The organism is Streptomyces hygroscopicus subsp. hygroscopicus (genome assembly GCF_030269125.1).
In the GTDB taxonomy this organism is placed as follows: Bacteria; Actinomycetota; Actinomycetes; order Streptomycetales; family Streptomycetaceae; genus Streptomyces; species Streptomyces hygroscopicus_C.
On the sequence record NZ_BSSM01000006.1, the window covers coordinates 229,010 to 344,072 of the forward strand.

Consider the following 115,063-nt stretch of genomic DNA (forward strand, 5'->3'; position numbering starts at 1 on the left):
AACTGTCTCTTGGCCTCGACGACCAGTTCCCGCTCAGAAATTCCGGACGTAAAGGCGCGGACCAGCTCTGCAACCTTCCGCGACGCCGCAGAAACCGTCTGCCCTTCGGGCATGCACACCCCCCTTGCACACAGCCCGGCCCATGCTCGACCGCGCCGCTCCCTCGGCTCTCCCTCCCCTGGAGACCCGGGACGTGGCCTACATCATAGTTTCATTCGGAAGGTTACGGGCCTTCAGCGGAAATATTCGGGGGCGACTGACGGAAACGGACAGGCGTGACGGTGTTCAGCTTCCACGAGCCGAACTGGCGCACAAGGCGCACGTTGATGGAAGATTTGCGTGCTCGCCCATCGAGTACGCGGCCTCTTCCGCAGGGCTGGGCCCGAGAGGGCCGGACCGACACCGACAAGGCGCTGAGCGAGGCCGTGGCACCGGCACACCGGGTGCATTACCACAGCCGGACGATGTCGCTCCTGCTGGCAGACGTCTGCCGCCGGGACAGTACCAGCCCCGAGCCGATGCTGTCAGCACTGGTAGTCAATGGATAGAGCCGGAAGCCTTCAGACCGGTTCTTCGAACTGGCCGTTACCGAGTTCCACCGTCGAGACCCAGACTGGACCTGAGAGAGGGAGCGGGATGCAGTGTTTGACCGCTACCGCAGCCCGGTTTCGCCGTGAGTCCACTGCTGGGTATCGCTCGGCTGCCCTGCACATCCGCCGTGCAGGGCAGCCACCCACCCGGGGCGGCTCCGGGTTGGAACCTGCTGGCTACACCGCATCCGCTCGTTACAACGGCGGTAGAGGGGTGGACGCGATGGCCGCCTCTCAGGCGTTCTCGTCATGGATCCGCGCACCCAGATCCTCCGCCCACTCCAGCGCCCACGCCTTGAGTTCTTCGATCTGCCGGGAGCTGAGCCCGTACGCGGTGTAGTCCTCATCCTCGTACCAGTCCGCGCCGATGAGCCGGTCCCGGAGGTCTTCGAGGCTGAACTCGTCGTGGGCGCGACGGCGGCCCAGGGATTCGAGGTCGGCGGTGGAGCGGTGGCGGGAGGCAGCCTGGACGTCGATGAGGTCGCGGACGGTGCCGCGGTCGGCGAGGGCGCGGACCTTGGTACCGATCACGTCATCGAGGGCAAGAACGGGGCCGTAGGGCGTCTGGGCAGGCGGAGCCCAGAACGCCTCCTTGAGGATGTCGACCTCGCACTCCTCGCCGGTGTCCGGATCGGTGACGAGGAACCGGCCGCTGAGCGGATCGGTCTGGACGTGCGTGGTCCGCCATCCACGCTCGCTGAGGCCTGCTGTGAGTGAGGCGACGATCTCCTGCATCGGAGCGGGGTTCTCGGTGGCGACATCGAGGTCACGGCTGAAGCGTTCGACCAGGCCGTGGGCCTGCACGGCGTATCCGCCGGTGAGGACCAGAGGGTAGGGGGAACCGAGGTCAAGGATGTCGGCGAGGAGACGCTCGTGGAGCGGAGTGAGCTTCACGCGGCGGTCGTGTCGGCTGGAGCGGTGCAGGGCAGCTCGGGGAAGGCGTCCTCCCAGACCTCGCGGATGTAGGGACTGATCAAGCGCCGCAGCACGGGCCACTGCTCGGTGAGCAGCCGGTGGTGCAGGAGGGCCACCACGTCCTCACGGGGTCCTTCGGCGAGGACGGTCCGGTAGAGCGTCATGCGGGACTTCGGACGGTCCAGGCTGTAGCTCGTCCGCCCGGACCAGACGATGTGGAGCGGCAGGTCCACGTTGCCCTCGACGGGGCCGGCCAGCTCCTGCAAGCGCTCGGGCAGTCGGCTGCGGTAGCGGTCCCGCAGCACCTCCGCACGGGGGGCGGTGATCGTCGTGTCCATGCATCCAGTATCGCTGCTGGGAGGCGGCGGCATGGCGGATACGGGGCTCCCCTGTCGTACGTATATGTCGGGCGCCGCCCGCCCTTCTCTCGGACATCTCACCCAGTGAGCGCTTAGCTCATCATGGCCTCCCCGTGCAGCCCCCAGTGGCGCGGCAACGCGCCGCCCTGCCGACCCGGGACCAGCCCCACTCGCCGGTGCGGGTGATCATGACGCAGCAGGTCACGTGGAGGGCCGCCGCGGTGGAGTCGGCTGCGGTTTCGGTCTCGGTGTCGGAAATGACGACGGTGCCGAAGCCGAGGCCCATGGCGCCGGCGCAGGGGACGAGAAGGACACCGGGGCAGCCGAGGTCGCGGTAGCGGCCGGAGGGGCAGACGGCATCCATAAGGTACTCCGCTTCGACCCCGACAGCCCCCTCGCAAGGACCCGTGCCGCGGACGAGCTGTCGAGTCACGCAGCGAACCTCCCAAGCGGGAGTCACGCACCTGTGTCCAGGTCCCCTGTCATGGCAGCCGCCAGGTCAGCAAGCTGGGACGCTCCCGCGCCCGATGCTGACTGTTTGCTGACCCGAGCGGGGCCGTCACACCTCTGACCTGCAAAGACACGCAAACGCTAGATCTTGGACTTGAACATCGTGCGCAGCATGTAGTACTCCCGGAGTGTTGGCTCCCTGCCCGCTCTTGCAGGTCAAGGGCGTTTCTCACTGTACATCGACAGGGTTTTTCGGCCTCGTACCGCCCAGTGCCGAGGACTGAAGCCGACCAATCGTCGACTTACCTGACGGCACGTCCGCCATGAGGTCGAAAGGACATCACCGCTGGAATGGTCACGTCAGTCGGGCGCCGGCGGCCCGGCATCGATCGTGGTCGCGGTGGCGTGCGGCCTGCCGTCCGCCGTCGCCGCGCGCGCCGGGCGCCTCGCCGTCGGTGGCTGCCGGCGGCCCCGACCCGGCTGGATCCGGTGGGCCGCCGCGCTGCCTCCGTCGGTGGTTGCCGACACCGCGCGGGTCTCGTGGACCGCCGCCGTCCGCCATGGCCTCAGGGAGCGCCCACCGGGACGCCTGCGCGAGATCGCGTTGCCGCACGACACGCCGGAACCAGTGGCGGCTGCCCGCCGGGCGTCGGCCACCGTCACTCTGTCCGCGACCCCGGGCACCAGCCTCTTCGGCCGCCGGGGTCCGGTCGACGCGAGGGCGACTTGCACCGGGCTACGGCAAGGACCTCGCCTAGGACGACCCCTTTCCGTCCCTCCTCGCCCCAAGGGCCGCGATCGGGAAAGCCGGTACAGCCGGCCCGGGGTGACCGGATACTGTGCGCGAGACGGCAGCCCGGTCAGGGAGGGGAAGCATGACCGACATCAGCGATGCCCGGCCCGCTGAGAACGAGGCACGAGCACCGCGGCGGAGCCGACTGCTCCGCCTGATGCGCTACGTCCCCGTGATCGCCCCCGTCGTGCTGTGGGCCGTGCCCTGCTGGGTGCTCCTGCACAGCGGACAGCACTGGCCGCTGCCCGTCACGCTGGGCGGCACCGTCCTGTTCGTCGGCGGCCTCATCGGTATGCCGTTCGCCATGGCGCACGGCCACGGCCGGCGCCAGCGGGACCGGGCGGCGATCATCGGTGACACCCTGCTGGGCACCAGCTGGGTCCTGTTCACCTGGTCCGTCCTGCTCGGCGTCCTTCTGCGGCTCGCCCTGGCCGTGGCCGGCGTCGGTGAGAGCCAGGACCGGGCCCGGATCGTCACGTGGGCCGTCCTGGGCGTAACCGCCGCGCTGCTCGCCTGGGGATACGCCGAGGCCCGCCGCGTGCCACGCGTGCGCCGGCTCGACGTGCACCTCCCGCGGCTGGGTGCCGGATTGGACGGGCTGCGTGTCGCCCTCATCACCGACACCCACTACGGCCCCCTCGATCGCGCCCGCTGGTCGGCGCGGGTGTGCGAGACCGTGAACACCCTGGAAGCCGACCTGGTCTGCCACACCGGTGACATCGCGGACGGTACGGCCGAACGCCGCCGTGCCCAGGCCGCCCCGCTCGGTACCGTGCGGGCGACCCGTGCCCGCGTGTACGTCACCGGCAACCACGAGTACTACAGCGAGGCACAGGGCTGGGTCGACCTGATGGACGAGCTGGGCTGGGAACCGCTGCGCAACCGCCACCTGCTGCTCGAACGCGGGGGCGACACCCTCGTGGTCGCCGGCGTGGACGACGTCACCGCCGAGTCCTCCGGCCTGGCGGGCCACCGTGCCCACCTCGCCGGAGCCCTGGACGGCGCCGACCCCGGCCTGCCCGTCCTGCTCCTGGCCCACCAGCCGAAGTTCGTCGACCGGGCGGCGGCCGCCGGCATCGACCTCCAACTCTCCGGCCACACCCACGGCGGCCAGATCTGGCCCTTCCACCACCTGGTCCGCCTCGACCAGCCCGCCGTCGCCGGCCTCAGCCGCCACGGCACCCGCACCCTGCTCTACACCAGCCGCGGCACCGGCTTCTGGGGCCCGCCGTTCCGCGTCTTCGCCCCCAGCGAGATCACCCTGCTCGTGCTCCGCTCCCCGCACCTGCCCGGCTCGCCGTAGCACCCGTCCGCGCGCATCGCCCCACTCCTCTTCCGACAGCGTCGCGGAAACCGGGCCGTCGACGGGCCGGCCCGCGGCGTACTCCGTCATCCTCCGCTGCCGCGGCCGTCACCGCTTCGCGTGGTCCGCGACCGTCCGCCGGCCGAGTTCCCGGCGGGCCTCCGCGGCGGACAGCGCCGTCCTCTTCTCCGCGGAGATCCGACTCGGGTGCTCGATCGCGTCGTCCCGCGTGCCGAGACCGGCCCCTTCACGTGACGCCGTCGTGCGCCCGGAGCCCGGCTCCGTCCGCACGGATACGGCACCGCGATCCACCGGGACCCGGAGGCCGGAGCCTGCGCACCGCCGTCCCGCCGCATCCGCTGCGGCGGACAGGCCGCCGTCGGGCTCACGCCCAGCCGCCGGGCCCCTCCAGCGGCTTGACGTCCCGCGCGACTCCGCGTTCCCGGCGGGACGGGCTCAGTCTGCCGCCCTCGTGGCCAGCGACTGGGCGCGGTCGGCCAGTTCGACCTTGCGGATCTTGCCCGTCGTCGTCATCGGGAACTCCGGCACGAGCTCCAGCAACGGCACCTTGTAGGGCGCCATGTTCTCGGCGGCCCAGGCGCGCAGGGTCGCCGCGTCGGTGGTGGCGCCGGGACGCAGCTGGACGAAGGCGACCGGGGTCTGGCCGCGGGCGGCGTCTTCCGCCGGGACGACGGCGGCGGTGTGGACGTCAGGGTGGCGGCACAGCAGCATCTCGACCTCGGCCGGAAAGACGCTCATGCCCTTGACCTTGATCATGTCCTTGTCGCGGCCGAGGTAGTGCAGGCAGCCCTTCTCGTCGATGCGGCCGTTGTCGCCGGTGTGCAGCCAGCCGTCGCGCAGTTGCTCGGCCGTCGCCTCGGGCCTTCGCCAGTAACCGGTCATCACCGACGGGCTGCGGACGATGATCTCGCCCGCCTCGCCGAGCGGCAGGGGCTCGCCCGTCCCGAAGGAGACCACCGCGATGTCGGTACCGGGGACGGGTATGCCGCAGAAGACCGGCTCCGTCGTCAGGTCCTCATCGTTCTCGGCGAGCCCGTAGGGGGTCGCGTCGAAGGTGTGGGTCTCGGTCATCCCGTAGGCGCCCTCACGCAGCAGCGAGCCCGGCCCGGCGACGGCAGCCCAGCGTCCGCGGACCTCCGGGTCGAGCTTGCGGACGAAGGAGACGGCCATCGGATCGGTGAGCGAGCTCAGGTCGTACGCGGAGAACTCGGGCCGGCTCAGCAGTTCGGTGAGTTCGAGGTAGTTCTCGACCGTGCCGACCATGGTCGTCACGCGGTGGGTGTCGATCGCGCGCAGCACCTCGGCCGGGTCCCAGCGGGACATGAGCACGGACGTGCCACCGAGGACGAGGGGGGTGAGGATGCCCAGATCCTCGCCGGCGATCCAGAAGACCGGTATGTAGCAGAGGGCCACATAGCCTCTGTCAGCGGCATGCCCGGTGGCACCCGCGCTGGACGCGGCGGTGTAGAGCATGTGCCGCTGGGTGTGCATGCAGCCCTTGGGCAGGCCGGTCGTACCGCCGGTGTAGTTCAGCGCGGCAAGGGCGTCGAGGTCGGTCGGCGCGTCTTTCGCGCGCTCGTGAGCGAGCGCCTGCTCCCAGCACCGCACGGTTCCTTCTCGTGCCACGGCGGGCGCGGTGGGTGCGCCGGACATCTCGGCGGCCGAGGTCACGAGCACCGTCTGGACGGCGGTGCTCGGCCGCGCCGCTTCGAGCAGCGGCACCAGCGTGTCCAAGGTGATCGCGGCGGTGGCGCCGCAGTCCTCCAACTCATGGGCCAGTTCGGCAGCTTGGAACATCGGGTTGACCGGTACGTGCACCGCGCCCAGTCGCAGCGCGGCCAGCATGGCGATGACGAACTGGGGGCAGTTCGGCAGATGGACCGCGACCCGGTCCCCGGCCTTCACGCCGACCGAGGCGAGCCAGCCCGCCAGCCGTCCGCTGAGTTCGTCCAGCTCGCGGTAACCGACGGTCCGGTCGGCGAAGACGATCGCGGGACGATCCGGATACCGGCCGGCCCAGTGCGCGACGTGTTCGGGCAAGGAGATCTCGCCGAGCGGGTAGCGCACCTCGTGCGGTGTGTCGTGCGGGCGGACCCGGGCCTGGCGGGCCCGCAGGTCGTCCAGGTACTCCTCGAACGTCATGTCCGTTCCTCCTCTGCGAGCCGCGAGCGCGCGGTCACCATGTGTCGACGATGTGCCTTCTGCGTGCGGTGTCCGGGCGGCGTGTGGGATGGGAGGCGAAGGCCTCGGTGATCCAGCGCCGGGTCTCGGCCGGGTCGATCACGTCGTCCAGTTCGAACACGGCCGCGGCGTTGACCGCCTTGCCCTGGCGGTACTGCTCGGCCAGCAGTTCGTCGAAGGCCCGCTGCCGCGCCTGCGGATCGGCGATCGCGTTCAGTTCGCGCCGGTAGCCGAGGCGGACGGCACCCTCCAGGCCCATGCCGCCGATCTCGCCGGTGGGCCAGGCCACCATGGCCACCGGGTTGCGGAAGCTGCCCCCGGCCATCGCCTGGGAGCCCAGTCCGTAGCCTTTTCGGAGTACCACCGAGAAGACGGGGACGCCGAGGTTGGCGCCGGTGACGAAGAGCCGGCTGAAGTGGCGGACGGTGGCGGTGCGTTCGGCGTCGGGACCGACCATGAATCCTGGCGTGTCGCACAGCGACACCACGGGCAGTCCGTGTGCGTCGCACAGTTGCAGGAACCGGGCCATCTTGTCGGCGGCCACGCTGTCGATGGCACCCCCGAGATGGCCGGGGTTGTTGGCGACCAGTCCCATCGGGCGGCCCTCCACCCGCACCAGCGCGGTGATCACTCCGACGCCGAACTCCCGGCGCAGTTCCAGCACCGTACCGGTGTCGGCCAGCAGTTCGATCGCCTCGCGGACGTCGTAGACCCGCACCCGGTTCTCCGGGACGACGTGCCGCAGCAGACGCTGGTCGGCGCAGTCCCAGGAGTCGAGCGGGCCCTGGAAATAGGAGAGGTACCGTCTGGCGGCGGCCACGGCCGCCTCCTCGTCCGCCACCGCGAGGTCGACGACACCGTTCGGCACCTGCACCGACATCGGCCCGACCTCCTCGGGCCGGTACCGCCCGAGACCTCCGCCCTCGATCATCGCCGGGCCGCCCATGCCGATGGTCGTGCCGGCGGTGGCGATGATGACATCGCAGCAGCCGAGCAGCGCCGCGTTGCCCGCGAAGCAGCGCCCGGAGGCGATGCCGACCGTCGGCACCAGCCCGGAGAGCCGGCCCATGGTGGAGAAGGTGGTCACGTCCAGTCCGGACACCGAGGTGGTGTCGGTGTCCCCGGGGCGACCGCCGCCCCCCTCGGCGAAGAGCACCACCGGCAGGCGGCGTTGCTCGGCCAGTTCGAGCATCCGATCGGTCTTCTTGTGACTCAGCAGGCCCTGCGTACCGGCCAGCACGGTGTAGTCGTAGGACAGCACCACGCACTGACTCGCCTTCGCCCCGAACTGCTCGCGGCCCACGTGGCCGATGCCCGCGACCAGGCCGTCGGCCGGAGTGCTGGTGATCAGGTCCTCCATCGAGCGGCGCTGCCGCTGGGCGGCGACCACCAGGGCACCGTACTCGGTGAAACCGTCCGGGCCGCACAGGTCGCCGATGTTCTCGCGTGCGGTGCGCTGTCCGGAGCGTCGTCGCCGTTCCACGGCCTGCGGCCGGGCTTCGTCAAGACCGACACGGTGGCGCTCGACGACCTCGGCGAGGTCCGGCCGGATCGCGTCCAGATCCACCTCGACCGCCTCCTCGGCCACCTCCCCGGCGACCTCGGCCGAGGTCAGCACCACCAACTCCCGGTCGGCGGCCACGACATCCCCGACGGTGACGTGGACCGCGCGGACCCGCCCGCTGCACGGAGCGGTCAGCACGTGCTCCATCTTCATCGCCTCGACCACGAGCAACGGCGCCCCGGCCCGCACCTCGTCGCCCGGCCGCACTCCGACGGCCACGACGCTGCCCGGGAACGCGGCGCTCACCACGCTGCCGTTCGCCGGTGCCCCGGCATCCCCGAGAGCCTCGGGGACGAGTTCGTGGAGATGCTCGTCCATGAAACGCGTCGTCACCGTTCCGTCGCGGAAGGCGGGATGCCGCAGCACGGCCCGCAACACCGGGATGCCGGTGGCCATGCCCTCGATCGCGAACTCCCGCAGCGCGGTGTCCGCCCGCGCCGCCGCCGCCGCGAAGTCCCCGCGCGTGGTGCGGGTGACCACCTTGGCCAGCAGGGAGTCGAACGAGCCACCGACCCGCATCCCGGTACGGCCGTGGGTGTCGACGCGGACCCCCGGCCCGCCGGGCGGCTCGAAGACGTCCAGCGTCCCGGTGGACGCGCGCGCCGAGCCGTCACGGGCTGTCTCCTCCAGGTTGACGCGGGTCTGGATCGCGAAGCCGTGCGGGGCGGGGATCTCGTGCTGCAGCAGCCCCTGTTCCGCCAGGGTCCACCCGCGGGCCACCTGGAACTGAGCAGTCACCAGGTCCACACCGGTGAGCTCCTCGGTGACGGTGTGCTCGACCTGGATCCGCGGGTTGGTCTCGATGAACCAGAACGACTCGGGATTCTCCGCGTCGACGAGGAACTCGAACGTGCCGAGCCCCCGGTAGCGGGTGGCCGAGGCCATCGTGACGGCTGCCTCGATCAAACGGTCGCGGGTGGCCGTGGGCAGGGAGGGGCTGGGCGCGATCTCGATCAGCTTCTGGTGCCGCCGCTGCACGCTGCACTCGCGGTCCCACAAGTGCGACACCGCGCCGCTACCGTCACCGATGATCTGGATCTCGATGTGCTTGGCCCGCCGCAACAACTGCTCGACATACACCTCCCCGTCGCCGAACGCGCGCTCCGCCTCGGACCGGCAGCGTTCGTAGGCCCAGGGCAGTTCGTCCGCCTCGAACACGGCCCGCATGCCGCGCCCGCCACCACCGGCGACCGCCTTGACCATCACGCCCGCACCGGGCCCCAGGCCCGCCAGGAACCCCTGCGCCTCCTCAAGGCTCACTCCGCCCTTCGTGGCCGCCAGCACGGGAACCCCGTGCCGGCGGGCGAGTTCGCGCGAGCGGGCCTTGTCGCCGAAAAGACCGAGCAGTTCGGGAGCGGGGCCGACGAAGGTGAGCCCGGCCTCGGTACACAGTTCGGCGAACTCCGCGTTCTCGCTCAGGAACCCGTATCCCGGGTGGACCAACTCGCAGCCCGCCCGCCGTCCGACCTCGACGATCCGTGACGCGTCCAGGTACGCGGCGGTCCCTTCACCCGGCAGCGGGTAGGCCGTGTCGGCGAGCCGCACGTGCAGGGCGTCACGGTCCTCCGCGCCATGAACGGCCACGGTCCGCAGGCCGAGCGCGGCGGCCGCGCGATGGATCCGGACCGCGATCTCTCCGCGGTTGGCGATGAGGACACTACTCAAGGCGCGGTTCCCTCTCTCGGCTGATGTCGTGGCTGGAGCGAGTCTGCGTTGACATTGGCGTCAACGTCAATGGTTGGGAGAGCCAATAATCTGGGGGCCATGGCGACCACCAAGAAGGCATGGAGCACCCGCGAAAAGCTCGACCGGGAGAACAGCGTCACTCGCGCCCGCCTGCTGCGTGCCGCCCGCTCCGTCTTCGAGAGGCGCGGCTACGCCCGCACCACCGTCGCGGACATCACCGCGGCGGCCGAGGTGAGCCGCGCGACCTTCTACGTCTACTTCGCCTCCAAGGAGGACGTCTTCGCCGTCCTGGCCGCCGAGGTCCGCGACGGTTTCCTCAACGCCCAGGAGTTGACCGGCCTCGACGCCGGCGATCCCCACGCGGTCGCGAGGGCGACGGTCTCCGCCTACCTCGACGCCTACGTCGAGCACCTCGCCTTCATCACCGTTCTCCAGCACCAGGCGATCACCGACCCGGACATGTACGCCCTGTGGGAGGCGATCCACTCGCACCCCCGCCGCCGCACCGTCCGCTACATCGAACAGGCGACCGCGGCGGGCCTCGCGGCGCCCGTCGCCCCGCCGGAGGTCGTCGCCACGGCCTCCGGCGGCATGATCGCCGCATTCGCCCCGGCCGTCGCCAACGATCCGGCGGATCGCGACGAGATCGTCTCCCACCTCGTCACGATGTACCTCGGCCTGCTGGGGATCACCCCGGAAGCTCCCTCGATCGCGTGACCCGTCGGCCCCGCCATGGCTCCGCAGGCGGAGGCCGCGTGGTCATCACGGACACGGGACGCGGCGCGGACGGCGGCCTCGGTGTCGACGGCGCCGGTCCCGCCGCGGCGGCGCCGGGTGGATCGGCCGGGCCGGCCGACCCCGACCACCGCCGCCCGCCGGCTCACGAGGTGGCGGGCCGCACCGGCACCGTGGGAGCCGGTGCGCTCCACCCCGGCCCGCAGAGCGGTGCGCGGCGGCCGACCCGGTCCAGGAGTCGGCGGTGGCCGGTCGCGGGGGCCGGGATCTCCCCGGTGGCCGGGGGGCGCGCCGGGGCGGTCAAGGACGGCGGCGGCGCGTACGTCCTCGGGGTGTCGATGACGAGCACCACCGAACGCGGCGCGGCCGGAGCCTCAGCGGCCCGGAGCCTCGAACGCGCTGGGTCGGCCGGCCCAGGCGCCCCATACAGCCCCGTAGTCGAAGGCACCCGAGGTTCATCGGGACCCTGGTGTCGGCGGGGCACTGGAGGAAGGCGACGATCGGCCAGCGCGCCCGTCCGACGGGCACCCTCAGGTGTTTCCGTCGCCGGCGGAGAGGGCGGTGCGGCCGGCCTCGAAGAGCCGTGCGCAGCGTCGCGTCATGGCTTCGGGCGACTGCTCGGGGTGGCTGACCCACCAGCGGACCAGCGCGGTGCACAGGCCGCGCCAGGCGTACGTGAGGGCGTCGGCGTCGAACGGGTCGCCGGGTCCGGCCGCCCGCAGAAGGTCGGCGGCGCCGGTCGCGGCGAGGTCGTCGATGGCGCCCCGGTAGTGGGCCGCGCGCCGGGCGGCGTCACTGTCGGGCGGCAGCGTGGCGTCGTAGAGGACGAACCACGCCTCGCGCTGCCCGTCCAGAGCGGTGAACAGGGCGTCGAGCACGCGCAGGGGGGTGGGCGGTGCGCCGTCGGCGGGTGCGGCCATCGCGGTGCGGATGGCGTCCAGCAGTCGGTCGCCGATCGGGTTCAGGCAGGCGAGGTAGAGGTCTTGCTTGCTGCCGAAGTAATGGTGCAGCAGGGGTTTGGTGACGCCCACGCGGGTGGCGACGGCGGCCATGGTGGTGGCCTCGTATCCACGGCGGCCGAACTCCTCGGTGGCCGCGGCCAGGACCTGTCGTTCGCGCGCGGCCCTGGGCACGCCCTTGGTCCCGGCCCTGGAGCGAAGCGTTGTCATGAACTGGATATTACCCTAGGGTAATTTTCCGTTGGGTAAATTACCTGGACCTCGCTGGGAGCACCCTCATGCCCGCCATCCCCTCCCACTCCGGCGCTGCCCGTGCCCGCTCCTGGTGGGGCTGGGGCTATACCGACGCCCACCCCGGCGACGCCGAATGCACCGCCATGGGCGCCCTGCTGCCGGGCGCGCGGGCCCGCCCGCTGCCGATCCCCCGGGTCACCGACCTGTCCATCGGCCGCCCGGCCGCGACACCCCCGCCCGCACTGGCGCACCTGGTCACCGCCGCGCCCGAAGCGCGCGCCGCCCACGCCATGGGCAAGGCCTACCGCGACGTCGTCCGGGCCCTGCGCGGCCGGCCCGGCCGGATCCCCGACCTGGTCGCCCGGCCGACCGACAACCAGCAGGTGGCCGACCTGCTGGACTGGGCCGGCGAGCACGGCGTGGCCGTCATCCCCTTCGGCGGTGGCTCCTCGGTCGTCGGCGGCGTGGAGTACCGCGGCGACACCCACCGCGCCGTCATGTCGCTCGACCTGACCTCGATGAACCGGGTCCTGGAGGTGGACACCGCGAGCCGCTCGGCCCGCATCCAGGCCGGCGCGCTCGGTCCCGTGCTGGAGGACCAGTTGCGACCGCGCGGCCTCACCCTGCGCCACTTCCCCCAGAGCTTCGAGTTCTCCACCCTCGGCGGCTGGCTGGCCACGCGGGCCGGGGGCCACTACGCCACCGGCCACACCCGCATCGACGACTTCGTGCAGTCCCTGCGCGTGGTCACGCCCGCCGGCACCGGCACCTCCTGGCGCCTGCCCGCGTCGGGCGCGGGTCCCTCCCCCGACCGGCTGTTCCTCGGCTCCGAAGGCGCGCTCGGAGTCATCACCGAGGCATGGATGCGTCTGCAGGAGCGTCCGCGGTACAAGGCCTCGGCGTCCGTGGCCTTCGCCGACTTCCACCATGCGCTGGACGCGGTCCGTGCCATCGCGCGGTCCGACCTCGCCCCGGCCAACTGCCGCCTGCTCGATCCCGGCGAGGCGCTCCTGTCCGGCGCCTCGCACGACGGCTCCGCCGTCCTGGTCCTGGGCTTCGAGTCCGCCACCACCCGCGTCGACGGCCGCCTCACCGACGCCCTGGACCTGGCCCGCGCCCACGGCGGCCGCGGCAAGGCGCCGACGCCGGGCCGCGACGCCCCGGCCGACGCGGCCGTGAGCGCCTGGCGTTCGACGTTCCTGCGCATGCCCTATCTGCGCGACGGTCTCGCCCGGATGGGTGCCGTCGTCGAGACCTTCGAGACCGCCGCCACCTGGGACAGGATTCCCGCCTTGGTCGACGCCGTCCGCGGCGAGGTCGGCGCCGCCGCGCTGAAGGCCACAGGGCACCCGGCCACCGTCAACTGCCGCCTCACCCACGTCTACCCCGACGGGGCCGCCCCCTACTTCACCGTGGCCGTCGCCGGCCGCCCCGGCGTCGAGGTCGAGATCTGGGACGACATCAAAGCCGCCGCGAGCGATGTCCTCCACCGTCACCGGGCAACCATCACCCACCACCACGCCGTGGGCCGCGACCACCGCCCCGGCTACGACCTCCAACGCCCGGAGCCCTTCGCCCTCGCGCTGCGCGCCGCCAAGAACGCCCTCGACCCCCACCGCATCCTCAACCCGGGCGTCCTGATCGACTGACGGCAGACGGGTCCGGCTCTCCCCCGATCGAGGCCGGGGCCGGTGACCCCGTCGCATCGATCAGGAGTCACCCCACCGCTCACGGCCCCGTGGCAAGCACCCGTCACCGCTCGCTCCAGGTGCCACGGCCCGGCAACGGATCACGCCTGAGGGAGCCGGTCGAGAAAACCGAGGACGGAGACGATCCGGCCGTCCTCGGCCAGCGTGATCACGTCGGAGCCCGCGACGGGCGCGGAGCCGTCGGCGGGGGACACCAGCTCCCAGCGGAAGCGGGCGATGTGATGGTTGCCGTCCACGTCACCGGTCTGCCTGAACTCGAAGCCCGGAAACTGCTCGTGCACGGCCTGGATGACCGCGGCGATCTGCTCGTGGCCGCGCGCGTCGGCCAGCGGGTCGGTGTACGTACCGTCCCCGGACCACGCCGCGGCGACCGCCTTGGCGAGCGCCTCGGCGTCGGTGGCGTTCCACGCCTCGAAGTAGCGGGCGACGGCAGCGGCGTAGTTCGACATGGTGGGACTCCTGTTCGTGAAAGGGCCTGGCATCCAGGTCAGTCGGAGCGGGTTCCGGGCCGAAGCGCGTCGGCCCGGAACCCGCTGTCCTCACCATGCCGCGCCCTGCCCGGCCCCGCGATTACCGCTCGGGTAATGGCGCCGTGCCACCGGAGCAGCCCGCCTTCGCCGGCCCGCGGGACGACCGGCGACGACCCGTTGTCCCCGCCCGGCCGGCGGTTCGCGCATGAGCGGGCACGTCACCGCCCCTGCCGGTGCCCCGGGTCCTGCCGGTTCTCATGCGCGGACAGCCGCCTCCGCGAGCGCCAGCGCCGCCGCCATGATGCTCAGCTGGGGATTCACCTGAGGGCAGCTGGGCAGCACCGAGGCATCCGCGATCAGCACGCCGTGCACCCCGCGGAGCCGGCCCCATGGATCGGCCGGGAAGCGCTGCGGGTCGGCGCCCGCGGCGATCGTGCCGGTGGGATGGTAGGCCGACAGGTGAAGCCGGCGCGCGCTTGTGCCGGCGAGGACCGCGTCGAGTTCCGCGAGGCCGCGTACGCGGGGCGTGGTGGGGATGCCGGTGAGTACTTCCTCGGCTCCCGCGGCGAACAGCAGCTCGCCCATGGCGCGCACGGCCCGCATCAGCCGGCCCGCGTCGCGGTGGTCCAGGTCGTAGCGCAGCAGCGTGCGGTCACGGCCGAGGACGCGTCCGGAGGGGCGGTCGGCGATCATCGCGCCGAGCGTGGCGAGGTGGCCCGCGCTCTCCAGCTCGCGGCGCAGCTCGCTGCCCACGCCCGGGAGGATGAAGGAACCCATGCCGGGCGGGGTGGCGGTCGCCTCGACCAGGATGCCGTGCGCGTGGTGCTCTTCCACTCCGACGCTCTGCAGCACGCCCTGCCAGGCGGTGACCGGCTCGGCGAAGCGTCCGGCGACGCTCGTGGCCGGGTGGACGCTGAGATTGCGGCCGAGGCGAGGGTGCCGGCCGAGGCCGGAGCGACGCAGGAGCGGCGGGGACTGCAACGCACCCGCCGCGACGACGACCAGGGGTGCGAGGATCTCGAACCCGCCACTCCCCCGGCCGGCACGCACCCCTGACACACGCGGCCCTCCGGGCCCGTCCGTGTCGACGAGGACGCGCTCGACCCGCGCTCCGGTGACGATGCGGGCGCCCGCGGCACAGGCGTCGGGCAGCACCGAGAGCTGCACGCTCTGTTTGGCGCCCGTCGGACAGCCCACCACGCACTGGCAAGAGCCCTGGCAGCCGGGCGCGTTGCGGCGCAGGGGCGCGGCCCGCCAGCCGAGCTCACGCGCGCCCTTGAGGGCGATACGACCGTTCTCGCCGAGGACGTCGAGGGGCTGGGTGGCCACCCGCAGGGTGCGTTCCGCCTCGTCCAGGTACGGGTCGAAACCGTCGGCGGGTGCGAATCCGAAGTCCTTGCTCCAGCGGGACAGGACATGGTCCGGAGTCCGGTAGCAGGTGCCGGAGTTGACGACCGTGGTGCCGCCCACGGCTCGCCCCGTCGGCAGCAGCAGCGGCGGACTGCCGACGGCGACGGTCGCTCCGCCGTCCCGGTACAGCTCGGTGAACCGGTCCAGGGGCGTGCGTCGCCCGAACGACTCGGTGGGGTGGTGCCGGCCTTCTTCGAGGACGACGACGTCGAGCCCGGCCCTGCCCAGGACCCGCGCGGCCGTCGCCCCGCCCGCGCCGGAGCCGATGACCACGGCGTCGGCGGTGGACCGAGCGGGCCAGGCGTGCGCGGGTGTCAGGTCGAGCGGCGGGTCCGGGCGCGTGAAGCCGCGCCGTGCGGGGCCGCCCTCGATCATCAGCTCCGTGCCGGCCGCCAGCAGGACGGGCACCTTGAGTACGTCCAGGAGCGGAAGGAGTGCGGGCCGTGCGGCCAGTTCGTTCAGTACGGACTCCCGCTCGGACACGGTGAGCGCGCCCAGGGTGCGTCCGGTACGCGTCAGGGCGTACGCGTCGACGCCGCGCGCCGCCGCCCGTACGCCGACCCGCGCGGCGCGGGGCATCGTGGTGAGGACGCTCTCCAGTCTGGCGGGGACGCGGCGGGGCCAGTCGGTGGTCCCGTCGTCGGCGATGAGGGCGGCCACGAGGCCGGTGAGACTCATCGTGTGCCCACCTCCGCGTGGGCCGTGCCCTCCAAGGTCCATTCGGCCTCGGTGCGCCAGCCCCCGAACCACCACCGCTCCCAGCGGATGTGCGCGTCGGCGCGTTCGCTGTTGCGGCACGTCGCGTGGCCACCGTCGGGATCGGTGTAGTCGAGGGTGAGGGTGCGGTCCGCGGGCTGGGTGACCTCGACCCGGATCCGACGCAGGCCGGTGCGGCCGGTGACCGTCCACGTGGGCAGGGCGATGTCGGCACGAAAGCGCCCCGCTCCGGCCCATCCGGCCGCCGACCGTTCGGGACGGCGCGGCCAGCCGCGCCCTTGACGGCACAGCCGGAGGAAGACCAAGGGGGGAAGTCCGCGCAGGCCCGGCCGCGTCGAAACGGCGGCGACGATCTCCAGGACGTCTCCGCCGCCGAGATCGGCGTGCAGCCAGGCCCAGCGTCGGGCGTTTCCGTGACCGTAGATCCGGGCGGACGCCCCCGGGGCGGCGGTGAGCGTGAGCGTCGTGTCGTCGTGGGTGAACGTGCCGTCGTACAGGGCCCGAGCCGCGGGGAGCATCTGGGCGGCGGGCAGCAGGGGCCGACGCCACGACCAGCGGGGGAAGGTGAACAGCGGCTCGGCGACGGGCCGTTCGGCGAGCCGCCAGCTCAGGGTGCCGCCCCCGGCCGCTCCGGAGAGGAGTCCGGGCCGGACCGCGACCCCGTCCGCGCTGAAGCCGGACTCCCCGGGCGCCCACGGGGTCGGGCCGAACCGGGCGTGCCGCACGGGGCCGTCCGGGGGGAACACCGCGGCCCAGCCGTGCGCGTACGGCTCGGATCCGTCGGCCGGAGCGGTCAGTTCGTGGTGCAGCCACAGCCCGGTGCCGGTGGCCGGGTCGGTGAGGGTGGTGTACCAGACCTCGGTACGGCCCGGCTCGCCGTGCCAGCGGGGCACGAGGAACGCACCGGGATCCTCCCGCCTCGGGAAGCGGAAACTGGCCAGGAAGGGGAGGAGTCCTGTGCCGAGGGGGAAGAGAAGGGTGCCGGCGCCGATCCGTGCACCGTCCTCGTGGAGCGTGTACGTCAGCACGGTCATCGAGGCCACGGGTCTGCGCGGGGTGACGGACTTCCAGCCGTCGAGAGCGAACCTGCGGCCGTCGGCGGTGAAGGTGATGCGGTAGCGGATGCGGCGGCGCGCGAGCGGTGAGATCTCCAACTCGCCCTCGGCGCAGGGGTCGTCGACCATGTCCGCGACGCGTATCCGGCCGGTGGCGCGCGCCTCGGTCGTCCCGAGGAGCCGCAGGACGCGGTCGGCGCAGACCGTCAGGTCGAGGCGGACCCGGCGGGTGCGGTCCTCGTCGTCGAGTCGCAGCGTGCCGAGCATCGTCTCCCGGAACGTGGTACCGCGAGCGGGCGCGCCGGTGCGCGTGGCCGTGCGTGCGGTCCTCGCCGCGCTCATGCGAGACCCTCCAGCATGATCTGCTCGGTCTCCGCCAGATACCGCTCGGCCGCCCGCCGGGCCCCCGCCCCGTCGCCGGCCGCCACCGCCTCCACCACGGGCTCCAGGCGCCCGCGGGCCACCTCCGCGTCCGTGAACGGGTCCCTGAACGCGGCGCGCATCGGCAGATAGGCGTTGAAGAGCGTGTTGGTCAGCAGGACGTAGACGCGGTTACCGGTGGCTCGGGCGAGAGCCTTGTGGACCTCGACGTCCGCGAGCTGTACGGCATCGGGGTCCGCCGCGTCCCCCACCGCCGCCAGACGTTCGCGCAGTTCGGCCCGCTGCCGGTCGGTCGCCCGGACCGCGGCGCGCTCGGCGATCAACGCGCCGACGCTGCCCCGCACTTCGAAGACCTCACCGATCCAGTCCGGGCTGTGCCGCACGAGCACGGGGAGCAAGTCGGCGCCGCCCAGGCGCAGATAGTCCCGCACGCGGGTGCCGACGCCGTGCCGGGTCTCCAGCAGTCCGGCCTGTATCAGACGGCCGAAGGCGTGCTTGAGGGTGGTGCGAGTGACGCCGTACCCGTCGGCGAGCGTGCGCTCGGGCGGCAGGTAACTGCCCGCGGGGTGCCGCCCGGTGAGGATGTCCTCACGCAGGCGGTTCTCCAGGACGTCGACGATGGTCTCGCGGGGCAGTGTCTCCACGTCGTCCTCCAGTGGCTCAGTGGATGAGCCACTCAACCAATCCGCGTGCGCGGAGTCAACGGTCTCGGCGAAGAGCCACCCGTCCCTCCCCGCTGTGCGCCGCGAGTCGGCACAGCGTCGGCTGTCTTTCGCCGAGCGAGGCACGGGGTTGCGGGTTCGGTGGCGATCCCGGCAAGGGTCCGCGGATCGCGCGGTCCCGGTCGAGGGGGTGACCGGCGGCCCGCGCCAAGTGGTCGCTCTCACCGGGATTCCTTGCCCGGCCGGTGCGCCCGAGGCTCAGGACGCGCCGGGGAGCGTCGGCGTGCCAAGTCGTCCGGCCGCGGTGAGCCAGGCCCGGGTCAGCGCACTGCGCGCCAGGCAGAGCGCCCGCGTCTGCTCCTGTTCCCCGTCGAGACGCAGGGGCGCGCCGACATGCACATACAGCCTCGGCCGGCGCAGCGGAGCCGTGAGCACCCTGGCCACCTGCTCGACGGAGCCGCCCGATGCGAGGGCCCGAGCTCCCGCCTGCCCCAGGGGCACGACCTGGGCGCCGCTCGCGCGCGCGAGCCGGAACACGCCCGGGTGGAAGGGGCGGGGCGGAGCCTCGCGGACGCCGCGGCGGTGCGGGAGGCCGCCTTCCGGGTAGAGCAGGACGGACCGGCCCGCAGCCAGCGCGGCCCGAGCACTCTGGAGTGCCTGCGCGGCCCGCGGGTCGTGCCGGTGAACGGGGATGTGTCCCTCCCGAGTGAGGGCTCGGCCGAGCACCGGGACGCGCCACAGCCCCGCGGCCGCCAGGACGACGGGTTCGGTGCCGAGGCGGCGCAACGCGGCGAGGACGGCCACGGGATCGCTGAGGGAGGTGTGGTTGGCGATGATGATGCTGCCCGCGCTCGGCGCGGCACCCGCGTCCGTGGTGACGTTCAGACGGCAGAAGACGGGCACCACGGCACCTGCGATGCGACTGAGCATGACACCACCCCCGTGTGGCGACGACCAGGAGCGGCCCTCGTCCCCGTCTCAGCGGCGAGCACCGTGATCATCTTATGCCGCGGGTCGCTCGGGCGGCTGTCGAACGGCTCCACCAGGACTCGCTTCCCCGCCGGCAGTTCCTCCCCGACGTGACGCGTGCACGAGGTCCGCCGCGCGCGGCTGCCGCGGACCTCGTCCCGGCGCCCTCGCCCCGCTGCCGCGGTGACGCCGCTCCGGGCCGGTGCAGGGGGTCGGGCCGGGCCTTCCTGGGCGAGGATGGATGGAGCGAAGGGTGACGTTTCCTCCCTTTTCACTCGGAGGGCCCGTCCGCGGATCTGCATCACTCACACGAGACCCCGGGACGGCGGTGCCGGCACCCCGGCGTCGGCCGGGGAGTGGCCGCCGGACCGCCCCGGGGCGACTTCGAACAGGGGAGACGCTGTGCGTGCGACCTTTACGCTGGGGCGGATCGCGGGGGTCCGGATCGGGGTCCACTGGAGCGTGCTGTTCATCTTCGGCGTCGTCGCCTTCGGCCTCGCGCAGGGCCGTCTCCCCCAGGTGTATCCGGGCCATTCCCCGGTGCTGTACTGGGTGGCGGGCCTGGGGGCCGCCGTGGTCTTCTTCGCCTCCCTGCTCGCCCACGAACTGGCGCACGCGGTGGTGGCGCGGCACAACGGGGTGGCCGTGGACGACATCGTGCTGTGGTTGCTGGGTGGGGTGGCCCGGCTGAAGTCGGAGGCGTCGAGCCCTGCGGCGGAGCTGCGGATCGCGGGTGTCGGCCCCTTGGTCAGCCTCCTGCTGGGCGGGCTCTTCCTCCTGGGCACCTGGCTGCTCGCCCTGGCGTCCGCCCCGAGGCTCCTGGTCGAGGTGACGGCCTGGCTCGCGGGCATCAACCTCCTGCTCGCCGTCTTCAACGCCCTTCCCGCCGCCCCGCTCGACGGCGGGCGGCTGTTGCGGGCCTTCCTGTGGTGGCGTACGGGAGACCGGCTGCGGGCGACCGCCGGGGCCACCGCGGCCGGACGCGGCCTGGGCTGGCTGGTCATCGCGCTGGGGCTGGTGATGTTCCTGAGGGGCGGCGGGTTCGGCGGGCTCTGGCTGGCCCTGATCGGCTGGTTCCTCATCGCGGCCGCCACCGCCGAGGGACGGCAGGCGCAGCTGCGCGGCGTGCTCGCCGGTGTCCCCGTGCGGGACGCCATGACGAGGGACCCGCTCACGGTGCCCGCGGTCCTACCGGTCGCGGACATGCTGGCCGACCCGCGGTACCGCTACCGGCACTCGGCGTTCCCGGTGACCGGCGCGGACGGGGCGACGGCCGGGCTGGTGACGCTGGACGGCGCCAGGCAGGTGACGGTGGGGAAGCGGGGGACGGTGACGGTGGGCGAGGTGATGGTGCCGCTGTCGCGGACCACCGTCGCGGGTCCGGACGACTCACTCGCGGACCTGCTGCCCCGCATGGAGCCCGGCGCCGAGCATCGTGTCCTGGTGATGGACGAGGGCGGACTCGTCGGCATCCTGTCGCTGTCGGACGTCAGCCGTACGGTGACCTGGCTGATGAATCCCGGCCGGGGACGGTGAGGCACCGATCGCACCCTTCGGCCGGGGGCCTTGGCACGCGCGGTGCCCGGTGGCGGTCGTCCCGCGCGGATGACCCCGCCGCTTCGCCGGTACTTCGCCGGTACGGGGAACGCCCGGTCACCCGTGCCCCGGGGCGCACCGTGACGCAGGGCAGGGGGATCCGCGGCGGGGCGTTCTGCCGGTGGCCGGTCGGAACCCGCGCCGGCTGATCCCGGTCCGGCCCGGTCGGTTCGCGAGGATCACGGGGATCACGAGGGGCGTTCGTGTCGTGGCGGAGGCGCCTCACAGGGCTCCGACGGCCCTGGACGCCGTGCCGGTGGAGTGCGGGTCGGCCCGTCTCCACGCCTGTGCGAGCCGAGGAACTGGCCGGGTGGCGTCGCACAACGGCCCGTGGCCGTCGGTGGACGACGTGATCAGCGCGGGTGGAACGGTCGGGGCGGCCGTGCCGGCCCCGCTCGACCGCGAGGCCCCTCCCGACGTCACCTGGCCGCGACCCAGGGCCCGCCGGGGCCCGCGCGGGACGGGCTCGGGTGCCCTGCCGTCCGGCGCCTGCTCACGGGGAGGGGCCCGTCCTAGCCTTTGAGGACACCGAGCGGCACCAGACGGGCGACAAGGCGGCCCAGGCCGTTGTGTTCACTCGCCCGGACCACGGCGTCGACGTCCTTGTACGCCTCGGGTGCCTCCTCGGTGACGCTGCGCCAGGAGGCGGGGCGCACCGCGACCCCCGCACCGGCCAGTTCCCGGCGCAGCTGCCCGGAGGACATCTCGCGGTGGGCTCGGTGCCGGCTCCAGACGCGGCCCGCGCCGTGGCAGCACGAGTCGAAGGCGCGATTGCCCGTGGTGCCGGTCATGACGTAGGAGGCGGTGCCCATCGTGCCGGGCACGAACACGGGCTGGCCGAAGGGGCTGAGCGTGTCCGGCAGGTCGGGGTGGCCCGGCGGCAGGGCCCGGGTGGCGCCCTTGCGGTGGACGCACAGCAGCGGCCGGGCGGCGCCACCGTCGATGTGGCGTTCCAGCTTGGCGAGGTTGTGCGAGACGTCGTAGAGCAGGTCGAGGCCCGTGCCGGTGGCCTCGCGGAAGGCACCGCGGGCGGCATCGGCCAGCAGCTGGCGGTTGGCGCGGGCGAAGTTCGCGGCAGCGGCCATCGCGCCCAGGTAGGCGCGGCCCTCCGGCGAGTCGACAGGCGCGCAGGCGAGTTGCGGGTCGGGGACGGCGATGCCGTAGCGGCGCATCACGGCGTCCATGGCCCGCACGTGGTCGGAGCAGATCTGGTGGCCCAGCCCCCGCGAGCCACAGTGGATCATGACGCACACCAGGCCGGGGCGCAGGCCGAACGCCCGTGCGCACGTCTCGTCGTAGACGGCGTCGACTGCCTGGACCTCCAGGAAGTGGTTGGCCGACCCCAGGCTGCCGACCTGCCCGGCGCCGCGCTCCAACGCGCGTTCGCCGACCTGGGTGACGTCGGCGTCGCGGACGGCCCCGCCGTCCTCGCACCGGTCCAGGTCCCGCGGCACCCCGTGGCCCTGCTCGACCGCGTAGCGGGCGCCGCCGCGCAGGATCTCGTGCAGCTGCGTCCGGTCCGCCAGGTACCACAGGCCGCCGCGGCCGAGCCCGCGCGGGATCAGCGCGTCCAGCCGGTCCATCAGCACGGGCAGCTTCGGCAGCAGGGCGGCGCGGTCCACGTGCGCGGTGAGCAGGCGCACCCCGCAGGAGATGTCGAAGCCCACCCCTCCGGGCGAGATGACCCCACCGCGGGCGATGTCGGTCGCGGCCACGCCGCCGATCGGGAAGCCGTATCCCCAGTGGATGTCGGGCATGGCGTACGAGGCGCGGACGATGCCCGGCAGCGTGGCCACGTTGGCCACCTGCTGAAGAGCCTGGTCACCCGGCTCGTCCGGGAGCAGATCGGGTGGGGCCAGGACGATTCCGGGTACGCGCATGGCGCCGGTCGGTTCGATACGGAACCGCCAGGGCCCTTCCGTCACCAGCCGGATGTCCATGTCGGTTCGGCCTCCTCGGCCAGCTGTTCCGGTGCCGGGCGCCGGGACGGGCCTCACAGGTCCAGCGTCACCGGCAGGCCCACGGGCCTCACACGTCCAGCGTCACCCGGCAGGACCACCCGTGCGCGTCCGGGGCCAGCCGCAGCCCGTGCAGCGCGACGGCCTTGGGCACGGCCCCGGTCTGCGTCGCCGTCGAGCTGTCGGCCATCTTGAAGATCACGCCGACCCCGCCCGGCTCCGGTGCCACCGCGATGTCCACGGGCAGTTCGTCCGCGGCGTCCATGCGGTAGATGATCTCCTCGAGTACGGCGGCCAGGAGCCGGCCGTCGTCGTCGGCCGGCACCGCGCACTCCCGGGCCACCCAGGAGACATCCGGAGGCACGTCGGCGAAGCTGCCGAGCATGCCCCGCGCCGCCTCGGCGATGCACTCCTCGCGCGTCGGCGCCCATGCCTCGATACACAGATCACCGGTGTGCGGGACACTGCGATGACCGCGCGGCGACCGTCCGGGCCCGACGTCGGTCACGACGGCCGGACACCCTGTCCCGAACCCGGCAGACGTCGCATCACCCCGTGCCATCCTTTCCTCCGGTCGTGCCCTGTGAGTGCCCGATCGCGGAGCGGGGGCGGTCTTCCGAACCCGCCCCCCTGTCGGAATCGTGGACCGGCTCTCCATCGAAGAACGGATCGAACCCGGCGGCGATCGGCTCATTCCGGGGGTGGGCCGACTCCAGCGGGCCGCCGGACCTGTGCCGTACGGGCGGAGCCACGCGGCTCGCCTCCGCGGACGTGAAGGAGCCATGCGTCCTCTCCATGTTGGGCGCCGGCCGCCCGGTCCGCGACTCGCACCGCCCCGGTCGGCGAGTGCGAGGACACGCGTCTCGGCAGCCGAAGGCGAGTGCGGTGCCTCCGGGACCGGCGGCCACCGGCCCGGGAACACCTCCGGGGCGGCGGCCGGGAGGAACGGCGAGCGCACCAGCCGGGGGCGGCGCACCCCATGACGGCCTCGGCCGGTTCGGGCGGCGCGGGCCCGAACCGGCTTCGGGCTCGGACCCGGCAGAGGACACCGGCCACCCAGGAGGTGACCGCACCCGGTCTCGGCCCCAGGCCGCGAGACAGACCGGCCCCGGCTCCTTGCCCCACCATCGGCGCAGGGCAGCGCGCCCGCGTCTCCGGCGGGCTCCCCGGTTCGACGGACAGCCGCCTTGCCACCGTGGCCGGCCTCGACATGCCGGTCGCCGCGGTCGGCCGCGGCGTTGGGCCGTCGGTCGACGAACCACTTCGCGAAGGGCGGCCGGGACCGGTCCGGACCTCCGGTGAACTGCGACCGCTGGAACCGAGTGCCGGTCAGCCGAGGTCGGGGAGGGGGCGTCGGGCGACGTCGCGGGCGTCCTCGGGCGGGACACCCAGCATGCGCAGGAGCATCTCGGCCAGGTGGGACGCGGCCTCGTCGCCGTCGATCTCGGGCCGGGCGAACCGCAGGTCGACCAGCGCCAGCAGCGATCCCCCCAGAGCGGTCACCGCGGCGGTCGGATCGGTGACGGCGAAACGGCCGGAGGCGATGCCGGCCTCCAGGTCGCGCAGGGCGCGCGGGGCCAGACCCGAGTCCGAGTGGACGTAGCCGAGGCCGCGGTGGCGCAGCACCTGCATCAGCTCGGGGCGGGAGTCGGCCAGGCGAACGCTGAGGCGGAAGCCGGCCGCGACGAGTTCCGCCGGGTCGCCGACGTCCCGCAGGTGCTCGTCGAAGGCCTGGCCGAGTTCTTCGAGGGCGTCCCGCACCGCCGCGTCGAACAGCTCCGTCTTCGACTCGAAGTGGTTGTAGAAGGAGCCGAAGCCGACATCGGCGCGCTCGGCGATCGCCTGGATGCTGGCACTGGTGTCACCGGTCTCGGCGAGTATCTGCCGCGCCGCGCGGACGAGTGCCTGCCGGGTCTCGGCGCGGCGCCGTTCGAAGCGGTTGCGGGGCGGGGCTGACGTGGGCATACGCGGGAGTCTACCAACGGGACCCAGCACGTCACAGTTCTGATGAATCAATCAGCCGAAGCGACTGATGAAATCATCACCTTCCCTGCGTCAGGCCATTGACGATCCAAGTGTCAACGCTGATGATTTCCTCATTACAGCGATGTTGCTTGGAGGACACCATGTCCGAAACCCACGTCGACGCGGTCGGCGTCACGGACGCCAGGACGGCCCACCAGGACCTTCACAGCGCGCAGGGCGCCTTGCGCGGCGAACACCCCGGGCGGTCGCGGAACCCCGTCGTCAAGGTCGCCGATCTGGCCTGGCTGGAGTTCGAGAAGCCCGATCTGGACCGCGCGGAGGTGTTCGCCCGCGACTTCGGGTTCGGGATCGCCGCCCGCACGGAGCGGGAGCTGTGGCTGCGGGGCACCTTCGCGGGCTCGCCCTGCGCGGTGATCCGGCGCGGCCGGACGTCCCGCTTCATCAGCCCGGCCTTCCGCGCGGCGGAGCGGGCCGACGTGGACCGGCTGGCGCGGGCCACCGGCACGGCCGTACGGGACGCGGACGTGCCGGGCGGCGGCAGAGTGGTCGATCTGCTCGACCCGTCGGGGACCCCGGTACGCGTCGTGCACTGCGGCGAGGAGTTGCCTGCGCTGCCGGGACAACAGCCGCTGCCGCTCAACTCCGGCACGGACCACCGCCGTGTCAACGCCACGCAACGGCCACCGCGCGAGCCGTCCCGGATCCAGCGGCTGGGCCACGTGGTGCTGGAGACACGCGTGTTCGCCCGGAGCCTGGACTGGTACCTGGACACGCTCGGCATGATCGTGTCCGACTTCCTGTTCCTCGACGGGCAGCGCGACCGGGGCCCGACGATGGCCTTCATCCGCTGCGACCAGGGCAGCGTGGCCGTGGACCACCACACGCTGGCGATGCATCTGGGACCCGGCACCGGCTATGTCCACTCCGCCTACCAGGTCACCGACCTGGACTCGATCGCGGCCGGCGGTGAGTACCTCAGGGAGCGCGGCTACAAGCGCAGCTGGGGCATCGGCCGGCACATCCAGGGCAGCCAGCTCTTCGACTACTGGCGCGACCCCGACCACTTGATGCTGGAGCACTTCGCCGACGGCGACCTGTTCTCCTGCGACGTCGAGCCCGGCTGGGCGCCCATGTCGAGCAGCGGCCTGGCCCAGTGGGGCCCGCCGGCCACCCGCGACTTCCTCGGCGCCGGCCCCTCCCCGCAACGTGTCCGCGATGTCGTCCAGGCCCTGCGCGGCGACAACGAGATGGACGCGTCGCGCCTGCTGGGCCTGCTGAAGGCCACCAACTCCTGACCCCTCGACCCCCTCCCCTACCGAAGGCAACCGACATGAGCACCAACGTCCTCCGCACCGCCGATGGCTGGTGGGTCGTCCGCGGCGAACACGCCGTCCCCGTCGACACCAAGGCCGTCACCACCGCCGAGCTGCTGGCCGACCGGGCCGCCGTCGAGGTGGCCGCCGACTCGGGTGCGACGGGCACGCCCGTCGCCGACATGACGGCCCTCTCCCCGGTGACCACGCCCTGCCGCGTGGTGGCGCAGATGGTCAACTACCGCAGTCACGCACGCGATTCGGGTTTCACCGGCGACATCCCGCCCGCCTTCTTCCGCAAGGCCTCCGGGTCCGTCAGCGGACCGCACGACAGGATCGTCCGGCCGCCGCATGTGAAGTTCCTCGACTACGAGATCGAACTCGGTCTGGTCATGGGGGCGCCGCTGCCCGTCGGCACCGTCGTCGAGGAACGGGACCTGCCGTCGTACATCGCCGGACTGGTGATCACCAACGACGTCAGCGCCCGTGACGTGCAGCTCACCAGGACACAGTTCTACGAGAGCAAGTCGTACCCCACTTTCACCCCGACGGGCCCGTACCTGACCCTGCTGGAACCGCGGGACTTCGCCCATCTCCTCGATCTGCGGCTGCGGTTGTCGGTGAACGGCGAGCCGCGTCAGGACCGCACCCTCGCCGACATGATCGTCCGTCCGGCGCGGGCGCTGTCCCTGCTGGCCCGGTTCCAGACCCTCGGCCCCGGGGACCTGCTGCTGACCGGCACGCCCGGCGGCACGGCCCTCAAGGCACCGCCCAAGCCGGTCGAGAAGATCGGCGCGCTGCTGCCGCCGTCGGTGAAGTGGAACGCGTTCTTCAAGAGCCAGGCGAAGAACCCCCGCTACCTGCGGCACGGCGACGTGGTGACCGCGGCCATCGCCACCCCGGACGGCCGGATCGACCTGGGCGAGCAGCGCACGCCCGTGGCCGACGCCCACTGAGACCGGAAGCGAGCCGCACATGACCGTGGAGCAACACGCGTCGGACGTACCCGTGGTGATCGTCGGAGCCGGGCCCGTGGGCGTGACCGCCGCCCTCCTCCTGGCCCGGCGCGGGGTGAGGTCCGTCGTCCTCGAACGCCACCACGACGTCTACCCCCTGCCGCGCGCCGTCGCCGCCGACGACGAGGTGCGCCGTATCCTCCAGGCCGCGGGAGTCCAGGAGGAGTTCGCCGTGATCGCCCGTCCCGCGCGGGGGCTGCGGCTGCTGGACGCCCGGCACCGGGTGATGGCCGAGTTCCCGCGCGCCGCGCAGGGGGCCCACGGCTTCCCGCAGACCAGCATGTTCGACCAACCCGGACTGGAGCGGGTGCTGCGCGACGCCCTGGCCCGCGTCCCGGAGTGCGAGCTGCGCGGCGGGGTGGAGGTCACCGGCGTCGAGCAGGACGGCGACGGTCCGGTCCGCGTGACCTACCGCGACGGCGAGGGCGAACACGTGGTGCGGACGCGCGCCGTCCTCGGCTGCGACGGTGCCAACAGCCTCACCCGCGACGCCATCGGCGCCGTGTGGGAGGACCTGCGCTTCGAGGAACGCTGGACGGTCGTCGACGTGCGCACGAGCCTGCCGGTCTCCTGCTGGGAAGGTGTGGAACAGATCTGTGACCCGCTGCGGCCGGCGACGTTCATGCGGGTCGGCGAGGACCGCTACCGCTGGGAGTTCCGGCTGGGGGACGACTCGGAGCTGGACGACGAGCGGCTCCGGCGGCTGGTCGCGCCGTGGGTGGATCTCGCGCCCGGCGGCGACTTCGAGGTGCTGCGCGAGGCGCGGTACACCTTCCGGGCGCGGGTCGCCGACCGCTGGCGCCGGGGTCGCGTCTTCCTCCTCGGCGACGCGGCCCACCTCACCCCGCCGTTCATCGGGCAGGGGCTGTGCGCGGGGCTGCGCGACGCCTACAACCTGAGCTGGAAGCTCGCTCGCGTCCTCCGACAGGGGGCGGACGAACGGTTGTTGGACACGTACGAGGGCGAGCGCAAGCCGCACGCCCGCCGGATGATACGGCTCGCGGTCGCCATGGGCTGGGCCATGACCGGCGGCCAGGACGGCGCCGCCGCTGTCCGACGCGGCCTTCTGGGTGCCGTCCTCCGCGTCCCCGGGCTGAGTACGGCGGCAGCCCGCGACCTCGTTCCCCCCCTGGCCTGCGGGCCACTGGTGCGCCGTCCGGTCCGCGGGGCCGGCCGCGGACTCGGCGGCCGCCTCTGCCCGCAGCCGTGGGTGACCGCCCATGGACGCCGCGCCCGCCTCGACGACCTGCTCGGCGACTCCTTCGCCGTGGTGACCGCCCTACCGCCCTCCCCCTCCCTGAAGGCGGTCGCCGACGGGCTCGGTGCCCGGACCGTGCTCGCGGACGGCCTCGGCGACGACGGCCGGCTCGCGGCATGGCTGCGCGAAGGGCGGGCGGACGCCGTACTGCTGCGGCCGGACCGCGTCGTGATGGACGTCGTCCCGTCCGGCGGCCACACCTTCACGGCCACCGCCACCTGGGCGCCCCTGCTGCACACTGCGCCACACTTCCCACGGAACGTCACCGAGAGCCTTGTGAGGAGCACCCCCCGATGACAACGCCGGAACCCTTCCACACACCCGATCCGCAGACCGTCGCCTCCAGCCGCATCATGGACTTCGCCCGCCACGCCGGGCTGGACGGCACCGACTACGCCGCCCTGCACCGCTGGTCGGTCACCGACCTGGAGGGCTTCTGGGGCACGGTCTGGCAGTACTTCGACATCGACGCGGACACCCCTTACGAGCGGGTCCTGACCGAGGAGACCATGCCGGGCGCCCGCTGGTTCACCGGAGCCGCTCTCAACTACGCCCAGCACGCCCTGCGCCACCTCACGGACGACGACGCGGCGATCCTCGCCCTCGACGAGACCGGCACCGGCTACGAGGTGACCGGGAAGGCACTGCGCGCCCAGGTCGCCTCGGTGGCCGCGACCCTGCGCGAGTCGGGGGTGCGCCAGGGCGACCGGGTCGTGGGCTACCTGCCCAACACCCCGCACGCGATCGTCGCGTTCCTGGCCACGGCGAGCCTGGGCGCCGTGTGGTCGGTGTGCGGGCAGGACTACTCCCCCAAGGCCGCCGCCGACCGGTTCGCCCAGCTCGAACCCACCGTCCTGATCGCCGCCGACGGCTACCTCTTCAACGGCACCGTCCACGACCGCCGCGACGCGACGCTCGAACTCGCCCACGCCCTGCCGACGTTGAAGGCGACCGTGCTGGTCGGGCACATGGGCCTGGCGTGGCCGCAGGAGGCGTACCCGTCGCTGCTCGTCCCGTGGGAGGACGCGGCCACCCGCACGGAGGAACTCGCCTTCACGGCCGTGCCGTTCGACCACCCCCTGTGGATCGTCTTCTCCTCCGGCACCACCGGCCTGCCCAAGGGCATCGTCCACGGCCACGGCGGGGTGCTGCTGGAGCACCTCAAGACCCTCGGTCTGCACTCCGACCTGGGTCCGGGCGACCGCCTCCTGTGGTACACCACCACGCACTGGATGATGTGGAACCTGGTCGCCTCGACGCTGCTGACCGGTGCCACGACCTGCACGTACGACGGCAGCCCGGCGCCCTTCGCCAAGCCGGACGTCCTGTGGGAGCTGGCCGCCCGCCACCGGGTGACGGTTTTCGGCACCAGCCCCCAGTACCTGCTGGGCATGGCCAAGTCCGGCATCGACCCGTCCGTGCACGACCTGTCGTCCGTCCGCGTGGTCGGCTGCACCGGTTCCGCGCTGCCGGCCTCCGCCTACCCGTGGGTGCGCGATCACGTCGGCGGCCATGTCCTGCTGGCGTCCATCAGCGGCGGCACGGACGTGGTGTCCGGATTCGCCGGCAGCGCGCCCAACACCCCCGCGTGGGCGGGTGAGTTGTCGGCACCGCACCTGGGCGTGGCGCTGGCCGCGTACGACGGCGAGGGCCGCCCGACCGTGGACCAGGTCGGTGAGCTGGTCGTCACCCGCCCCATGCCGTCGATGCCGCTGTATTTCTGGAACGACCCCGACGGCACCCGCTACCACGACGCGTACTTCTCCTCCTACCCGGGCGTGTGGCGGCACGGGGACTGGATCACGGTCACGGGGCACGGCTCGGTGATCGTCCACGGCCGCTCCGACAGCACGCTGAACCGCAACGGCGTCCGCCTGGGCAGCGCCGACATCCACGACGTGGTCGAGCGCCTCCCCGAGATCGCCGAGGCCCTCGTCATCGGCGCGGAGGAACCCGACGGCGGCTACTGGATGCCGCTGTTCGTGGTGCCCGCCGCGGACGTGACCCTGGACGACGCCCTCCGCGCGAGGATCAAGGAGGCGATCCGGACCGGGGCCTCACCGCGCCACGTCCCCGACGAGATACTCGAAGTCCCGGCCATCCCGCACACCCGCACCGGCAAGAAGCTCGAAGTCCCCGTCAAACGCCTCCTCCAGGGCGCCCCGGCCGAACAGGTCGTCAACCCCGCCGCGGTCGACGACCCGGATCTCATCGGCTACTTCGCCCGCCTGGGAGACGAGCGCCGCAGCCGCCGTACCGCCGGGGCAGCCGGGGCATGACCACGGCGCGGATCGATCCCCGCGCCGTCCCGGCGTCGGCCCTCTCGCCGGTGGGAGCGTCGTAGGCCGCCGCCGTTCCGGTCATTCGCCAGGCGGCGTCCGGCCTGGCGTGGCGCCGGGCGTCTCCACCGCGCCGTCGGCACACGGGAGTTCGCGGGGCCGCCGGGCTCCTGCCGGTACCGCTCGCCGTGGCGGGACCGGTCGCCGGCGGCCCCGACGGCCGTGGCGCGCCCGCGCCACGGCGACCCGCCGGTACGGGCCCCTCCCGCCGTGCCGGCCCTGCCGCGGTGACGTACGCCGTGGCGGCGGCCTGGACGTCGGCCTCCCGGCGGCTCGGTCCCGCAGGCCACGGGCGGTCCGACGTGGCGTAGGGAGGGGCGGCGGCGTTCGCCGGGATGCGAGAGGCGTGTCCGGGGAGCGCCCCCACGCGCCGGGATCGCCGACCGGCCCGACAAGGCGAGGGACGACGTGCCTCCGACGCCGGGCAAGCCGAACCGCGCCGGATGCGCGACACCCCCGTCAAAGGACCCGGCGCTCCGTCCGTGCCGTGAGGGACGGTCCCCGAGGCGTCGGCAGGACAGCGCCCATCCGGCGGTACGCCGAGGAGGCCGGGCGGTCGTCCACGTCGACGGGTGGGTGATGCCGACCGTTCCCCGAGAACGCCACCGAGACGGCCGCGCGCACCCCGCGAGCGCCGCCGCCGATCGGCACCGGCCCGGAGGGCGTGCGCCGGCGCGTCCCGCCGGGACCGGCCGTGGAGGTGCCGACCCGCCAGCCGCGGGGCGGCACCTCCTTGACGTGCGTCAGCCGCCGGTGTCAGGCCACGCTCGGGACATGTCCGGGCTGGACGACGTGCGCGTTGTGCTGGTCCGCCCAGCTTCGCAGGGCGGTGAGGCAGGCATGGTCGAGGTGCCGCAGACCGGCGAGGTCCAGTTCCACGGTCCGACCGGCCGGCAGGTTCTCCAGCGCGTCCAGGATGCGCGGCAGCCGGAGGAACGTGGCATTGCCCTGGATACGGACCCGCACCCTGCCCTCACCCGGGTCGGCGACGTCGACGTGGACGTGGGAGACCTCCCAGGCCGCCTTCACCACCGCGAGGGCAAGACCGACGAGGACACCTTCGAACATGTTGGTGATCAGGATCGCGCCCGCGGTGACCACGAGGATCACGGCCTCTCCCCGGTGGTCACGCCACAACGGTCCCAGTTCCCTGACCGGCAGCAGCTTGAAGCCCGCATGGACGAGGACACCGGCGAGCGCCGCGGTCGGGATCAGGCCCAGGACGCCGGGGAGCATCGCGGCGAACAGCAGCAGCCATACGCCGTGCAGAACGCGGGAGAGCCTGGTGCGGGCACCGGCCTGCACGTTGGCCGCGCTGCGCACGATGACGGCGGTCATCGGCAGCGCGCCGAGCAGTCCGCACACGGTGTTGCCCGCTCCCTGGGCCATCAGCTCCTTGTCGTAGTGGGTCTTCGGTCCGTCGTGGAGGCGGTCCACGGCCGCGGCGCTGAACAGCGACTCCGCCGAGGCGATCAGCGTGAAGGCGACGACCGTGGCCAGCAGGCCGGCATCGGCCAGCCGGGAGAACTCACCGACGGCGGGCGGCTGGACGGCGGCGACCAGGCCGCTGACCTCGACCCGCTGGACCGGCAGACCGAACGCCGCGGTGAGGGCGCTCGCCGCGCCGACCGCGACGAGCGGACCGGGCAGGACCCGGACACGGCGCGGGACCCTCTTCCACACGGCCATCACCACGATGGTGCCGACGCCGACGGCGGACGCCGCCAGGGCCGGAGGGGAGGCGAGGACGCCGACGGCGAGGTCGTACAGGCCGGCGACGTTGGACGTACCGCCGCCCGGTGCCTTGCGGTCGCCGAGCGCGTAGACCTGACCGGCGATGAGGACCAGGCCGATGCCGGCGAGCATGCCGTGGACCACGGACAGGGAGATGGCCCGGAACCAGCGCCCCAGGCGCAGGGCTCCGAGGGCGAGTTGCAGCAGGCCCGTGAGCAGGACGACGACGCCGAGGACGGGCAGCCCGTAGTCCTTGACGGCGGTGAGGACAAGCACGGTCAGCCCGGCCGCGGGCCCGGACACCTGAAGGCTGCTGCCGGGCAGCAGCCCGGTCACGAGCCCGCCGACGATGCCGGTGATCAGGCCGAGTTCGGCCGGGACGCCCGAGGCGACGGCGACGCCCACGCACAGCGGGACGGCGACGAGGAAGACGACGAGGGAGGCGGTGATGTCGGTGCGCAGAGCAGCGCGCGGGAAATTCGGTGCGTTCATGGCGTTCTCTCTGTGGGGAAGGAACGTCGCGGGAAGGTGCGACCGGTGCGAGACGGGCGGGACCGTGGTCCGGTCGGTCACAGGGGCCGGAAGGCGCGGCCTGCCCGACGTGCACGCCGGGACCTCGCCGGTCTCGGCGGTGTCGTACCGGTCGTGCGGTCGGAAGCGGCCGCGCATCACGGTGTCCGGGGCCTGGAGGGCCCGGACGGCGGGCTCGCGCGAGCCCGCGCCACCGCGGGCGGCCTGTGTCCGGTAGCGGGGAACGATGTCGGCGGTCTTGGCGGGGAGGCTACGGGCGTGCTCGATGAGCGTGTGCATGACGCGGTCTCGTGTCTCTTGGCGGCCTTACGCGGGTAAGGGCGCCAAGAGTTGCGTGCCGTAGCGGCCGCTGGGTTGCCCAGGCGGCACGGCGAGCGGGGCGTCGGGCCGCTCGACGCGTGACGGACCGCGGCGTGCCGGTGTGCCGGAGCCGCGGGGGCACGCCGCCGATCAGCAGCGGAACGTTTGCAGTGAGCGGCAGGTGGGGGTGATTCCGGCGGCGGGGTTCCAGGAGTCTCTCGCCGTGTGCGGCTGCGCGGTACCTGAGCCGGTGTGAGTGGTGTTCGTCTCTCCGGCGGCGAGGTTGTCCGCGGCAGGAGGACGCACCTCCGGCCCCACGGCGCGTGGGGGCCTGGCCACGACACGGAACGCCTCGTCCTGGTGCCGCTTCTGGGTTCCGGCGCTCGAAGCGGCGGACGACGGTCCCTGTGGCTTCCTCGGCTCGGCCTCCGCGACGGGAGCCGTCACGGAGGCAGGCGTGGTGAGGGAGGAGGAGGCGGTGTGCTGCGGCTTGGCGAAGTGCATCAGCAGGGAAGCGGCCAGCACGACCACCACCGCTGCGACTCGACGCACCACTGCCGGACCCCCCGAGGTCTCGTTCCGCCGACACCGGAACGTTACCGGCCCGCGCTGCCTATATATGTCGAACTCCCGGAAAAAGACGATTATTTGGCCAATACCCGACCCTGTATGGCAAGAGCCATGAACCAGTCGGCCCAGGGCTCGTCCGATGGTCGGTTCGATCCTCGAACGGGCGGAGGGTGCGGCCAGGGGGCCTCAGCAGCGCAGGACGACGGGGACCGCCGCCCCGCCGGGCGCGCTGGGACGCGCGGGCGCCGCGGTCGCCTCGGGCGACGCGACGCCCGCCCACGCGGGTGCGCGGACCCTGGCCTCCTGGGAGCCGGCCTGCCTCACCGACCGGCCCGGCCCATGGGCGGACGCGCCGCTGGACGGCGGGGCCTCACCCTGTTCACGGTCATCGCCGCCGGCCGCGGCGAGGACCGCGGCCGGTGCCGCTCGGCAGTCGCACACCAAGGCCGCGGCGCCCCGCCGTTGCGGGCGGTCGTCGAGGTCGGGTGCGGGCAGACGCCACGGCCAGGGGGCGAGGGCGGCGTGCGGGAGCACCGGCAGGACCAGCAGCAGAACGGCGCCCAGGCCGCGGTGCGCCCCGGGCCCGGTCGCGCTGAAGGTCTGCCGCATGGAATCTCCCGGTGCTCTCCCCGCCAGGGAAGCGCGAAGACACGGCCCACGCACCCTTGAAGCGTTCACCACGCCGGTGTTCACCCGATCCGGTGATCGAGCGAGCCTCCCGGCGACGAAGCCGCTCCAGTCGTCCCGGGGGGCTTTTCGGGGGTCGCACGCCCCCGCGCGGGCGCGCACCGTCGCTTCGGGCTCCTCGGCTGGGTCGACGACCTGCCCGCGCTCATCGCCGCCTCGGCCGCGACCGGGTTCGCCGGCGCCCTGTTCAATCCCGCGGTCCGCGCCTGCCTCGCCGTCGAAGCCGGCGAGCGCCGCGTGGACGCCTTCGCGATCTTCAAGGTCTACTACCAGGCCGGGATGTTGCTCGGACCTCTGGTCGGACTCGCGCTGCTCGCCGCCGACTTCCGCCTGGTGTGCACCATCGCCGCGGGCATCTTCGGCGTACTCACACTGCTGCAGTGGCGTGCGCTGCCCGTGCGTCACACCAGCGCCACCAGGACGTCGGGGGGCGTGCTGGCGCAGTGGCGCACGGTCGTCGCCAACCGGCCGTTCCTGCTCTTCGCCGCGGCGATGATCGGCTCGTACGTCCTGACCTTCCAGGTGTACCTGGCGCTGCCGCTCGCCGCCGACGACGCCCTCGGCCCGAACGGCACCACCGCCAGCAGCGGCCTGTTCGTCGTCTCCGCCGCCGTGGCCGTCCTCGGTCAGCTGCGCCTGACCGGGTGGGCCAGGAGACGATGGCAGCCGGAGGCGGCGCTCGTGCGCGGGCTGGCCGCGATGGGGCTGGCCTTCCTGCCGCTCGCGTTCGCCCCGCGCGGCTCGTCGGGCGCCGTACTCATGTGCCTCGTGGCGGCGGTGGTACTGCTCGCGGCCGGCTCCGCGGTCGTCTACCCCTTCGAGATGGACACGGTGGTCACGCTCTCCGGCGACCGTCTGGTCGCCACCCACTACGGCCTCTACAACACCGTCTCCGGGCTCGGCATCACCCTCGGCAACCTTGCCACCGGCGCCCTCTGGGACTTCGCCACGGCACACGACGCCCTGTGGCTGGCCTGGGGCGCCCTTGCGGCCACCGGGCTGGCGTGCGCGGCCTCGGTCGCCGCTCTCTCCCGCTCGGGGCGCCTGGCCGCGGGGCGGTCGAAGCCCCTCGTCGCGTGAACGTCCGGGCAAGGCGGCACGCGGCGAACGAAGTTTCCATGCCAACATTTGATCTGATCGTGGGACAGTCATTAAGGTCGTGCTCCGACCCCCGCTCTGGTGATCACTCAGAGGGAGTGACGGTGGAGGGGCACCGCCCACCAACGTGTTGGCAGGCGGCTGAAGGCACAAGGAGCTCGCCCCTGTGGCGTCCCATCGTCGAACCAAGCAGCCGAGCCGCACACGCGTCACCGTGCTGACCACCGCGGCCGCCGCTGTCGCCGCGCTCAGCGCGAACGCCGCCCATGCCGCGCCGAGCGAGAAGCCCGGCACGGACGAGGTCAAGGCGAGGGTCGACAAGCTCTACGAGCAGGCGGAGCAGGCCACCGAGAAGTACAACGGGGCCAAGGAGAAGCAGCAGAAGCTGCAGAAGGAGATATCCACGATCCAGGACAGCGTCGCCCGGGGCCAGCAGGAGCTCAACACGCTTCGCGACGGCCTCGGTTCGCTGGCGACCGCCCAGTACCGATCCGGCGGCATCGATTCCTCGGTCCAGCTCTTCCTGTCCTCCGACCCGGACGACTTCCTCGACAAGGCGTCCACGCTCGACCAGTTGAGCAGCCAGCAGGTCGGGGCCCTGAAGAAGATCCAGGAGAAGCAGCGCGAACTCGGCCAGGAGCGGGCGGAGGCCACCGAGAAGCTCGAGGACCTCGCCGCCACCCGCACCGAGCTGGGCAAGAAGAAGAAGGAGGTCCAGGGCAAGCTCGCCGAGGCGCAGAAGCTCCTCAACACACTGACCGCCAAGGAGAAGGCGGCCCTCACCGCCGAGCAGCAGCGCGCCGACCGTTCCTCCGCCGCCCGCGTGGACCTCGGCGACGACACCTCCGCCTCCGGCCGGGCGGGGGCGGCCTTCTCCGCGGCCCGGAGCCAGATCGGCAAGCCCTACGTCTACGGCGCCACCGGTCCCTCCTCCTACGACTGCTCGGGCCTGACCTCCTGGGCCTACGCCCAGGCGGGCGTCTCCATACCGCGCACCTCCGAGGCCCAGGCCAACACCGGCACCCGCCTCACCCGGAGCCAGCTCCAGGTCGGCGATCTGGTCTTCTTCTTCAACGACCTGCACCACGTGGGCCTCTACGCCGGCAACGGCCAGGTCCTCCATGCCCCTCGCACCGGCACGGTCGTCCGGTACGAATCGATGGACACCATCGGCGGACCGTTCATGTTCGGCGTCCGCGTCTGACCGTCGCGACGGTCGCCGCCTCGGCCGGGGCCGGGAGACCGGTGGCTCCCGGCCGCGACGGGTCGGCACGGGGTCTCAGCCCCGGTCGTCGGGAACGCCCGCACCGCTGAGGGCGGCCACGGTCTCCTCCCCGCGGGTGAGGGAGAGGCCGGCGCGGCGGAACTGGGCGAGTTTGCCGGTGATCGTCTGACCGACGGGAGTGTGACCCCAGATGCTGATGCCCTGGTGGGTGCTCGGTTCCCATGTGGTCTCGTCGATGACGACCGGGTTCCAGCCGACCTCCCACTCGAAGCCCGAGGGGGTGCGGGCGTAGTACGAAAGCTCCTTGTCGTTGGTGTGCTGGCCGATGGACAGGGCCATGTCGAAGCCGAGTTCGTGCACGCGCTGGTAGCTCCGGGCGAGGTCGTCGAGGGTGGCGACCTGGATGTTGAGATGCTGGACCCGGGTGCGGACCGGGTCGACCGGCAGGCCCCGGGTGGCGGCGATGGCGATGGAGTGGTGGCGTTCGTTGACGCGCAGGAAGCGGATCTTGAGTCTGAGGCCGCTGATGGTCTCGTCGATGTAGTCGGTCAGGCGGGCGTCGAAGAGGGTGTCGAAGTAACCGCGCAGCCGCGTCGGCCGGGTGGAGGTGATCGCGATGTGCCCCATGCCGGAATCACCCGTGACGAAGCCGGAGGCCGGCATGCGCAGCGGCTCGGCGGACCGGCGCGGGGTCGTGTAGATCTCCTGCGTGATGCGCTTGGGACCGGGGAAGCGCAGGAGGCGTTCGACGCCGCGCAGGGACGCCTCCTCGGCGGCGCCCTCGACGGCGGGAACGCCGTGGGCACGGAGCCGGGCCGCTATCCGCTCGAAGGCGGCGTGGTCGTCGATGTGCCAGCCGGTGGCGACGACGTCCTCGGCGGGGCCGCGCCGGATCAGGAAGCGGCACTCCTGGTCGTCGAGGCGGAAGCGCATCAGGTCGCGGGAGAGGTCGTCGTGGTGCATGCCGATGGCCTCGGCGCCGAAACGGCGCCAGTCGGCGAAGCGGTCGGTCTCGATGACGATGTAGCCGAGGTGGACGGCGCCGAAGACGGAGGCTTTCGCGTACGTGTTCATCGTCGGCCCGCCAGGAAGTCCGCGCACAGGCGGTTGAAGAGTCCGGCGCGTTCGAACTGCACCCAGTGGCCGGTGTTGGCGACCAGGTAGAGGTCGCAGGAGGGCAGGCGGTCGGCCAGCATCCGGCCGCCCGAGGGCCGGTTGACCTTGTCCTCGGCGCCCCACAGGACCAGGGTCGGCACGGGCAGCCGGGACAGGCGCGCGTCGCGGGTGAAGTCCATCCTCCACAGGGCGCGCAGCGACGCGGGACGCCGCAGGGGCGGTGCCGCGACGACCTCCGGGTCGATGCTGTCCCGGTAGCGCGAGTCGATGACGCTCTCCGGTACGTCGGCGGCGTTGAAGACCAGGTACTCGCGGATGAACGTCTCCAGCTTCCGCCGCGAAGGGCCGTCCCCGGTGTAGTAGCCGAGGAGGCTGTTGAGTCCCGGTGTGGGCAGTGCGCGGGTGGTGCCGACGCCGCCCGGCCCCATGAGCACCATGCGGTCGACCCGGTCCGGGGTGTCCAGGGCGAGGCGCAGGGCACAGGCTCCGCCGTAGGAGTTGCCGACGAAGTGCGCCTTGTCCAGGCCGAGTCGGTCCAGCACCCCGCGGATGCCGTCGGCGAGGTGGCCGAAGGGGTCGCAGGGGTCGACCCCCTTGGAGCTGCGGCCGTAGCCCGGCAGGTCGGGCACGATCACCCGGTGCCCCTTGGCCAGTTCCGCGATGTTCCGGGCGTAGTTGGAGACACCGGAGGCGCCGGGACCGCCGCCGTGCAGCAACAGCACGGGCGGCCCCTCACCGGCCTCGGCGACGAAGATCTTCTTGCCTGCGATGTCGAGCAGGGACTCCCGCATGGCGGGAAGCTCGGTGTGCGTGGTCATGGTGGTCCTCACGAGGTGATGGAGGTGGTCTCGCGCGGTGCGGGGGCGAAGCCGGCGGGGGGCGGCGGGAGTCGCGCGCCGGCGGCCGCGGCCGCGTAGACGTACGCGTCCGGGCGCAGGGCGAGGGTGGTGACGCCGCGCCGGGTCATCCAGGGCAGCAGGACGCCGTCGCTGTCGACGAGCGTGCCCTCGGCCGGGCGGGAGCCGGCCGGCGTGATGGTGAGCGCGGGGACGTCCAGGCACGCCCACGTCGGCTGGGGTACCGGCGGTCCCCCGTGCAGGAGCAGCCACCGGCTCCCCAGCGCGTCGTCCAGGCGGACCCGGACTCCGTCGGGTCCGGTGACCCAGGGCTGCGGTATCTGGTGGCCGGACGCCTTGGTGCGCGGGCGGGCCTGGAAGCCGTCGGCGTAGCGGGCCTCGGGGATCCAGTGGGAGTCCTGGAGCCGCCCGCCGAGTCCCGGCAGGCGGTTCAGGACGGGCAGCACACGGTCGCGGACCCGGGTGACCGCCGAGCGCCGCTCGGTGATGACCCGCCCCACGCGCACGGCGCGTCTGGTGACTTCCCTGACGTGCGGCTTGCGCTCGGCCTCGTAGGAGTCGAGGACCGCCTCCGGCAGTTCGCCGCGCAGGACCGCGTCCAGCTTCCAGCACAGGTTGGCGGCGTCCCGGACCCCGGCGGCCATGCCCTGCCCGATCCACGGCGGCATGGCGTGGGCGGCGTCCCCGGCGAGGAAGACCCGGCCGACCCGGAAGCGGGCGGCGAAGCGGACGTGGTGGCTGTAGACGGTGGCGCGCAGGACCTCGATCTGGTCGCGTCCGATGCCGTAACGGGCCACCAGGGCGTAGACCGCGTCGTCGGTGGTCAGGTACGCCTCGTCGTCGCCCGGCAGGATCGGGAACTCCCAGCGGTGATGGCCGAGCGGCGTCGGGCAGTCGACCGCCGGGCGGGCCGGGTCGCACCGGAAGCGCAGTCGGTCGTGGTCCGGCCAGGGCCTGAGCATCTTCGTGTCGATGACCACCCAGCGGTCCTCGTACGTCCGCCCCTCGTACCCCACGTTCAGTTGGGCGCGGGTGAGGCTGGAGCCGCCGTCGGCCGCGACGACGTAGGCCGCGCGCAGACGGCGCACGGAATCGTCGGCGGTGCCGACGACGGTGAGTTCCACGCCGGCGGCGTCCTGCCGCAGCCGCAGACACTCGTGCCGCAGCAGCACCTCCACGTTCGGATAGCGGTCCGTGCCCTCGCGCAGCACCTTCTCCAGCGCCGGCTGGTAGATGAACATCTGCGGCGGATGGCCGTGTCCGCGGGGGACGGGGCGGGCGCTGACGAAGGTCCGGCCCCTGGCGTCCACGAAGTCCAGCGGCCGCTCGGGCAGCATGTCCGGCTTCAGCCGCTCGGCCAGACCGGCGCGCTGCCAGATCCGTACGACCTCCTCGTCCGTGGAGATCGCCCGAGCCCGGGAGAACACCTCGGCGTCGCGCTCCAGCACGACGACCCTCAGCCCCCTCGCGCCCAGCAGGTTCGCCACGGTCACCCCCGTCGGCCCGTAGCCGATCACCGCCACGTCGTACGCACTGTCGTCGGCTCGGCCTCTGGCACTGACACCGCTCACCGGGTCACCTCGCTGTCGTCCCTGATCGACTCGTTGCTGTAGTGCTCGTTCCAATTGGAACAGCCGCTACGGTAAGCTGGTCCCCAGAGACGGTCAAGGGCCGGTACGACAGGAAGGGCACCCTCATGACGAGGCCGCAGACGGCTCGCAAGAAGCGCGCGAACGGGGTGGAGTCGCGGCAGCGGATCCTCGACGCCGCGGTGGAGATCGCGGGCGAGCGCGGGTACGAGGGAACCTCGATCGCGGCGGTCAGCGCCAAGTGCGGCCTGCCCGCGAGTTCGATCTACTGGCACTTCAAGGACAAGGACGACCTGATCGCCGCGGTCATCGAGCGCAGCTTCGAGACCTGGCTCGCGGCCGTCGAACTGCCGGGAGAAGAGGCGGGCACGCCCCTGGAGCGGGTCACGGCCATGGCCTCGAACGTGGCGAAGTCGCTGGTGGACGCGCCCGACTTCCTGCGCCTCGGCCTCATGCTCGCCCTGGAGCGGCGGCCGGCGGAGCCCCGGGGCCGGACCGTCTTCCTCCACGTTCGTGACATCGCGAGTCAGAAGGTCGCCGAAGTCGTCCGGACCCTGCTTCCCGACCTCGACGAGGACGCCGTGCGCACCCTGACCACCTACGCCGTCGCCGGCGCCGACGGCCTGTTCGTGCAGCGGGAGATCAACGGCGACGGCGTCGACCTGGTGGCGATGTTCGAGCTGCACGCGCAGCTGGTCCACGAGGCCGCCACCCGTATGGCCGCGAGGAAGAGAGGATGACCCTGCCGGGCGGTGGTGCGCGAAGGCCGCCGTCCGTCTCCCGCGGGAGGCCGGCCGCCACGCGGCACCGGTCGAGCCGGTCTCGGCGCGGCGGCCCGGACTCGATCCGGCCGACGCCTACGCCATGCCGTGTCGCGTCGTCGTCCCAGCGTCCGTGAGTCGTCCCGCGTCCGTCACCATCCCGGTCGGGCACGATGCCGGCCCGGCCTCGGCCACGACGCGGCGGCTCCCCGGTGCCGGCGAACCGGGCTTCGGCCATCGGCGCCGGGGCCCCGGCCGCACGGTGACCGGCGTCCCCGCGGTCACCGAGGCGGTCTCCCCGGCGCCGGAGATCTCCGGCGCCGGACCGCGCCCCGCGGATCACCCGGTCGGCACCGCCGGTCGGTCGGCAGCCGGTGGACGCCGATGGAGTACGACCACGGCCCGGCCGCCGTCGCCACCGAACTCCTCGCCGACGGCGAGCGGATGCGCCCCCGCAGCCGCGCCGAGGCCCCGGGCCACCCGGCCGCCGCAGTGGAGGGCTCGCCAACACCCCGGGCGCCCAAGGCACTTGTCCCGAACCCGGCCGGCCGGCCCTTGCCCGGCGCCATGACCACCGCGCGCCCCCCGTCGTCACCCCGGAGCCATCCCCGAGAGCGTCAGCAGGCCACCGCATGCCCGCCGCGCCCCGCCCGGCTGGATCCCCGAGGCGGTCCCCTCCCGGCATCCGGACCGATCCGACGGACCGTCGCCCGGTCCGCCGATGTGCCGGGACGTCAGGCGACGCGGGTCAGCGGGGGGCACTCCCAGGCCCCGTCGATCACCTCCGGGTGAGGCCGGTACATGCGCAGAGCCACGAACCAGGTGCCCTCCTTCGCGGTGGGCAGCCAGTTGGCTTCCCTGCCCTGTTCCGGCGGCTCACTCTGCAGGTGGATCGTCAGCCCGCCGTCCCCGTCCCACTCCAGACCGGCGCTGCGGTCGCCCACCGCGTAGCGGTCCTCCGGGTTGGGGATGAGGTTCATGTCCTCCCCGTAGGCGGTCATCGACCAGAAGGCGTCGACCGGCGGCAGCGCGTCCCCGGGGAAGCGCAGTTCGTACCGGCCCTCGGAGGTCAGCTTCCTGCCGTCCGCGTCGTCGAAGTTGAGCAGGTAGACCGCTTCGGCGGGGTCGTTGGCGGCGACACCGAGCAGCGACTGGTCGGCGGCGCGTTTGAGGAAGTCGTCGCCGAAGCGTCCCATCTGCGGGGGAGGGTAACGCCAGCCGTTGACGAGGTGGGCCCAGTCGCCGCTGAGGAGCTGCTGTCTGAACAGGGGAACGCCGACGGCGGCGGCCCGGGACAGGCTTCGTCTGACCGCCTCCGGCTGGGCCTCGACGTCGAGGCCGGGGCCTATGCCGATCTGCGCGAACTGCTGGAGGAGAACGCGGTGGTGGGACGGTGGAGGGTTCTCGGCCAGCATCGCGTTCAAGGTCTTCCACGGCCCCAGGGGGTCCTCCTGCGCCGGGACGGGTGTCAGGACGTCACGGCTTTCCGGAACCTGCGCGTCCGGCTTGCCGAACAGGCTCAGCGGGGTGAGCCGGTACCGCTCCTGGAGTTCCCGGACGCGTGGCACGTCGTCCGGACCGCTCACGAGCGTGCGGCCGAGGACGAGGACCCAGGGGCTCGGGGCCTTCTTCAGGCGTCGCACCTCGGCGGGAAGTTTTCCCTTCCACTCCGGTCCGACGAGGGCGAAGTCGCCCGCGCCCCGACCCGTGGTGCGCTGACCGACGTAGTCGAAGTTGTCGGAGGTGATCCCCACCAGTTCGAAGGAGAAGTAGCGCTCACCCATGTCCGGGTGGGAGAGGATGACCGGCTCGGCCGTGAGGTTCACCCAGGCAACGGAATACAGGGTGTCATTGTTGGGGCACCCGCCGTCGCGGTACGTGGCGTCCAGCAAACGCTCGGCGTGCCAGAAATGGTTGACGGCCGCGTACGGCACCGTGGCGGGGTTCCGCGGCTGCGTCACCCAGTCGTACCTCAGCTGGGCGTTGTAGATGTACGGGAACCCGTAGACGAACGCCTGCTCACCGAGCGTGTAGGCGTACTCGCCGCGCCAGTCGTCGACGCGGCCGGTCAGGAGCGGCTTCACCGCCTGACCCAGCGCCGGCGCGATGTCCGGCAGATGGCGTGCGCGATCGAGCGTGGCCCTCGGGTGCAGGGCCGCGTGCCCCGCGGCCCGTGCCACCGTGACGGCCGCGCCGGCCACGCCTTCGGGGATCCGCCGCCAGGCAGGGCTCTGTGATGGTTCGGACATATCGGCACCACTTCGCTCAACAGCATCGAGGGCGGGTTCTTCGAACCCCGCCGGTGGTCCCTCCCCCGCACCATCCTCCCCCGTGTCGCCGGTCGACGCAGCCGGGGAGTCCGCTCCGCCCCGGCCACGGCGGCACGGAGAACACGACGCCGGCGGCCCGGGAGCCGGGCGTTGTCCACGACACCCTGGCCTGCCGGTCCCAACTGCCCGTCCCTCCACGGCACGGGCCCTTCGAGATGCGGTCGACGGCGCCCGCTGGATACGCTCGCTGAGTGGCCGGGGGACGACGGCCCAGGGCCGTGGCGCGACAGCCGCCCCACTCCCCCGGCGGACTTCCGCAGTCCCAACCTCTGCACTGTTCACACCTCCACGGGAGGAAGGTCGCGATGAGGTTCACCCGCATGCGCACAGCAAAGGCCACCGCGACGGTTCTGCTCGCCGTCCCGCTCGCCCTCGGAGGTCTGACAGCGCAGAGCCACGCGCAAGGCGCGTCCCCCAGCCCGTCGGGGACGTTCGGTCCCGGCTGTGCGGCGCTCTCCCAGAAGGCCGACACGGCCAAGGACAAGGTCATGGAGGCCGCGGCCGCGTACCCGCAGCTCAGTCAGCTGGTCTCGGCCACGGTCCGGGCAAGGCTGAACGACGACCTCGACGGGAAGTCCGACATCACCGTCTTCGTTCCCAACAACCAGGCGTTCAAGAACGTCACCACGTCACAGCTCACCTCGCTCCTCCAGAACCAGGGGCAGCTGAAGAAGGTGCTGACATACCACGTCGTGGACAAGCGGATCACCCCCGACCAACTGGCCAACGGCTCCTTCACGACGGTGGAGGGCGGCAAACTGACCACGTCGGGCTCGGGCACCTCCTTCAAGGTCGACGGCAAGGCGAACATCGTCTGCGGCAACATCAAGGCCGCGAACGCCACCATCTACGTCATCGACACCGTTCTCCAGCCCCCGTCCTGACGCCTGGGACACCGCGCGGCCCCGGGCCGCCGTGTACGACGGGAACCGCGTACGCGGCGGCCCGGGAACCCTTCGTGACGGTCACCGCGACCGCGGTTCGCCGTCCGCGGGTTCAGCAGCCGGAGTCGGCGAGGACGAAGTAGCCCGGGGAGGTCTCCTTCAGGGTGTGGGTGATGGCGACGTTGTACAGACCCATGGCCTGGTTCGAGCCGTCGGCGTAGGTGTAACCGCCGCTCTGGTGCGCGCGGCCGGCCTGGACCTGGTTGTAGTTGTTGTCGGTGTAGCACTGGGGCGCGGAACCCGTCGTCGTCGCCGTGACCGGCGCGGACGACGCGCCGACGGCGCCCGAGGAGTCGACCGCGGCGACGGTGTAGTGGTAGGCGGTACCGGCGGACAGGCCGGTGTCGGTGTACGCGGTGCTCGTCGTGGAGCCGGTCTTCGTGCCGTCGCGGTAGACCACGTAGGAGGCGGCGCCGCTGACGGGGCTCCACGACAACGAGGCGCCGGTGTCGGTCGTGCCGGTCACCGTGAGACCGGACGGCGCGGGCAGCGACCCGGTGCCGCCCTGGCCGGCACCGCCGTCCAGCCCCCAGAACTTCGCGGTGTAGTAACTGGAGCAGATGTAGTCGAGGTAGTAGGCCCCCGTGCCGCCGCACTGGTCGGCGCCGGAACCGGGGTGCACGGCGAGGCCGTGGGTCATGCCGGAGATCGAGAACAACGCGACCGCGGGCCTGCCGGCGCCGTCGTCGTAGAGGCTCTCGGTGGTGCCCCCGGGCAGGCTCTGGGTACTGGAGGCCGTCTGGCCGATGCCCCAGACGTCGGTCCACTGGTCGCGCAGCTCCGTGCCGTTGACCGGGGTGACGGTGGTGTCGGAGGTGCCCTGCCAGATGGCGACCCGCGGCCAGGTACCCGAGTAACCCGGGTAGGAGTTGCGGACCTTGTCGCCCCACTGCCTCGGGGTGAGGTTCTGGTTGCTGTTCTGGCAGCCGGAGGCGGCGGTCAGGGTGGTGGCGCACTGCGCGGGGATGCCGGAGTCCACGGCGCCGCCCGCGAACACGTCCGGGTAGTCGGCGAGCAGGTCCGCGGTCATGCCGCCGCCCGCGGACAGGCCGGTGACGTAGACGCGGCCGCGGTCCGAGCCGTACTGCGCCACGGCGGTGGCGACCATCTGCCGGATCGAGGCGGCCTCGCCCTTGTCCCGGGTGTCCTTGGTCGAGTCGAACCAACTGAAGCAGGACAGGCTGTTGTTGGCCGTACTGGTCTGGGGGTAGACGACGGCGAAGCCCCACTGGTCGGCGAACTTCTGCCAGCCCGAGTGCGCGTGGTAGTCGCTCGCGGACTGGGTGCACCCGTGCAGGGCCACGACCAGGGGGGCGTTCGCGGGCAGGTTGGACGGCGCGTACTCGTACATCGCCAGGTTGCCGGGGTTGGAGCCGAAGTTCGTGACCTGCTGGAGGGTGCCTGCGGCGGCCGCGCTCGTGGCGAGGGGGGTGACGGCGGTGAGGCCCGCGGCGCACAGGGCCAGTACGGCGGCCTGTGCGGTGCGCCGGAAGAATCCGCGCCAGGGGCTGTGAGACATGGGGCGCCTCCGATGGGTGGTGGGGAGGAAGCGGAACGTACGACCGGCCGCGCCGCCGCGCCATGTGAGGGGCAGCCAGGGCCGCGGTGTCCGGCGTGGCGTACCCAGCCATGGTGTCGGCGGGGGTGCTGTGAGACGTGCGGGGGCGGGCACGCCGGCGCACGTGGGCGGGACCCGGCGTCCTCCCGCCGTCGGCGCATGGTGGCGACGCCCATCCCGGCCTTCGGAAATATGTCGGCAGGCCACGTGTCTCCCCCCGGACTTCCTGCCTACCGTGATCGGCCATGGACAGGACCAAGAGCTCCGCCGAGGGCTCGCCCCAGCATCCCGCACCCGGTGCCGCCGCCGCGGCAGGACTGGCCTCCACCCGGTTCCTCACCGGCCGCAAGGCGCTGGTCACCGGTGCGGCCAGCGGGATCGGCCGGGCCTGCGCCGAGGGCTTCGCCGCGGCCGGCGCCGAGGTCTACGTGGTGGACCGGGCCGCCGAAGCCGCCAAGGAGGTGGCCGGGGCGATCGGCGGCACAGCGATCGTCGCCGACCTCTCCGAGGCCGAGGCCGTCGACGCGCTGCCGGACGACGCCGACATCGTGGTCAACAACGCGGGCCTGCAACACGTCGCGCCGGTGCACGAGTTCCCTCCGGAGCGCTTCACGCTGATCCAGCGGGTCATGGTGGAGGCGCCGTTCCGCATCCTGCGCCGCACCCTGCCGCACATGTACGCGGGGGCGTGGGGCCGGGTGGTGAACATCTCCTCGGTGCACGGCCTGCGGGCCAGCCCCTACAAGTCGGCGTACGTCACGGCGAAGCACGCGCTGGAGGGGCTGAGCAAGGTGGTCGCCCTGGAGGGCGCGGCGCACGGCGTGACCAGCAACTGCCTCAACCCCGGGTACGTCCGCACACCGCTGGTGGAGAAGCAGATCGCCGCCCAGGCACTCGCCCACGGCATCCCGGCGGCGGACGTGATGGACCAGGTGTTCCTGGAACGCACCGCGATCAAGCGGCTGATCGAACCGGCCGAGGTCGCCGAGGCGGCCCTGTGGCTGTGCACCGACCGCAGCGCCGGTCTGACCGGCATCTCGATCCCCCTGGACGGCGGCTGGACCGCGCACTGACGCCCCGTCACCCGTCGTTCGTGCGACGGCGGGTGACCGCCCCGGCGGCCGGGCGGCGACACGCCCTCGCCGTCCGGCGTCTTCCCGTCGCCGGACGGCGCTCGGACGCATGGACGGCGGCGACGCGGGCAACCGGTGATCACGTCTCGCGAGAGGGAGATCACCGTGCACAAGGGGAAATGGATAACCGGCGGCGCGCGCGAGGAGCTGGCCGAAGCCTTCGCCAGGGAGTACCGGGAGGGGCGATCGATCCGTGCCCTGGCCGAGGCGCACGGCCGGTCGTACGGGTTCGTGCACCGCCTGCTCACCGAAGCGGGCGTACCCCTGCGGCCCCGGGGAGGCGATGTGCGCACACCGTCCACGGCGTCGGGAGCCGTGCATACGGTGCCGGAGCGGGGGCAGACGGCATGCCGGAGAGAGTAGATCTCCTTTCCGTTCCGGGCCGAGCCGACGGCCCGTCACCTCAGGGAGGACGTCGCCGTGTCGCTGCCCGCGGAGAAGGAACTGCGTACGGTACTGGCCCGGTTCGCCGATGCCCGCTTCCGCCATGACCTGCTGCCCACCGGTCAGTCGAGCCGGGAGCTGGAGGAGACCTCCCGCGCGCTGTGCGTGATGACCGGCGCCCGGACGGTGGAAGAGGCGCTCGCCACGGCCGACGCCCTCCTGGAACAGCTGCGGGCGAACCGCCGTGCGGTCACCGGGTCGTCCCGGGCCCTGGCCGCCTGAAGCCGGGGAGCCGCCGGCGATCTCGGGCACGTGCGTCTTCGCTCCTCGTTCCCCGCCCGAAAGAGAGCCAGATGACCATACCGGTGCGCCCTCTGCGGCGCGTGCGCCGAGAGCGGCGGTTCGATCTGCGGACGACCACATGGTTCTTCGTCCTGCTCGCGATCGCCCTCTGCCTCCTCGCGCTCGTGGTGCGCCTCGCGGCGGGTGTCGCCGAGCGTCGTCCGCTGTGGGCCGCCGTCCTGGCCGTGCTCGGCGTCGCCGGGGGCCTGCTCTGGCGGCCGGGTCGTGGCGGCCTGAACGCCGGGAGATGCGCCCGGCGGGCCGCCCGCGCTCTGGAGGAGGGAGCCGAGGCGGCGTCCGGCAGTCTCCACCCCGCCGCGGCCGGCGAGACCGCGGTACCGGACACCGGACGCGACGAGGAGTGTCCTCGCCCGGACGACGAGCCGCCGGCCGTGACCGCCGCGCCGGACGGGGACGGCGGGGAGCCCACGGCTGTGCTCGGACTCCCGGACGCCTACGCGGGGTTGGACCCCGAAGGATTCGAGCGGGCCGTCGCCGGCCTGTGCCTCCGGGAGGGCTGCCGCGAGGTCGAGGTGGTGGGGGGAGCCGGCGATCTGGGGGCGGACGTCGTCGCGGTCACCGCGGAGGGGCTGCGCGTGGTCATCCAGTGCAAGCAGTACGGCGACAGCCACAAGGTGGGCTCACAGGACCTCCAGCGCTTCGGCGGCACCTGTTTCACCATCCACGAGGCCGATGTCGCGGCGCTCGTCACCACCGGCGAGTTCACGGCACCCGCGCTCGACTACGCGCGGCAGTGCGGCATCGTCTGCGTGGACGGCGCCGAACTGGAGGCATGGCGCCGGGGCACGGGCCCGAGCCCCTGGCATCCGCGCTCGTACTCCAGCGGTAGATCGTGATCCCGCTTGCGGGGGCTGGGGCGGACATGGGTGCGGCCAGCGTCGATCACCGGTGTGTGAAGACAAACGATCGTACGGTGGCCACAGGTCACAGCGCAGACCCTGCCCCGGCAGGGGTCGTTCGACGCCTTGACGGGGCGCATCGCAGGCCGGTTCGCCCGGCTTGAACCCCGTCGTCGGATACGGCGGTTGGTGCTGGGACTGCTCTCGGATCCGCCCCGGAAGAACTGCCGGACCCTCGCGGAGTGGGCTGGGGAGGCGACCCAGGACGGCATGCAGCACCTGCTAAGTCACCCTTGCTGGTCCATCGCGGCGAGCAACTGGCTCGCGCGTCCATCCGCCGCGGCGAAGGCAAGGTGGTCGTGGTAGTCGCGGGTCTCGATGATCAGGCCGTCCCTCACGCGGAGGACCTGGACGTTGGCGGTGCGGAAGGTACGACCAGTGGCGGGGTACAGGCCCTCGTAATCGAACTCGGCGATCACCACTTCGGGGTCGTCGGTCTCGTGGATGCGGATGTTCTCGGTACGTAGGCGAACCGCGTCAGAGGCCTCCAGGGCGTCGAAGCGCTTACGTAGCTCCGCCCGGCCGTGGATGCGGCGTGGAGGAACTGGCGAGAAGACGATCTCCACCTCGGCGTCCTCCGCGTAGAGCTCGGGGAGTTCGCTCCACCTGCCCGCCGAGATGAGACCCGTCAATCGCCCGAAGATCTCGCGGGGCGTAGCTGGTGCAGACATGGCTGACCTCCGTGATCCCGCCACCTATAATCGGATAGGCGACTCCGGTTCCGACGATACGGATACACGACTCCGCTTGTCCAGGCATGGTGAGGACCACTTGACGACAGATCAGACTTCCCCCGCCACAGGCGTGAAGCCCTTGCGTGCCGACGCACGGCGAAACCGCGCGCGGCTGCTGGAGGTCGCCGAGGCGGTCTTCACCGAGCGAGGTACGGGTGCCTCGACGGAGGAGATCGCCCGGGAGGCGAAGGTCGGCATTGCCACCGTGTTCCGACATTTCCCCACCAAGGAAGCCCTGCTCGAAGCGGTGCTCGTCCGGCGATTGGAACGGCTGGCCGAGGAGGGGCGCCGCCTGATGGTCGAGACCGGGCCGACGTACGCCCTCTTCGCGTTCTTCGACCTGGTACTGGATCAGTCCCCGGTCAAGAATGCCTTCGCTGCGGCGCTCGCGGACGCGGGAGTCGATGTGCGGGCCGCTACCTCTGAGGCCGGGCGAGCCCTGCGCGAGGTGCTCACCGCGCTCCTCGACGGCGCCCAGCGGGCTGGTGTGGTGCGACGGGACCTGGAGGTACCGGAGTTGACGGCGATCCTGGTGGGCACCTGCCGCATGCTGGAACACCTGGACGGCCACCCGGAGTCCGCGAAGCGCGCCCGAGCGGTCGTCCGAGACGGGCTGAAGGCGTGCACCGGGAGCCCGGAAGGGCCCTTGCCTCAAGGACCTGCCCACTCCTGAAGGAGGAACGGGCAGCCTATGGTCCGGACGGTCTGAAACCGTCAGGCTCACGATCTACCGCTGGAGTACCAGCCGGACGAGGGCCGGCGCCGAGCACGCCCCGACCGGTCAGCCGCCCAGGTGCCGTTGCAGCCAGTCGGCCGCGGCGCGGCGGAAGAGCCGGCGGTTGTCGGCACGGAGGAACTCGTGTCCCTCCTCGCGCAGGGTGAGGAGTTCGGCGTCGACGCCGCGCTCGCGTGCCGCCCGTACGAACTGCTCCGACTCCCCCGGCGGCACATTGGTGTCGTGCTCCCCGTGCACGGCGAACACCGGTGCCCGCAGCGCGTCGATGCGGGTCATCGGCGACAGCGCCCGCAGCAGTTCGCGGTCGTGTTCGGGATGGCCGTACTTGTGGGCCGCCGACTGCGCGATCCAGGGTTCGGTGCCCTCGAAGAACGTCGCCAGGTCCGACATGCCGCACACCGCGACGCCGGTGCGGAAGAGGTCCGGGTGCCAGACCAGGGAGGCGAAGGTGAGATAGCCGCCGTACGAACGGCCCATCACCGCCAGCCGGGACGGATCGGCCGGGCCGGCCAGTACCGCGTGGGCGGTGCAGTCCGCCACGTCGTCGAGGGCGGCGAACCGGCCCCTGCCCAGGTCCGCGTCGACGAACGACCGGCCGTATCCGGAGGAGCCGCGCACGTCGGGCGCGAAGATGTCCAGCCCGCGCCCGAGGATCTCGTGGTACAGCGGGTTGAGGACCGGGCGCTCCTGGTCCTCGGGACCACCGTGCAGGTAGATGACGCAGGGCGCCGGTTCGCCGGGATCGCGCCCCGGCGCGCGGTAGTACCAGCCGTTCAGCGGCAGCCCGTCCCGGGCGGTGGGCCGCAGGGGTACCGGTCGCACGGGCGGCCGGCCCGGGGGAACGGCGTCCTCGTCCCGGGAGGACCACCGGGTGCGCACCGGGGTCGCGCCGTCGGGCAGCCACCAGATGCCGGGGCGGCGGCGGGACCCCGACAGGGCCAGCGCCAGCCGGTGGCCGGCGTCCGTGACGCGGGTGACCACTTCGTGGGGCAGGGGCACCTGCCGGTACGGGCCGGCCTCCGCCCCCGGCCAGGCGGACGGGTCCATGTCCAGGACCTCGACCTCGCTCATGCCCTGGACGTTCCAGGCGAGCACGGCGGTACCGCCGTCGCGGGCGCAGCGCAGCAGCTCCAGCTCGCTGCCCTCGCGCGCGGCACCGGTCGACCAGCCGAGCGGCCGCCCGTCCGGGTCGAGTTCGGCGGTGAGGAGGACGGCGAACTCCCGGTGGGCGTTGCTGCGCAGCCAGAGGGCGTCCGCGCGGGGTGAGAAGCTGCCGATCCACGGGTCCCCGTCGGCCACCGGCATCACACAGGTCGTCACATGGTCCGCGGTGCGCAGCACGACCGCCTCGCGCCGGCCGCGGGGTCCCCGGCGCAGCAGGGCGAGCGCCCCGTCGCGGCTGAGGTCGCACACGCGCAGCGTCGCCGCGTCCCTCACGGCGGCGACCAGGACGGGGGCGGCGGCGCCGTCGGGGTCGACGAGGTACGCCGACAGTCCGTCGCCGAAGCCGGTCGCCTGCGAGGGCCGTCTGCCGCCCGGGACGCCGATCGCCCTCGCGCCGACCGTGACGGCGGCGGGTGACGGCAGCGCCGGGCCGGGGTCCGTGTGGGGAGGCGGGCCGAGCAGTTCCGTCTCGCCCGCGCGGCCCTGCCAGTGATCCGGCAGGCGGCCGTCGGCCGGGGCGGGGCCGGGGCCGGGGCCGTACGGGCCTGCCCCGGCGTCCGGGGCCGAGGCGGCGGAGGAGCCGGTGGGGACCGCGACGGTGACCGCGACCGCCGACCCGTCGTGCGCCCAGCAGCCCAGGTGGGCGGAGCTGCCCGGCTCGGCCCCAGCCAGGATGTGCCGGTCGCCGCCGTCGGGGCGGACGCACAGCACCCGGGTGTGCTCACCCCCGCCGGGAGCCGTGGTGTAGGCGATCCAGCGGCCGTCGGGCGACCAGGACACCTCCCGCACGGGGTCCGGCCCGTCGTCGAGCAGCCGTACGGCGTCGCCGTCGACGGTGCCCGTCCAGAGCTGGGGCACCCCGCCCCGGTCGCAGATGAAGGCGAGCCGGGTGCCGGCCGGGTCGGCCGAGGGGTACCAGCAGCCGTGCGCGATGAGCCGCGTCGTCGCCTCGCGCGGGCCCGAGGCGTTCGGCAGCGGGACGGGGGCGGGCGCGGCGAAGGCGGGGGCACGGCCGTCGGGGGCGGGCGGAGGCGCCTCGGCGGTCCCGCCGGGGCCCTCCGGGTGCGTCGGGTGGGTCGGGTGCGTCCCCTCCGCGTGCACGGTGGAGGGCCGTTCGGCACGGTCCGCGCCGGCGTCGGGGACGCGTTCCGCGACGGGCTCCCCGGTCAGATTCCGTGCGTCTGCAGCCATATCTCCAGCAAAGCCACTTGCCACAGCGCGTTCGCTCCGCGCTTGGTGCGGTGTCGGTCGGGGGCCGCCAGGAGTTCGGCGACGTACGCGTCCCGGAAGACGCCGCGTCGCTTCGCCTCCGGGGCGTTCAGCGCCTCGCGCACCCTTTCCAGGACGGGTCCGGCCATGTGGGTGATCGCCGGGACCGGGAAGTACCCCTTGGGACGGTCCACCACCTCGCGGGGCAGCAGTTTGCGCCCGGCCTCCTTCAGGACGCCCTTGCCGCCGTCGGCCAGCTTCAGCTCCGGCGGGCACGCGGCCGCCAGCTCCACCAGCTCGTGGTCCAGGAACGGCACCCGGGCCTCCAGGCCCCAGCCCATGGTCATGTTGTCGACCCGCTTGACCGGGTCGTCCACCAGCATGACATGGGTGTCGAGGCGCAGGGCGGCGTCGAGCGCCGTCTCGGCCCCCGGCACCGCCATGTGCTCGCGGACGAACCGGCCGGAGACGTCGTCCCGCGGCAGCACGTCCGGCCGCAGGATCGTGGCGAGGTCGGCGTGCGGCCGGTCGAAGTAGGTCTCGGCGTACCTCTCCGGTTCCTCCTCGCGGGCCGCGTCGGCCAGGCGCGGGTACCAGTGGTAGCCGGCGAAGACCTCGTCGGCGCCCTGTCCGCACTGGACGACCTTGACGTTCCGGGAGACCTGCTCGGACAGCAGGTGGAAGGCGACCACGTCGTGGCTCGTCATGGGCTCGCTCATCGCCGCGACCGCCGCGTCCAGCGCCGTCGACACGCGCCGCGAGGGAACCAGCAGCCGATGGTGATCGGTGGCGAACTCCCGGGACACCAGGTCGGAGTACCGGAACTCGTCCCCCTCCTCACCGGCCTCCGACTCGAAGCCCACGCTGAAGGTCGCCAGGTCCCGCTGTCCCTCGTCGGCCAGCAGGGCCACGATCAGACTGGAGTCCAGTCCCCCGGACAGCAGGACCCCGACCGGCACATCGGCGACCATGCGCCGCTGCACGGCGGTGCGCAGCGCCTCCAGCACCGCGTCCCGCCACTCGGCGGGGCCCATGCCGGCGTGCTCGGGGCGGCGCGTGTACGACGGCTGCCAGTAGCGGTGCTCCCGGAAGGTGCCGTCCGGCTCCACGACCCGCACGGTGGCCGGCGGGAGTTTGCGCACCCCCGCCAGCACGGTCCGGGGCGCGGCCACGGTCGCGTGCCAGCTGAGGTACTGGTGCAGGGCGGCCGGGTCCAGCGAGGTGTCGACGCCGCCGGCCGCGAGCAGGGCGGGCAGCGTGGAGGCGAAGCGCAGCCGCCCGGGGGTCCGCGCCAGGTAGAGGGGCTTGATGCCGAGCCGGTCCCGGGCCAGGATCAGCCGGCCGGTCCGGTGCTCGACGAGGGCGAACGCGAACATGCCGTGGAAGCGGTCGACACAGGCGGTGCCCCACTGCCGGTACGCCGCGAGGACGACCTCGGTGTCGGAGGTGGACGCGAACCGGTGGCCGAGGGCCGTCAGTTCCGCCCGCAGTTCCCTGTAGTTGTAGACGCACCCGTTGAAGACGCCGGTGACCTCCTGCGCGGTGTCGGTCAGGGGCTGGGCCCCGCGCGCGGAGAGGTCGATGATCTTCAGACGCCGGTGGCCCAGCGCCACGGCGTCCCGCGACCAGACGCCCCGGCCGTCCGGGCCGCGGGCGGCGAGGCGGTCGGTCATCCGCTCGACGGCCGCCAGGTCGGGCCGCGTGCCGTCGAAGCGCATCTCCCCGCTCAGGCCGCACATCGGGGACCACCTCCCCACCGCGGGTACGGGGCTCGCGGGTCGCGCGGATCATGCGGGGCGCGCGGCGGCGAGGTCCGCGCTGGGGCGCCCCGCGACGCACGCGAGATCCGCGGTGGGACGCCCTCCGACGTGTGGCCGGGACTGGTCGACACGGGGATGCCTCTCCTTCGCGACGGGAGTCTGTACTGGTTTTCGAGTCGGGCAGAGATCCTCTTGTGCGCCTCCGCGGCCGGTTGCCGTCGTCCGCGAGGGCCCGGAAGGCTACGCGGCGGCCTGGCCCGGGGAGGCGACCCGGCGGGCGGGGGCGGGACTCCGTGGGCGCGGGTGGTCCTCGCCCCGGGTCTCCGCGATCGCCAGGTCCGTACCGGCCAGCAGGTCGTCGTGGTGGGCCGTGCGGCGGATGCGGTGGGCGGCGCTGCCGGCCGCGAGGGCCCGTTCGGCGAGGCCCATGACCGTACGCCAGTCCCCGGCGGCCTCGAGCGCCGGGCGCACCCGCCCCAGCAGGTCCCGGACGACCTGGGCCGCGGGTGCCTCGCGCCGGGTGCCGGGGTCGATCAGGGCTCCTTCGAGGCCCGAACGCGCGGCACGCCAGGCGGCGGCGCGCAGCCACTCGTGCCGACCAGGGCAGGCGGGGACGTCCGTCGTCTCCAGCCGCTCGCGGGCCTCGGTCACCAGGGCGCGGAAGAGGCCGGCGATCAGCACGACCGTCTCCGCGCGGGGACAGGCGTCGCAGATGCGCAGTTCGAGGGTCCGCTGGTGGGCCGAGGGCCGGATGTCGTAGTAGATCATCCCGGCGTCGCTGATGACGCCGGAGTCGAGCAGACACCGTACGACCGCGTCGTACGCGGCGGCGTCGGCGAAGCATCCCGGCGGGCCCGCGGTGGGCCAGCGCTGCCACACCATGGTCCGCCAGCTGGCGTAGCCGGTGTCGGCGCCCTGCCAGAAGGGGGAGCTGGCGGACAGGGCCAGCAGCACGTGCAGCCACGGGGAGACCTCGCACATGACCCGTACGGCCAGGTCCCGGTCGGGGACGTCGACGTGCACGTGGGTTCCGCAGATCAGCTGCTCGTCCGCGACCATGCGGTACTCGTCGACCATGCGGCGGTAGCGGCGCCCGGGGGTGGGGCGGGTGTCCGCGGCGCGGGCCAGCGGCACGGTACCGGCGGCCACCACGGCCAGCCCGTGCGCGCTCGCCGCCCGGTCGAGCCGGCGCCTCGCGCCGGTCACATCGCCGTACAGGTCCGCGAGGGACCCGTGCACACCACTGTTCGTCTCGACGACCGCCTGTTGCAACTCGGTCGTGAAGGCGGGCTCGGGGAGCCCCTCCAGCACCGTTTGGGCTCGCGGCGCGAGCCGGCCGGTCTCCACCTCGACGATGTGGAATTCCTCTTCCACTCCGATGCGAACGGTCACGCGCACTCCTAGGTGAGGGCGAACGCCGACTGCCTCGCCCGGGAACCGCCGCCCCGTCGGCCCACCGCGGGCGAACTGTGCACCTCCGACTTCCCACCAGGCCCCTCGTTAACCAACCGCCGCCGAGAACCACCGCGGAGAGGGGGTCGCGACGGACGAACCCGGCCCGGAGCGCCTCTGCCGCCCGGCGCCCACATGGACCACCTTCACCCCTCGACCGCGCTTTCGCGAGCCGGTGCCCGGTCCGCCGAGGTCATCTCGGCTCGGCTCACGCGCCCGGCGGCCCGGGTCCCGGGGCCACCGCCGGCGCTCCGCGGCCGGGTCCGCCTCGGCGGGGCTCCGCGCCCGCGTCCGCCTCGGCGCCGTCGCCCCCGGCAGCCGCCGTGCCGTTCGCCTCGCCGGCGCCGCACGGCACGGCGGCGCCGGCGAGCACGCCGACGGCGGTCCCGGTCCCGGGGAGCGTCGCCGACCCGGCCGTACGACCGCGGGGACGGTGACCCTGCCCCGCCGGAGCGTGGTTCTCGCCGCGGCGGGTGCGCCGAGCACGGGAGTTGGCCGCGGGCGCGGCGCCGCGCGGCCCCGGCGGACGGCGCCGCGCCCGCGTCCCCGGCCACGTCACCGTCCCGCCCGGGGAGGCGGACGGCCGGGCGCGGGCCCGGAAGCGGCCGACCGACGTGGCCACCGCACGTCGCGGCAGTGGCGGACGAAGCGTCCACGCGGGGACGCCGTCCTCGGCGACACCGGCCGCGCTGCGAGGTCCGCGACCGGCCCCGCGCGAACCACGGACCGGCCGGCCCTTCCCGCGGACCGCGGGCCACCGGCACCCGCCCGCACCCCGTGGCCCACCGCGCGAACCGGGTCCGGCGCATTGACAGCGTGCGGTCCTGGTGGCTGTCATTGTGGGAGCGCTCCCATACTTCGGCCGGTACTCCTCCCCCGCGTCTCGGAGGCAACATGCGCACCCTTGTCACACGATTACGGCACCGACCCCGGGCCGTGGCGGTCCTGGCGGCCTTCTCGGCCGTCGGGCTGCTGCTGGCCGCCTTCGTCTCGGCACCCCCCAGCAGCGCCGCGGACTCCGGCTGCCGGGTCGACTACACGGTCAACCAGTGGTCCGGTGGCTACACCGCCGCGATCAAGGTCACCAACCTCGGCCCGGCACTCACCAGTTGGCGTCTGACCTGGACGTACGGCGGCGACCAGAAGGTGACTTCGGCCTGGAACGCCACCGTTTCCCAGAGCGGCGCCGCCGTCACCGCCACGGACGCCGGATGGAACGGCAGCCTGGCGACGGGCGGCTCCGCCGACTTCGGCGTCCAGGGGACCTACCAGTCCTCGAACCCCACCCCGACCGACTTCGCGGTCGACGGCGTGTCCTGCGGCGGCACGACGCCGACCGATCCGGGAACCCCGACCAGCCCGCCGCCGACGACCCCTCCGTCCGGCGGTGACTGCGGCGGCGCGGTGCTCTGCTCCGGGTTCGAGGACCAGACCGGTCCCACGCCCTCCGGCGCCTGGCAGTTCGCGGCACCCGACTGCCAGGGCACCGGTACGGTCACGGTCGACACCTCCGTCGCGCACAGCGGCGGCAGGTCGATGAGGGTGGACGGCAAGGGCGGTTACTGCAACCACGCCTTCCTCGCCACGACAGCCGACCTGTCGTCGGTGGGCCCCCTGTACCTCCGGATGTGGGTACGGCACACCACCGCGCTCCCCGCCGGGCATGTCGCCTTCGTCTCCATGCCCGACAGCTCCCAGGGCGGCAAGGCGCTGCGCGTCGGCGGCCAGAACGGCGCCCTGCAGTGGAACCGGGAGATCGACGACGCCACCCTGCCCGCCCAGAGCCCGGCCGGCGTGGCCCAGAGCATGCCGCTGCCGACCGGAAGCTGGCAGTGCCTGCGCTTCATGATCGACACGTCGAACGGCGACCTCGACACGTGGCTGGGCGACCAGCAGGTACCCGGCCTGCACGCGGACGGCGTACCCACCGCGGACATCGACCAGCAGTGGCTGTCCCGCACCACGGCGCCCCGCCCCACCGGCCTGCGCCTCGGCTGGGAGAGCTACGGCGGCGGTGACGACACCCTGTGGTTCGACGACGTGGCCGTCGGCTCCTCGCCGATCGGCTGCTGATCAGCCGATCGGCGAAAGGCGGCACCGGCGCGGCACCCGTGCCGCCTGCGGTGTCCCGCCCGGACACCGCAGGCGGCACGGTGTCCGGGCGGGCACCTCCGGCGAACCGCACCCGCCGGGAAGACGCCGTCCGCACAGGCGCGTGCCGAGGCGCGCCGGACCCCGAGCCGAACCGGACCGTCCCGGCCGCCCGCGCCTCGCCAGGACGGTTGAGGCGCCAACTCACGTGTCTGATAGCGGGTTTGGGGGGCATCCGGACAGCAGGAAGGAGGGCTGCCGGATGACGACTCCGCTCGGGCGCCCGCCCAGCCGCATGACCGGCTGGGCGAAGGGCCTGACCGCCTCCGTCATGGTGCTCGCGCCGCTGTTCGCCGGGATCGGGCCGGCCGTGCTCCGGGGCGTCAGGGACCTGCCCGGCGCGCGAAGGCACGACCGCTCGGGTCCCGCTCTCCTGAAGTCCGTCAGGGACATGAGCCGTTACGCCGCGGCCTCGGGCGACTTCCAGGTCGTCGACCTGGAGAAGGACGCCGAGTACCTGCCGGACGCCGTGCGCGGCACCCGCACCCCGTACGTCGGCGCCGGCACCGTGGACGCCTGCGTGGACCTCGGCGAGGTCGACGACGAGGACGTGACGGTGGACGAGGACCGTACGTCGGCCGCGCTGCCGCTCCCGCGCGCACGACCGGGCGAGCCGGCCCCGGACGCCGACCACTCCTGTGCCGTCTCCGAGCAGTGCGGACTGCTCGACCGGCTGGACGACCTGTTCTCGGACGGCCCCGGCAGCGAGCACGCCGTGCGGAAGCTCGCCGTGTCCCCCGTCGGCGAGGCCGTCAGGGGCAGCGCACTGACCGCACGGGCCGAGACCGGCACCACGGACATGCCGGAGGATCTGCCGCGCTCGCTCGGCTTCCAGGAGGTCCACGTCTCCTGCGGGTCCTGACGCGACGCGGCCCCCGCCCGCACCGCCGCGCCCGGCATCCCGCCGGCTCCCTGGTGGCCGCCCCGCCCCGCGGGGCCGTTGACGACTGGAGGACCGAATGGCTCGCCCCGCTCGACACCTGCGCGCAGGCCGCTCTCGCCCGACGAGTCGCCTTGCCCGGTTCAGCCGCGGGGGCCGGAGCGGGACAGGAGCGGGCTGCCGCGAGGGCGGCGCGAGCGCCCCGCGGGCCAAGGCGCGCGGAAGCCTCTCGAAGGCGCGGGCACGATGGGGCGGCGGCCCCTTCCGGCGCGCGGAGGGGGCCAAGGCGGGCGACGCCCCCGCGTCCGCCGGGGCGAAGCCCGCCGGGGAGGCGACGCCGGCCCCCGCTCGCCGCCGGCACGTGCTTCCGCTGCCGGTCCGGGTGCTGGCGACGCTGTGCGCCTTCGTCCTCATGGTGGCCTTCGCCGTCGCACTGGCCAGGATCACCTTGGAGCCGTCCCCGGCTTCGGCCTCCCTGGCGCACGGCAACCTGCGTCCCGGCCGCTCCCTCAAGGCCTATCTGGACCAGCCCCAACTGCGGGAGGCCGTCAGGCAGATCGGTGGCAACATCCTGCTGGGCGTGCCGTTCGGCGTACTGCTGCCGGTGCTCGCGCCGGGGGCCCGCGGGATCTGGCGGGTCCTGCTGACGACCGCGACCGTGATGCTGCTGGTGGAGACGGTCCAGGGCACCCTGGTCACCGGGCGGGCCTTCGACGTGGACGACGTCATCCTCAACACGTCCGGCGCGCTGGTCGGTTACCTGCTGATGGGCCGCAGGCTGGGGCGCGTGCACGATCGCCGCGAGGGCGCCTGACCCGGGCGTCCCACGGGCCGGGCGATGAGGACCACCGTCCGGTGAAGTGGCGGCGGCCCCCGGTCACGGAGATGGTGGAGCGAGGTGACGTCTACGACCAGGCGGGAACGACGTGATGAACAACGAGGCTGCACCCCCGGCGCGCATCGTGGTGGGCGTCGATGGCTCCGAGCAGTCGAAAGCGGCTCTCCGCTGGGCGGTGAACCAGGCGAAGCTGGTCGGCGGCGCCGTCGACGCGGTCCTCGCCTGGGACCTCCCGACGCCCTGGCACGGACTCGTCCCGCCCACGCGGAAGGAGACGGGTGACTACGAGGAGCACATGCGCGAGGTCCTGGACGGAGCGATCGACGAGGCCCTCGGGCCGGGGCCGGGACGGCCGGTCGCGCTCCGCACCACCTCGGTCCACGGGCATCCGGCCGCCGTGCTGCTCGATGCCGCCGCTGGAGCCGACCTCCTGGTCGTGGGCAACCGGGGGCGCGGCGAGTTCCGCGGGACGCTGCTGGGCTCGGTCGGCATGCACTGCGTGCAGCACGCTCCCTGCCCCGTCGTCGTGATCCGGGGCTCGGACCGGGAAACCTGAGAAAGGCCCGTACGCCTCGGCGTCCCCCGGTGGGCCCGGCCTGCTGCGACCCGGTCGCCGGTTCCCGGACGGGGGACCGCGTCCCGCGTCCGCCGCACGAGGTGCGCCCGGTGGGCCGTGGTGCGAGGCTTGCGTGGACGCGCGGTTTCGTCGTCCGCGGCCCGGCGGGCCGATCCGCGTCCTGGCCGGCAGGTTCGCGACGGTGCGCGGTGGGGGCGGGTCCAGCGGGCGGACAGAGGCGCCTGGTCGCTTCCCTCCCCGTCGTCCCGGACGGGGAACGACCGGGCCGCCGTGCCCGGCACGAGTGTCCGTGCCCTGGAACACACGAGACGGTGAAGAAGGCTCTATGAGCGTCCTTCGAGGAGCGATCACGGCGGGGGTTCTGAAGGAGTCCACGGCGGGTGAGAACCGGGTGGCCATGACACCCGAGGGCCTGCGCCGGCTGACGTCGCGCGGGATCGAGGTGCTCGTGGAGTCGGGTGCCGGAGAGCGCGCCTGGTATCCGGACGCGGCGTACAAGGAGGCCGGAGCGCGCGTCTCCTCGCGCGACGAGGTCGTCCGCGGCTCCGATGCCCTGCTGGCCGTGGGACCTCCCCCGGACGACCTCGTCGGGCGGTTGCGCGAGGGCCAGTTCGTGCTGGCGCTGCTCCAGGCCCGTACGTCACCGCGGCTCGTCGGGCGCCTGCGGGAGGCGGGCGCGGTGGCGATCGGCCTCGACCTGCTCCCCCGCACGCTGAGCAGCGCCCAGTCGATGGACGCACTGACGTCACAGGCCAACGTCGCGGGATACAAGTCGGTGCTGGTCGCCGCGGACGTCTTCTCCGGGTACCTGCCGATGCTGATGACCGCGGCCGGCACCGTACCGCCCGCGAAGGTCCTCGTCCTGGGGACGGGCGTCGCCGGGCTCCAGGCGATCGGGACCGCCCACCGGCTCGGCGCGCGGGTGTCGGCGTACGACGTCCGCCCGGCGGCCAGGCCCGAGGCGGAGTCTTTGGGGGCGGTCTTCCTCGACCTGGGCACACCGTCAGGTGAGGGCGAAGGGGGCTACGCCCGCGAGCTGTCGGCAGAGGAGCAGCAGGCGCAGCGCGCGTCGCTGCGCGACCACATCGGCGAACACGACATCGTCATCACCACGGCTCAGGTTCCCGGTCACAGGCCGCCCCTGCTCGTGAGCGCCGACTCAGTGGCCGCCATGCGGCCAGGCTCGGTGGTCGTGGACCTCGGCGCGAGCGCGCTGGGCGGGAACGTCGAGGGCTCCGAGCCGGGCAGATCGGTCGTCACGGACAACGGCGTCACCGTCATCGGGGCGCCGGACCTGCCGTCGCGGGTGCCCCGTGCGGCGTCCGCCGCGTACGCGCGCAACGTGTCGGACCTGCTGCTGCACTTCGTCCGGGACGGGCGCCTGCGCGTCGATCCGGACGACGCCATCGATGCCGCGGTGGTCGTCACCGGCCTGCCGCCGGTCGCGCCGCCGGCCCCCGCGGGTGGCACGAGGGACGCGGCGCCGACCACGGGCGGCCCCGCGGCGAACCGGGAGACACGGCCATGAGCGAGCGGGGAGTACGACGATGAGCACGAACCTCCTCATCGACATCACGGTCCTGGTGCTGAGCCTCCTCGTCGGTTTCGAGGTCATCAGCAAGGTCCCCGCCACCCTGCACACCCCGCTGATGTCCGCGGCGAACGCCATCCACGGCGTCGTGCTCGTCGGCGTCATCACGGTGGCCGGGCTGGCGGGCGGCCCTCTCGCCTACGCGCTGGTGACGCTCGCCGCCGTGTTCGCGGCGATGAACGTGGTCGGCGGCTTCGTGGTCACGGACCGGATGCTCGGCATGTTCCGCGACGCGCCTTCCGCCGACCCGGCACCGGCACCGGCACCGGCACCGGCACCGGCACGAGAGCCTCCGGTCGCGGACGACCGTGCGGAGTGAGCGGTGAACACCTTCGACACGGCGACCTGGTTCGCCTACCTCGCCTGCGCGGTCTGCTTCGTGATCGGCCTGCACCTGATGAACGCCCCGCACACCGCGCGGCGGGGGAACCTGCTGTCCGCCGGTGCCATGGCCGTGGCGGTCTGCACGGCGGTCGCGCGCGCCGCGCGCGCCGGCGGCACCGGCACGGTGGTGTGGATCCTGCTGGCCGCGGGCATCGCGGTGGGGTCCGCCGCAGGCGTCGTCCTCGCCCGCCGGGTCAGGATGACGGCCATGCCGCAGCTCGTCAGCCTGTTCAACGCCGTCGGCGGTGGTGCGGCCCTGCTGATCTCGCTGACCCAGGCGCTGACCGTCCGTGGGACCGGCCTGCCCGCCCGGGTGAGCGCCCCGCTGGTGCTGGGGCTCGCGATCGGCTCCGTCACCCTCAGCGGTTCACTCGTCGCCGCCGGGAAACTCCAGGGACTGGTCTCGGGCGCACCGGTACGCGTCCCGGGCCGGCGTGCGCTGGGCGCGGTGTCCCTCCTCGCCGCTCTCGGCACGGCGGTGTGGTTCGTCGCCGACCCGGGCGACGACGTCTCCGTGTTCGTGCTCCTCGTCGTGGCGCTGGCGTACGGGCTGCTGCTGGCCCTGCCCATCGGCGGCGCGGACATGCCCGTGGTGATCTCCCTGCTCAACGCCTTCACCGGCCTGGCCGTGGCGATGGCGGGCCTGGTGGTCGACGACCTCGTCCTGATCATCGCCGGAGCGCTGGTGGGGGCGGCCGGGTCGATCCTGACCGGCCTGATGGCGAAGGCGATGAACCGTTCCGTCGGTGCGATCGTCGCCGGGGGGTTCGGTACCTCCGGCGGCACGGGCCCGTCCGGCCCGGCGGCGGGCCGCCCCGTCCACGTCACGGAGGCGGACGACGCCGCGGTGCAGCTCGCCTACGCGCACAAGGTCGTCATCGTCCCCGGCTACGGTCTGGCCGTGGCGCACGCCGAGCACGAGGTCGCCGCGCTCGCGCGGTTCCTCGGCGAGCGCGGTATCGACGTCGCCTTCGCCATCCACCCGGTGGCGGGCCGTATGCCCGGCCACATGAACGTGCTCCTCGCGGAGGCGAACGTCCCCTACGAACAGTTCATCGACATGGACCAGGCCAACTCGCGGTTCGCGCAGACCGACGTCGCCCTCGTCGTCGGCGCCAACGATGTGACGAACCCGGCCGCCCGCCGTCCCGGGACCGCGATCTCGGGCATGCCGATCCTCGACGTGGACGCCGCGAAGAGCGTCGTCGTGATCAAACGGTCCCTGGGGCACGGCTACGCGGGAATCGACAACGACCTGTTCACGAACCCCAGGACCAGCATGTTCTTCGCCGACGCCAAGGCGGGACTGACGGCCCTGCTCGGCTCGGTCAGGACGCTCGTCGGCTGAGGCGGCAGACCGGAGGACCGCTTGTCCGCACCCTGGAGAGGTTGCTCCGCCACGGCCTGTGGGACGACCGCGAGGGGACGTGGTCAGGGTTTTCTCGCGCACCTGTGCCGCGGCCCGGCGGACGCCCTGGCGCACCAGTGCGTCCGCCGCCTCGGGGGACCGTGGTCGGCCCGGGGCCGCGGGTGACCGCCACCGGGCACGGTGTGTGCCGCGCCACCGGGAGGACTCCGGGGCGCTCAGCGCGTCGCCGACCCCGGCCCGTCGAGGTGACGGCTTCTCACCACGACGCAACGGGAACCCCCCGTCCGCCTCCGACCCGGACGGCGGGGCCTCGCCCGTGGTCGTCCGGCCCGACATCGCGCCACCGCCTCCCGACGGGCCGTCGTGCCGTCCTGCGGGTTGCGGCTCATGACGGGACGGCCTCCTCCCGGCGGGCGGCGAGCCGGGACGCACGGGCCGTGCGGGCCGTACGCAGCCGGGCCGGCAGCCGCGCGACGCCGCCGGGCAGCAGGTAGATCACCGCGACGAACAGCGCTCCGAGCAGGAACAGCGGCTGCGAGAGCGGCACCCGCACCACGGAGGGCAGACCGGCGACCGCGCCGGAGCCGGCCAGATCGCCGAGCCGGTGGTCGGCCCAGGTGTAGAGGATGCCCCCGACCATGGGCCCCCACCGGGTGCCCGAACCGCCCAGCACCACCATCACCAGCAGGGACAGGGTGAAATCGGAGGTCGTCGTCTGCGGGGTGGCGCCGCCGGTCAGCGGCAGGTACACGATACCGCCGAGCGCGGCCAGGGTGCCGGCCAGGACGAAGGCGACCAGCTTGTAGCCGTACGGGCGCAGCCCCAGCACCTCCACCCGGCGCTCGTTCTCCTTGATGCCCTCCCAGACCCGGCCGGTGGGCGAGCGGACCGCCCACTGCACGACGACCAGCGCCACCACGAGGTAGGCGAGGGCCATCCAGTACAGGTTCGCGGTGTGCTCGATGCCGACCAGCGAGGCGGGCAGCCGGTCCGCGGGCGCGGCCCTGCCCTCCTCACCGCCCGTGACGCCCCCCGGGTCGCGCTGCACGAGGATCGACGCGGCCTGCGCGAAGGCGAGCGTCACCATGGAGAACCCGATACCGCTGACCCGCAGGCTGACGGCGCCCAGCAGCGCGGACAGCACCACGCCGGCGAGCAGGCCGAGCAGCGCCGACGCGGCGAACGGCAGGCCCGCCTCCAGCATCACGGTGTTGGTGACGTAGGTGCCCGCGGCGAAGTAGAGCGCGTGCCCGAAGGACAGCAGTCCGGTGCGGCCGAGCAACAGGTCGTAGCCGGTGGCCAGGCCGCCGAACAGGAGGCACAGGGCGAGCAGTTGCAGGTTGCCGGGGCTGCCGATCGGGCCGTCGAGCAGACCCGGCAGCGGCAGCGCGCTGTAGGGCAGCGTGAACAGGACCAGCAGCATCAGGGTCGGCCACCAGCGGGTGGCTCGCCGTAGCCGCTCGGAGCGGCCGGCGACGGGGTGGTCCGCCGCGCGGTCCCGGCCGCGCGGCTGGGTGGCGGTGGTCATGCGAGCCTCCCGGTGAGCCCCCGCGGTCTGACGAGCAGCAGGGCGGCGAGCAGGACGACGACGGCGACGTCGCCGAGTCCCGCGGTGGTGTAGTAGTTGGCGAACTGCTGGACGAGGCCCACGGCCACCGACGCCACCGCGGCACCGGTGAGCGAGCCCATGCCGCCCGTCACGACGACCACGAAGGCGAAGATGAGCAGGGAGGTGCCCTGTCCGGGGTCGACGGAGCCGAAATAGAGGCCGCCGAGGGCGCCGCCGAGGGCCGCCGCCGCGCCGCCGATGGCGAAGACGAGGGTGAAGGCCCGGCGCACGTCGATGCCGAGCGCGGTGACCATGGCCCGGTCCTCCACGCCCGCGCGGACGACCAGTCCGTGCCGGGTGCGGCCGAGGAACAGCTTGAGCGCGGCCAGCACCACCAGGGCCACCCCGATCAGCACCGGTCGGTTGAGCGGTACTTCGGCGCCCAGCAGGGCGAACGTGCCGGAGAGTGCCTTCGGTCCGGGGAAGGGCCGGGCGTCGGCCCCCCAGATCGCGGACAGCAGGGCCGGTACGGCCAGGCCCACGCCCACCGTGGCGAGGATCTGCTCGCGGGGGCGGGTGTAGAGCGGGCGGATGACGGCGACTTCGAGCAGCACGGCGGCGATGGTGCCCACCGCGGTGCCGAAGACGACGGCGAGGGCGAACCCGGCTCCTTCGGTACCGGCACCGGGAAGGTGGCCGGAGGCGGCCCACCAGGTGCCGTAGGCGCCGACGGACAGCAGGGCGCCGTGGGCGAAGTTGAGCACGTCCATCAGCCCGAAGATCAGCGACAGGCCGGAGGCGATCAGGAAGTACAGGGCGCCGAGGCCGAGTCCCGTGAAGGTGAGCAGCACGACGGTGGCCATCAGGCGTCCGCCTCCGTGGTCCGGGCGGCGGGACGCGCCGCGGTGCGAGCGGGCGGACCGGCCGGCGTCCGCGCGGGGCCGCCGTGGCCGGCGCTGCCGACGCCGAGCAGCCGGCGGGCCGCCTCGGCGTCGGCGAGCAGGTCGAGGGCCGGCCCCTGGTGCGCGGTGCGGCCGTCGGCGAGCACCACGCAGTGCCGGGCGAGACGGCGCACCACGGCGAGGTTCTGCTCCACGAGCAGCACGGGCACCGCCTCGGCGGCGCGCTCCAGCGCCTGGGCGACCTCGGTGACGACCTTGGGCGCAAGGCCCTTGGTGGGTTCGTCGGCGATGATGAGCCGGTTGCCGTTGAGCAGGGTCCGGGCGATGGCGACCATCTGCTGCTGACCGCCGGACAGGGTGCCGGCGGCCTGCCGGGCGCGCCGTCTCAGCTCCGGGAACAGCTCGTGCACCAGGTCGTAGGCCGGTTCACCGGCGCCGGGCCGCTCGGCCAGGCGCAGGTTCTCGGCCACGCTGAGGGCCGCGAAGACCCCGCGGTCCTCGGGAGCGTAGCCGATGCCGCGGCGCACCAGGGCGTGGGTGGTCTGACGCACCGTCTCCTCGCCGGCCAGCAGCACGCTGCCGGTGCGCGGGACCAGCCCGAGGATGCCGCGCACGGTGGTCGTCTTGCCGGCTCCGTTGCGGCCCAGCAGGGCGGTGGTGCCCGACGCGGCCACCTCCAGGTCGACTCCGTGCAGGATGTGCCTGCCCCCGATCACGACCCGCAGGTCGCGCACGGTCAGCAGGGGCGCCGGGGCGGGACTCACAACTCCTCCCCGAGATAGGCCTGTTGCACGGTGGGGTCGGCCATCACGGCCTGCGGGGTGTCCAGCGCCAGCAGCGTGCCGTGGTGCATCACGGCCAGCCGGTCGGCCAGACCGAGCAGTACGTCCATGTGGTGCTCGACCATGAGCACGGTGCGCCCCTCTTCCTTGTGCAGCGACCGGATGAGTTCGGTCAGGGCGGGCACCTCCTCGGCGCTCACGCCCGCCATCGGTTCGTCGAGCAGCATCAGCCGGGGCTCGCCCACGAGCAGGACCGCGAGTTCCAGCTTGCGCTTCTCACCGTGTGACAGGGCGTCGGCGCAGGTGTCCGCGCGGTGCGCGAGCTGGGTGCGGGCCAGTATCCCCTCGACCCGCTCCGGGTAGGTGTCGGCACGGCGCCAGACCCGGTACGACCCGCCGTCGGCGGCCTGGGCGGCCAGCCCGACATGGTCGGCGACGGTCATGCCCGGCCACAGGCTGGAGGTCTGGAAGGTGCGGCCGAGGCCACGCCGGGCCCTGGCGTAGGCGGCCTCCGCGGTGATGTCGCGGCCGTCCAGTTCGATCGTGCCCCGGGAGACCGGACTGAGCCCGCTCACCAGGTTGAACAGCGAGGTCTTTCCCGCCCCGTTGGGGCCGATGAAGGCCAGGAACTCGCCTTCGCGGACATCGAAGGAGACGGAGTCGACGATGGTCGCGCCGCCGACCGTCCAGCCGATGTCGCGCAGCCGGAGCACGGGCGCCGGGAGGGTGCGGTCGCTCCCGGCGTCCCCGGCCCCCGCGGCGCTCGGTGACGTCGTCTCGGAGGAGGACATCCGTTCAGCCCGCCGTACCCGCGGCCGGCGGGGCGACCGCTGTCATCGGGATGCTGTCGAGCAGCTGGGGCCGGGCGGCGCCGCCGCTGCCCTTGAGCCGGGCCGTGAACATCGGCTGGAGCAGGGCGTGGTCCGCGGCGCGGATCTCCTCCTTGCCCTTGGGACCGTCGAACTTCCAGCCCTCCAGCGCCTTGGCCATGGCCGCGGTGTCGGTGGCGCCGCCGGATTCGATCGCGTGCACGATCATCTGGGCGGCGGTGAAGCCGTCCGGGCTGAACAGGTCGGGGGTTCCGCCGGCCTTGGTGATGCCGTCGAGCATGGCCTTCTCCGCCGGGTTGCCGCCGCCGGCGCCCGGGAAGTAGTGCGCGAGGAAGGAGACCTTGGAGCCGGCCGGACCGAAGATCGGGTACGAGGCGGTGCCGGCGAGCCCGGTGACGACCTTGCTCGCGTCCAGCACGCCCTGCTGGTTCAGCGCGGTCCACAGCGCCGGGGCGCTGGCACCGGCCCAGGCGACGAACACCAGGTCGGGCTTGCCGGCCCTGGTCTGCCGGGCGAAGGGGGTGAGGTCGGTGGCGCTCGGCGGAGCGAGCACGGAGCCGACGTGCGCCCCCTTACTGCCGAGGACCGCCTTCACCGCGGCCACATTGGCCTGCCCGAACGCGGAGTTCTGGGCGAGCACGGTGACCTTCTTGCCCTTGGGGTCGCCGAGGAGGGTACCGGCGGCGAGGATGTCCTGGTAGGACTGCCGGCCCGAGCGGAAGGTGTAGGGGTTGGCGCCGGTGACCTCGTCGGTGGCGGCGGGACCGCTGACGTAGAGCACCTTGTTCTGCGCGGCCAGCGGCGCCATCTGGAGCGCCACACCGGAGTCGGTGGTGCCCGCGAGGACCTTGTAGCCCTCGCCGACGAGGGTCTTGGCCGCGGCGACCGCCTTGGCCGGGTCGCCCGCGTCGTCCTGCTCGGTGACCTGGACGGGGTGGCCGCCTGCCTTGTTCGTCCCGTGCGTCGCGTAGGCCAGGCCCGCCTTGAAGCCCTGCTCGTACTGCTTGCCGTAGGCGGCGAGCGGTCCGCTGCGGGAGTAGACCAGCCCCACCTTGACCGGGGCGGTCGCGCTGTCCGAACCGGTGGACCCGGTGCCGGCGGTGCCGGCCGACGAACAGCCCGTGATCAGGGCGCCTGCGGCCAGCAGGGTGAGTGCGCGAACGGATCTGCTTCCGAGGGTGCCGGTGACGCGGGAACGCATGATGAGCGGCTCCTGACAGTGTCGCCCGTCCGTCGCGCGGGTTCCGCGGCCCTGTCCGGGGCGGCGGCCTCCTGTGCGAGGACGGGAGCGGTGCGTGGTTGCCGGAACCCTAGGAGCGCCGTGCGGCGGACGGCATGTGGTCGGCCACCGCTCTTCGAGCCCCGGTCATGGCACCGACACACATGGCCGGTTGGGACCGGGACCGCAAGGGTGAGGAGCACCCGGTCCTGCCCGCGACGTGGCGGGCGGCCGGTCGACGGACGGAACGGGCCCCGGTGGGGAAGGAAACGGCATGGACAAAGTGATGGCCGCGGCCGCGCAGGCAGTGGCGGACATCCCTGACGGTGCGACACTCGCGGTCGGTGGGTTCGGCCTCTGCGGCATCCCGTCGACGCTGATCGCCGCGCTGGTCGACACGGACGTGTCCGGTCTTCGGGTCGTGTCCAACAACTGCGGTGTGGACGACTGGGGGCTGGGGCTGCTGCTGCGGGCCGGCCGGATCGCCCGGATGACCTCTTCCTACGTCGGTGAGAACAAGGAGTTCGCCCGGCAGTACCTGTCCGGCGAGCTGGAGGTGGAACTGACGCCGCAGGGCACCCTCGCCGAGCGGCTACGGGCCGGCGGCACGGGCATCCCCGCGTTCTACACCCCGGCGGGGGTGGGCACCCAGGTCGAGGAGGGCGGCCTGCCCTGGCGCCACACCCACGACGGCGGTGTCCTGGTGGCCTCCCCGCCCAAGGAGACACGGGAGTTCGGCGGCCGCCGCTACCTGCTGGAGGAGGCCATCACCGCCGACTTCGCCCTGGTGCGGGCGGCGGTGGCCGACCGGCACGGCAACTGCGTCTTCCACGCGGCGGCGCGCAACTTCAACCCGCTGTGCGCGATGGCGGGGCGAGTGACCGTCGTGGAGGCCGAACGCGTCGTCGAGGCCGGCGAACTGCCTCCGGACGCCGTCCATCTGCCGGGCGTCTACGTGGACCGTGTGATCGCCGCCGACGGCTCGCTGGACAAGCGCATCGAGCGCCGCACCGTGCGCCCGGTACCCGCCGGCGCCGAGGCGGCCGGTCCGCGCACCGATTCCGAGGAGAAGTGATCATGCCGCTCGACCGCGACCAGCTCGCCGCCCGCGCCGCCCGGGAGCTGCGCGACGGCCAGTACGTCAACCTGGGCATCGGCCTGCCCACGCTGATCCCCAACCATCTGCCGGAGGGGGTGCACGTGGTGCTGCACTCGGAGAACGGCATCCTGGGCGTGGGCCCCTATCCGTACGACGGCGAGGAGCACCCCGACCTGATCAACGCCGGGAAGGAGACGGTGACCACCGTGCCCGGCACCGCCTACTTCGACTCGGCCCTCTCCTTCGGCATGATCCGGGCCGGCCGGATCGACGTCTCCGTGCTCGGCGCGATGCAGGTGTCGGCCCACGGCGACCTGGCCAACTGGATGATCCCCGGCAAGATGGTCAAGGGCATGGGCGGTGCGATGGACCTGGTCCACGGCGCCCGGCGGCTGGTGGTCGTGATGGAGCACACGGCCAAGGACGGCAGTCCGAAGATCGTCGAGGAACTGAGCCTGCCCGCCACGGGGCGCCGTGTGGTGCACCGGATCATCACCGATCTCGCCGTCATCGATGTCACCCCCGAGGGGCTGCGACTGGTCGAGACCGCCCCGGGCGTCTCCGTGCGGGACGTCCTCGCCGCGACCGGGGCCGCGCTCCTGGTCGACGAGGACGCGGCAGTGGTCGGCGGCTGACGTTCCCGGTCGGCGCACTGGGAGCCGTCCGGCCCATCAGGGGGCTGTCGCCCGGTCGGATCGTTGTCTCGTGCATGGGGCGGGGTGAACGCGGTGATCTGTCGGACGCGGAGCGGGAACGGTTGCGGCCGTTCCCGCCCGGCCTGGCCGATCGCGGCGAACAGGATGAGTGGCAGCTCCTTGTCGGCCTGGCCGATTGGAGCGCGCGGACCGCAACCGCTTCCGACCGTGCGCACCGACCGATGATCGGCCGGACAACTCCTGGGCACCGACCGGGCGCGGACGGCCTCGGCGTCGGTCAGTGCAGCGCCTCGCGGAGCCAGTGCCTGACGTCCGGGGTGACCGGGTCGGTGATGTCGGCGAATCCGTCGTGCTTCTCCAGGAATCCCGCCACGTACGGGCAGACCGGCACGATGCGCTTCCCCGCGTCGCGCACGTCGGTCAGCGCCTGCCGGACCAGGCGGGACGCGAGGCCCTGTCCGGCGAAGGCGTCGCCGATCTCGGTGTGGTAGAAGACGCGCTGCTCGTCACGGTCCAGGTACTCGGTGAAGCCGGCGAGTACGCCGTCGACCAGGATCTCGTACCGGTGCTTGTCCTCGACTCGTCGGACGACGGGGGCGGCGGGCGTGGCCATGGCATGCCTTTCGGGGTTCGGGGGTGCGGGATTCCGGCGCGGGCGGATGGCGACGCCTGGCAGGGCCGGGGCGGGCAGCCGGTCCCCGTCGTAGCCCATGACCTCGCCGAAGCGGTCGGAGGCGTGTTGCCATTCCTCCCGGGCCCGGACGATCTCGTCGTGGGCGCGGCCGACGAAATTCCACCACATGACGATCTGTTCGTCGAAGGGCGGCCCGCCGAGCAGGATCATCCGGGCCGCGCCGTCGGTGGTGTTGGTGATGCTCAGCGTCGCCTGACCGGGGCCGAGGTAGCCGAGGTCGGACCGGCCCAGCGGCGTTCCGGCCAGCCGGACCTCGCCCTGGTCGACCAGCAGACCGTGCTCGAAGCGCTCGTCGACGGCGAGGGTGACGCTCGCGCGCGGCTGGAGGGTGACCTCGGCGCCGAGCAGCGGCGTGAAGGTGGGCACGGGCGAGGTGTCGCCGGCCAGCGAGCCGAGGAAGACCCGTACCTCGCCACCGTCCAACGCGACCGGGCGCGGGACGTGGTGGTGGAAGGCCCGCGCGGTGTGCCGGTGCTCTCCGGGCAGCGCCACCCACAGCTGTACCCCGTGCAGCACCGTGGTCGCGGGGGTCGAGACCTCCGAGTGGGCGATGCCGTTCCCGCCCGTCATGAGGTTGAGCTCGCCGGGGCGCACGAAGGCGTGGATGCCCAGGCTGTCGCGGTGCTCGATCTCACCACTGAACAGCCAGCTCACCGTCTGGAGTCCGATGTGGGGGTGCGGGGCGACGTCCATCCCGCCGGTCTCGGCGACGTCGTCGGGCCCGTAGTGGTCGGCGAAGCACCAGGCGCCGATCAGGGTACGGGCGCGCTGCGGCAGGGTGCGCCGCACCGTCATCGCGCGCGGGCCGCCCAGCGGGACGTCCCGTGCGGAGAGGACCTCCACCCGTGGGCCCGCCTCCCCGGCGGCGGTCGGACCGCGCGATGGTCCGATGGAACGAGCCTCGGCGTCGCTCATGATGAAGCACCTCCCGCTTTCGTTGTTAATTCAACTATCATGCGGGTGATCGCGGGCGCCACTCCCCGGGAGTGCGACCGTCCCCAAGCCGCCGGAAGCGGCCCGCCGAAGGAGTGCAGGTGAGTGATCCGACCCAGGCGCAGGCGAGTCGACGGGTGTTCGTCGACAAGCAGAGTCCACGGGCGTACCGGGCCCTGACCCGGACCGCCGAGGAGGTCCGGGCGGTCGCGGCCGACGCCGGATTGGACCGCGGGCTGGTGGAACTGGTCAACCTGCGGGTCTCCCAGATCAACGGCTGCGCCTACTGCCTCGACGTCCACACCCGGGCCGCGCTGCGCGCCGGGGAGACCACCCAGCGCCTCGGTGTGCTCCCGGCGTGGCGCGACACCGGGCTGTTCAGTCCCCGCGAGCGGGCGGCGCTCGCCCTCGCGGAGGCGACCACCAGCCCGGCGGACGCCGCCGCGCAGCACGACGCCTACGACGGCGCCCGCCAGGTGCTGACCGATGACGAGATCTCCGCGGTGGTCTGGGTGGCGATCACCATCAACGCCTTCAACCGCGTCTCCATCATGAGCAAGCACCCGGTGCGCGCGATCCCGGCACAGTGACCGGCCGCGGGAAGCACGGGTCGCACCGCTCGGTGCCGCCCCGCCCACAGCGCGGCGGGGAGCCGTAGGAGCCGGCCCCGGTCGACGCGGTTCACCGGCGGCGTGGGGCGTGGGCGGACACGGTGTCCTCGCCGGGGAGCGTCCGCGTCCCGGGCCGCCGACCCGCCCGGCGTCATGGGGCCGGTCCGGCACCCCTGCGCCCGGGGCCGGCTCCACCTCGGCGCACGCCCGATCCGGCGCGGCGACGCGTCCGCGCCGCGACGGTGGCGGCGCGGCGCCGCCGGGCGTACGCGGCTCAGGCGTCGGTGCGGATCACCACGACCAGGGTGCGCGGGCCGTGCACGCCCTCGACGCGCTCCAGTTCGATGTCGGACGTCGCCGACGGCCCGCTGATCAGCGTCGTGGGCCGTTCCGGGACCAGCCGGGCGACCGCCTCCGGCACGCCGACGACCACGGACGACAGGTCCACGACGCAGACGTGCAGGTCCGGCACGAGCGACAGCGCGCGCCGGCCCTGGTCCGGGGAGCCGTCCAGGAAGATCGTGCCGGTCTCGGCGCAGGTCACCGCGGACGCGGTCACCACGCCGTCGAGTTCGGCGAGTCGCGGCGCCGGCAGGTCCGCAAAGTCGCGCCGGACCTCGCCGTCGTATCCGGCGAGCCATGCCTCGTCGAGGCCGGCGGGTACGCCGACCCGGCGGGCGCCGCGCTCGCGGAGGGCCTCGGCGATCTCCTCGCAGGTGCGGGCGGCCGTGCAGGTACGCACCGTCGCCCGGTAGTCCACCAGGCGGTCCACGAGGAGTTCGAGACGCTCGTGGTCGGGCAGGGTGCGGCCGGTGCGGTAGGCGCGCGGCACCGCCGGCCCCGCCGCGTCCGGCACCGGGCCGGACAGGGCCAGGGCGTCGCGGATCCGGCCGAGCACCGTCTCCCGTGCGGTCGCGGTCATCGGTTCCCCTCCTCATGGGATTCGTGCGGGGCATCGTGGCGGACGGCGCCGTCCCCGAGTCGGGCGCCCTCCTCGGCGGCCGACCGCAGGGCGGCCTCGCCCTCGGCGGAGGCCAGCCAGGAGCGGAAGGTCCTACGGGGCGGTGCCGGCAGGTCCCGGGTGTCGGTCCAGCCGTCGAACGGCGCCGGGAGACGCGAGATCTTCCGGTCCCGTCCGGCCAGCACCCTGCCGCCCGTGCCGGCCGCCTTCTGCGCGGCGGTGAACAGTCCGGGCCGGGTCATGACCGTCGCCGCGGCCTTCATCGCCAGCTTCTCGGCGGTGGTTCCGGCCTGCTCGGTGTGCTGGTGCCGCAGTTCCACCAGGAGCGACGGGATGTCGATCTTCACCGGGCAGGCGTCGAAGCAGGCCCCGCACAGACTGGAGGCGTACGGCAGGGAGCTGTTGGGGTCGTTCTTCGCGGCGTCCATGCCGGCGAGCTGCGGGGTGAGCACGGCGCCGATGGGGCCCGGATAGGTGGAGCCGTAGGCGTGGCCGCCGGCCCGTTCGTACACCGGGCAGACGTTGAGGCAGGCCGAGCAGCGGATGCAGTGCAGCGCCTGGCGCCCGATCCGGTCGGCGAGCGCGGCGGTCCGGCCGTTGTCGAGGAGCACGAGGTGGAACTCCTGCGGCCCGTCGCCGGGGACGACGCCGGTCCACATCGAGGTGTACGGGTTCATCCGCTCGCCGGTGGAGGACCGCGGGAGCAACTGGAGGAAGACCTCAAGGTCCTGGTACCGGGGCAGGACCTTCTCGATGCCCATGACGGTGATCAGCGTCTTCGGCATGGTCAGGCACATCCGGCCGTTGCCCTCGGACTCGACGACCGACAGGGTGCCGGTCTCGGCGATACCGAAGTTGGCGCCGGAGACCGCCACGGGGACGCTCATGAACTTCTCCCGCAGGTACGCCCGCGCCGCGGCGGCCAGGTGGGCGGGCACGGAGTCCAGTCGCGGATCGACTCCGGGGATGGCGGAGCGGAAGATGTCGCGGATCTCGTCGCGGTTGCGGTGGATCGCCGGGACGAGGATGTGCGACGGCTTGTCGTGGGCGAGCTGCACGATCAGCTCGGCCAGGTCGGTCTCGTACGCCGTGACGCCCTGGCTCTCCAGGTGCTCGTTGAGGCCGGTCTCCTGGGTGGCCATCGACTTGACCTTGATGACCTCGTCGCTGCCGGTCTCCTTGACCAGGCGGGTGACGATCTCGTTGGCCTCGACGCCGTCCCGCGCCCAGTGCACGGTGCCGCCGTGCTCGGTGACCTTGCGTTCCAGCTGCTCCAGGAGTTCGGGCAGCCGGTTCATGGTGTCGGCCTTGATCGCCGAGCCGGCGTCGCGCAGCCGCTCCCAGTCGGGCAGTTCGGAGGTGACGGCGAGCCGCTTGGCGCGGATGGAGTGGGTGGCCTTGCGCAGGTTGCGGCGCAGTTGCTCGTTGCGCAGCTCGTCGTGGGCGGCCTTGGGGAACTTCCGTTCACCGCGCAGGTTGCCCGTTCCGAACGGGGAGCGGGGCGGGGTGGCGGGCATGCCGAGGAAGGTGCTGCTCATCGGGCGGCGGTCTCCGTCTTCGGGAATACGAAGGGCGAGGTGCGGGTGGAGGCGAGGATCTGCGCCAGGTGCAGGGTGCGGGTGCCGGACTTGATGCGGGACAGGCCACCGCCGATGTGCATCAGGCAGGACGAGTCGCCCGCCGTGCACACGTCCGCGCCGGTGGACAGGATGTTCTCCGCCTTGTCCTGGAGCATGGCGCCGGACGTGTCGGCGTTCTTGACCGCGAAGGTGCCGCCGAAACCGCAACAGGCGTCCGCCTCGGGCAGTTCCACCAGGTCGATGGAGTCCACCGCGCGCAGCAGCCGCAGCGGCTTCTCCCCCACCCGCAGCATGCGCAGCGAGTGGCAGGTGGGGTGGTAGGTGACCCGGTGGGGGAAGTAGGCGCCGACGTCGGTCACGCCGAGCACGTCCACGAGGAGCTCCGACAGCTCGTAGGTCTTGGCCCTGACGGTCTCGACGCCGTCGCGCAGTGCCGCGTCCCCGTACCGCTCGGCCACGATCGGGTGCTGGTGGCGGACCGAGCCCGCGCACGAGCCGGACGGCATCACCACCGCGTCGATCGACGGGTCCCCGAACTGCTCGGCGAAGTTCCGCACCAGCGGGACGGGTTCGCGCTGATAGCCGGTGTTGACGTGCATCTGGCCGCAGCAGGTCTGCGCGGGCGGGAAGACCACCTCGTGGCCGAGGCGGGCGATCAGGACCGCGGTGGCCTTGACCGCGTCGGGGAACAGGGTGTCCCCGAGGCAGGTGGCGAAGAGTCCGATGCGCATGGCACCTCCGTGGAACAGGCGAGGGACGCGAGGAAGGGCGAGGAGTTGATTACGGTCCGACCATACTAGGTCAGACCATAGAAGCCCACGTCCGGATTCTGATCGGACACGTTTCGGTCCGACCTTATTGACATGCGACATCATCGATGCCCTACTGATTGCCGTTCATCAGCGACGTGCGCCACATCACGAGCCGATCGGCGGGACCGGGCCGGCGGATGCCGGCCGTGCGTACGGCACCGGTACAGGCGCGCAGCAGTCGCAGGAGTCGCAGCTCAAGGAGGAGCACGAACGTGTCCACCGCGCCACCGGCCGTCTTCGCGGCCTACACCCCCGATGTACACGCCGTGGGGGGCAGCCTGACCGGCACGGCCCTGCTGGGCCTGGTCCCGCTGGCCGTGTTCTTCCTGCTCCTCATGGTGGCCAGGCGATCGGCCCTCCAGTCGGCGATCGGCTCCCTGGCAGCGGCGCTGCTCATCGCCACGGTCGGCTACGGGATGCCCGTGGGCCTCGGCGTCCTGTCCGCCACCCAGGGCCTGTTCAACGGCCTCTTCCCCATCATGCTGATCGTCGTGGCCGCCATCTGGTTCTACGAACTCACCGTCGTCAGCAAGCGGTTCGAGGACCTACGCCGCTCCTTCAGCGCCGTCGGCCGCGGCGACCTGCGGATCCAGGCGATGCTGATCGCCTTCTGTTTCGGCGGACTGCTGGAGGCCCTCGCCGGCTTCGGCGCCCCCGTCGCGATCACGGCCGCCATGCTGATGGCGATAGGTCTTCCCAAGGTCAAGGCCGCCGTGACCGTCCTGGTCGCCGACACCGCGCCCGTCGCCTTCGGCGCCATGGCCATCCCGATCACCACCGGCGGCAGCCTCACCGGCATCAGACCCGAGGACATCGCCGCCGTGGTCGGCCGCCAGACCCCGGTGCTCGCCCTCTTCGTCCCGATGCTGCTGCTCTTCCTCGTCGACGGTGTGCGCGGCTTCCGCCAGCTGTGGCCGGTCGCCCTGCTCACCGGGGGCGTCTTCGCCGTCGTCCAGTTCTGGTGCTCCACGCACTTCGCGTACGAGCTCACCGATGTGGTCGCGTCGCTGGTCGCCTTCGCCGCCGCGGTGCTGATGCTGCGCTTCTGGACGCCGCAGACCCCCGAGGACCAGCGCTCCCGGGTCGAGACCGAGCCGCTGACCCGGCGCCGCGTCACCCTGGCCGTGCTGCCGTACGCCCTGGTCATCGTGGTCTTCGGCCTCGCCAAGCTGACCGTGGGCGTCGACATGCCCGCGCTGCTCGGCAGGGCCGCCGTCAAGTTCGACTGGCCCGGCCTGTACGGCAACCTGGTGGGCGCCGACGGCACCCCGTCGGCCAGTGCCGTCTACAAACTGGATGTCCTGGGCAACCCCGGCACCCTGCTGATCGTCTCCGGCCTCCTGGTGATGCTCGTCTACAGCCTGGCCGACGATCGAGCCCGCTTCCCGATGTCGGGCCGCATGGGCCTGGCCGCCGCGGGCAGCACCCTGAAGACCATGCGGGGTGCCATCGCCACGGTCGCCACCGTGATGTCGCTCGCCTACGTCATGAACCAGTCCGGCCAGACCGTCGCCATCGGCACCTGGCTCGCCGCGGTCGGCTCGGTCTTCGCGCTGCTCTCGCCCGCCCTGGGCTGGCTGGGCACCGCCGTGACCGGCTCCGACACCTCCGCGAACGCCCTGTTCGCCACCCTCCAGCAGAGCGCGGGCAAGGCCGCGGGCATCGACCCGACCCTGCTGGTGGCCGCGAACTCCTCCGGCGGCGTGGTCGGCAAACTGGTGAGCCCGCAGAACCTGACGATCGCCGCGACCGCCGTGGAGCAGCCGGGGTCCGAAAGGGTTCTGCTGCGCAAGGTCTTCGGCTACAGCGTGGCCATGCTGGCCGTGCTCGGCGTACTGGTCTATCTGCAGTCGACGCCGGTGCTCTCGTGGATGCTGCCGTAACGGACACGGCATGAGGAGGGGGCCGGGCGGCCGCGCCCGGCCCCCCCTCCCGGCTGCCGCGGCACGGGCGTCGGCCGCCCGCGGACACGCGCCCGGCCACCCGTCCCGGCACCCGGGCGCCCTCGCCTTCAGCCGCCGTGCGCCGTGCGCGGTGCACCGAAGGCGTCGTACGCCTGCCGTGGCCGAGCCCGGGGCCGCTGTCGCGGACGACGACCGCGTCGTGCCCCGGGTGCCCACCGACCGGCCGCCGGGTCCCGGACGGACACCTGCCCGACCGCCGACCCGCACGCGCCCGGCCGCGCGCGGTCAGTGCTTGTCGTCGACCAGCCCGCCGTGGAAGCCGCGAATGTGCTTCTCGGCCACGTCGGCCGCCCGGACTCCCTCGCCGGCGCGCAACAGGCGCAGCATCTCCGCGTGTTCGTCGTTCAGGGCGCCCGCCGTCGCGGGCCAGTCCTCGGCCGCCTCCAGGGCCCGGAGGATCATCGGCCGCACAGACTCACGTACGGCCGCGGTGAGGGTGGAGATGAGCTGGTTGCCGGAGGCACGGGCGATCAGGACATGGAACCGGGTGTCCAGGTCGCTGAACTCCTCCACCTCCACGCCCGGCGCCCGCATCCGGTGGAGAATCCGCTCCGCCTCCTCGATGTCCTCCAACGGGGCGTTCCCGGCGGCGGCTTCGAAGCTGTGGCGTTCCAGCGTGACCCGCGCTTCGAGGACGTCCTGGAGGCTGTAGCTGCCCAGCGCGACGTGCAGGCGGAGCAGCCGGCCGAGGGCGTCGTCCGGGTTCCGCACGATGCGCGCTCCGGCGTCGGGACCACGGCCGGACTGGGCGACCAGCACGCCGATCGTCTCCAGCACGCGCAGCGCCTCCCGCAGGGCGGACCGGCTGACGCCGAGGACCGGCGCCAGCTCACGCTCGGGTGGCAACCGGTCCCCGGCCTTGAGCTCGCCGGCCACCACCCGCTGCTCGATGCTCTCCAGCACGAGTTCATGCGTGCGAGCCTGGCGAACGGGCTCCCACTCGACGGACATGACTACTCCCCACCTGCTTGAAGCTCCTGAAGCGACTATGTCATACCTGTCATGAGGTCCGACCGAGACAACGCGGGGGTCGACGACCATGCGGAGGGCCGGGCCGGGCTCGCGCGGACCCCGCGGCGATGGACTCCCGGCACGTCACGGAACGGCGGTCCCCCGGCACGTCACGGCCGGCGCGCCCCCTTCCGGCGCGGAGCACGGGTCGGCGGTGTCGCCCGCTCGGATCTGTGCGGGCGCGTCCCCCAGGCCCACGGCGGGCACGGCGTGCACCCTGAACCGGGCAATCGGAAACGACGAGGCCGGTCCCGGCGCGGCAGGCCCCGCCTCGGGCGAGCGATCGAACGGTGGGACGCATTCGTGCATGGGCGAAACGGGGCGCGGCGGCTCGGCGGACCGACCGAGGAGGGGATGTCATCGGCCTCCAGGACGCTGTTCCTCCTCCTCGCCACCGAGAACCTCTTGATCAACTACACCGCCACCGCCATGAACGTGGCCCTGTCCGCGCTCGTCAGGGACCTGCGCACGACACTGGTCGGTGTGCAGTCGGCGATCTCGCTGTACGCGCTGGTGGTCGCCGCGTCCGTGATCAGCGGCAGCAAGCTCGGCACGCGCCACGGGTACCGGCGGACCTTCGTCACCGGCGGCGGAGTCTTCGTGCTGGGCGCGCTGATCGCCGCCTTCGCCCCGAGCCTGCCGTTCGTCCTGCTCGGCTGGTCGATGCTCCAGGGACTCGGCGTCGCCCTGATGCTTCCGGCGCTCATGGCGATGCTCACCACCACCTTCACCGGGGCCGCGCGTACCCGGGTGCTGTCCACCGTGGCCATGACCTCGGGCATCGGCGCGGCGGCCGGTCCCGTTCTGGGCGGTCTGGTCACCAATTACCTGACCTGGCGCGTGTCGTTCCTCCTGGGAGCCGTGATCACCCTGGCCGTGACCTGGTCCATGCGGTACACGGCCGACGCCGGGTCGTTCCCGGGACGCCCCGGACAGCCCTTCGACACCCGTGGGGTGCTGCTGTCCACGACAGGGCTGGTCCTGCTCGTCGTCTCGGCCCTGCTGGCAGGGCGGTACGGCCTGCTGAAGGCCCGGCAGGATGTCGTGGTGCTCGGCCACACGCTGCTGGTGCGTGGCGGTCTGTCACCCGTTCCCCTCCTGGCGGGCACGGGACTGGCGGTGCTGGCTGTCTTCGCCGGGCGGGAACTGCGTGTCGGCAGGAGCGGAAGGGATCCGCTGGTCCGCGTCACGGTGTTGCGGAACCGTACGGTACGCGCCGGGATCTCCACCCAGTCGATGCTGATCCTGGTGCCCAACGGCGTGCTCTTCCTGCTGCCGGTGTTCCTCCAGACGACCTTCGGCTTCGGCGCGCTGCACTGCGGGATCGTGCTGCTTCCGATCAGCTTGGGGCTCCTGCTGGCAGCCCCGCCGACCGCCAGGCGCATCGGGCAGGCGAGGACGACCCACCGTGCCGCGGCGATGGGGGCGTTCCTCTGCATGGGCGTCGGCTGCGTGGCCGTCGCCGTCCTGTTCAGTCCGCGGGCGCAGGGTGTGGCGGCGGTGGGCCTGGCCCTCGCTCCGGGAGTTCTCCTCATCGGACTCGGCCGGGGCATGGCCACGACACTCACCGACCTCGTCCAGTCGGCGCCCGAGCGGGACGAGGTCAGCGACGTGACAGGGCTCTCCTACACGGCCGGCTATCTGGGCAGCTCATTCGGAGTCGCGCTCGCCGGTGCCTTGATGACCACATCGCTGCTGTACGCGTTCGAGGCCGGGGTGCACGACAGCAGGGTGCTTTCCGGCGCCCAGAAGGAAGTGGTGACGCGGGCGGTGGAGCACCAGGTCCAGATCACCGCCATGTCCGACGACGCCCTGCGCGCGAGGGCGTCGGCACGGGGCATCACGGGCAGCGCGGCCAGCGGGCTGGTACGGATCAACGCACGTGCCAGGGAACAGGCGCTGACCGTCTCGGCCTTCGGCATGGCCGTACTGGCCGTCGTCGGCTGGCTGATGGCACTGCGGCTCCCCGTCCCCGCCGGGGCGACGGCATCCGCGGGTCCGGAACGTGGAGCGCCTTCGCAGGGGCCGTAGGACTCGACCGCGCGTGCGGTGGCGGTGGTCTTCCGGGCGGACGGTGGCGCGACGTCGCGGGCCGCCGCCGGTGTCGCGAGGGGCGTCGTCGCCGTGCGGTCGGCGCTGCGGAGCGACCGGGTGCGCGGCCCCTCGGTGTGGCGGGCATTTCGGGCGCGGGAGACGGGCGATGATGGACGGGGGGAGGCGTCGCACGAGAAGGAGTACGCCATGGCCGGAGCTGGCTCTGGCGGTACCGAGGGCGTCACGGGCGGCAAGTCGCGGTTCGAGGACATCTACGGCCGGCCGGACCCCCGCGCGTACTTCGGACGGCTGGCTCCGCTGGAGTACGAGATCCCGCACCATGCCCAGCCGGTCTTCCGGCGGGCTGCCGCCGACCGGGCCGCGCTCGACGACGCACGCACCCACGGGACGGCGGTGCTGGACCTGTGCTGCTCCTACGGAATCAACGCCGCGCTGCTCAACCATGACGTGACGCTGGCCGAGATGTGCGAGCGGTACACCTCCCCCGGCAGCCGGACCATGTCGACGGCGGAACTCACGGCGTCGGACAAGGCGTTCTACGCCGCGCGCCGCCGACCGGACGCGGTGCCGGTGTACGGTCTGGACGTCTCGGCTCCCGCCGCGCGGTACGCGCTGGAGGTGGGTCTGCTGGACGCCGCTTTCACCGACGACCTGGAGCAGGGCCCGCCCGGCCCCGGTCTGAGCCGCGCCCTCGCCGACGTCGGCCTCGTCACCCTGACCGGCGGCGGGAGCTACGTCACCGCCCGGACGTTCACGGCCCTGCTGGAGGGCGCCCGCAGACCGGTGTGGGTCAGCGCGTTCGTGCTGCGGACGGTGTCGTACGAGCCGATCGCCGGGGCACTGGCCGTACACGGTCTGAGCACCACCGTCGATGCCTCGCGCCTCTATCCGCAGCGCCTCTTCACCGACGCGCGCGAGCAGCGCTACGCGATCGCGGCGGTACGGGCGATGGGCGGCGACCCCACCGGGTACGAGGAGAACGGCCGCTTCTACGCCCTGCACTACGAGTCCCGGCCCCACGCGGCTGTGCGTCGAGCCCGTGGCGGGTCCCCGGCCCCCTGAGGCCGGCGACCTCGGTCGTCGGCGCTCGTTCAGTCCTCGGTCATGGGCCAGGTCTCCCGGACCGAGTCCAGGCGTCGGTACGCGTCGTCGAACCAGGCGTCCGCCAGGGGGACGGTGACCGTCACCGTCGTCAGGGACATGGAATCGTCCCTGATCGTGACCTGGCACCGGTCGTCGTCGTCTTCGTCGCGTTCGATCAACAGCCACGCAGCGCGTCCTCCCTCGCGCCAGGCGATGTCCCGGCCCACGTCGAGCGAGTCCAGGGCCCGCTGCCACTGGCGCAGGTCCTCGGGGAAGATCCAGGTCCTGAGGGTGCCACGGACGAAGGGCGTATCGACGACGAACTCTCCGACCAGGACATCGGCCTCGGTGGGACGCCTCCGCTCCTCCTTCCCCGTGATCCGGAGAAGGACACGGTTGCCGTTCCCCTCCAGACGGATGAGGTCGACAGGATCCTCGACCATGACCGCTCCTCCCGACTCGCGCGTGTCGCCGAAGACTAGCCGTCGGCACGGACACAGGACCGGGCGAGGTGCACCGGAGCCGCCGTCGGACGAACGGCACCGGGGCCGGTCGGGCCGGCTTCCGGAGCGTCAGTCGTCGCGTCGCGTCTCCCTTGCGAGAACGGCCCGGAAGGTGTGCGCGGGGCGGCCGGTGAGGCGTTGGACGGTGTCGGTGACGCGGTCCTCCGCCCCTTCGGCGATGGCACGGTCCATGCCGGCCAGTATCGCGGCGAACTCCACCGGCAACCGCGCCGCGAGGCGATCACGCATCTGCTCGTAGGACAGCCGGCGGTGGACCACGGTCCGGCCGGTGACCTCGGTGACGATCCTGGCGATGTCGTCGTAACCGAGTGCCTCGGGGCCGGTGATGACGAGGTCGGTGTCGGGGGCTTGTTCGTCGGTCAGGGCGCGGACGGCCACGGCCGCGATGTCCTCGGCGTCGACGAAGCCGACCCGGCCGCTCTCGGTGGCGGTCCAGATGGTGCCTTCCGCACGGATGCTCACGGCGTGCGCGTGCGTGCCGGTGAAGTTCTGCATGAACCACGAGGGCCGCAGTACCGCCCACTGTTCGAACAACTCGGGCAGGGCCTGGTGCACCTCTCCCACCGCCGGGCCGCCTCGCGGGATCGCCGAGGAACTCAGCAGTACCGCGCGGTGCACGCCCATGCTGCGGGCCTGCCGGAGGAACGGCAGCATGACCGCCGCCGGGTCGGCCTCGCCCAGGGGCGGGATGAGGGAGACGCGGTCGACTCCGTCGAGGGCGGCTGTGTGGGTGGCGGGGTCGTACCAGTCGAAGGGGACCGGCTCGGCGCCGGCGACCGCAGTGGCCTTGCGGCTGGCGGCCTTGACGCGGTGGCCTGCGGCCGTCAGCTGCGCGGCGGTGCGGCTGCCGGTGGTGCCGGTGGCACCGATGACCAAGGTGGTGCCGGCGGTGGTCATCGGCTGCTCCCGGTGAAGTCGGCGCCCGCCCCGATGACGGCGAGGGGGTTCCAGTAGTCGCGATAGGAGGTGATGCGCCCGTCCCGGACGGTCACGACGGCGACGTAGGTCATGTCGTAGGGAGCGCCGGTCCCCACCACCCGGCCCACGCCGCGCATCTCGACCACGATGGTCTCCGGATCGGTGGTCTGGTGGATCCGCAGGTCGGGGAAGTCGTGCAGGTCGATGTGGTCGGGATAGGGGCGCATGTAGGCGGCGACGGCCTCCTTGCCCTCCAGACGCCGGGGCCAGCCGTCGGGGGCGAAGGGGAACTCCATGAGGCCGTCCTCGGCCCACAGCGCCACCCACGCGGGGATGTCCTTGTCGAGGAGCAGTCGCAGGCTGTGGCGGTACAGCTCCGCCGGGGAAGTCGGTGCGGACATGGGTGTCCTCCAGCTCGTAGAATCCGGACTGCGGGTCCGTTTCGACGATACGGACCACGGGTCCGCTTTGCAAACGAAGGAGCAGCATGCCCGAGCGCAGATCCCGCAAGGACGCCGCCCGCAACCGGGAGGCCGTCCTCGCGGCCGCCGACGCCCTCTTCGCCCGCCGCGGAAGCCCCGAGGACGTCACCATGGCCGACGTCGCGGCAGCGGCCGGCGTCGGCAAGGGCACGATCTTCCGGGCCTTCGGCGATCGCGCCGGGCTGCTCCGCGCGCTGTACGAGGTGCGGCTCGAACCGATCAGGGAGGCCGTCGAGGCCGGCCCACCGCCCCTGGGCCCCGCCACCCCACCACGAGATCGCGTGCCCGCCCTGCTCGACGCCGTCCTGTGCTTCAAGCTCGACAACCGGGGCCTCGCGACGGCCCTGGAGGAAAGCGGGAGCGGCAGCCCGTACCAGGCGGACCATTACGAGCGGTGGCACAGCCTGCTCCAGAGCGTGCTGGAGCAGATTCCCGGCCTGGCCGACAGCGGCTTCACCGCCCACGCCCTGCTCGCCGCCACGCGAGCCGACCTGGTCGAACACCTGGCCGGGGAAGAGCGCGTGCCGCGGGAGAGGATGCGGGCCCAGCTGGCGGACCTCACCGCCAGAGTCCTGGCCTCCGGCCCACCGCAAGGGCCGGGCCACGAGGGGTGAGCGGGGCTCGGGCGAGCCCTCGACGGAGAACCGGGACAGGCCCGACGCCGCTCCATCCGCCCGCACCGGGAAACCGGCCGCGGCCTGCCGGAGGAGGCCGTGTCCGCGCGGGAGTCGCGGGCCGGTTCCCGAGGGTGGACCCGCTCGCGGCTCTCACCGCGCGGTCCGCCGGGCCCACCCGCGCGGTCAGCGATTTCCGAGCCGGACGCGCGGACACCCCCCGATTCCACCGCGGTTCTCGCCCGCGTCGGCATGGTGGCCGCACGCATAGGCGGGACTCGAACTATGTTGCCCCGCCACATATGCGCCTGACCTGCGTGTTTCTACGGTGTGCCGACACGTTCCCCCTCCCCACCGCACACAAGGAAGTGGCGCACATGGCCTCCGGAAACACCGCTCCCCCGCCCTCCGCCGGGCTCGGCAGAATCGTCGCCGCCAGTCTGATCGGGACCACCATCGAGTGGTACGACTACTTCCTCTACGGTTCGGCCGCGGCCCTGGTGTTCGGGCGGGTGTTCTTCCCCGAGTCGGATCCGCTCACCGGGACCCTGCTGTCCTTCCTCACCTACGCCATCGGTTTCGTCGCCCGGCCCGTCGGCGCCGTGGTGTTCGGACACTTCGGTGACCGCCTGGGCCGCAAGAAGCTCCTCGTGATCAGCCTGCTGATGATGGGGCTTTCCACCGCCCTGATCGGGTGTGTCCCCGGATATCGCACGATCGGCGTCGCGGCTCCCCTGCTGCTGACCACGCTGCGCCTGATCCAGGGCTTCGCCCTCGGCGGCGAGTGGGGCGGAGCGGTGCTGCTGGTGTCCGAGCACGGTGACGCGAAGCGGCGCGGATTCTGGGCGTCCTGGCCGCAGGGCGGCGCGCCGGCCGGCAACCTGGTCGCCGTCGGGGTGCTGTCCCTGATGACCACCGTGCTCAGCGACGACGCCTTCAACTCCTGGGGCTGGCGGGTGCCGTTCCTGCTCTCCTCCGTACTGGTCATGATCGGCCTGTGGATCCGGCTGTCCGTCGACGAGTCCCCGCTGTTCAAGGAGGCGTTGGCCGCGGCGGAGCGACGCAAGGCGGAACAGCGTGCCGAGCGGCCGCCGTTGGTCGCGGTCGTCCGCGACCACTGGCGGGACATCCTGGTCGCGATGGGCGCGCGGATGGCCGAGAACATCTCCTACTACGTGATCACCGCCTTCGTCCTCACCTACTGCGTCGAGCACCTCAAGATCGACAAGCAGACGTCGCTGAACGCGGTGCTGATCGGCTCCGCCGTGCAGTTCTGCCTGATCCCGCTGTTCGGCGCCCTCTCCGACCGGGTCGGGCGCAAGCCCGTGTACCTGGTGGGGGCGGTCGGCGTGGGCCTGTGGTCGTGGGCCTTCTTCGCCCTGCTCGACACCAGGTCGTTCCCCGCCCTGGTCCTGGCCGTGACCGTCGGACTCATCTTCCACAGCGCCATGTACGCGCCCCAGGCGGCCTTCTTCTCCGAGCTGTTCGCCACCCGGATGCGCTACACTGGCGCGTCCATCGGGGCCCAGCTCTCCTCGGTGGCGGCCGGTGCCCCCGCCCCGCTGATCGCCACCGCGCTGCTCAGCTCCTACGGCGACTCCACTCCGGTCTCGGTGTACGTCGGCCTGGCCGCCCTGATCACCGTGATCGCCGTCGTCGCCGCCCGGGAGACGCGCGGCAGGGACCTGGCCGCGATCGAAACGGACGGTGCCACCGAACGGACCGCCACGGACCGGCGGACGGCCGCGTCCACCTGACGTTCGGGTCCGCCCGATCGTCGTGTCCACCCGACGGCCCGGTATCACTCCCGGGCCGCCGCTCGCCGGTCAAGTGCCCCCGACTCAGCAACGGTTGCCCGCCCATGTCGCACAGTCCCACCTCCGTCGCCCCGCACCTGCGCCGACTGCTCGAACTCCTCGCCGCGGGCGCCCCCGCCGAGGAACTGGGCACCGTGGCCGCCGAGGCGCGCCGCGCCGGTGCCGGGGCCCAGGACCTGGCGGAGGTCGAGCGGGCCGCCGAGGCGGCGTTGCGGGTGCGGGACACGCTGCGGCAGCACCGGCGCCGGGAGGCGGAGCTGACCGCGCTCTTCGACACCGCGGGCGACCTGGCGGCCCTGCGCGACCTGGACGCCGTACTGCACTCCATCGTCCGGCGGGCGAGGATGCTCCTGGGCACGGACACGGCCTACCTCACGCTGGCGGACGAGGAGGCCGGGGACACCTATATGCGGGTCACCGACGGCTCGGTCTCGGAGCTGTTCCAGAAGCTGCGCCTGCAAATGGGAGAGGGGCTCGGTGGCCTGGTCGCGCAGACCGCCCGTCCCTACGCCTCCCCCGACTACCGCACGGACGGCCGTTTCCTGCACACCGGCAGCATCGACGCCGGCGTCCTGGACGAGGGCCTCGTCGCGATACTCGGGGTGCCGCTGCTGCTGGGGTCGGGGAGCGGCGGCCAGGTCATCGGGGCGCTGTTCGCGGCGGACCGTACGCCCCGCACGTTCGCCCCCGAAGAGGTCGCCCTGCTGTGCTCGCTGGCCGACCACGCCGCCATCGCCATCGACACCGCCAAGGCGATGGCCGACGCACGGATCGCCCTGGCCGAACTCGCCGAGGCCAACGCCGTGATCCGGGAGCACTCCGCGGCCATGCAGCGGGCCGCGGAATCCCATGACCGGCTCACCGATCTCGTGCTGCGCGGCGGTGACGTGTCGGACGTGGCCGCCGCCGTGGCCGGCCTGCTGAAGGGGGACGTCGCGGTCCACGACGGCTCCGGGTGGCCGCTCACCGCGGTCGGCGGCGGCGCGTTCACCAGGGGTGCGGACGACCCCGGCGGCGCCGCGGAGGCGGCCGCGCTGGTCGCCGCGGCGGAGACCTCACGGGCGGCCGCCCACGCGGTGTTCCGCGACGGGCGCTGGGTCTGCGCCGTACTGGCCGGACAGGAACTGCTGGGCTGCCTCGTCCTGTACGGGCGGCCGGAGCTCGACGACCCCGACCGGCGCCTGTTCGAGCGGAGCAGCGTCGTCACCTCCCTGCTGCTCCTGCTGCGGCGTTCGGTCGCCGAGACCGAGAACCGCGTCCGCGGCGACCTGGTCACCGATCTGCTCACCGCGCCCGACCGCGACCCGGCCGGCCTGGTGGCCCGCGGCCACCGCCTCGGCATCGACCTCGACCGGCCCCACTTCCTGCTCGTCGCCCGGACCGGCGACGCGGCGCGCGAACGGCTCGCCGACGCCGCGGTGCAGTACCTGTTCGGTTGCGGCGGCGTCAGCGCGGTCCACGAGGGCGCCGTGGTGCTGCTGCTGCCGAGCGCCGGCCCGGGGCCGGGCGAGGCGGCCCGTGCCGCCGCCTCGCAGCTCGGCCGGCTGGCGGGCGCGGAGGTCACGGTGGCCGGTGCCGGCCCGGCGGCCGGGCCGCGGGCGATCGCCGACGCGCACGCCGAGGGGGTGCGCTGTCTGAAGGCCATGCATGTGCTCGGCCGTACCGGGGGCGGCGCGTGCGCCGCCGAACTCGGCTTCGTGGGCGTGCTGCTGGGCGACGACCACGACGTGGACGGCTTCGTCGCCGCCACCCTGGGGCCCCTGCTGGAGTACGACGCCCAGCGCGGCACCCACCTGGTCCGCACCCTGCGCGCCTACTTCGGCTGCGGCGGGAGCCTGACCCGGGCGAAGGAGGAACTGCACGTGCACGTGAACACGGTCGTGCAGCGACTGGACCGCATCCAGGCCCTGCTCGGCCCCGACTGGAACACCCCCGAGCAGACGCTGGAACTCCAACTCGCCCTGCGCCTGCACCTGTTGTCGGGGGGCTGACCACCGGTCCGGACCGCGGCGCGAGCGCGCGCCGTACCCCCGGCCCCCGCATGCCCACAGTGCGGGTGGGTGCTTCGGACGGCGGGCGTCCCGGTGTGGTCACTCGTTCGGGATGCACCCGGCGCAGGACCAGGGAGGCCAGACTGTGACCGCGTACCAGGAGAAGGACCGACGCCCTCCGGGGGATCGAGGCCGGCGCGGTCCGGAGCGTTCCGCGCCGGAGCACTCACTTCCGCCGGGCCAGCGCGATGCCTCCGGCGCCGAGCGCGCAGGCGAGCGCGGCGGCCAGATACGCGAGGTGATAGCCCCCCAGCCGGGTATCGGCGGTCGCCGCGAGCAGGACCAGGGCGGCGACTCCCGCGCTGGAGCCGATCTGCTGGGCGACGACGTTCACGGCGCCGGCGACGGCGTGCCGGTTCGGGGGGACGTCGCCGAGGCCGGAGGTGGTCATCGCGGGGAAGTTCAGGCCCTGACCGAAGCCGCTGATCACCAGGCCGGGCATCACGTGCAGCAGATAGCTGCCGTGCGGCGGGGTGGTCATCCACAGGGCCGTGCCCGCACCGATCAGGAGGAGACCGGTGACCATCAGGGCGCGCGGGCTGTACCTGGCCAGCAGGCGTCCGGTGGCGAAGGTGGCCGTGAGGAAGACCGTCAGGGACATCGGGACCAGGGAGAGACCGGATTCGACCGGCGAGTAGCCGAGCATGCCCTGGAGGTAGAGCGGCGCGAAGAACACGATCCCGACCGACGCCGTGTACTGGAGGAACGCGGCCGCGGTGGCGAGCCGCACCGAGGGGACCCGGAAGAGGGAGAGGGGCAACAGCGGGTCGGGCGTGCGGTGTTCGTGCACGGCGAAGAGCACGAGGAACACCATGGCGGCGGCGATCAGGGCCCCCGCCCACACCCCGCCGAGGCTCACACCGATCACGAGCAGGGCGAGACCCAGGGTGCCGCACATGGCGCCGGCCATGTCCAGTGGGACCCTGGTGCCGGACCCGTCGGGCAGTCCGGTCCGGGTGACCGTGAGCACGAGCGCGCCGAGCACCACCGAGAACCACAGGACCGAGCGCCAGCCGAGGAACTCGGTCAGGACGCCGCCCAGCAGCATCCCGCCGCTGAAGCTGGCGGCGCCGACCGCGGCGTACACGCCCAGCGCACGGCCGCGCCGCGGGCCCTCCGGGAACACCTCGGTGAGCAGGGCCAGCGCCGCCGGCCCCGACAGGGCGGCGCCGATGCCCTGGACCGCCCGCGCGCCGAGCAGCACCGCGCCGTCCGGCGCCACGGCTCCGGCCAGTGCGGCCAGCGTGAACAGCGCGACTCCGGCCTCGAAGACCCGCCGCCGGCCGAACACATCGGCCAGTCGGCCGCCCACCAGGAGGAATCCGGCGAACGTGACGGAGTAGGCCGTCATGACCCACTGGAGCGCGGTGTCGCGCAGGTCGAAACGGGCTCCGACCGACGGCAGGGCCGCGTTCAGCACGGCCATTCCGCTGAGATCCAGCGCGAGCGCCCCGGCCAGCACCCCGAGCGCCAGGCCCGGCCGGTGCGACAGGACCCGCCCCGGTGACGACGTGTTGAGCATGGCGGTGCGGCTCCCTCTCCCCAGGACAAGAACCCCCTAAGACGATCACCGCGAATCACACAGGTCAATCGCCTGTTTTCCAACTGGCTTGAAACAAGACGAAGTTCATGTGGTCTGCCCTCGGGCATGCCCGGAGAACCGGCCACGGGGGAGCGAAATCCTGCCAGTGCGCCTTCCGGCCAGCAGGCACTCTTGTCTCACCGATCACCGGATGGCAGGCTGACGTTCGCCGATCGGGTGAGCACCTCGTCATGCGGTTCGTCCGGGGTGATACGGACCGCGGTGCCCATCGGCAGTGTCCGTGCACGTGAGGGGTTTCGCGTGCGCTTTTTCGCAGTCGAACGCAATTGACCGTGAGCTGATTCTGTCGGGTATGACTCAACGGGGGCGGTCACAGTGCAGTCATTGGGTTTTCGGCAGCTCCGCCTTCGGGTACGAGGCGGCACGATCCGTCGAGCGTGAGTCGACAGCCATCCGCTGACCTCGGATGCGCGATCGCTCGGCACATTCCCTCCAACTCCTTCCATCAGCGCCTGACGGCTGATTCCGCGTGCGTGGTCACGCGTCGAAGCGCTCGACGCGACCGCGTGATTCTCCGTGCCGCCAGCCATCTCCCGATTTCCGGGCCGACCGGCCGACCCATTCCATCCGCCCTGCCGAGGAGCGAAATGCCCCAAGAGCGCGGAGCGCGCGACGTGCGTGCCGTAACAGACTTTCTGCTTTCTCGCTTCGTCGAGTTGCTGGACGTTTCCAGGGACGCGGTGGACCGCTGGGCCCCGATGCACCAGTACGGACTGGACTCGGCCAAGGCGGCCACTCTCGCCGCCTCGTTGTCCGAATTCCTCGGCCGGCCGGTTCCGGTCACCTGGATGTGGGAGTACCCGACCGTCGACGAACTGTGCCGGGCACTGGTCGAGGGTCCGCCGCGGGCCGAGGAGGGTGCCGCTCCCGGCAGGGACCGCCGCGGGGCGCCGTACGAGCCCGTCGCGATCGTGGGCATCGGGTGCCGGTTCCCGGGCGGTCCTGATCCCTCCTCCTTCTGGCGGCTGCTGACCGAGGGCCGCGATGCCGTCGGGCCGGTGCCGGCCGCGCGGCGCGAACTCCTGGGCGACAGGGTGCGTTGGGGCGGGTTCATCGACGGGATCGACCGCTTCGACCCGCTGTTCTTCGGCATCTCGCCCCGGGAAGCCGTCCAGATGGACCCGCAGCAACGCCTGGTGCTGGAGCTGGCCTGGGAGGCGTTGGAGGACGCGGGGGTCGCGCCGCTCGGTCTGGTCGGCAGCGACACGGGGGTGTTCATGGCCTCCTGCTGGGGCGACTACGCGGCGCTCGCGCACTATCGCGGCCCGGACAGCCAGATCACCCCGCACACGGCGACCGGCATGCACGACGGCATCATCGCCAACCGCGTCTCCTACGTCCTCGGGCTTCAGGGCCCGAGCATGGCCATCGACGCCGCCTGTGCCGGATCGCTGGTCTCCGTGCACCTGGGCTGCCAGTCGATCTGGATGGGCGAGAGCGAGCTGGTGCTGGCCGGTGGCGTGAACCTGAGCTTCGTCTCCGACTACTACACCGCCATGGACCAGATGGGCGCGCTCGCCCCGGACGGCCGCTGCAAGACGTTCGACGCCCGCGCCGACGGCTACGTGCGCGGTGAGGGCGCCGGAGTCGTCGTACTCGCCCCGCTGAGCGTGGCGTTGGAGCGCGAGCTGCCCGTCTACTGCCTGATCAAGGGCAGTTCGGCCAACAACGACGGGCTGAGCAACGGCATGACGGCGCCCAATCCCCAGGCGCAGGAGCTGATGCTCCGCACCGCGTACCGCCGGGCCGGCATCGCGCCGTCCCTGGTGGACTACATCGAGTGCCACGGCTCCGCGACCCCGCTCGGCGACCCGATCGAGGCCAACGCCATCGGCGCGGTCCTGGGCGGCGACCGCCGGACGCCGCTGCGGCTCGGGTCCGTCAAGTCCAACGTCGGACATCTGGAGGCGGCGGCCGGCATCGTCGGCCTGGTCAAGCTCGCACTGTCGATCCGCAACGGCGTGCTGCCCGCGAGCCTGCACTACGCCACCCCGAACCCGCAGATCCTGTTCGACGACTACCACCTCACGGTGCAGGACCGGCTCACCGCGTGGCCGCGCCGGTCCGACGCGCGCCGCGGGGGCGTCAGTTCCTTCGGCTTCGGCGGCGCGATCTGCCACGTCGCCGTCGAGGAACTGCCGCGTCCCGAAGGAAGGTTGCTGCTGCTGGCCGAGGACTCCCCCGAGGCACTGGCGGAACGGGTCCGGGCGCTGCGCGACGAGCACGATCTGCGGGCACTCTGCGGGCGGCGGCCCGGGGCGGGAAGGTTCAGGCTCGCGGCGGCCGCCCGCGACATGAGCGAACTCCGGTCGCAACTGGACGCCTTCGAAGCCGGTACGACGGCCCCCGGGCTGAGTACCGGGGAGACCAGCGGACACCGGCCGCGGGTGGCCTTCCTGTTCTCCGGCAACGGGTCCCAATGGGTGGGAATGGGACGGCAGTTGCTCGCCGGAATGCCCGTGTTCCGCCGGTCCATGATGCGCTCGGACCGGCGGATGCGGGAACTGCTCGGCTTCTCGCTGGTGGACCAGCTCCTGTCCTCGGACGGGCGCTTGGACGACATGGACGTCTTCCAGCCGCTGCTCTTCTCCATGCAGGTCGCGCTGGCCGACGCCTGGCGCTCGCTGGGGGTCGAGCCGGACGTGGTCGTGGGACAGAGCGTCGGCGAGTTCGCCGCCTCCCACGTGGCCGGTGCGCTCGACTTCGAGGACGCCTCCCGGCTTGCCGCCTGCCACGGCCGGCTGCTCCAGCAGCTGGCCGTCGGCCGCGGCGAGGGCATCGTGGTCACGACCGGCGCCGACGCCGTCGAGCGGTACCTCACCGGGCAGCTCACGGTCTCCGGCCGCAACGGCCCGGACTCCACACTGGTCACCGGCACTCCGCAGGAGATCGACGCACTCGTCCGGCGGCTGACCGAAGAGGGCGTCACCACCCACCGGGTGCGGATGGGCCACGCACCGCACTCGCCGCTGGTCGACCACGTCCTCGCCCCGCTGCGGGCCGAACTCGCCGGCCTCGGTCCCCGGACGGCGCGCATCCCGATGATCTCGACGGTCACCGGCGAACGCGTCGACGGCACGGAACTCGGGCCGGACTACTGGGCGGACAACCTCCGCTCCGAGATCCGGATGGTCGACGCCCTGACCAACCTGCGCGACCACGACGTCGACGCCGTGATCGAACTCAGTCCGCACCCGGTCCTCCTCAAGTCCGTGTCCGAGATCCTGACGGCGGCCACCCTGCCCTCGCTCCGGCGCGGTGCCGACGAGGCCCTGACCCTGCTGGGTTCGCTCGGCGCGCTGTACGCCGCGGGCCACCCCGTCACGGCGGGCCCCTTCCTCGCCGGTGACCGGGGGCGGCACGTCGCGCCGAGCCGGGGCGGCGGCGCCGCGGGCGAGGAACGGCTCTGTCTCGTACCGGTCTCCGCGCACTCCGCGGCCGCGCTGGCCGACACCTGCCGCGAGCTGTCCAACCACGTCGAACGCGACCCCGGCCTGCGGGTCCGCGACCTCGCCTATACGCTCGCGACCAGGCGCACCCACCAGAACCACCGGGTGGCGCTGCTCGCCGCCGGCCGGCAGGACGTCCTGGACGGGCTCGCCCGGCTCGCCGCCGGCCGCCCGCACCCCGACGTCCTCACCGGCACGGTCTTCGGCAACACCGACCGGCGGGTGGCGCTGGTGTTCTCCGGCGGGGGGACGCACTGGGTCGGCATGGGCCGCGAACTCATGCGCGCGCACCCCGGGTTCCGCACCTGGATGCGGGCCTGCGACACCGCCGTACGCGCGGCCGGCGGCTGCTCGGTGCTCGAACAGCTCGACGCGCCGGACGGCGAGGCCAGGTTCGAGGAGATGGACTTCCAGCAGCCGGTCCTGTTCGCGTTGCAGGTCTCCCTGGCGAAGGTCTGGCTCGGGCTCGGCATCCGGCCGGCCGCCGTCGTCGGCCACAGCCTGGGTGAGGTCGCGGCCGCGTGTGTCGCGGGCGCGCTGTCGCTGGACGACGCCGCCCGTGTCGTCGTGGCGCGGTCGCATCTGCTCGAACGGAAAGCGGCTCCCGGTGCCATGATCTCGGTCGACCTGCCGGAGCGCGAGCTGCTGCCGTGGCTCGCGCCGTACGCCGGGCACGCGGCCGTGGCGGTGGTCAACAGCCCCACCAGCGCGGCGGTCTCGGGTTCGCCGGACGCGGTCCGGGCGCTGGAGGCCGATCTGCGGCGGGCCGGGATCTCGACCAGGAACATCCGGGTCGAGCGGCCGGTGCACAGCCCCGGCATGGACCCGTTGATCGAGCCGCTGCGCGAACTCATCGCCGGCATCACGCCCTCGGCCGGCACCATCGACTTCCACTCCACGGCGCTGGCCGACTCGGTCAACCCGGTCGTGGACGTCGACTACTGGGTGCACAACCTGCGCAACCAGGTCCGGTTCGCCCGGACGATCGGTTCGCTGGTCGCGGACGGCGTCGGTACCTTCGTGGAGATCGGCCCGCACGAGACGTTGCGCGGCGCGGTCGAGGAGATAGCGGTGACCCGTGGGGCACGGGTGCACGCGGTGAACTCCCTGCGGCGCGGCGAGAGCGATCTGCGGTGCCTGCTGGAGGCGGCCGCCTCGCTGCACGTCAGGGGCATCCCGCTGACCTTCGACGCGTTGTTCGGCGACGACGTCGAGGTGGTGGAGACCCCGCTCGTGCAGTGGCAGAAGGAGCGCTACTGGCTGGACGCGGCACCGGCGCCCGCTCCCGCGCCTCGCGTCGACGCCGCCCCGGCGCCCGTCGAGGCGGCCGTGGCCGAGCCGGTGGGTACGACCGCACCGGACAGGTCGGTGGAGGAACTGGTCCTCGGCGAGATCGCCGACGTGCTGGGCGTGCCGGAGGACCGGTTCGACGCGGGGGCGAGCCTGCGGGACTTCGGTCTCGACTCGATGCTGGCCATCCGCCTGGTCAACCGGGTGCAGTCGCTGTTCGGGCAGCGGGTGTCGCCGGTGGTGTTCCTCGACGGGCGGACCGTACCGGAACTCGTCGGGCATCTGACCGAGCTGGTCGCGGGTGCGGGCACGGTGGACGGGACGGCGGCGGGCGCGGGGGCGCCCCTCCCCCCGGGACCCACCGCGTCGGCCCCGGTCGCCCCGGCTCCCCCGGCGCACGCCGACCCGGCGCGGACGCCGTACGTCCGCCCGGGGACACCGGCCGACCCGACACCCGCGCCCCCTCCCCGGCCCGCCCTGGCCTTCCTCGACGACCTCTCCGACCTGGACGCCGAGGAACTCCTCGACGAACTCGCCGCGCGCGGCCTCCTCGACCCCACCGACGCCCCGGCCCTCGACCAGCTCCGCGCCGACGGTCTCGGTCTCGAACTGGCGCCGGCGTCGCACGGCCAGGCCTCGCTGTGGTTCATGCAGCAGATCGCGCCGGACGCCGTGCCGTACAACTTCATGGTGGCCGCCCGGATCCGGGCCGAGGTCGACGCACAGGCGCTGGACCGCGCCATGACGGCCGTGATGCGGCGGCATCCCGCGCTGCGCACCGTCTTCGTCGAGGCGGGCGGCAACCCGTACCAGGTCATCCTGGACGAGCCGGAGTACGAGTTCCTCGTCGTGGACAGCACGCACCTGGACGACGAGCAGGCCCGCGAGGAACTCGCGGTCTACGGTCACCTGCCGATGGACCTGGACAACGGGCCGCTGGTGCGCGTCGTCCTGATGGAGCGGGGGCCGGCCGACCACTACCTGCTGGTCCTGGTGCACCACATCGCGTCCGACGCGGCGTCGGCCGATGTGATGATCCGCGAACTCCAGCGGTTCTACGAGGGCGTCGGTCCCGACGACGGCGAACCCGTCGCCCCCTACACCGACTTCGTCGAGTGGGAACGGCAGTGGCTGGCGAGCCCGGCGGCCGAGGCGGCACTGGACTGGTGGTCGCGGCGCCTCGCCGATCCGCCCGCCCACCTCGACCTGTCCCCCACGGAGCGCCCGCCAGGCGTCACCTACGAGGGCCGCGACCTCACCTTCCGCTGGAGTCCCGAGGAGACGGTCCGACTGCGGGAGTTCGCCGTGCGTGAGGGGGTGTCGATCAGCACCGTCGTGCTGGCGGGGTTCTTCGCGACGCTCAACCGCGCGGCCGGCGTCGAGGACTCCGTGCTCGCCACCGCCATCGCCCAGCGCGGCGAACCCGGCCGGGAGTCCGCCGTCGGCTACTACCTGAACACGGTGCTGGTACGCGCGAACCCGGCCGGTGACCGGAGCTTCCGGGAACTGCTGCGCGAGGTCCACGCGTTCTCGCTCGGCCTGCTGGAGCACATGAACTACCCGCTCGACCTGCTGGCCCAGGCCCTGAAGCCGCCCCGGGCCGAGGGCCGGTCCCCGTGGTTCGACGTCGTGCTCAACTGGCTTTCCTCGGACGCCTTTCCGCGCTCCGTGAAGCTCTTCCACGGCATCGGCGACACCATCGCCCCCGGCAGCGCGCTGCCGCTGGAGCCGCTGCCCGTGCGCAGGCACCTCGCCAAGTTCGACCTGGAGATCTCGATGGCCGACATCGGCGGCGAAGTCGTCGGCCACGTCCAGTACAAACCGAGCTACCTGGAGAAGCGGACCGTGACGGCACTGCTCACGCTCTACCGCACCGTGCTCTTCGACTCGATCGCCCATCCCGACCTGGCACTCGACGACATCGCGCCGGGCGGCCGTCCTGAGGAGACGGACCAGTGACCCAGACCCTGCACACCAGGTTCATCGAACAGGCCGGGAAGAACCCGGACGCCACCGCGATCTACTCCGACGCCGGCGTGCTGACCTACCGCGAGCTGGACGAGCGGTCCCGGGCGCTGGCCGAACGGCTCGTCGCCGAGGGCGCGGGTCCCGGTGTCCCGGTCGGCGTCTGCGTCGAGCGCACACCCGACCTGGTCGTCGGCATCCTGGCCGCCCTGCGCGCCGGTTCCTGCTACGTGCCGCTGGACCCGAGGTACCCGGCCGAGCGGCTGGATCTCATGGTCCGGGACAGCGGCACCCGGCTGCTGTTGACCACACCGGCGTCCCGCTCGAACTGCCCCGCGGGACCGACCCTGGTCGTGCTGGACGGCACCGTGACGACCGAGCCCGGCGAGCGGCCCGTACCCGTCGTACCCGCCGACACCGCCTACGTGATCTACACCTCGGGCACCACCGGGCGCCCCAAGGGCGTGGCGATCCGGCACAGCGGCTGCGCGGCCATGCTGTCCGCCTGGGACCTGGCGCTCGCCGACCGCGACCTCGGCGGCGTCTGCGCGGCCAGTTCGATCTGCTTCGACATGTCCGTGATGGAGATCTTCCCCGCGCTGAGCCTGGGCGGCGCCGTCGTGCTCGTGGAGAGCACCGTCCACCTGCCCGAGAGTCCGTACGTGGACAGGGTCACGCTGCTGCACGCCATCCCGTCGGTGATGAACGCCCTGCTCGACGCGGGCGGGCTGCCGCCGAACCTGCGCACGGTCGTGTTCGGCGGCGAGCCGCTGCGGCGCGGGCTGGTCGACCGGGTGTACGCGGAGACCGGCGCCGACCAGGTCTTCAACGCCTACGGCCCCACCGAGGGAACCGTCTTCTGCACGCTGGGACCGGTGCCGAGGGACGGGACCGGTGAGCCCACGATCGGCGCTCCCGCGGCCGGGGCCCGCCTCTACGTGCTGGACGAGAACCGCGAACCGCTGCCGGCGGGTGTGCCCGGCGAGCTGTACCTCGGCGGCGCGGGCGTCGCCCACGGCTATCTCAACCGGCCCGAGACCACCGCCGAGCGGTTCGTGCCGGACCCGTTCGTGGACGGCGCGCGCATGTACCGGACCGGCGATGTCGTCATCCGGACCGACAGTGGTGAACTGGAGTTCGTCGGTCGCACCGACAACCAGGTCAAGGTGCGCGGCCACCGCATCGAGCTGGAGGAGGTCGAGTCCCGGCTGACCGGCTGCCCCGGGGTCCGGGAGGCCGCCGCCGCCGTCCGGGGCCGCAGGCTCGTCGGCTACGTCGTGGCCGAGGGCGACGCCCGGGGCGGCGTCCGGACGGACGCCGGGCTCCAGGCGGCCCTCACCGGCAAGCTCGCCGCCGAACTGCCCGAGTACATGGTGCCCCAGGCGATCGTCCTCCTCGACGAGCTGCCGTCGACGCCCGCCGGAAAACTCGACCGCGCGGCGCTGCCCGAGCCGCCGGCCGCCGGTGCCGGGCCCGTGACGGCCGCCGGAACGCCGACCGAGGTGGCGCTGTCGGAGATCTGGGGCCAGTTGCTCGGCCTCGAACCGGCGGGCATCGACGTCCGGGCCGCCTTCTACGACCTCGGCGGCGACTCGCTCCTGCTCGTCCGGCTGGCCCGGCTGATGACCCGGCGCTTCGACCGTCGCGTCCGGGTGCCCGACCTCTTCCGCTTCCGTGACATCCACTCCCTCGGCCGCTGGCTCGACGAGGAGGGCGACGCCACCCCCGAGGTGGTCGAGTCGGCCCGCCGCCGCGCCGCCGTCCGCCGCGCCGCGCTGCGCGGCCGCGCCGCCTCCGGCAACTGAGCCACCACACCGACGACTCGATCAGGAGCCCCTCATGTCCGACCGTCCCGAGCAGGACTACGACCCGGGCGACGTGGCCGTCATCGGCATGTCGTGCAAGGCGCCCGGCGCCCGCACCAAGGAACAGTTCTGGGACAACCTCGTGCACGGCAGGGAGTCCGTGCGCTTCCTGGAGAAGGACGAGATCAAGGTCGACGAGACTCTGGTCAACAACCCCTTCTACGTGCGGGCTTGCGGCACGCTCGACGGGTACGACGCGTTCGACCCCTCGGTGTTCGGCATCAGCGACCGGATGGCGGCCGCGATGACCCCGGAGAACCGGCTGTTCGTGGAGAGTGCCTGGGAGGCGCTCGAGGACGGCGGGTACGACCCGGACCGGATCCGGGGCGAGGTGGGCGTCTACGGCGCCAACAACCCGCAGACCGCCGCGCTTTACGGCACCCCGCCGGACCGGGTGTCGGTGGGCCCGGAGGCGATCGAGCACGGCCTGGCGTGGTCGCCGGACACCATGACGTCCAACGCGCTGTACTACATCGGGCTGACCGGCGAGGCCGTCACCGTCACCACCGCCTGCGCCGGCTTCCACTACGCGGTGCACCTGGCCTGCCAGTCGCTGCTGCTCGGCCAGACCGACATGGCGATCGCCGGTGGCGCGATGGTCCGCCTGCCGCACCCGCGCGGCCACCTGTGGGAGGAGGGCCGCATCCTGTCCAGGGACGGCCACTGCCGCCCGTTCGACGCGAACGGCACCGGCGCCTCCCTCTCCAGCGGTGTCGTCACGATGCTGCTCAAGCCGCTGACCCAGGCCGTCGCCGACCGCGACCACGTCTACGCCGTGGTCAAGGGCTCGGCCATCAACAACAACGGGGTGAGCGCGATGGCCTACGGCCTGGCGCAGCCGGAACGGCTCAGCGCGTGCATCGCGGCCGCCATGCAGGTCGGCGGCGTCACCCCGGACACCGTGTCCATGTACGAGGCCAACGGACTCGGGCTGCCGATCACCGACCAGCTCGAAGTGCACGCGGTGGGCATGGCGTTCGGCAAGCAGACCGGCACCTGCTCGATCGGCGGGGTCAAGGGCAACGTCGGCCACGGCGGCGTGGTCGCGGGCGGCTTCGGCGCCATGAAGGCCGCGATGGCGCTGTACCACCGGACGCTGGCACCGACGATCAACCTGACCGAGCCGGACCCGGAGATCGACTTCCCCAGCACCCCGTTCACCCCGCAGCTGGAGCCGGCGGACTGGCGGCCGGAGGCCGGCATCCGCCGCGCGGGGATCACGGCGATCGGGGGTGGCGGCTACAACGGGCACCTGGTGCTGGAGGAGCCGCCGGCCCTCGCCGAGCGCACCCCCGAGGCCGTCGGCAGGCCCCGGCTGGCCACGCTGTCCGCCCTGGACGACGAGGCACTGGCGCAGCAACGCGCCCGGCTGCGGGACCGGTTGGCGGCCGACCCGGACCTGCGTCTGGACGACGTGTGCTTCAGCCTCAACCTGGGGCGCCGCATGATGGAACGCCGGTGGGCGGCCGTGGTCCGCAGCCGGGAGGAGCTGATCGAGGCGCTGTCCACCGGCTCCGCCCACGGCCCGGCCGCCGCGACCGGCGCCGCGCCGCAGGGGGGCACCGACTCCCTCGCCCGCGACGACAACGGGCTCGTGCCGTCCCGGACGGACGACGAGCGGGCGCTGCTCGAACTCGCCGCCGCCTGGGTGAACGGCCGGCGGGTGGACTTCGGCGCCCTGCACCAGGGCGAGGCGAGCCACCGCGTGCCGCTGCCCACGTACCCGTTCCGGCCGCGTCGCTACTGGCGCACGGAATGGTGACCGCGGGCACCCCGGCGCCGGCCACGGTGGACCTGGGCGACCCGAACACCTTCGCGGACCACGACCTCGACGGGTTCTGGCGCACCCTGCGGGACACCGCGCCGGTGCACTGGAACCCCCCGGTCGACGGCCGCCGCGGATTCTGGGTCCTCTCCCGCTACGACGACATCGTGGACGCCTACCGGGACGATCTGAACCTCACTTCCGAGCGCGGCAACGTGCTGGTCACGCTGCTGGGCGGCGGTGACGCCGGGGCAGGGCGGATGCTGGCGGTCACCGACGGACACCGGCACCACGAGCTGCGCAAGATACTCCAGCGGGTGCTGTCGCCGCGGGTGCTCAGCGATGTCGCGGCGGCGGTGCGGGTCAACACCCGGCGGCTGATCCGCGAGGCCGTCGAGACCGGTGGCTGCGACTTCGCCGAACAGATCGCGAGCCGTATCCCGATGACCACGGTCTCCAACCTGCTCGGCGTGCCCGAACAGGACCGGGACCACCTCCTCACCCAGACCAAGACCGCGCTGTCGGCCGACACCGAGGACGTCGACGAGGTCGACTCCGAGATGGCCCGCAACGAGATCCTGCTGTACTTCATGGACATGGTCGAGGAGCGGCGGGCGTCGCCGGGCGACGACGTGATCAGCATGCTGGTCGCGAGCTCCATCGACGGGGTGCCACTGTCCGACGAGGACATCGTGCTCAACTGCTACAGCCTGATCATCGGCGGCGACGAGACCAGCCGGCTGACGATGATCGACGGCGTGCACACCCTCGCGGCCCGGCCCGAGCAGTGGCGACGGCTCAAGCACGGCGAGGTCGCGATCGACACCGCCGTGGACGAGGTGCTGCGCTGGGCGTCGCCCACCATGCACTTCGGGCGCACTGTCGTCCGCGAGACCGAACTGCACGGCACCCGGCTGCGGCCGGGTGAGATCGTCACGCTCTGGCACGCCTCCGGCAACCGGGACGAGCGGGTCTTCGACCGTCCCGGGACGTTCGACCTCGGCCGCACCCCCAACAAGCACCTGGCCTTCGGTTACGGCCCGCACTTCTGCCTCGGCTCGTACCTGGCCAAGGTGGAGATCTCCGAACTGCTCCTGGCGCTGAGGGACTTCACGACCGGCTTCGAGCAGACCGGCGAGGCGTCACGCATCCGGTCCAACTTCCTGACCGGGTACTCCACGCTGCCGGTGCGTTTTCGGCCCGACCCCCGCGGAATGAAAGAGGCGGCGATCCAGTGAACATCTACGTTTCGGGACAGGGGGCGTTCGCGGTGCAGGTCGCGGACGCCCTGTGGGAGGAAGGGCACCGGATCGCGGGGGTGGCCGCGCCACGGCTGCGCAAGGGGCACTGCGACGAGACCAACGCGCTGTCCTGGGACCGGCTGCGCGCGTGGGCGTACCCCAGGAGCCTCCCGTGGACCGACTCGGCCGAACTGCGCGCGATGCACATCCCGGACGGGGTCGACCTCATCGTCGCCGCGCACTCCCACGCCTTCATCGGCCGCCGGACGCGCGCGAGGGCCGCCGTCGCGGCGATCGGCTACCACCCCAGCCTGCTGCCGCTGCACCGCGGCCGGGACGCGATCCGCTGGACGATCCGCGACGGCGACAAGGTGACCGGCGGCAGCGTCTACCACCTCACCGAGCGCACCGACGCCGGTCCGATCGCCGCGCAGGAGCACCTGTTCGTGCCGCCGGGCTCGACCGCGGAGACCCTGTGGCGCGAGCACCTCGCCCCGCTCGGGGTGCGGTTGCTGGTGCGGGTGGTCGCCGATCTCGCCGAGGGCCGGCGCATCGAGGTCCCGCAGGACGAGAAGCTGGCGACCTGGGAGCCCGCGATGGGCGCGCCGCCGCTGTTCAAGCCCGAGCTCATCGCGCTGCCGGGGTCGGAGTTCGTCGACGGCAGCCGGTGGGCGCTGCACGCGCGGTGATCAGCCGGCGGCGTCGTCCCCGTCGTGGGGGACGCCGGCGAGACCCGAGGCCCGCGAGGAGTCCGGCGCGGTGGGCGTCGAGGCCGGGGGCGTAGGAGGCGCGCGGATCGGCCTCGTGCGCGCGGGCCGCCGCGGTCACCTCGTCGTCCCCGGTGTCCGGCGGAAGTGCCAGGTGGTACCGCCGGCCGGGCAGGCCCGTCACCAGTTCCCGTACGTCTTCGACGCCGCGCCCGATCAGCCCGGCGCGGCCGTCCGAGTCGGCGCACCGCACGCCGTCGCCGGCGCAGAGGAAGTAGGTGCCGCCGGTGTCGTCGCCCGCGATGCCGGTCAGCGGCGCGCCCGAGGCCGACTCGACCTCCTCACCGTGTTCCGCGCGCTCCAGGTCGAAGTCGAGGGGGAACGCGGCCAGTCGGGCCAGGCGGGGGCTGCGGCGGATCAGGTCGAGGGCGGAGGGGCTACCGGGGCCTGGCATGCCGCCGGCCCTGCGGTTCGTCGTGGCGGCCTCTCACGGGCACCCGGGGTCGGACGTGCGCCTTATGATCGACGGTGCATCGGCCCGCACGACTCGCCGCATACCCACCGCACACCCGCTCGGGCCGGCAGGACGTATGCCGTGGGGGCCGGGAAGGGGGGAAGGGCGTCGTGGAGGGGACCGAGCCGCACGCGGGCACCCGGGTGGGTCCGTACACGGTCGAACGGGTGCTGGGCGAGGGCGGCATGGGGGTCGTCCACCTGGCCAGATCGCGGGGCGGCCGTCAGGTCGCGGTGAAGGTGGCGCGCTCCGAGCTGGCCCGCGATCCCGGCTTCCGCGAGCGGTTCCGCGTCGAGGTGGAGGCGGCCCGGCGGGTCGGCGGATTCCACACGGCGCCGGTGGTGGACGCCGACCCCGACGCGGACACGCCCTGGCTGGCCACCGCCTACATCGCCGGGCCCACCCTCGCCGGACTGCTCACCGCGCAGGGCCCCTTGGACGAGGCGCGGCTGCGCGGTCTGGGCGCCGCCCTCGCCGAGGCCCTGGTGGCCATCCACGCCTGCGGGCTGGTGCACCGGGACCTGAAGCCGGGGAACATCATCATGGCCGCCGACGGGCCCCGCGTCCTGGACTTCGGCATCGCCCGCGCCGTCGAGAACTCCCGTCTGACGATGACCGGAACGGGCATGGGGACGCCGGGATTCCTCGCCCCCGAGCAGGCGGAGGGGCTCGATGTCACCGGTGCGGCCGATGTGTTCGCCCTGGGCGCCGTGCTGGTGGCCGCGGCGGGCGGCAAGCCGTTCGGCGACGGCACGCCCATGGCGCTGATGTACCGGTCGGTCCACCACGACGCCGACGTGAGCGCGGTCCCCGGCGCCCTGCGGCCGATCGTCCGGTCCTGTCTCGCCAAGGAACCCGGGCTGCGGCCCACCCCCGCCGCCCTCCTCGACGCGCTGGCCGCCGGCCCGCCGCCGGCCCCGGCGCCCACTCCCCCGCCCCCGTACGTGCCCACCGCCGTACCCCCGCCGCCGGCGTACGCCCCGCACGCCCCGACCGCCCTCTCCCAGGAGCCGGTGCCCGGTCAGGAGGAGCCCGAGTTCCTGGCGATGGACCGCAAGAACGCCGTCCTGGCGGACGCCCGGGGCATCTCCCTCGGCCTCAACGGCGCCACGATCGACCTGCCTTGGCCGTTCATCGCCCGGGTCGCCTACGAGCAGAACGTCCGCACCCGCGGGTTCGCGCTCACCGTGGCCGTGGACACCTACGCCGGCCAGCGGTACTTCTGCGCGGTGCGCACCCGCGAGGCCGAACAGATCGAGTCCTGGATCGACGACCTCGAAAGGCTGCTCGACCGCCATCTGCCCGGCCGCTGACGAGGGGCCCGCGGGCGCCACACGCCGTCAGGAGCCCCACAGGCACCACGCCCTGGCAGGTCGTGTGAGGAATCCCGGGATTTCTCCCGCCGCTTCCTCCCGTCCGCGCGCCCCCCGCTAGCGTGAGGCGGGTGACTCGACGAAGGACTTCCCGGACAGAGGCATCCCATCGATTACGACCCGGACCGGCCGCCCTGCTCAGGTCAGCGGCCGTGGCGTGCGCCGCCGCGCTGGTCGCCCTGGCCGTGCAGGCACCTCCGGCGCTCGCCGACGACGCCAGGATCTGCGGCCACCAGGTCGGCGGCGACATCCTGAGGAAGTACCAGGAGATGGGCGGGGAGACATCCCCTCTGGGCTGCCCCACGACGGACGAACTCACCACTCCGAACGGGCGCGGCAAATACAACACCTTCACCGGCGGCTCGATCTACTGGACCGCCACCACGGGAGCCCACCCGGTGTGGGGCGCGATCGGCGCCAAGTGGGGCGCCCTCGGCTGGGAGGCGGGCTCGCTCGGCTTCCCGACCGGCGACGAGCTGACCAACCCCGACGGGCAGGGAAAGCGCCAGCAGTTCGAGGGCGGGACCGTCTACTGGCACCCCACCCTCTCCCACGGCGCCCACCCCGTGTGGGGGAAGATCGGGGAGCTGTGGGGACAGTACGGCTGGGAGAGCGGGCCGTTCGGCTACCCGACGTCCGACGAGCAGCCGGACGACCCGGACAAGGAGGTCGTCCAGACCTTCTCCTCGAACAACCTGTCCCTCTTCTGGAGTCCGGGGAACGGTATCGAGGGGTGCCACGGCGAGTGCGTGGGCTACGAGGGCACCACCGGGACCGACTGGTTCAGGAAGGTGCGGGTGGAGATCCCGTACGGGTCCGGCGACGCCGTGGTCCGGCCGTACCCCACGGACGACGGATACCGTGACGCCCGCACCGACTTCCAGGGCGCGTGGGCGCAGCTGTGGCAGCTGGTTCCCTATCCGAACGACGTGGACGAGACCGAACACCGGTCCCTGTACGAGCAGTTCGCCTGCCACGCCAAGTTCGTCATCGAGGATCCGCTGGACGACAGTGGCTGGAGCACCGGCTGGACCTTCGACCTGGAGTCCTGGCACGCGGACGTGGGCATGGACAACGCCACCAGCCTGACCTACTTCCTGAAGCACCGGTGCAACTGGGACTGAGCTTCCCGGCGCAGGGGGGCCGGACGACTCGCGTCCGGCCCCCCCCTGTCGCGTCAGAGCCGGGCGGCGTCGAGGACGGCTCGGGCGAAGGCGGCGGGCGCCTCCTGGGGGAGGTTGTGGCCGACGCCCTCGACGACCCGGTGCTCGTAGGGGCCGGTGAATCGGTCACGGGTGCCGTCGCCGGGCGCGGTGAAGGGGTCGAGCTCGGGGCTCAGGGTGATGGTGGGGACGTGGATGGTGGGCCGGGTGGCGAGTTCCTTCTCGTAGCGGTCGTATCGGCGTTCGCCGTCCGCGAGGCCGAGGCGCCAGCGGTAGTTGTGGATGACGATGGCGGCGTAGTCGGGATTCTCGAAGGCCCGCGCCGTGCGCTGGAAGGTCGCTTCGTCGAACTTCCAGTGGGGTGAGACGAGTTGCCATACGAGACGGCACAAGTCGTCGCGGAGTGCGGGGTCTTCCATGGCGAGTCGGCCGCGTTCGGTGGCGAAGTAGTACTGGTACCACCAGTTGTGCTCGCCGGCGGGCGCGATCGGCGACTTCTGCGCCTCGACGTTCGTGACGAGGTACCCGCCGGTCGACACGAGCGCGCTGACCCGTCGCGGCCACAGCGCGGCGATGACGTCGGCGGTACGCGCACCCCAGTCGAAGCCGGCGAGGACGGCCTCGGGGATCTCCAGCGCGTCCATCAGCGCGACGATGTCCAGCGCGACCGCGGACTGCTGCGCGTTGCGGACCGTGCGGGAGGACCGGAACCGCGTGGTGCCGTGGCCGCGGAGGTAGGGGACGATCACGCGGTAGCCCCGCTCGGCGAGGAGCGGGGCGACGTCGACGTAGCTGTGGATGTCGTACGGCCATCCGTGCAGGCAGACGACGGCGGGACCGTGCGCCGGTCCCGCCTCGGCGTACCCGGTGTCGAGCACGCCGGCCTCGACCTGCTTGAGCGTGGGGAACGTGGTGTGTGCCGCGGGTACGGGCGCCGCGTCCGCCGTGCCGGGAGCGGCGTCCGCCGCCCGCGCCCCGGTCAGGGACAGCGCTGCCGCGCCGGTCCCCAGGCCGACGGCCTTGCCGAGGGTACGCCTGTCGATCATGTGAAAGCCTCCGTCGTCCGCTCCGCGCCGTGAGGTCGGCTCGTCGGTGACCGTACAGGCCGGTCGAGCGTCTCCGAAGGCGGCGCGGGCGGGAAGCGGTCACCGCCGAGGCGGCGGACCGATGGCGCGGACGACGGGACGATCACATGGGGGCCACAACGGCCGCCGGGCGAGGAGGAGTTCATGGAGCTGCGCAACGTCTTGCCGGACGACGTCGACGCCTACGTCCGGATGCGCTGCGATCCCGTCATGATGGCGGACCTCGGCGGGCCGCTGCCGCGTGCGGGGATGGCGGACAAGGTCCGCCGGGACGCGGCGGAGGCGGCGGCCGGCCGGGCGTGGCTGAGGATGATCGTGCCCGATCCGGCCCGGCCCGAGGTGGTGGCGGGGACGGTGACGCTGTGGGCCCACGACACCGGCGCCGGGCCGCTGTCCGAGATGGGCTGGATGGTCCTGCCCGAGTTCCAGGGCCGGGGGCTGGCCCGGCGTGCCGTCGTCGCGCTGCTGGAACAGGCCCGTGACCAGGACCGCTGGGGCGTCGTGCACGCCTTCCCGGCGACTGCCAACGCCCCGTCGAACGGCGTCTGCCGGTCCGTCGGCTTCCGGTTCCTCGGGGAGACCGCGACGCACTTCGCGGGCCGGACCCTCAGGACGAACCACTGGGTGGTGGACCCGGGGCGGGACCTGGTCCGAGGGGCGGACGGGGCTGATCCCGCGGGTGTTATGTTCCCCGGGCCCCGTTCCGTGGCCCCACGGCCATCACCGCAGGAGTGACCGCGTGACCAGTCGAGTCCTGCTCGTCTCCCCCGCCATCGGCGCCTCGCTCCGGCAGGCCCGTTTCGACGACGGTGGTCCGCTGGACGCCGGGGGCGCGGCGCGCGTCCGGGCCGCGGCCGGGGGCCTGCCCGCCGTCGCCAGGGTGTTCGTCTCGCCCGGTGCGCGTTGCCGGGAGACGGCGGCGGCGCTGGGTCTGGAGGGCGTGCCGGTACCGGAGTTGGCGGGCCTCGACGTGGGACGTTGGACCGGCCGGACCCTGGAGGAGGTGGGCGCGGCCGAGCCGGAGGCGGTGGGGCGGTGGCTCGCCGACCCCGGCTGCGCACCGCACGGGGGCGAGTCGGTGCGGGACCTGTGCGCGCGGGTCGCGGCCCGGCTCGAAGGCTTGCGGCGGCTGGAGGGCCGCACGCTCGCCGTGGTCGAGCCGGAAGTGGTCCGGGCGGCGGCCGTGACGGCGCTGGACCTGCCGGACACGGCCTTCTGGCGCCTCGACGTACCGCCTCTGACCGTGACCGAACTCAGCGGCAGGGCCGGGCGGTGGAACCTGCGGCTGGGACGCCCGCTCGCCGCGTCGGACGACGACCGGACCCTCGGGTAGGGCCTGCGCCGGCGCGGCGATCCGGACGGTGTCAGCGTGCCGTCGGCGCCGCTCGCCCCGCCGCGGCCCGCATCGGCCCCGGGCTGAGCAGCCGCTCGGCCAACTCACCGAAGAGCAGGCCGAATCCGCTCCACAGCACGGCCTGGACGGCCAGTGCGGAGAGCCGGAACCGCCACAGCAGGACGGCCGGGAAGCCCTTCGGCACCTCGTCGACGACGGGCAGGAACCGGTAGGCCAGGGCGATCACGACGACGAACGCGGTCACCGCGGCCACCGTCGCCCACCATGTGCCCAGCACGGACGCGAGGCGTCTGCCGAGGAGGGTCGCGGCGATCGCCAGCAACACGCTGAGCAGCATCATCAGGAAGTACAGGGCGGTCCGCCGGCCGATGGTGTCGGCGTCGCCGACCGACGGCGGGTTGGCCGGGTACTTCAGGAACGGTACGACGTAGACGGCGAGCAGCGCGCACCCCGACAGCAGCAGCGCCGTGGCGCGCGGGCCGAAGCGGCCCACCCGTCCCAGGGCGAAGCAGTAGGCGAGCGCGGCGATGCCGCCGAAGGCGACCCCGTAGACCAGGACGCCGGTGGCGAGACCGGCGGTGGACTGCAGGGCACGGGAGACGACCGCCATCTCGTGCTCGTGGGAGTGGGCCTCCTCGAAGCCGATCGCCTTGTCGACGTCCGGCTCACCGAGGAGGTACGCCACGATCAGGGCGAGCACACCGGCGGCGAGGCCGGCGAGCATGCCCCGTACGAGAAGGTTCCGTACGGTTGCGTGGTTCATGGGGCGAGGGGTTTCCCCAGCCTCAGTGGCAGGGGAAACCGAGCAGGTGGCGGGCGTCGTGCACCCACTCGTGGACGTCCGTGCCGTTGAACACGGAGGTGGCGCCCTGCTCGGCGCCGACGAAGTACAGCAGGACCAGCATCAGGATGCCGAAGAACACTGCCCAGGGAGCTATCGCCTTCAGCGGCAGCTTGGTGGGCAGGGCGGGGGTGGTGGCTGTCGGCTGGGCGACGGTCTGCGCCATGGCAGGACCTCCTTTGGGAGTTCGCGTCCCATGTCGGTGGTGCGTTGGGCGACGGCTACGGGTCTGACTCACGAGCCCCTGGGGCCCGCATACAGTGGCGCGACCGTGCCGGGTTCCCACCGGCTTCCGTCTTGCCGTCGTCGATACCGGACAGACCGTACCGCGTCGGCGGCCCGCGGCCAAGACCGCCCCCGTCCGACGTGATCTTCCTCTCCGGCCGGGGGCGGACAGCGGCCCGCGGCTACCCCGCCGCGTCCAGCCCGAGTTCGCGGTCGCCCAGCGGAGCGAAGAAGCGCTCCACGTCCGCCTCGGTCACCTCCGCCAAAGTCGCCGGTGACCAGCGGGGGTTGCGGTCCTTGTCGATGATCTGGGCGCGGACCCCCTCCACCAGGTCGTGGCCGCCCAACGCGGCGCAGGAGACGCGGTACTCCTGCTCCAGCACCCGTTCCAGGGAGCCGAGCCGCCGGGCCCGGCGCACCGCCGCCAGGGTGACCTTGAGGGCCGTGGGCGACCGGGAGAACAGCGTCTGCGCGGCCTCCTTCGCCTCCGGGCTGCCGTACGCGAGCAGCCGCCGGGTGATCTCCTCGACGGTGCCGGCCGTGTAGCAGGCGTCGATCCACTCCCGCTGCTCCGCCAACTCCCCCCGGGGCGACGGCCGCACGTGCCGGGCGAGGGCGTCCGGCACGGGCATGGCGGCGAGGTCGTCCAGCAGCGCGGGCAGCTCGCCGGAGGGCACGTAGTGGTCGGCGAGCCCGCACCACAGGGCGTCACCGGGACCGATCTGATCTCCCGTCAGTGCGAGGTGCGTACCCGACTCGCCGGGTCCCCGGGCGAGCAGATGGGTGCCGCCGACGTCCGGGACGAATCCGATGCCGGTCTCGGGCATCGCGATCCGCGACCGCTCGGTGACGATCCGGACGCTCCCGTGCGCGGAGACCCCGACGCCGCCGCCCATCACGATGCCGTCCATGAGGGCGACGTACGGCTTGGGGTAGCGGGCGATGCGGGCGTTGAGGTGGTACTCGTCGCGCCAGAACGCGGCGGACGCGGTGCCGTCGCCGTCCCGGGCGTCGTCGTGGACGGCGCGGATGTCTCCGCCCGCGCACAGCCCGCGCTCGCCGGCGCCGGTGAGGACGACGGTCTCCACGCGGGGGTCGTGCGCCCAGGCGGTGAGCGCCGCGTCGATGCGGCGGACCATCTCGTGGTTGAGGGCGTTCAGGGCCCGGGGCCGGTTGAGGGTGATGAGGGCGGCCCGTCCGGTGGTGCGGAACAGCACGGGTTCCTCGGTGCCGCTCACCGGGACGTCTCCGTCAGGGCGCGGGCCACGGTGTCGTACATGATCTGGTGGTTCCTTCCGGGTGCCGGTGGGCGCGAGGGGCCCGGCCGGTCTTCCCCGTGCCACCCGCGTCATCCGTTGTGCCAGGGGCATCATCCCTCCCGCCCCGGGCGCCCCCGGCGTCAGCCCCTCGCGCTCGGCCCCGCCCCCGCCCCGGCCCCGTCATCCCTTCGCGTCCGGCGCCCACCCCGGCGGCCCGAAGACGTACCCGACCCGGTCCCGCCACCGCCCCGCCGCGCGGACGTCGCGCCACGCGGCCGCGTACTCGTGGAAGGCCACCCGCAGCGGGTTGTACGTGTCGATGTTCTTCGTCAGGCCATACACCACCCGTACGCCCTCCGGTTCGAAGGTGCGGAAGAGCCGGTCCCAGACGATGAGGATGCCGCCGTAGTTGCGGTCCAGGTACACGTTGTTGGAGCCGTGGTGGACGCGGTGGTGGGAAGGGGTGTTGAAGAACCACTCCACCGGCCGCCACAGCTTGTCCACCCGCTCGGTGTGCAGGAAGAACTGGTAGACGAGGCTGACGGCCTGCTCGATCAGGATCATCCACGGCGGGACGCCGATCAGGGCCAGCGGCAGCCAGAACGGCAGGCCGGTCATCGGCGTCCAGGTCTGGCGCAGGGCGGTGGAGAGGTTGTAGCGGAGACTGGAGTGGTGCACGACGTGGCTCGCCCACAGCACCCGTACCCGGTGATGGGCCCGGTGGTAGGTGTAGTACGCCAGGTCCTCGCCGAAGAACAGCAGCAGCCAGGTCCAGCCGGACGACGGCGAGAGGTGCCAGGGAACGGCGGTGTACGCGGCGGCGTACACCACGATCGTCGCCACCTTCCACGGCACCGCGATGACCTGGCTGCCCGCGCCCATCGACATGCTGGTGACGGTGTCGCGCAGCTCGTACCCGCGCTCGTCGTCGTCCGGCAGGAAGCGGTACGACAGCGCCTCGACCACGACCAGCAGCACGAACGCCGGGATGGCGTAGACCACGGTGGGGATCACGGCCGCACCCCCTCGCGGGTGCGCGGCGCGGCGGGCACGCTGCGGGACAGCAGCTCGCGGGACAGCGCTTCGGCCGCGCCGGCCTCGCGGGCCGCGATGTGCGCGGCCAGCCGGCGGTGGGCCTCGACGTCGAGGATCTCGCCCGCGCTCAGGTCCGCGGGCACGTCGGCGACCGGGATCAGGCCGTCCACCAGGCTGTTGAAGGCCAGCAGGTACGCGATGTTCCCGGAACCCTCCACGATCAGCCGCCACCAGGCGACGTAGGTCTCGTCCAGCTCGGTCAGATCGGGCCCGGTCCGCGCGTGCCGTTCGGCGGCCGCGGCGATCTCGGCGGCGGTGTCCGCGGAGCAGCGCAGGGCGCACAGCCGCGCGGCGTCGGCACCGACGCAGGCCCGCATCTCCAGGGCGTCGCGGGCGATGTCCTGCACGGTGGGCCCGGTGTCGGCCGCGGCGATGCCCACCGCGAGGTCGAGCCCCGCGGTGCGCCGCCAGTCCAGCACCTGCGTGCGGCCACCGTGGCTGACCTCGACCAGCCGTGCCTGCTGGAGGCGTTTGACGGCCTCCCGTACGGCATGCCGGTTCACCCCGAACTCGGCCGCCAGATCGCGCTCGGCGGTGAGCGCGGCGCCGGGCGGCAGCGCCCCGCCGAGAATCCGGTCGCGCAGCAGGGCGAAGAGCTGGTCGGAGACCGCCTCGCGCCGTATGTGTCCCTCAGCCATGGCGATCAGGGTGGACGCGCTTCGTACAGTGGTCAACTGGTTGGACCAGCATTTCTCCGCCGGGCCGGGGACATGTCGGCGTTCGTCCGGATCCGTCAAGCGTCCTTCCCCTCGCGGACGTTGACACGAGGGTCCCCGGGGCCCCGCCCGTGTGGCCGTGCGAGCCTCCCGGTCTCACCCCATGCTGGAGTCGAGGGGGCGGTACGGCTGAGGAGGAGTGGTTGCGATGCGGACCGTTGTCGACCTCACGCGCTGCCAGGGCTACGCGCAGTGCGTGTTCCTCGCGCCGGACGTGTTCCGGCTGCACGGCGAGGAGGGTCTGCTCTACACCCCGGCCGTCCCCGAGGACCAGGTCGAACGCGTCCGTCAGGCCGCCGCCGCCTGCCCGGTCCAGGCCATCCTCCTCGGGGAAGAGGTGAGCGGCGGTGCCCGATGAGCTCACCGACGGCCGCATCGTGATCGTGGGCGCCTCGCTGGCGGGTCTGCGGGCCGCGGAGGCGCTGCGCGACCAGGGTTTCACCGGCTCCCTGACGGTGGTCGGGGACGAACCCCATCCGCCGTACGACCGCCCGCCGCTGTCCAAGCAGGTGCTGCTGGGCATCGCCCCGGCCGACTCCACCGGGCTGCCGATGCGCCGCGATCCGAAGGCGGAGTGGCTGCTCGGTGTAAAGGCCACGGGCCTGGACCCGCTGGGCAAGCGGGTGCTGCTGGACAACGGCGAGTCGCTGCCGTACGACCGGGTGCTGATCGCCACCGGGACCCGTGCCCGGCCCTGGCCGAACCCGGAGGAGGCCGCGCTGGACGGGGTGTTCACCGTGCGCACCCGGGAGGACGCGGCGGGGCTCGCGGCGCGGCTTGACGCGGGGCCGCGGCGGGTCCTCGTGATCGGCGGCGGTTTCACCGGCTCGGAGATCGCCTCGGCCTGCCGGGAACGCGGTCTGGAGGTCACGGTCACCGAGCGCGGCCCGGCGCCGCTGGTCGGCGCGCTCGGCGGCACCCTGTCCAAACTCGCGGCCGTGATGCAGCGCAACCACGGCGTGGACCTGCGCACCGGGGTGACGGTGACCAGGCTGCTCGGCGACGGGAGCTTCACCGGCGTGGAGCTGTCCGACGGCAGCCGGGTGGACGCGGACGTGTGCGTGGTGGCGCTGGGGGCGGTGCGCAACGTGGAGTGGCTGGCGGAGTCCGGCCTCGCGGCGGGCCCGCGCGGGCTGGCCTGCGACGCCGGGTGCCGGGCCTTCACGATGTACGGCATCGTCACCGACGACGTCTTCGTGGCCGGCGACGTCTCCCGCTTCCCCCACCCGCTCTTCGGCTACCAGATGCTGTCCCTGGAACACTGGGGCAACGCCGTCACACAGGCCGAGGTGGCCGCCCACAACATGGTCAGCCCGGGGCCCCTGCGCCGCCCCCACCTGGCCCTGCCGACGTTCTGGTCGACGCAGTTCGGGCTCAACATCAAGTCGGTGGGGGTGCCCACCTACTCCGACCACGTGGTCATCGCCCAGGGCTCGCTGGAGGCGCGCCGGCTCGCCATGGTCTACGGCTACCGGGGCCGGTGCACCGCCGCAGTCACCGTGGACATGGCCAAGTCGCTCGACTACTACCAGCACCTGATCGAGACGGCAGCGCCGTTCCCGCCCCCGCCGGGCGCCGCCGACCGTGCCATCGCGGCCGAGATCACGATCCCGTCCGACGTACCGGACCCCTCGGTGCTCTCCCACGGCCCGACGGTCGCGCTGACCGGCTACCTCCCGGACCGCCGGCTGACGGTGGTCTAGCCGACGGCGCACAGTCCGACGACGGTACAGCCCACGCCCACTTCGAGGAGCCGACATGGACTCCGGCACCCTGCTGGCGAGGATCACCGACTACGCCAGCCGCCCCGACCCCTACCCCCTGTACACGGAGCTGCGCGCGGCCGGCCCGGTCGTCCCGCAGTCGGACGGCAGCCTGCTGGTCGGCGGCTACCACGAGGTCGCCGCGCTGCTGCACGACCCGCGGATGAGCGCCGACCCGCGCTCCCGGGGCCTGGTGACCGCCAAGCCGCCGTTCCTGCGCCTCGACGACCCGGAGCACCACCGGCTGCGCACGCTGGCCATGCGGCCGTTCGGACCGCCGCACACCCCGCACCGCGTGGACGGGATGCGGGCGGAGATCGCGAACATCACCAAGGAGTTGCTGGCGCCGTTCGAGTCGGGCGGGCAGGTCGACGTCGTGGACGACTTCGCCTATCCGCTGCCGGTCACGGTGATCTGCCGACTGCTCGGCGTGCCGCACGAGGACGAACCGCTCTTCCGCGCCTGGTCGGACACGCTGGTCGCGTCCGCGGACCTACGGCCGGACGCGGCCTCGGCGCCGCGTGACGAGGCCGAGCGGGCCCGTGCGGAGATGGGCGGGTACCTGGTGGGCCTGTCCGAGCAGCGCCGCGACGAGCCGGGCGACGACCTGCTGTCCGCGTTCGTCAGTGAACCCGACCCCGAACTGCGGCTCACCCGTGAGGAACTCGCGGAGACGGCGGTGCTGTTGCTGATCGCCGGGCACGAGACCACGGTCAACCTCATCACCAACGGGGTCCTGACCCTGCTGCGCCACCCCGAGGAACTGGACCGGCTGCGCCGCGAACCCGGCCTGATGCCGCGGGCGGTCGAGGAACTGCTGCGCTTCGAACCGCCGGTGCACATGCGCGAGCGCGTCCCCCTCGCCGACTTCGACGTCGCCGGCATCACGCTCCCCCAGGGCTCCTCCGTCATCCTGGCCCTGGCCGCCGGCAACCGGGACCCCCGCCGCTTCCGGGACCCGGACCGCTTCGACCCGACCCGCCCGGACAACCAGCACCTGGGCTTCGGCTCCGGCATCCACCTCTGCTACGGCGCCCCGCTCGCGCGCCTGGAGGCGCAGTCCGCCCTCACCGCGCTGCTCCCCCGCCTG

92 protein-coding genes, 4 pseudogenes and 1 riboswitch (2 of these 97 cut by a window edge) are annotated in these 115,063 nt (G+C 72.9%); of the genes and pseudogenes, 46 read left to right on the top strand and 50 right to left on the bottom strand.

Going from position 1 to position 115,063, the window contains the following annotated elements; genetic code table 11:
• The 4 genes from QSK45_RS16310 to QSK45_RS16325 form a co-directional block, all read right to left on the bottom strand.
• On the bottom strand, nt 1–113 hold the 5' portion of the coding sequence (locus tag QSK45_RS16310; protein ID WP_285557440.1) for a DEAD/DEAH box helicase. Its footprint begins 5,869 nt before the window's first position; 113 of the gene's 5,982 nt are visible here — the first part of the coding sequence; it begins with the start codon at nt 111–113; its stop codon lies off the left edge, out of view.
• Between the two features lie 711 nt (nt 114–824).
• Nucleotides 825–1,484, bottom strand: a complete 660-nt coding sequence (locus QSK45_RS16315) for a nucleotidyl transferase AbiEii/AbiGii toxin family protein (protein WP_285557442.1) — start codon at nt 1,482–1,484, stop codon at nt 825–827.
• A complete protein-coding gene (locus tag QSK45_RS16320; RefSeq protein WP_285557444.1) occupies nt 1,481–1,843 on the bottom strand; it encodes a hypothetical protein in 363 nt (120 codons plus the stop codon). The genes QSK45_RS16315 and QSK45_RS16320 overlap by 4 nt, the downstream gene beginning before the upstream one ends.
• Nucleotides 1,844–1,964: 121 nt before the next feature.
• Entirely contained in the window at nt 1,965–2,228 is a 264-nt protein-coding gene (locus QSK45_RS16325; RefSeq protein ID WP_285557446.1) for a hypothetical protein, read from the bottom strand.
• Nucleotides 2,229–3,189: 961 nt separating this feature from the next.
• On the opposite strand from QSK45_RS16325, the gene QSK45_RS16330 reads away from it, so the two are divergent.
• Complete coding sequence (locus QSK45_RS16330; protein ID WP_285557448.1) at nt 3,190–4,410, top strand: metallophosphoesterase; 1,221 nt, start codon at nt 3,190–3,192, stop codon at nt 4,408–4,410.
• 456 nt (nt 4,411–4,866) lie between these two features.
• Here the strand turns inward: QSK45_RS16330 and QSK45_RS16335 are convergent, their stop codons facing one another.
• Together QSK45_RS16335 and QSK45_RS16340 are read right to left on the bottom strand one after the other, a co-directional pair.
• Nucleotides 4,867–6,573, bottom strand: coding sequence for an AMP-binding protein (locus QSK45_RS16335; RefSeq protein ID WP_285557450.1), 1,707 nt, complete (start codon nt 6,571–6,573; stop codon nt 4,867–4,869).
• Between the two features lie 34 nt (nt 6,574–6,607).
• Nucleotides 6,608–9,841: an acetyl-CoA carboxylase family protein gene (locus tag QSK45_RS16340; protein WP_285557453.1), complete on the bottom strand. Its 3,234-nt coding sequence runs from the start codon at nt 9,839–9,841 to the stop codon at nt 6,608–6,610.
• 99 nt (nt 9,842–9,940) lie between these two features.
• On the opposite strand from QSK45_RS16340, the gene QSK45_RS16345 reads away from it, so the two are divergent.
• Entirely contained in the window at nt 9,941–10,579 is a 639-nt protein-coding gene (locus QSK45_RS16345) for a TetR/AcrR family transcriptional regulator (protein WP_285557455.1), read from the top strand.
• 548 nt (nt 10,580–11,127) lie between these two features.
• Here the strand turns inward: QSK45_RS16345 and QSK45_RS16350 are convergent.
• The gene (locus tag QSK45_RS16350; RefSeq protein WP_285557457.1) at nt 11,128–11,766 is read right to left on the bottom strand and encodes a TetR/AcrR family transcriptional regulator; all 639 of its coding nucleotides are present in this window, start codon (nt 11,764–11,766) and stop codon (nt 11,128–11,130) included.
• Nucleotides 11,767–11,834: 68 nt separating this feature from the next.
• On the opposite strand from QSK45_RS16350, the gene QSK45_RS16355 reads away from it, so the two are divergent.
• Complete coding sequence (locus QSK45_RS16355) at nt 11,835–13,439, top strand: FAD-binding oxidoreductase (protein ID WP_285557458.1); 1,605 nt, start codon at nt 11,835–11,837, stop codon at nt 13,437–13,439.
• Nucleotides 13,440–13,579: 140 nt separating this feature from the next.
• Here the strand turns inward: QSK45_RS16355 and QSK45_RS16360 are convergent, their stop codons facing one another.
• The 5 genes from QSK45_RS16360 to QSK45_RS16380 all read right to left on the bottom strand — a co-directional run bounded on the left by QSK45_RS16360 (nt 13,580) and on the right by QSK45_RS16380 (nt 19,124).
• A complete protein-coding gene (locus tag QSK45_RS16360; RefSeq protein WP_285557459.1) occupies nt 13,580–13,948 on the bottom strand; it encodes a nuclear transport factor 2 family protein in 369 nt (122 codons plus the stop codon).
• Nucleotides 13,949–14,224: 276 nt separating this feature from the next.
• Nucleotides 14,225–16,057, bottom strand: a complete 1,833-nt coding sequence (locus QSK45_RS16365; protein WP_285557460.1) for a GMC family oxidoreductase — start codon at nt 16,055–16,057, stop codon at nt 14,225–14,227.
• The gene (locus QSK45_RS16370) at nt 16,054–17,493 is read right to left on the bottom strand and encodes a tocopherol cyclase family protein (protein ID WP_285557461.1); all 1,440 of its coding nucleotides are present in this window, start codon (nt 17,491–17,493) and stop codon (nt 16,054–16,056) included. The genes QSK45_RS16365 and QSK45_RS16370 overlap by 4 nt, the downstream gene beginning before the upstream one ends.
• Nucleotides 17,490–18,176 (bottom strand): FadR/GntR family transcriptional regulator, encoded by a 687-nt coding sequence (locus tag QSK45_RS16375; protein ID WP_285557464.1) that lies wholly within the window; start codon nt 18,174–18,176, stop codon nt 17,490–17,492. Before QSK45_RS16375 ends, QSK45_RS16370 begins: the two co-directional genes overlap by 4 nt.
• Before the next feature lie 276 nt (nt 18,177–18,452).
• Nucleotides 18,453–19,124: a lysophospholipid acyltransferase family protein gene (locus QSK45_RS16380; RefSeq protein WP_285557466.1), complete on the bottom strand. Its 672-nt coding sequence runs from the start codon at nt 19,122–19,124 to the stop codon at nt 18,453–18,455.
• Nucleotides 19,125–19,565: 441 nt separating this feature from the next.
• On the opposite strand from QSK45_RS16380, the gene QSK45_RS16385 reads away from it, so the two are divergent.
• On the top strand, nt 19,566–20,699 hold the full coding sequence (locus tag QSK45_RS16385) for a site-2 protease family protein (RefSeq protein WP_285557468.1): 1,134 nt from the start codon (nt 19,566–19,568) through the stop codon (nt 20,697–20,699).
• Between the two features lie 572 nt (nt 20,700–21,271).
• Here QSK45_RS16385 and QSK45_RS16390 read toward each other — a convergent pair.
• The 3 genes from QSK45_RS16390 to QSK45_RS16400 form a co-directional block, all read right to left on the bottom strand.
• Nucleotides 21,272–22,699: an RtcB family protein gene (locus QSK45_RS16390; RefSeq protein WP_285557470.1), complete on the bottom strand. Its 1,428-nt coding sequence runs from the start codon at nt 22,697–22,699 to the stop codon at nt 21,272–21,274.
• Between the two features lie 88 nt (nt 22,700–22,787).
• Nucleotides 22,788–23,225, bottom strand: coding sequence for an archease (locus QSK45_RS16395; protein ID WP_285557472.1), 438 nt, complete (start codon nt 23,223–23,225; stop codon nt 22,788–22,790).
• 821 nt (nt 23,226–24,046) lie between these two features.
• Nucleotides 24,047–24,682 carry a TetR/AcrR family transcriptional regulator gene (locus QSK45_RS16400; RefSeq protein ID WP_285557474.1) on the bottom strand — a complete coding sequence of 212 codons (636 nt, stop codon included), beginning with the start codon at nt 24,680–24,682 and terminating at the stop codon, nt 24,047–24,049.
• 161 nt (nt 24,683–24,843) lie between these two features.
• On the opposite strand from QSK45_RS16400, the gene QSK45_RS16405 reads away from it, so the two are divergent.
• Genes QSK45_RS16405 through QSK45_RS16420 form a run of 4 tightly spaced genes read left to right on the top strand, consistent with a single transcriptional unit; the run spans nt 24,844 to nt 30,569 of the window.
• A complete protein-coding gene (locus QSK45_RS16405) occupies nt 24,844–25,998 on the top strand; it encodes a VOC family protein (protein ID WP_285557475.1) in 1,155 nt (384 codons plus the stop codon).
• A gap of 35 nt (nt 25,999–26,033) precedes the next feature.
• Nucleotides 26,034–26,972 (top strand): fumarylacetoacetate hydrolase family protein, encoded by a 939-nt coding sequence (locus tag QSK45_RS16410; RefSeq protein ID WP_285557477.1) that lies wholly within the window; start codon nt 26,034–26,036, stop codon nt 26,970–26,972.
• A 19-nt stretch (nt 26,973–26,991) separates the two neighbouring features.
• Nucleotides 26,992–28,587 carry a bifunctional 3-(3-hydroxy-phenyl)propionate/3-hydroxycinnamic acid hydroxylase MhpA gene (gene mhpA, locus QSK45_RS16415; protein ID WP_285557478.1) on the top strand — a complete coding sequence of 532 codons (1,596 nt, stop codon included), beginning with the start codon at nt 26,992–26,994 and terminating at the stop codon, nt 28,585–28,587.
• Entirely contained in the window at nt 28,584–30,569 is a 1,986-nt protein-coding gene (locus QSK45_RS16420; RefSeq protein ID WP_285557480.1) for an acetoacetate--CoA ligase, read from the top strand. The genes mhpA and QSK45_RS16420 overlap by 4 nt, the downstream gene beginning before the upstream one ends.
• A gap of 816 nt (nt 30,570–31,385) precedes the next feature.
• On the opposite strand, the gene QSK45_RS16425 is transcribed toward QSK45_RS16420, so the two are convergent.
• From QSK45_RS16425 to QSK45_RS16435, 3 genes are all read right to left on the bottom strand, one after another.
• Entirely contained in the window at nt 31,386–32,855 is a 1,470-nt protein-coding gene (locus tag QSK45_RS16425) for a SulP family inorganic anion transporter (protein ID WP_285557482.1), read from the bottom strand.
• A 489-nt stretch (nt 32,856–33,344) separates the two neighbouring features.
• Complete coding sequence (locus QSK45_RS16430) at nt 33,345–33,746, bottom strand: hypothetical protein (protein WP_285557483.1); 402 nt, start codon at nt 33,744–33,746, stop codon at nt 33,345–33,347.
• 204 nt (nt 33,747–33,950) lie between these two features.
• Complete coding sequence (locus QSK45_RS16435) at nt 33,951–34,373, bottom strand: hypothetical protein (RefSeq protein WP_285557485.1); 423 nt, start codon at nt 34,371–34,373, stop codon at nt 33,951–33,953.
• Between the two features lie 186 nt (nt 34,374–34,559).
• Here QSK45_RS16435 and QSK45_RS16440 point away from each other — a divergent pair.
• Both QSK45_RS16440 and QSK45_RS16445 read left to right on the top strand, forming a co-directional pair.
• A pseudogene (locus QSK45_RS16440) lies at nt 34,560–35,531 on the top strand (MFS transporter); the annotation flags it as partial.
• Nucleotides 35,532–35,715: 184 nt separating this feature from the next.
• Nucleotides 35,716–36,753 carry a C40 family peptidase gene (locus QSK45_RS16445; RefSeq protein ID WP_285557487.1) on the top strand — a complete coding sequence of 346 codons (1,038 nt, stop codon included), beginning with the start codon at nt 35,716–35,718 and terminating at the stop codon, nt 36,751–36,753.
• 75 nt (nt 36,754–36,828) lie between these two features.
• Here the strand turns inward: QSK45_RS16445 and QSK45_RS16450 are convergent, their stop codons facing one another.
• Genes QSK45_RS16450 through QSK45_RS16460 form a run of 3 tightly spaced genes read right to left on the bottom strand, consistent with a single transcriptional unit; the run spans nt 36,829 to nt 40,318 of the window.
• Nucleotides 36,829–37,848 (bottom strand): VOC family protein, encoded by a 1,020-nt coding sequence (locus QSK45_RS16450; protein WP_285557489.1) that lies wholly within the window; start codon nt 37,846–37,848, stop codon nt 36,829–36,831.
• A complete protein-coding gene (locus tag QSK45_RS16455) occupies nt 37,845–38,708 on the bottom strand; it encodes an alpha/beta fold hydrolase (RefSeq protein ID WP_285557491.1) in 864 nt (287 codons plus the stop codon). Before QSK45_RS16455 ends, QSK45_RS16450 begins: the two co-directional genes overlap by 4 nt.
• An 8-nt stretch (nt 38,709–38,716) precedes the next feature.
• Nucleotides 38,717–40,318 (bottom strand): bifunctional 3-(3-hydroxy-phenyl)propionate/3-hydroxycinnamic acid hydroxylase, encoded by a 1,602-nt coding sequence (locus QSK45_RS16460; protein WP_285557493.1) that lies wholly within the window; start codon nt 40,316–40,318, stop codon nt 38,717–38,719.
• Between the two features lie 125 nt (nt 40,319–40,443).
• On the opposite strand from QSK45_RS16460, the gene QSK45_RS16465 reads away from it, so the two are divergent.
• Entirely contained in the window at nt 40,444–41,076 is a 633-nt protein-coding gene (locus QSK45_RS16465; RefSeq protein WP_285557495.1) for a TetR/AcrR family transcriptional regulator, read from the top strand.
• A 755-nt stretch (nt 41,077–41,831) separates the two neighbouring features.
• Here QSK45_RS16465 and QSK45_RS16470 read toward each other — a convergent pair.
• Nucleotides 41,832–43,346, bottom strand: a complete 1,515-nt coding sequence (locus QSK45_RS16470; protein WP_285557497.1) for a DUF1254 domain-containing protein — start codon at nt 43,344–43,346, stop codon at nt 41,832–41,834.
• A 401-nt stretch (nt 43,347–43,747) separates the two neighbouring features.
• Here QSK45_RS16470 and QSK45_RS16475 point away from each other — a divergent pair, with 401 nt between their 5' ends.
• Entirely contained in the window at nt 43,748–44,311 is a 564-nt protein-coding gene (locus QSK45_RS16475) for a fasciclin domain-containing protein (RefSeq protein WP_285557499.1), read from the top strand.
• 112 nt (nt 44,312–44,423) lie between these two features.
• Here the strand turns inward: QSK45_RS16475 and QSK45_RS16480 are convergent, their stop codons facing one another.
• Nucleotides 44,424–45,890: an extracellular catalytic domain type 1 short-chain-length polyhydroxyalkanoate depolymerase gene (locus tag QSK45_RS16480; protein ID WP_285557501.1), complete on the bottom strand. Its 1,467-nt coding sequence runs from the start codon at nt 45,888–45,890 to the stop codon at nt 44,424–44,426.
• Between the two features lie 284 nt (nt 45,891–46,174).
• Here QSK45_RS16480 and QSK45_RS16485 point away from each other — a divergent pair, with 284 nt between their 5' ends.
• From QSK45_RS16485 to QSK45_RS16505, 5 genes and pseudogenes are all read left to right on the top strand, one after another.
• On the top strand, nt 46,175–47,002 hold the full coding sequence (locus QSK45_RS16485; RefSeq protein WP_285557503.1) for a 3-hydroxybutyrate dehydrogenase: 828 nt from the start codon (nt 46,175–46,177) through the stop codon (nt 47,000–47,002).
• Nucleotides 47,003–47,167: 165 nt separating this feature from the next.
• Complete coding sequence (locus QSK45_RS16490) at nt 47,168–47,425, top strand: helix-turn-helix domain-containing protein (RefSeq protein WP_490993577.1); 258 nt, start codon at nt 47,168–47,170, stop codon at nt 47,423–47,425.
• Nucleotides 47,426–47,482: 57 nt separating this feature from the next.
• Nucleotides 47,483–47,728: a DUF5133 domain-containing protein gene (locus QSK45_RS16495; RefSeq protein ID WP_285557505.1), complete on the top strand. Its 246-nt coding sequence runs from the start codon at nt 47,483–47,485 to the stop codon at nt 47,726–47,728.
• 71 nt (nt 47,729–47,799) lie between these two features.
• Nucleotides 47,800–48,645 (top strand): restriction endonuclease, encoded by an 846-nt coding sequence (locus tag QSK45_RS16500; protein WP_285557507.1) that lies wholly within the window; start codon nt 47,800–47,802, stop codon nt 48,643–48,645.
• Between the two features lie 129 nt (nt 48,646–48,774).
• Nucleotides 48,775–48,960, top strand: a pseudogene (locus tag QSK45_RS16505) (IS701 family transposase); the annotation flags it as partial.
• On the opposite strand, the gene QSK45_RS16510 reads toward QSK45_RS16505, so the two are convergent.
• Nucleotides 48,936–49,379 carry a nuclear transport factor 2 family protein gene (locus QSK45_RS16510; protein ID WP_285557508.1) on the bottom strand — a complete coding sequence of 148 codons (444 nt, stop codon included), beginning with the start codon at nt 49,377–49,379 and terminating at the stop codon, nt 48,936–48,938. The pseudogene QSK45_RS16505 and the gene QSK45_RS16510 sit on opposite strands and share 25 nt — an antisense overlap.
• A 133-nt stretch (nt 49,380–49,512) precedes the next feature.
• On the opposite strand from QSK45_RS16510, the gene QSK45_RS16515 reads away from it, so the two are divergent.
• Nucleotides 49,513–50,115: a TetR/AcrR family transcriptional regulator gene (locus QSK45_RS16515; RefSeq protein WP_490993578.1), complete on the top strand. Its 603-nt coding sequence runs from the start codon at nt 49,513–49,515 to the stop codon at nt 50,113–50,115.
• A 108-nt stretch (nt 50,116–50,223) separates the two neighbouring features.
• Here QSK45_RS16515 and QSK45_RS16520 read toward each other — a convergent pair whose 3' ends face one another.
• The 3 genes from QSK45_RS16520 to QSK45_RS16530 all read right to left on the bottom strand — a co-directional run bounded on the left by QSK45_RS16520 (nt 50,224) and on the right by QSK45_RS16530 (nt 55,703).
• The gene (locus tag QSK45_RS16520; protein WP_285557513.1) at nt 50,224–52,533 is read right to left on the bottom strand and encodes a S9 family peptidase; all 2,310 of its coding nucleotides are present in this window, start codon (nt 52,531–52,533) and stop codon (nt 50,224–50,226) included.
• Nucleotides 52,509–54,290, bottom strand: coding sequence for an N-acetylglutaminylglutamine amidotransferase (locus QSK45_RS16525; RefSeq protein WP_285557515.1), 1,782 nt, complete (start codon nt 54,288–54,290; stop codon nt 52,509–52,511). The genes QSK45_RS16520 and QSK45_RS16525 overlap by 25 nt, the downstream gene beginning before the upstream one ends.
• Before the next feature lie 261 nt (nt 54,291–54,551).
• Nucleotides 54,552–55,703, bottom strand: coding sequence for a carboxylate-amine ligase (locus tag QSK45_RS16530; protein WP_285557517.1), 1,152 nt, complete (start codon nt 55,701–55,703; stop codon nt 54,552–54,554).
• Between the two features lie 954 nt (nt 55,704–56,657).
• On the opposite strand from QSK45_RS16530, the gene QSK45_RS16535 reads away from it, so the two are divergent.
• From QSK45_RS16535 to QSK45_RS16565, 7 genes are all read left to right on the top strand, one after another.
• Nucleotides 56,658–57,836 carry a cellulose-binding domain-containing protein gene (locus QSK45_RS16535; RefSeq protein ID WP_285557519.1) on the top strand — a complete coding sequence of 393 codons (1,179 nt, stop codon included), beginning with the start codon at nt 56,658–56,660 and terminating at the stop codon, nt 57,834–57,836.
• Nucleotides 57,837–58,116: 280 nt separating this feature from the next.
• Entirely contained in the window at nt 58,117–58,776 is a 660-nt protein-coding gene (locus QSK45_RS16540) for a DUF4230 domain-containing protein (RefSeq protein WP_285557520.1), read from the top strand.
• 379 nt (nt 58,777–59,155) lie between these two features.
• Nucleotides 59,156–59,608 (top strand): VanZ family protein, encoded by a 453-nt coding sequence (locus QSK45_RS16545; RefSeq protein ID WP_285557521.1) that lies wholly within the window; start codon nt 59,156–59,158, stop codon nt 59,606–59,608.
• 115 nt (nt 59,609–59,723) lie between these two features.
• On the top strand, nt 59,724–60,188 hold the full coding sequence (locus QSK45_RS16550; protein ID WP_285557522.1) for a universal stress protein: 465 nt from the start codon (nt 59,724–59,726) through the stop codon (nt 60,186–60,188).
• 346 nt (nt 60,189–60,534) lie between these two features.
• On the top strand, nt 60,535–61,737 hold the full coding sequence (locus tag QSK45_RS16555) for an NAD(P) transhydrogenase subunit alpha (RefSeq protein ID WP_285557524.1): 1,203 nt from the start codon (nt 60,535–60,537) through the stop codon (nt 61,735–61,737).
• Nucleotides 61,738–61,756: 19 nt separating this feature from the next.
• The gene (locus QSK45_RS16560) at nt 61,757–62,119 is read left to right on the top strand and encodes an NAD(P) transhydrogenase subunit alpha part 2 (RefSeq protein WP_285557526.1); all 363 of its coding nucleotides are present in this window, start codon (nt 61,757–61,759) and stop codon (nt 62,117–62,119) included.
• Between the two features lie 3 nt (nt 62,120–62,122).
• Nucleotides 62,123–63,532: an NAD(P)(+) transhydrogenase (Re/Si-specific) subunit beta gene (locus QSK45_RS16565; protein ID WP_285557529.1), complete on the top strand. Its 1,410-nt coding sequence runs from the start codon at nt 62,123–62,125 to the stop codon at nt 63,530–63,532.
• 406 nt (nt 63,533–63,938) lie between these two features.
• Here QSK45_RS16565 and QSK45_RS16570 read toward each other — a convergent pair whose 3' ends face one another.
• From QSK45_RS16570 to QSK45_RS16590, 5 genes are read right to left on the bottom strand one after another with little or no spacing between them, the layout of a single operon-like run.
• Nucleotides 63,939–65,081, bottom strand: coding sequence for a branched-chain amino acid ABC transporter permease (locus tag QSK45_RS16570; protein WP_285557531.1), 1,143 nt, complete (start codon nt 65,079–65,081; stop codon nt 63,939–63,941).
• Nucleotides 65,078–65,965 carry a branched-chain amino acid ABC transporter permease gene (locus QSK45_RS16575; RefSeq protein WP_285557533.1) on the bottom strand — a complete coding sequence of 296 codons (888 nt, stop codon included), beginning with the start codon at nt 65,963–65,965 and terminating at the stop codon, nt 65,078–65,080. The genes QSK45_RS16570 and QSK45_RS16575 overlap by 4 nt, the downstream gene beginning before the upstream one ends.
• Nucleotides 65,965–66,768: an ABC transporter ATP-binding protein gene (locus tag QSK45_RS16580; RefSeq protein ID WP_285557535.1), complete on the bottom strand. Its 804-nt coding sequence runs from the start codon at nt 66,766–66,768 to the stop codon at nt 65,965–65,967. The genes QSK45_RS16575 and QSK45_RS16580 overlap by 1 nt, the downstream gene beginning before the upstream one ends.
• The gene (locus tag QSK45_RS16585; protein ID WP_285557537.1) at nt 66,765–67,577 is read right to left on the bottom strand and encodes an ABC transporter ATP-binding protein; all 813 of its coding nucleotides are present in this window, start codon (nt 67,575–67,577) and stop codon (nt 66,765–66,767) included. The genes QSK45_RS16580 and QSK45_RS16585 overlap by 4 nt, the downstream gene beginning before the upstream one ends.
• A gap of 4 nt (nt 67,578–67,581) precedes the next feature.
• The gene (locus QSK45_RS16590) at nt 67,582–68,817 is read right to left on the bottom strand and encodes a substrate-binding domain-containing protein (protein WP_285557538.1); all 1,236 of its coding nucleotides are present in this window, start codon (nt 68,815–68,817) and stop codon (nt 67,582–67,584) included.
• 292 nt (nt 68,818–69,109) lie between these two features.
• Between QSK45_RS16590 and QSK45_RS16595 the strand changes: the two genes are divergently transcribed.
• Nucleotides 69,110–69,910, top strand: coding sequence for a CoA transferase subunit A (locus QSK45_RS16595; RefSeq protein ID WP_285557539.1), 801 nt, complete (start codon nt 69,110–69,112; stop codon nt 69,908–69,910).
• A 2-nt stretch (nt 69,911–69,912) separates the two neighbouring features.
• The gene (locus QSK45_RS16600; RefSeq protein WP_285557541.1) at nt 69,913–70,569 is read left to right on the top strand and encodes a CoA transferase subunit B; all 657 of its coding nucleotides are present in this window, start codon (nt 69,913–69,915) and stop codon (nt 70,567–70,569) included.
• A 298-nt stretch (nt 70,570–70,867) separates the two neighbouring features.
• Here the strand turns inward: QSK45_RS16600 and QSK45_RS16605 are convergent, their stop codons facing one another.
• The gene (locus QSK45_RS16605) at nt 70,868–71,203 is read right to left on the bottom strand and encodes a GNAT family N-acetyltransferase (RefSeq protein WP_285557703.1); all 336 of its coding nucleotides are present in this window, start codon (nt 71,201–71,203) and stop codon (nt 70,868–70,870) included.
• Between the two features lie 27 nt (nt 71,204–71,230).
• A pseudogene (locus QSK45_RS16610) lies at nt 71,231–72,199 on the bottom strand (pirin family protein); the annotation flags it as partial.
• Between the two features lie 119 nt (nt 72,200–72,318).
• Between QSK45_RS16610 and QSK45_RS16615 the strand changes: the two are divergent.
• The gene (locus QSK45_RS16615; RefSeq protein WP_285557543.1) at nt 72,319–72,807 is read left to right on the top strand and encodes a carboxymuconolactone decarboxylase family protein; all 489 of its coding nucleotides are present in this window, start codon (nt 72,319–72,321) and stop codon (nt 72,805–72,807) included.
• Between the two features lie 295 nt (nt 72,808–73,102).
• Here QSK45_RS16615 and QSK45_RS16620 read toward each other — a convergent pair whose 3' ends face one another.
• The 4 genes from QSK45_RS16620 to QSK45_RS16635 all read right to left on the bottom strand — a co-directional run bounded on the left by QSK45_RS16620 (nt 73,103) and on the right by QSK45_RS16635 (nt 76,401).
• Nucleotides 73,103–73,750 carry a LutC/YkgG family protein gene (locus QSK45_RS16620; protein ID WP_285557546.1) on the bottom strand — a complete coding sequence of 216 codons (648 nt, stop codon included), beginning with the start codon at nt 73,748–73,750 and terminating at the stop codon, nt 73,103–73,105.
• On the bottom strand, nt 73,747–75,327 hold the full coding sequence (locus QSK45_RS16625) for a LutB/LldF family L-lactate oxidation iron-sulfur protein (protein WP_285557548.1): 1,581 nt from the start codon (nt 75,325–75,327) through the stop codon (nt 73,747–73,749). Before QSK45_RS16625 ends, QSK45_RS16620 begins: the two co-directional genes overlap by 4 nt.
• Nucleotides 75,324–76,100 carry a (Fe-S)-binding protein gene (locus QSK45_RS16630; protein ID WP_285557550.1) on the bottom strand — a complete coding sequence of 259 codons (777 nt, stop codon included), beginning with the start codon at nt 76,098–76,100 and terminating at the stop codon, nt 75,324–75,326. The genes QSK45_RS16625 and QSK45_RS16630 overlap by 4 nt, the downstream gene beginning before the upstream one ends.
• 151 nt (nt 76,101–76,251) lie before the next feature.
• A complete protein-coding gene (locus QSK45_RS16635; RefSeq protein WP_285557552.1) occupies nt 76,252–76,401 on the bottom strand; it encodes a hypothetical protein in 150 nt (49 codons plus the stop codon).
• Between QSK45_RS16635 and QSK45_RS16640 the strand changes: the two genes are divergently transcribed.
• Nucleotides 76,394–78,064: an L-lactate permease gene (locus tag QSK45_RS16640; protein WP_285557554.1), complete on the top strand. Its 1,671-nt coding sequence runs from the start codon at nt 76,394–76,396 to the stop codon at nt 78,062–78,064. The two genes, QSK45_RS16635 and QSK45_RS16640, sit on opposite strands and share 8 nt — an antisense overlap.
• Nucleotides 78,065–78,370: 306 nt before the next feature.
• On the opposite strand, the gene QSK45_RS16645 is transcribed toward QSK45_RS16640, so the two are convergent.
• Nucleotides 78,371–79,096: a FadR/GntR family transcriptional regulator gene (locus tag QSK45_RS16645; protein WP_285557556.1), complete on the bottom strand. Its 726-nt coding sequence runs from the start codon at nt 79,094–79,096 to the stop codon at nt 78,371–78,373.
• Nucleotides 79,097–79,510: 414 nt separating this feature from the next.
• Here QSK45_RS16645 and QSK45_RS16650 point away from each other — a divergent pair, with 414 nt between their 5' ends.
• The gene (locus QSK45_RS16650; RefSeq protein WP_285557559.1) at nt 79,511–81,187 is read left to right on the top strand and encodes an MFS transporter; all 1,677 of its coding nucleotides are present in this window, start codon (nt 79,511–79,513) and stop codon (nt 81,185–81,187) included.
• A gap of 210 nt (nt 81,188–81,397) precedes the next feature.
• Entirely contained in the window at nt 81,398–82,273 is an 876-nt protein-coding gene (locus QSK45_RS16655; protein WP_285557560.1) for a hypothetical protein, read from the top strand.
• Nucleotides 82,274–82,302: 29 nt separating this feature from the next.
• Here the strand turns inward: QSK45_RS16655 and QSK45_RS16660 are convergent, their stop codons facing one another.
• From QSK45_RS16660 to QSK45_RS16670, 3 genes are all read right to left on the bottom strand, one after another.
• Nucleotides 82,303–82,737 (bottom strand): DUF5959 family protein, encoded by a 435-nt coding sequence (locus QSK45_RS16660; protein WP_285557561.1) that lies wholly within the window; start codon nt 82,735–82,737, stop codon nt 82,303–82,305.
• A 129-nt stretch (nt 82,738–82,866) separates the two neighbouring features.
• Nucleotides 82,867–83,715 (bottom strand): NmrA family NAD(P)-binding protein, encoded by an 849-nt coding sequence (locus QSK45_RS16665; RefSeq protein ID WP_285557563.1) that lies wholly within the window; start codon nt 83,713–83,715, stop codon nt 82,867–82,869.
• Nucleotides 83,712–84,137, bottom strand: a complete 426-nt coding sequence (locus tag QSK45_RS16670) for a nuclear transport factor 2 family protein (protein WP_285557565.1) — start codon at nt 84,135–84,137, stop codon at nt 83,712–83,714. Before QSK45_RS16670 ends, QSK45_RS16665 begins: the two co-directional genes overlap by 4 nt.
• Nucleotides 84,138–84,223: 86 nt before the next feature.
• Here QSK45_RS16670 and QSK45_RS16675 point away from each other — a divergent pair, with 86 nt between their 5' ends.
• The 3 genes from QSK45_RS16675 (at nt 84,224) to QSK45_RS16685 (ending at nt 88,640) form a co-directional block, all read left to right on the top strand.
• Nucleotides 84,224–84,832: a TetR/AcrR family transcriptional regulator gene (locus QSK45_RS16675; RefSeq protein WP_285557567.1), complete on the top strand. Its 609-nt coding sequence runs from the start codon at nt 84,224–84,226 to the stop codon at nt 84,830–84,832.
• 377 nt (nt 84,833–85,209) lie between these two features.
• Nucleotides 85,210–86,589, top strand: a complete 1,380-nt coding sequence (locus QSK45_RS16680; RefSeq protein ID WP_285557569.1) for an MFS transporter — start codon at nt 85,210–85,212, stop codon at nt 86,587–86,589.
• Nucleotides 86,590–86,693: 104 nt separating this feature from the next.
• Nucleotides 86,694–88,640 (top strand): helix-turn-helix domain-containing protein, encoded by a 1,947-nt coding sequence (locus QSK45_RS16685; protein ID WP_285557571.1) that lies wholly within the window; start codon nt 86,694–86,696, stop codon nt 88,638–88,640.
• 226 nt (nt 88,641–88,866) lie between these two features.
• Here QSK45_RS16685 and QSK45_RS16690 read toward each other — a convergent pair whose 3' ends face one another.
• Nucleotides 88,867–90,222 carry an MFS transporter gene (locus QSK45_RS16690; RefSeq protein ID WP_285557572.1) on the bottom strand — a complete coding sequence of 452 codons (1,356 nt, stop codon included), beginning with the start codon at nt 90,220–90,222 and terminating at the stop codon, nt 88,867–88,869.
• 695 nt (nt 90,223–90,917) lie between these two features.
• Here QSK45_RS16690 and QSK45_RS16695 point away from each other — a divergent pair.
• From QSK45_RS16695 to QSK45_RS16715, 5 genes are read left to right on the top strand one after another with little or no spacing between them, the layout of a single operon-like run.
• Entirely contained in the window at nt 90,918–97,001 is a 6,084-nt protein-coding gene (locus QSK45_RS16695) for a type I polyketide synthase (RefSeq protein ID WP_285557574.1), read from the top strand.
• Nucleotides 96,998–98,812, top strand: coding sequence for a non-ribosomal peptide synthetase (locus QSK45_RS16700; protein WP_285557576.1), 1,815 nt, complete (start codon nt 96,998–97,000; stop codon nt 98,810–98,812). The genes QSK45_RS16695 and QSK45_RS16700 overlap by 4 nt, the downstream gene beginning before the upstream one ends.
• 34 nt (nt 98,813–98,846) lie before the next feature.
• Nucleotides 98,847–100,634: a type I polyketide synthase gene (locus QSK45_RS16705; protein WP_285557578.1), complete on the top strand. Its 1,788-nt coding sequence runs from the start codon at nt 98,847–98,849 to the stop codon at nt 100,632–100,634.
• Nucleotides 100,631–101,875, top strand: coding sequence for a cytochrome P450 (locus tag QSK45_RS16710; RefSeq protein ID WP_285557705.1), 1,245 nt, complete (start codon nt 100,631–100,633; stop codon nt 101,873–101,875). The genes QSK45_RS16705 and QSK45_RS16710 overlap by 4 nt, the downstream gene beginning before the upstream one ends.
• Nucleotides 101,872–102,567 carry a formyltransferase family protein gene (locus QSK45_RS16715; RefSeq protein WP_285557580.1) on the top strand — a complete coding sequence of 232 codons (696 nt, stop codon included), beginning with the start codon at nt 101,872–101,874 and terminating at the stop codon, nt 102,565–102,567. Before QSK45_RS16710 ends, QSK45_RS16715 begins: the two co-directional genes overlap by 4 nt.
• Here the strand turns inward: QSK45_RS16715 and QSK45_RS16720 are convergent.
• Nucleotides 102,506–103,039, bottom strand: coding sequence for a hypothetical protein (locus QSK45_RS16720; protein ID WP_285557582.1), 534 nt, complete (start codon nt 103,037–103,039; stop codon nt 102,506–102,508). The two genes, QSK45_RS16715 and QSK45_RS16720, sit on opposite strands and share 62 nt — an antisense overlap.
• A 170-nt stretch (nt 103,040–103,209) precedes the next feature.
• Here QSK45_RS16720 and QSK45_RS16725 point away from each other — a divergent pair, with 170 nt between their 5' ends.
• The gene (locus QSK45_RS16725; RefSeq protein ID WP_285557583.1) at nt 103,210–104,412 is read left to right on the top strand and encodes a serine/threonine-protein kinase; all 1,203 of its coding nucleotides are present in this window, start codon (nt 103,210–103,212) and stop codon (nt 104,410–104,412) included.
• A gap of 212 nt (nt 104,413–104,624) precedes the next feature.
• Complete coding sequence (locus tag QSK45_RS16730; RefSeq protein ID WP_285557584.1) at nt 104,625–105,596, top strand: hypothetical protein; 972 nt, start codon at nt 104,625–104,627, stop codon at nt 105,594–105,596.
• A gap of 53 nt (nt 105,597–105,649) precedes the next feature.
• On the opposite strand, the gene QSK45_RS16735 is transcribed toward QSK45_RS16730, so the two are convergent.
• Entirely contained in the window at nt 105,650–106,681 is a 1,032-nt protein-coding gene (locus tag QSK45_RS16735; protein WP_285557586.1) for an alpha/beta fold hydrolase, read from the bottom strand.
• A 183-nt stretch (nt 106,682–106,864) separates the two neighbouring features.
• On the opposite strand from QSK45_RS16735, the pseudogene QSK45_RS16740 reads away from it, so the two are divergent.
• Both QSK45_RS16740 and QSK45_RS16745 read left to right on the top strand, forming a co-directional pair.
• Nucleotides 106,865–107,368 (top strand): annotated as a pseudogene (locus QSK45_RS16740) (GNAT family N-acetyltransferase); the annotation flags it as partial.
• A 91-nt stretch (nt 107,369–107,459) separates the two neighbouring features.
• On the top strand, nt 107,460–108,053 hold the full coding sequence (locus QSK45_RS16745; protein ID WP_285557588.1) for a histidine phosphatase family protein: 594 nt from the start codon (nt 107,460–107,462) through the stop codon (nt 108,051–108,053).
• Between the two features lie 31 nt (nt 108,054–108,084).
• Here the strand turns inward: QSK45_RS16745 and QSK45_RS16750 are convergent, their stop codons facing one another.
• The 5 genes from QSK45_RS16750 to QSK45_RS16770 all read right to left on the bottom strand — a co-directional run bounded on the left by QSK45_RS16750 (nt 108,085) and on the right by QSK45_RS16770 (nt 112,132).
• Nucleotides 108,085–108,837, bottom strand: coding sequence for a CbtA family protein (locus tag QSK45_RS16750; protein ID WP_285557590.1), 753 nt, complete (start codon nt 108,835–108,837; stop codon nt 108,085–108,087).
• Between the two features lie 22 nt (nt 108,838–108,859).
• Nucleotides 108,860–109,081 carry a CbtB domain-containing protein gene (locus QSK45_RS16755; protein ID WP_285557592.1) on the bottom strand — a complete coding sequence of 74 codons (222 nt, stop codon included), beginning with the start codon at nt 109,079–109,081 and terminating at the stop codon, nt 108,860–108,862.
• A gap of 36 nt (nt 109,082–109,117) precedes the next feature.
• A riboswitch (cobalamin riboswitch) is annotated at nt 109,118–109,256 on the bottom strand.
• Nucleotides 109,257–109,322: 66 nt separating this feature from the next.
• A complete protein-coding gene (locus QSK45_RS16760) occupies nt 109,323–110,378 on the bottom strand; it encodes an enoyl-CoA hydratase/isomerase family protein (protein ID WP_285557594.1) in 1,056 nt (351 codons plus the stop codon).
• A 201-nt stretch (nt 110,379–110,579) separates the two neighbouring features.
• Complete coding sequence (locus QSK45_RS16765) at nt 110,580–111,413, bottom strand: sterol desaturase family protein (RefSeq protein ID WP_285557596.1); 834 nt, start codon at nt 111,411–111,413, stop codon at nt 110,580–110,582.
• Nucleotides 111,410–112,132, bottom strand: a complete 723-nt coding sequence (locus QSK45_RS16770; RefSeq protein WP_285557598.1) for a FadR/GntR family transcriptional regulator — start codon at nt 112,130–112,132, stop codon at nt 111,410–111,412. The genes QSK45_RS16765 and QSK45_RS16770 overlap by 4 nt, the downstream gene beginning before the upstream one ends.
• A gap of 226 nt (nt 112,133–112,358) precedes the next feature.
• Here QSK45_RS16770 and QSK45_RS16775 point away from each other — a divergent pair, with 226 nt between their 5' ends.
• The 3 genes in view from QSK45_RS16775 to QSK45_RS16785 are tightly spaced (at most 55 nt apart) and all read left to right on the top strand, a layout consistent with a single transcriptional unit that may run on beyond the window.
• Entirely contained in the window at nt 112,359–112,568 is a 210-nt protein-coding gene (locus QSK45_RS16775; RefSeq protein ID WP_285557601.1) for a ferredoxin, read from the top strand.
• Nucleotides 112,558–113,913, top strand: coding sequence for an NAD(P)/FAD-dependent oxidoreductase (locus QSK45_RS16780; RefSeq protein ID WP_285557603.1), 1,356 nt, complete (start codon nt 112,558–112,560; stop codon nt 113,911–113,913). The genes QSK45_RS16775 and QSK45_RS16780 overlap by 11 nt, the downstream gene beginning before the upstream one ends.
• Nucleotides 113,914–113,968: 55 nt before the next feature.
• A protein-coding gene (locus QSK45_RS16785; RefSeq protein ID WP_285557605.1) for a cytochrome P450 crosses the window boundary here: on the top strand, nt 113,969–115,063 show its 5' portion. It continues 87 nt past the right edge of the window; only the first 1,095 of its 1,182 coding nucleotides appear in the window; the start codon lies at nt 113,969–113,971; its stop codon lies off the right edge, out of view.

Bases quoted from the DNA above. Each gene is read 5' to 3' on its own strand.
- QSK45_RS16735 (WP_285557586.1), bottom strand. From the start codon at position 106,681: ATGATCGACAGGCGTACCCTCGGCAAGGCCGTCGGCCTGGGGACCGGC.
- QSK45_RS16355 (WP_285557458.1), top strand. From the start codon at position 11,835: ATGCCCGCCATCCCCTCCCACTCCGGCGCTGCCCGTGCCCGCTCCTGG.
- QSK45_RS16690 (WP_285557572.1), bottom strand. From the start codon at position 90,222: ATGCTCAACACGTCGTCACCGGGGCGGGTCCTGTCGCACCGGCCGGGC.
- QSK45_RS16775 (WP_285557601.1), top strand. From the start codon at position 112,359: ATGCGGACCGTTGTCGACCTCACGCGCTGCCAGGGCTACGCGCAGTGC.
- QSK45_RS16425 (WP_285557482.1), bottom strand. From the start codon at position 32,855: ATGAACGCACCGAATTTCCCGCGCGCTGCTCTGCGCACCGACATCACC.
- QSK45_RS16650 (WP_285557559.1), top strand. From the start codon at position 79,511: ATGTCATCGGCCTCCAGGACGCTGTTCCTCCTCCTCGCCACCGAGAAC.
- QSK45_RS16645 (WP_285557556.1), bottom strand. From the start codon at position 79,096: ATGTCCGTCGAGTGGGAGCCCGTTCGCCAGGCTCGCACGCATGAACTC.
- QSK45_RS16625 (WP_285557548.1), bottom strand. From the start codon at position 75,327: ATGAGCAGCACCTTCCTCGGCATGCCCGCCACCCCGCCCCGCTCCCCG.
- QSK45_RS16390 (WP_285557470.1), bottom strand. From the start codon at position 22,699: ATGGACATCCGGCTGGTGACGGAAGGGCCCTGGCGGTTCCGTATCGAA.
- QSK45_RS16500 (WP_285557507.1), top strand. From the start codon at position 47,800: ATGACCATACCGGTGCGCCCTCTGCGGCGCGTGCGCCGAGAGCGGCGG.
- QSK45_RS16555 (WP_285557524.1), top strand. From the start codon at position 60,535: ATGAGCGTCCTTCGAGGAGCGATCACGGCGGGGGTTCTGAAGGAGTCC.
- QSK45_RS16680 (WP_285557569.1), top strand. From the start codon at position 85,210: ATGGCCTCCGGAAACACCGCTCCCCCGCCCTCCGCCGGGCTCGGCAGA.
- QSK45_RS16685 (WP_285557571.1), top strand. From the start codon at position 86,694: ATGTCGCACAGTCCCACCTCCGTCGCCCCGCACCTGCGCCGACTGCTC.
- QSK45_RS16705 (WP_285557578.1), top strand. From the start codon at position 98,847: ATGTCCGACCGTCCCGAGCAGGACTACGACCCGGGCGACGTGGCCGTC.
- QSK45_RS16510 (WP_285557508.1), bottom strand. From the start codon at position 49,379: ATGTCTGCACCAGCTACGCCCCGCGAGATCTTCGGGCGATTGACGGGT.
- QSK45_RS16345 (WP_285557455.1), top strand. From the start codon at position 9,941: ATGGCGACCACCAAGAAGGCATGGAGCACCCGCGAAAAGCTCGACCGG.
- QSK45_RS16770 (WP_285557598.1), bottom strand. From the start codon at position 112,132: ATGGCTGAGGGACACATACGGCGCGAGGCGGTCTCCGACCAGCTCTTC.
- QSK45_RS16540 (WP_285557520.1), top strand. From the start codon at position 58,117: ATGACGACTCCGCTCGGGCGCCCGCCCAGCCGCATGACCGGCTGGGCG.
- QSK45_RS16465 (WP_285557495.1), top strand. From the start codon at position 40,444: ATGACGAGGCCGCAGACGGCTCGCAAGAAGCGCGCGAACGGGGTGGAG.
- QSK45_RS16670 (WP_285557565.1), bottom strand. From the start codon at position 84,137: ATGTCCGCACCGACTTCCCCGGCGGAGCTGTACCGCCACAGCCTGCGA.
- QSK45_RS16330 (WP_285557448.1), top strand. From the start codon at position 3,190: ATGACCGACATCAGCGATGCCCGGCCCGCTGAGAACGAGGCACGAGCA.
- QSK45_RS16620 (WP_285557546.1), bottom strand. From the start codon at position 73,750: ATGACCGCGACCGCACGGGAGACGGTGCTCGGCCGGATCCGCGACGCC.
- QSK45_RS16605 (WP_285557703.1), bottom strand. From the start codon at position 71,203: ATGGCCACGCCCGCCGCCCCCGTCGTCCGACGAGTCGAGGACAAGCAC.
- QSK45_RS16325 (WP_285557446.1), bottom strand. From the start codon at position 2,228: ATGGATGCCGTCTGCCCCTCCGGCCGCTACCGCGACCTCGGCTGCCCC.
- QSK45_RS16320 (WP_285557444.1), bottom strand. From the start codon at position 1,843: ATGGACACGACGATCACCGCCCCCCGTGCGGAGGTGCTGCGGGACCGC.
- QSK45_RS16570 (WP_285557531.1), bottom strand. From the start codon at position 65,081: ATGACCACCGCCACCCAGCCGCGCGGCCGGGACCGCGCGGCGGACCAC.
- QSK45_RS16590 (WP_285557538.1), bottom strand. From the start codon at position 68,817: ATGCGTTCCCGCGTCACCGGCACCCTCGGAAGCAGATCCGTTCGCGCA.
- QSK45_RS16560 (WP_285557526.1), top strand. From the start codon at position 61,757: ATGAGCACGAACCTCCTCATCGACATCACGGTCCTGGTGCTGAGCCTC.
- QSK45_RS16755 (WP_285557592.1), bottom strand. From the start codon at position 109,081: ATGGCGCAGACCGTCGCCCAGCCGACAGCCACCACCCCCGCCCTGCCC.
- QSK45_RS16475 (WP_285557499.1), top strand. From the start codon at position 43,748: ATGCGCACAGCAAAGGCCACCGCGACGGTTCTGCTCGCCGTCCCGCTC.
- QSK45_RS16380 (WP_285557466.1), bottom strand. From the start codon at position 19,124: ATGCTCAGTCGCATCGCAGGTGCCGTGGTGCCCGTCTTCTGCCGTCTG.
- QSK45_RS16350 (WP_285557457.1), bottom strand. From the start codon at position 11,766: ATGACAACGCTTCGCTCCAGGGCCGGGACCAAGGGCGTGCCCAGGGCC.
- QSK45_RS16370 (WP_285557461.1), bottom strand. From the start codon at position 17,493: ATGAGCGCGGCGAGGACCGCACGCACGGCCACGCGCACCGGCGCGCCC.
- QSK45_RS16575 (WP_285557533.1), bottom strand. From the start codon at position 65,965: ATGGCCACCGTCGTGCTGCTCACCTTCACGGGACTCGGCCTCGGCGCC.
- QSK45_RS16720 (WP_285557582.1), bottom strand. From the start codon at position 103,039: ATGCCAGGCCCCGGTAGCCCCTCCGCCCTCGACCTGATCCGCCGCAGC.
- QSK45_RS16750 (WP_285557590.1), bottom strand. From the start codon at position 108,837: ATGAACCACGCAACCGTACGGAACCTTCTCGTACGGGGCATGCTCGCC.
- QSK45_RS16600 (WP_285557541.1), top strand. From the start codon at position 69,913: ATGCCGCTCGACCGCGACCAGCTCGCCGCCCGCGCCGCCCGGGAGCTG.
- QSK45_RS16595 (WP_285557539.1), top strand. From the start codon at position 69,110: ATGGACAAAGTGATGGCCGCGGCCGCGCAGGCAGTGGCGGACATCCCT.
- QSK45_RS16525 (WP_285557515.1), bottom strand. From the start codon at position 54,290: ATGTGCGGCCTGAGCGGGGAGATGCGCTTCGACGGCACGCGGCCCGAC.
- QSK45_RS16400 (WP_285557474.1), bottom strand. From the start codon at position 24,682: ATGCCCACGTCAGCCCCGCCCCGCAACCGCTTCGAACGGCGCCGCGCC.
- mhpA (WP_285557478.1), top strand. From the start codon at position 26,992: ATGACCGTGGAGCAACACGCGTCGGACGTACCCGTGGTGATCGTCGGA.
- QSK45_RS16435 (WP_285557485.1), bottom strand. From the start codon at position 34,373: ATGCGGCAGACCTTCAGCGCGACCGGGCCCGGGGCGCACCGCGGCCTG.
- QSK45_RS16450 (WP_285557489.1), bottom strand. From the start codon at position 37,848: ATGAACACGTACGCGAAAGCCTCCGTCTTCGGCGCCGTCCACCTCGGC.
- QSK45_RS16630 (WP_285557550.1), bottom strand. From the start codon at position 76,100: ATGCGCATCGGACTCTTCGCCACCTGCCTCGGGGACACCCTGTTCCCC.
- QSK45_RS16550 (WP_285557522.1), top strand. From the start codon at position 59,724: ATGAACAACGAGGCTGCACCCCCGGCGCGCATCGTGGTGGGCGTCGAT.
- QSK45_RS16675 (WP_285557567.1), top strand. From the start codon at position 84,224: ATGCCCGAGCGCAGATCCCGCAAGGACGCCGCCCGCAACCGGGAGGCC.
- QSK45_RS16365 (WP_285557460.1), bottom strand. From the start codon at position 16,057: ATGAGTCTCACCGGCCTCGTGGCCGCCCTCATCGCCGACGACGGGACC.
- QSK45_RS16470 (WP_285557497.1), bottom strand. From the start codon at position 43,346: ATGTCCGAACCATCACAGAGCCCTGCCTGGCGGCGGATCCCCGAAGGC.
- QSK45_RS16410 (WP_285557477.1), top strand. From the start codon at position 26,034: ATGAGCACCAACGTCCTCCGCACCGCCGATGGCTGGTGGGTCGTCCGC.
- QSK45_RS16520 (WP_285557513.1), bottom strand. From the start codon at position 52,533: ATGGCTGCAGACGCACGGAATCTGACCGGGGAGCCCGTCGCGGAACGC.
- QSK45_RS16335 (WP_285557450.1), bottom strand. From the start codon at position 6,573: ATGACGTTCGAGGAGTACCTGGACGACCTGCGGGCCCGCCAGGCCCGG.
- QSK45_RS16535 (WP_285557519.1), top strand. From the start codon at position 56,658: ATGCGCACCCTTGTCACACGATTACGGCACCGACCCCGGGCCGTGGCG.
- QSK45_RS16660 (WP_285557561.1), bottom strand. From the start codon at position 82,737: ATGGTCGAGGATCCTGTCGACCTCATCCGTCTGGAGGGGAACGGCAAC.
- QSK45_RS16455 (WP_285557491.1), bottom strand. From the start codon at position 38,708: ATGACCACGCACACCGAGCTTCCCGCCATGCGGGAGTCCCTGCTCGAC.
- QSK45_RS16420 (WP_285557480.1), top strand. From the start codon at position 28,584: ATGACAACGCCGGAACCCTTCCACACACCCGATCCGCAGACCGTCGCC.
- QSK45_RS16585 (WP_285557537.1), bottom strand. From the start codon at position 67,577: ATGTCCTCCTCCGAGACGACGTCACCGAGCGCCGCGGGGGCCGGGGAC.
- QSK45_RS16655 (WP_285557560.1), top strand. From the start codon at position 81,398: ATGGCCGGAGCTGGCTCTGGCGGTACCGAGGGCGTCACGGGCGGCAAG.
- QSK45_RS16665 (WP_285557563.1), bottom strand. From the start codon at position 83,715: ATGACCACCGCCGGCACCACCTTGGTCATCGGTGCCACCGGCACCACC.
- QSK45_RS16480 (WP_285557501.1), bottom strand. From the start codon at position 45,890: ATGTCTCACAGCCCCTGGCGCGGATTCTTCCGGCGCACCGCACAGGCC.
- QSK45_RS16405 (WP_285557475.1), top strand. From the start codon at position 24,844: ATGTCCGAAACCCACGTCGACGCGGTCGGCGTCACGGACGCCAGGACG.
- QSK45_RS16485 (WP_285557503.1), top strand. From the start codon at position 46,175: ATGGACAGGACCAAGAGCTCCGCCGAGGGCTCGCCCCAGCATCCCGCA.
- QSK45_RS16360 (WP_285557459.1), bottom strand. From the start codon at position 13,948: ATGTCGAACTACGCCGCTGCCGTCGCCCGCTACTTCGAGGCGTGGAAC.